At 49.5% G+C, this 115,343-nt stretch carries 112 protein-coding genes, 1 tRNA gene, 1 other RNA gene and 4 pseudogenes (2 of these 118 only partly in view); 89 read left to right on the forward strand and 29 right to left on the reverse strand.

Annotation, left to right across the window (positions count from 1 at the left end; translation table 11 throughout):
• The 14 genes from M0P74_01170 to M0P74_01235 form a co-directional block, all read left to right on the forward strand.
• Positions 1-263 carry the 3' portion of a prepilin-type N-terminal cleavage/methylation domain-containing protein gene (locus M0P74_01170; protein MCK9362204.1) on the forward strand. It extends 166 nt beyond the left edge of the window, so the window shows 263 of its 429 coding nt (coding positions 167-429); its start codon lies off the left edge, out of view; its stop codon occupies positions 261-263.
• Positions 264-328: 65 nt separating this feature from the next.
• Positions 329-1,000, forward strand: coding sequence for a prepilin-type N-terminal cleavage/methylation domain-containing protein (locus M0P74_01175; protein ID MCK9362205.1), 672 nt, complete (start codon positions 329-331; stop codon positions 998-1,000).
• A 10-nt stretch (positions 1,001-1,010) separates the two neighbouring features.
• Positions 1,011-2,276, forward strand: coding sequence for a PilX N-terminal domain-containing pilus assembly protein (locus M0P74_01180; protein ID MCK9362206.1), 1,266 nt, complete (start codon positions 1,011-1,013; stop codon positions 2,274-2,276).
• Positions 2,277-2,470: 194 nt separating this feature from the next.
• Complete coding sequence (locus M0P74_01185; GenBank protein MCK9362207.1) at positions 2,471-2,644, forward strand: hypothetical protein; 174 nt, start codon at positions 2,471-2,473, stop codon at positions 2,642-2,644.
• A gap of 232 nt (positions 2,645-2,876) precedes the next feature.
• Entirely contained in the window at positions 2,877-4,541 is a 1,665-nt protein-coding gene (argS, locus tag M0P74_01190) for an arginine--tRNA ligase (GenBank protein MCK9362208.1), read from the forward strand.
• Between the two features lie 13 nt (positions 4,542-4,554).
• On the forward strand, positions 4,555-5,382 hold the full coding sequence (locus M0P74_01195) for an SPOR domain-containing protein (protein ID MCK9362209.1): 828 nt from the start codon (positions 4,555-4,557) through the stop codon (positions 5,380-5,382).
• 11 nt (positions 5,383-5,393) lie between these two features.
• Positions 5,394-6,725 carry a signal recognition particle protein gene (gene ffh / locus M0P74_01200; protein MCK9362210.1) on the forward strand — a complete coding sequence of 444 codons (1,332 nt, stop codon included), beginning with the start codon at positions 5,394-5,396 and terminating at the stop codon, positions 6,723-6,725.
• A 69-nt stretch (positions 6,726-6,794) separates the two neighbouring features.
• The gene (rpsP, locus tag M0P74_01205) at positions 6,795-7,040 is read left to right on the forward strand and encodes a 30S ribosomal protein S16 (GenBank protein MCK9362211.1); all 246 of its coding nucleotides are present in this window, start codon (positions 6,795-6,797) and stop codon (positions 7,038-7,040) included.
• Between the two features lie 28 nt (positions 7,041-7,068).
• On the forward strand, positions 7,069-7,299 hold the full coding sequence (locus tag M0P74_01210; protein ID MCK9362212.1) for a KH domain-containing protein: 231 nt from the start codon (positions 7,069-7,071) through the stop codon (positions 7,297-7,299).
• Between the two features lie 23 nt (positions 7,300-7,322).
• Positions 7,323-7,832, forward strand: a complete 510-nt coding sequence (gene rimM, locus M0P74_01215) for a ribosome maturation factor RimM (GenBank protein MCK9362213.1) — start codon at positions 7,323-7,325, stop codon at positions 7,830-7,832.
• Entirely contained in the window at positions 7,829-8,548 is a 720-nt protein-coding gene (gene trmD, locus M0P74_01220) for a tRNA (guanosine(37)-N1)-methyltransferase TrmD (GenBank protein ID MCK9362214.1), read from the forward strand. The genes rimM and trmD overlap by 4 nt, the downstream gene beginning before the upstream one ends.
• A gap of 93 nt (positions 8,549-8,641) precedes the next feature.
• Positions 8,642-8,986 (forward strand): 50S ribosomal protein L19, encoded by a 345-nt coding sequence (rplS, locus tag M0P74_01225; protein ID MCK9362215.1) that lies wholly within the window; start codon positions 8,642-8,644, stop codon positions 8,984-8,986.
• 40 nt (positions 8,987-9,026) lie between these two features.
• A complete protein-coding gene (locus M0P74_01230; GenBank protein MCK9362216.1) occupies positions 9,027-9,665 on the forward strand; it encodes a ribonuclease HII in 639 nt (212 codons plus the stop codon).
• 31 nt (positions 9,666-9,696) lie between these two features.
• Complete coding sequence (locus M0P74_01235) at positions 9,697-10,065, forward strand: YraN family protein (protein MCK9362217.1); 369 nt, start codon at positions 9,697-9,699, stop codon at positions 10,063-10,065.
• Here the strand turns inward: M0P74_01235 and M0P74_01240 are convergent.
• Complete coding sequence (locus M0P74_01240) at positions 10,062-11,435, reverse strand: nucleotide sugar dehydrogenase (protein ID MCK9362218.1); 1,374 nt, start codon at positions 11,433-11,435, stop codon at positions 10,062-10,064. The two genes, M0P74_01235 and M0P74_01240, sit on opposite strands and share 4 nt — an antisense overlap.
• Positions 11,436-11,665: 230 nt before the next feature.
• On the reverse strand, positions 11,666-12,631 hold the full coding sequence (locus tag M0P74_01245) for an SDR family oxidoreductase (protein MCK9362219.1): 966 nt from the start codon (positions 12,629-12,631) through the stop codon (positions 11,666-11,668).
• A 169-nt stretch (positions 12,632-12,800) separates the two neighbouring features.
• On the opposite strand from M0P74_01245, the gene rsmI reads away from it, so the two are divergent.
• The 12 genes from rsmI (at position 12,801) to M0P74_01305 (ending at position 22,631) form a co-directional block, all read left to right on the forward strand.
• Positions 12,801-13,745 (forward strand): 16S rRNA (cytidine(1402)-2'-O)-methyltransferase, encoded by a 945-nt coding sequence (rsmI, locus tag M0P74_01250; GenBank protein MCK9362220.1) that lies wholly within the window; start codon positions 12,801-12,803, stop codon positions 13,743-13,745.
• A 137-nt stretch (positions 13,746-13,882) separates the two neighbouring features.
• On the forward strand, positions 13,883-14,218 hold the full coding sequence (locus tag M0P74_01255; protein ID MCK9362221.1) for a hypothetical protein: 336 nt from the start codon (positions 13,883-13,885) through the stop codon (positions 14,216-14,218).
• 11 nt (positions 14,219-14,229) lie between these two features.
• Complete coding sequence (locus M0P74_01260) at positions 14,230-14,775, forward strand: CDP-alcohol phosphatidyltransferase family protein (GenBank protein MCK9362222.1); 546 nt, start codon at positions 14,230-14,232, stop codon at positions 14,773-14,775.
• 67 nt (positions 14,776-14,842) lie between these two features.
• Positions 14,843-14,917: transfer RNA gene (locus M0P74_01265), tRNA-Val, on the forward strand.
• A gap of 140 nt (positions 14,918-15,057) precedes the next feature.
• Positions 15,058-16,977, forward strand: a complete 1,920-nt coding sequence (gene thrS / locus M0P74_01270) for a threonine--tRNA ligase (GenBank protein ID MCK9362223.1) — start codon at positions 15,058-15,060, stop codon at positions 16,975-16,977.
• A gap of 97 nt (positions 16,978-17,074) precedes the next feature.
• On the forward strand, positions 17,075-17,530 hold the full coding sequence (gene infC / locus M0P74_01275; protein MCK9362224.1) for a translation initiation factor IF-3: 456 nt from the start codon (positions 17,075-17,077) through the stop codon (positions 17,528-17,530).
• Between the two features lie 78 nt (positions 17,531-17,608).
• Positions 17,609-17,806 (forward strand): 50S ribosomal protein L35, encoded by a 198-nt coding sequence (gene rpmI, locus M0P74_01280; GenBank protein MCK9362225.1) that lies wholly within the window; start codon positions 17,609-17,611, stop codon positions 17,804-17,806.
• Between the two features lie 77 nt (positions 17,807-17,883).
• Positions 17,884-18,243 (forward strand): 50S ribosomal protein L20, encoded by a 360-nt coding sequence (gene rplT, locus M0P74_01285; protein ID MCK9362226.1) that lies wholly within the window; start codon positions 17,884-17,886, stop codon positions 18,241-18,243.
• Positions 18,240-19,256: a phenylalanine--tRNA ligase subunit alpha gene (gene pheS / locus M0P74_01290; protein MCK9362227.1), complete on the forward strand. Its 1,017-nt coding sequence runs from the start codon at positions 18,240-18,242 to the stop codon at positions 19,254-19,256. Before rplT ends, pheS begins: the two co-directional genes overlap by 4 nt.
• A 153-nt stretch (positions 19,257-19,409) precedes the next feature.
• The gene (gene pheT / locus M0P74_01295; protein MCK9362228.1) at positions 19,410-21,821 is read left to right on the forward strand and encodes a phenylalanine--tRNA ligase subunit beta; all 2,412 of its coding nucleotides are present in this window, start codon (positions 19,410-19,412) and stop codon (positions 21,819-21,821) included.
• Between the two features lie 28 nt (positions 21,822-21,849).
• Positions 21,850-22,125 carry an integration host factor subunit alpha gene (locus M0P74_01300; GenBank protein MCK9362229.1) on the forward strand — a complete coding sequence of 92 codons (276 nt, stop codon included), beginning with the start codon at positions 21,850-21,852 and terminating at the stop codon, positions 22,123-22,125.
• A gap of 170 nt (positions 22,126-22,295) precedes the next feature.
• Positions 22,296-22,631, forward strand: a complete 336-nt coding sequence (locus M0P74_01305; GenBank protein ID MCK9362230.1) for a MerR family transcriptional regulator — start codon at positions 22,296-22,298, stop codon at positions 22,629-22,631.
• 93 nt (positions 22,632-22,724) lie between these two features.
• Here the strand turns inward: M0P74_01305 and M0P74_01310 are convergent, their stop codons facing one another.
• Positions 22,725-22,964 (reverse strand): PxxKW family cysteine-rich protein, encoded by a 240-nt coding sequence (locus M0P74_01310; GenBank protein MCK9362231.1) that lies wholly within the window; start codon positions 22,962-22,964, stop codon positions 22,725-22,727.
• A 418-nt stretch (positions 22,965-23,382) separates the two neighbouring features.
• Between M0P74_01310 and M0P74_01315 the strand changes: the two genes are divergently transcribed.
• Genes M0P74_01315 through M0P74_01330 form a run of 4 tightly spaced genes read left to right on the forward strand, consistent with a single transcriptional unit; the run spans position 23,383 to position 28,848 of the window.
• Complete coding sequence (locus tag M0P74_01315; protein MCK9362232.1) at positions 23,383-24,114, forward strand: PTS system mannose/fructose/sorbose family transporter subunit IID; 732 nt, start codon at positions 23,383-23,385, stop codon at positions 24,112-24,114.
• Between the two features lies 1 nt (position 24,115).
• Positions 24,116-24,385 carry an HPr family phosphocarrier protein gene (locus tag M0P74_01320; GenBank protein ID MCK9362233.1) on the forward strand — a complete coding sequence of 90 codons (270 nt, stop codon included), beginning with the start codon at positions 24,116-24,118 and terminating at the stop codon, positions 24,383-24,385.
• 22 nt (positions 24,386-24,407) lie between these two features.
• The gene (gene ptsP / locus M0P74_01325; GenBank protein ID MCK9362234.1) at positions 24,408-26,186 is read left to right on the forward strand and encodes a phosphoenolpyruvate--protein phosphotransferase; all 1,779 of its coding nucleotides are present in this window, start codon (positions 24,408-24,410) and stop codon (positions 26,184-26,186) included.
• Positions 26,187-26,208: 22 nt separating this feature from the next.
• On the forward strand, positions 26,209-28,848 hold the full coding sequence (locus M0P74_01330; protein MCK9362235.1) for a 1-acyl-sn-glycerol-3-phosphate acyltransferase: 2,640 nt from the start codon (positions 26,209-26,211) through the stop codon (positions 28,846-28,848).
• 75 nt (positions 28,849-28,923) lie between these two features.
• On the opposite strand, the gene eno is transcribed toward M0P74_01330, so the two are convergent.
• Complete coding sequence (eno, locus tag M0P74_01335) at positions 28,924-30,219, reverse strand: phosphopyruvate hydratase (protein MCK9362236.1); 1,296 nt, start codon at positions 30,217-30,219, stop codon at positions 28,924-28,926.
• Between the two features lie 240 nt (positions 30,220-30,459).
• Between eno and M0P74_01340 the strand changes: the two genes are divergently transcribed.
• From M0P74_01340 to M0P74_01590, 51 genes and pseudogenes are all read left to right on the forward strand, one after another.
• Complete coding sequence (locus M0P74_01340; protein ID MCK9362237.1) at positions 30,460-31,218, forward strand: hypothetical protein; 759 nt, start codon at positions 30,460-30,462, stop codon at positions 31,216-31,218.
• 45 nt (positions 31,219-31,263) lie between these two features.
• Positions 31,264-31,737 carry an SsrA-binding protein SmpB gene (smpB, locus tag M0P74_01345; GenBank protein ID MCK9362238.1) on the forward strand — a complete coding sequence of 158 codons (474 nt, stop codon included), beginning with the start codon at positions 31,264-31,266 and terminating at the stop codon, positions 31,735-31,737.
• A 163-nt stretch (positions 31,738-31,900) separates the two neighbouring features.
• Positions 31,901-32,256: a transfer-messenger RNA gene (gene ssrA / locus M0P74_01350) on the forward strand.
• A gap of 280 nt (positions 32,257-32,536) precedes the next feature.
• Entirely contained in the window at positions 32,537-34,993 is a 2,457-nt protein-coding gene (locus M0P74_01355; GenBank protein ID MCK9362239.1) for a tetratricopeptide repeat protein, read from the forward strand.
• A complete protein-coding gene (locus M0P74_01360; GenBank protein ID MCK9362240.1) occupies positions 34,990-36,210 on the forward strand; it encodes an ATP-binding protein in 1,221 nt (406 codons plus the stop codon). The genes M0P74_01355 and M0P74_01360 overlap by 4 nt, the downstream gene beginning before the upstream one ends.
• Positions 36,211-36,300: 90 nt before the next feature.
• Positions 36,301-37,665: a sigma-54 dependent transcriptional regulator gene (locus M0P74_01365; GenBank protein MCK9362241.1), complete on the forward strand. Its 1,365-nt coding sequence runs from the start codon at positions 36,301-36,303 to the stop codon at positions 37,663-37,665.
• A 197-nt stretch (positions 37,666-37,862) separates the two neighbouring features.
• Complete coding sequence (gene flgB / locus M0P74_01370; protein ID MCK9362242.1) at positions 37,863-38,243, forward strand: flagellar basal body rod protein FlgB; 381 nt, start codon at positions 37,863-37,865, stop codon at positions 38,241-38,243.
• A gap of 1 nt (position 38,244) precedes the next feature.
• Positions 38,245-38,667 carry a flagellar basal body rod protein FlgC gene (gene flgC / locus M0P74_01375; protein MCK9362243.1) on the forward strand — a complete coding sequence of 141 codons (423 nt, stop codon included), beginning with the start codon at positions 38,245-38,247 and terminating at the stop codon, positions 38,665-38,667.
• Positions 38,668-38,710: 43 nt separating this feature from the next.
• Positions 38,711-39,016: a flagellar hook-basal body complex protein FliE gene (fliE, locus tag M0P74_01380; GenBank protein MCK9362244.1), complete on the forward strand. Its 306-nt coding sequence runs from the start codon at positions 38,711-38,713 to the stop codon at positions 39,014-39,016.
• Positions 39,017-39,065: 49 nt separating this feature from the next.
• Entirely contained in the window at positions 39,066-40,610 is a 1,545-nt protein-coding gene (gene fliF, locus M0P74_01385; GenBank protein MCK9362245.1) for a flagellar M-ring protein FliF, read from the forward strand.
• 45 nt (positions 40,611-40,655) lie between these two features.
• On the forward strand, positions 40,656-41,651 hold the full coding sequence (gene fliG / locus M0P74_01390; GenBank protein ID MCK9362246.1) for a flagellar motor switch protein FliG: 996 nt from the start codon (positions 40,656-40,658) through the stop codon (positions 41,649-41,651).
• Complete coding sequence (locus tag M0P74_01395) at positions 41,638-42,294, forward strand: flagellar assembly protein FliH (protein ID MCK9362247.1); 657 nt, start codon at positions 41,638-41,640, stop codon at positions 42,292-42,294. The genes fliG and M0P74_01395 overlap by 14 nt, the downstream gene beginning before the upstream one ends.
• 28 nt (positions 42,295-42,322) lie before the next feature.
• A complete protein-coding gene (locus M0P74_01400; GenBank protein MCK9362248.1) occupies positions 42,323-43,666 on the forward strand; it encodes a FliI/YscN family ATPase in 1,344 nt (447 codons plus the stop codon).
• Positions 43,667-43,671: 5 nt separating this feature from the next.
• Positions 43,672-44,112, forward strand: a complete 441-nt coding sequence (fliJ, locus tag M0P74_01405; GenBank protein MCK9362249.1) for a flagellar export protein FliJ — start codon at positions 43,672-43,674, stop codon at positions 44,110-44,112.
• Positions 44,109-44,702, forward strand: a complete 594-nt coding sequence (locus M0P74_01410; protein ID MCK9362250.1) for a hypothetical protein — start codon at positions 44,109-44,111, stop codon at positions 44,700-44,702. Before fliJ ends, M0P74_01410 begins: the two co-directional genes overlap by 4 nt.
• Positions 44,703-45,041: 339 nt before the next feature.
• Positions 45,042-47,198 carry a flagellar hook-length control protein FliK gene (locus tag M0P74_01415; GenBank protein MCK9362251.1) on the forward strand — a complete coding sequence of 719 codons (2,157 nt, stop codon included), beginning with the start codon at positions 45,042-45,044 and terminating at the stop codon, positions 47,196-47,198.
• Between the two features lie 22 nt (positions 47,199-47,220).
• Positions 47,221-47,661 (forward strand): hypothetical protein, encoded by a 441-nt coding sequence (locus tag M0P74_01420; GenBank protein MCK9362252.1) that lies wholly within the window; start codon positions 47,221-47,223, stop codon positions 47,659-47,661.
• 66 nt (positions 47,662-47,727) lie between these two features.
• Positions 47,728-49,278, forward strand: a complete 1,551-nt coding sequence (locus M0P74_01425; protein ID MCK9362253.1) for a flagellar hook-basal body complex protein — start codon at positions 47,728-47,730, stop codon at positions 49,276-49,278.
• 517 nt (positions 49,279-49,795) lie between these two features.
• Positions 49,796-50,473: a motility protein A gene (locus M0P74_01430; protein MCK9362254.1), complete on the forward strand. Its 678-nt coding sequence runs from the start codon at positions 49,796-49,798 to the stop codon at positions 50,471-50,473.
• The gene (locus M0P74_01435; protein ID MCK9362255.1) at positions 50,470-51,204 is read left to right on the forward strand and encodes a flagellar motor protein MotB; all 735 of its coding nucleotides are present in this window, start codon (positions 50,470-50,472) and stop codon (positions 51,202-51,204) included. Before M0P74_01430 ends, M0P74_01435 begins: the two co-directional genes overlap by 4 nt.
• Positions 51,197-51,931, forward strand: coding sequence for a flagellar motor protein MotB (locus M0P74_01440; protein MCK9362256.1), 735 nt, complete (start codon positions 51,197-51,199; stop codon positions 51,929-51,931). Before M0P74_01435 ends, M0P74_01440 begins: the two co-directional genes overlap by 8 nt.
• Positions 51,932-51,940: 9 nt before the next feature.
• The gene (locus M0P74_01445) at positions 51,941-52,432 is read left to right on the forward strand and encodes a flagellar basal body-associated FliL family protein (protein ID MCK9362257.1); all 492 of its coding nucleotides are present in this window, start codon (positions 51,941-51,943) and stop codon (positions 52,430-52,432) included.
• Between the two features lie 26 nt (positions 52,433-52,458).
• The gene (fliM, locus tag M0P74_01450) at positions 52,459-53,439 is read left to right on the forward strand and encodes a flagellar motor switch protein FliM (GenBank protein MCK9362258.1); all 981 of its coding nucleotides are present in this window, start codon (positions 52,459-52,461) and stop codon (positions 53,437-53,439) included.
• 222 nt (positions 53,440-53,661) lie between these two features.
• Positions 53,662-53,925: pseudogene (gene fliN / locus M0P74_01455) on the forward strand (flagellar motor switch protein FliN).
• Positions 53,926-53,969: 44 nt separating this feature from the next.
• Positions 53,970-54,374, forward strand: a complete 405-nt coding sequence (fliO, locus tag M0P74_01460) for a flagellar biosynthetic protein FliO (GenBank protein MCK9362259.1) — start codon at positions 53,970-53,972, stop codon at positions 54,372-54,374.
• Entirely contained in the window at positions 54,371-55,156 is a 786-nt protein-coding gene (gene fliP / locus M0P74_01465; GenBank protein MCK9362260.1) for a flagellar type III secretion system pore protein FliP, read from the forward strand. The genes fliO and fliP overlap by 4 nt, the downstream gene beginning before the upstream one ends.
• Before the next feature lie 41 nt (positions 55,157-55,197).
• Positions 55,198-55,467, forward strand: a complete 270-nt coding sequence (gene fliQ, locus M0P74_01470) for a flagellar biosynthesis protein FliQ (GenBank protein ID MCK9362261.1) — start codon at positions 55,198-55,200, stop codon at positions 55,465-55,467.
• Positions 55,468-55,585: 118 nt separating this feature from the next.
• Positions 55,586-56,293, forward strand: coding sequence for a flagellar biosynthetic protein FliR (fliR, locus tag M0P74_01475; GenBank protein ID MCK9362262.1), 708 nt, complete (start codon positions 55,586-55,588; stop codon positions 56,291-56,293).
• A 111-nt stretch (positions 56,294-56,404) separates the two neighbouring features.
• Positions 56,405-57,469, forward strand: a complete 1,065-nt coding sequence (gene flhB / locus M0P74_01480) for a flagellar biosynthesis protein FlhB (GenBank protein ID MCK9362263.1) — start codon at positions 56,405-56,407, stop codon at positions 57,467-57,469.
• 26 nt (positions 57,470-57,495) lie between these two features.
• The gene (gene flhA, locus M0P74_01485) at positions 57,496-59,550 is read left to right on the forward strand and encodes a flagellar biosynthesis protein FlhA (GenBank protein ID MCK9362264.1); all 2,055 of its coding nucleotides are present in this window, start codon (positions 57,496-57,498) and stop codon (positions 59,548-59,550) included.
• 1 nt (position 59,551) lies between these two features.
• Entirely contained in the window at positions 59,552-60,724 is a 1,173-nt protein-coding gene (gene flhF, locus M0P74_01490) for a flagellar biosynthesis protein FlhF (GenBank protein MCK9362265.1), read from the forward strand.
• A 117-nt stretch (positions 60,725-60,841) separates the two neighbouring features.
• Positions 60,842-61,708 carry a MinD/ParA family protein gene (locus tag M0P74_01495; protein MCK9362266.1) on the forward strand — a complete coding sequence of 289 codons (867 nt, stop codon included), beginning with the start codon at positions 60,842-60,844 and terminating at the stop codon, positions 61,706-61,708.
• 53 nt (positions 61,709-61,761) lie between these two features.
• Positions 61,762-62,472, forward strand: coding sequence for a FliA/WhiG family RNA polymerase sigma factor (locus tag M0P74_01500; protein ID MCK9362267.1), 711 nt, complete (start codon positions 61,762-61,764; stop codon positions 62,470-62,472).
• 10 nt (positions 62,473-62,482) lie between these two features.
• Entirely contained in the window at positions 62,483-63,070 is a 588-nt protein-coding gene (locus M0P74_01505) for a flagellar basal body-associated FliL family protein (GenBank protein MCK9362268.1), read from the forward strand.
• Between the two features lie 58 nt (positions 63,071-63,128).
• Complete coding sequence (locus M0P74_01510) at positions 63,129-63,899, forward strand: hypothetical protein (protein MCK9362269.1); 771 nt, start codon at positions 63,129-63,131, stop codon at positions 63,897-63,899.
• A 143-nt stretch (positions 63,900-64,042) separates the two neighbouring features.
• A complete protein-coding gene (locus M0P74_01515) occupies positions 64,043-64,354 on the forward strand; it encodes a hypothetical protein (protein MCK9362270.1) in 312 nt (103 codons plus the stop codon).
• A 1-nt stretch (position 64,355) separates the two neighbouring features.
• Entirely contained in the window at positions 64,356-64,829 is a 474-nt protein-coding gene (locus M0P74_01520) for a DUF2802 domain-containing protein (protein ID MCK9362271.1), read from the forward strand.
• A gap of 17 nt (positions 64,830-64,846) precedes the next feature.
• The gene (locus M0P74_01525; protein ID MCK9362272.1) at positions 64,847-65,971 is read left to right on the forward strand and encodes a hypothetical protein; all 1,125 of its coding nucleotides are present in this window, start codon (positions 64,847-64,849) and stop codon (positions 65,969-65,971) included.
• Positions 65,972-65,983: 12 nt separating this feature from the next.
• The gene (locus M0P74_01530) at positions 65,984-66,259 is read left to right on the forward strand and encodes an EscU/YscU/HrcU family type III secretion system export apparatus switch protein (protein ID MCK9362273.1); all 276 of its coding nucleotides are present in this window, start codon (positions 65,984-65,986) and stop codon (positions 66,257-66,259) included.
• Positions 66,260-66,643: 384 nt separating this feature from the next.
• On the forward strand, positions 66,644-67,354 hold the full coding sequence (locus M0P74_01535; protein ID MCK9362274.1) for a flagellar hook-basal body protein: 711 nt from the start codon (positions 66,644-66,646) through the stop codon (positions 67,352-67,354).
• Positions 67,355-67,391: 37 nt separating this feature from the next.
• The gene (gene flgG / locus M0P74_01540) at positions 67,392-68,174 is read left to right on the forward strand and encodes a flagellar basal-body rod protein FlgG (GenBank protein ID MCK9362275.1); all 783 of its coding nucleotides are present in this window, start codon (positions 67,392-67,394) and stop codon (positions 68,172-68,174) included.
• A 19-nt stretch (positions 68,175-68,193) separates the two neighbouring features.
• Positions 68,194-68,922 carry a flagellar basal body P-ring formation chaperone FlgA gene (flgA, locus tag M0P74_01545; GenBank protein ID MCK9362276.1) on the forward strand — a complete coding sequence of 243 codons (729 nt, stop codon included), beginning with the start codon at positions 68,194-68,196 and terminating at the stop codon, positions 68,920-68,922.
• 20 nt (positions 68,923-68,942) lie between these two features.
• Complete coding sequence (locus tag M0P74_01550) at positions 68,943-69,647, forward strand: flagellar basal body L-ring protein FlgH (GenBank protein MCK9362277.1); 705 nt, start codon at positions 68,943-68,945, stop codon at positions 69,645-69,647.
• Positions 69,648-69,741: 94 nt separating this feature from the next.
• Positions 69,742-70,908 (forward strand): flagellar basal body P-ring protein FlgI, encoded by a 1,167-nt coding sequence (locus M0P74_01555; protein ID MCK9362278.1) that lies wholly within the window; start codon positions 69,742-69,744, stop codon positions 70,906-70,908.
• 52 nt (positions 70,909-70,960) lie between these two features.
• On the forward strand, positions 70,961-71,302 hold the full coding sequence (locus M0P74_01560; protein MCK9362279.1) for a rod-binding protein: 342 nt from the start codon (positions 70,961-70,963) through the stop codon (positions 71,300-71,302).
• A gap of 56 nt (positions 71,303-71,358) precedes the next feature.
• Positions 71,359-71,700: a flagellar biosynthesis anti-sigma factor FlgM gene (flgM, locus tag M0P74_01565; protein MCK9362280.1), complete on the forward strand. Its 342-nt coding sequence runs from the start codon at positions 71,359-71,361 to the stop codon at positions 71,698-71,700.
• A 184-nt stretch (positions 71,701-71,884) separates the two neighbouring features.
• On the forward strand, positions 71,885-72,421 hold the full coding sequence (locus M0P74_01570; GenBank protein ID MCK9362281.1) for a flagellar protein FlgN: 537 nt from the start codon (positions 71,885-71,887) through the stop codon (positions 72,419-72,421).
• A gap of 4 nt (positions 72,422-72,425) precedes the next feature.
• Complete coding sequence (gene flgK / locus M0P74_01575) at positions 72,426-73,826, forward strand: flagellar hook-associated protein FlgK (protein MCK9362282.1); 1,401 nt, start codon at positions 72,426-72,428, stop codon at positions 73,824-73,826.
• A 15-nt stretch (positions 73,827-73,841) separates the two neighbouring features.
• Entirely contained in the window at positions 73,842-75,041 is a 1,200-nt protein-coding gene (gene flgL / locus M0P74_01580; protein ID MCK9362283.1) for a flagellar hook-associated protein FlgL, read from the forward strand.
• A 12-nt stretch (positions 75,042-75,053) separates the two neighbouring features.
• Positions 75,054-75,215, forward strand: a pseudogene (csrA, locus tag M0P74_01585) (carbon storage regulator CsrA).
• Between the two features lie 98 nt (positions 75,216-75,313).
• Positions 75,314-75,787, forward strand: coding sequence for a flagellar assembly protein FliW (locus M0P74_01590; protein ID MCK9362284.1), 474 nt, complete (start codon positions 75,314-75,316; stop codon positions 75,785-75,787).
• A gap of 71 nt (positions 75,788-75,858) precedes the next feature.
• Here the strand turns inward: M0P74_01590 and M0P74_01595 are convergent, their stop codons facing one another.
• The 23 genes and pseudogenes from M0P74_01595 to M0P74_01705 all read right to left on the reverse strand — a co-directional run bounded on the left by M0P74_01595 (position 75,859) and on the right by M0P74_01705 (position 101,661).
• Positions 75,859-76,209 (reverse strand): flagellar protein FlaG, encoded by a 351-nt coding sequence (locus M0P74_01595; GenBank protein MCK9362285.1) that lies wholly within the window; start codon positions 76,207-76,209, stop codon positions 75,859-75,861.
• Positions 76,210-76,449: 240 nt separating this feature from the next.
• On the reverse strand, positions 76,450-76,884 hold the full coding sequence (locus M0P74_01600; protein ID MCK9362286.1) for a hypothetical protein: 435 nt from the start codon (positions 76,882-76,884) through the stop codon (positions 76,450-76,452).
• Between the two features lie 71 nt (positions 76,885-76,955).
• Positions 76,956-77,417, reverse strand: coding sequence for a flagellar export chaperone FliS (gene fliS / locus M0P74_01605; protein ID MCK9362287.1), 462 nt, complete (start codon positions 77,415-77,417; stop codon positions 76,956-76,958).
• Positions 77,418-77,446: 29 nt separating this feature from the next.
• Positions 77,447-80,125 carry a flagellar filament capping protein FliD gene (gene fliD / locus M0P74_01610; protein ID MCK9362288.1) on the reverse strand — a complete coding sequence of 893 codons (2,679 nt, stop codon included), beginning with the start codon at positions 80,123-80,125 and terminating at the stop codon, positions 77,447-77,449.
• A 70-nt stretch (positions 80,126-80,195) separates the two neighbouring features.
• Positions 80,196-80,984, reverse strand: a complete 789-nt coding sequence (locus M0P74_01615; protein ID MCK9362289.1) for a hypothetical protein — start codon at positions 80,982-80,984, stop codon at positions 80,196-80,198.
• A 212-nt stretch (positions 80,985-81,196) separates the two neighbouring features.
• Positions 81,197-82,846: a glycosyltransferase gene (locus M0P74_01620; GenBank protein MCK9362290.1), complete on the reverse strand. Its 1,650-nt coding sequence runs from the start codon at positions 82,844-82,846 to the stop codon at positions 81,197-81,199.
• Entirely contained in the window at positions 82,843-84,717 is a 1,875-nt protein-coding gene (locus M0P74_01625) for a glycosyltransferase (GenBank protein ID MCK9362291.1), read from the reverse strand. Before M0P74_01625 ends, M0P74_01620 begins: the two co-directional genes overlap by 4 nt.
• A gap of 330 nt (positions 84,718-85,047) precedes the next feature.
• Positions 85,048-85,206 (reverse strand): annotated as a pseudogene (locus M0P74_01630) (antibiotic acetyltransferase).
• Positions 85,207-87,789: 2,583 nt separating this feature from the next.
• The gene (locus tag M0P74_01635; protein ID MCK9362292.1) at positions 87,790-88,365 is read right to left on the reverse strand and encodes a hypothetical protein; all 576 of its coding nucleotides are present in this window, start codon (positions 88,363-88,365) and stop codon (positions 87,790-87,792) included.
• A 220-nt stretch (positions 88,366-88,585) separates the two neighbouring features.
• Positions 88,586-89,665: an N-acetylneuraminate synthase family protein gene (locus M0P74_01640; protein ID MCK9362293.1), complete on the reverse strand. Its 1,080-nt coding sequence runs from the start codon at positions 89,663-89,665 to the stop codon at positions 88,586-88,588.
• Positions 89,662-90,318: an HAD family hydrolase gene (locus M0P74_01645; protein MCK9362294.1), complete on the reverse strand. Its 657-nt coding sequence runs from the start codon at positions 90,316-90,318 to the stop codon at positions 89,662-89,664. Before M0P74_01645 ends, M0P74_01640 begins: the two co-directional genes overlap by 4 nt.
• Positions 90,318-92,126 (reverse strand): thiamine pyrophosphate-binding protein, encoded by a 1,809-nt coding sequence (locus M0P74_01650; GenBank protein MCK9362295.1) that lies wholly within the window; start codon positions 92,124-92,126, stop codon positions 90,318-90,320. The genes M0P74_01645 and M0P74_01650 overlap by 1 nt, the downstream gene beginning before the upstream one ends.
• A 3-nt stretch (positions 92,127-92,129) precedes the next feature.
• On the reverse strand, positions 92,130-93,335 hold the full coding sequence (locus M0P74_01655) for an FkbM family methyltransferase (protein ID MCK9362296.1): 1,206 nt from the start codon (positions 93,333-93,335) through the stop codon (positions 92,130-92,132).
• A 1-nt stretch (position 93,336) separates the two neighbouring features.
• Positions 93,337-94,536, reverse strand: a complete 1,200-nt coding sequence (locus M0P74_01660) for a class I SAM-dependent methyltransferase (GenBank protein ID MCK9362297.1) — start codon at positions 94,534-94,536, stop codon at positions 93,337-93,339.
• Positions 94,533-95,606, reverse strand: coding sequence for an NAD(P)-dependent oxidoreductase (locus M0P74_01665; protein ID MCK9362298.1), 1,074 nt, complete (start codon positions 95,604-95,606; stop codon positions 94,533-94,535). Before M0P74_01665 ends, M0P74_01660 begins: the two co-directional genes overlap by 4 nt.
• Positions 95,600-96,397, reverse strand: coding sequence for a glucose-1-phosphate cytidylyltransferase (gene rfbF / locus M0P74_01670; GenBank protein ID MCK9362299.1), 798 nt, complete (start codon positions 96,395-96,397; stop codon positions 95,600-95,602). The genes M0P74_01665 and rfbF overlap by 7 nt, the downstream gene beginning before the upstream one ends.
• A 50-nt stretch (positions 96,398-96,447) precedes the next feature.
• Positions 96,448-96,894 carry a type II toxin-antitoxin system VapC family toxin gene (locus M0P74_01675; protein MCK9362300.1) on the reverse strand — a complete coding sequence of 149 codons (447 nt, stop codon included), beginning with the start codon at positions 96,892-96,894 and terminating at the stop codon, positions 96,448-96,450.
• Entirely contained in the window at positions 96,885-97,115 is a 231-nt protein-coding gene (locus M0P74_01680; protein ID MCK9362301.1) for a hypothetical protein, read from the reverse strand. The genes M0P74_01675 and M0P74_01680 overlap by 10 nt, the downstream gene beginning before the upstream one ends.
• A gap of 130 nt (positions 97,116-97,245) precedes the next feature.
• Positions 97,246-98,868 carry a lipopolysaccharide biosynthesis protein RfbH gene (gene rfbH, locus M0P74_01685; GenBank protein ID MCK9362302.1) on the reverse strand — a complete coding sequence of 541 codons (1,623 nt, stop codon included), beginning with the start codon at positions 98,866-98,868 and terminating at the stop codon, positions 97,246-97,248.
• Between the two features lie 10 nt (positions 98,869-98,878).
• The gene (locus M0P74_01690; protein MCK9362303.1) at positions 98,879-99,136 is read right to left on the reverse strand and encodes a hypothetical protein; all 258 of its coding nucleotides are present in this window, start codon (positions 99,134-99,136) and stop codon (positions 98,879-98,881) included.
• On the reverse strand, positions 99,111-100,229 hold the full coding sequence (rfbG, locus tag M0P74_01695) for a CDP-glucose 4,6-dehydratase (GenBank protein ID MCK9362304.1): 1,119 nt from the start codon (positions 100,227-100,229) through the stop codon (positions 99,111-99,113). The genes M0P74_01690 and rfbG overlap by 26 nt, the downstream gene beginning before the upstream one ends.
• Positions 100,230-100,232: 3 nt before the next feature.
• The gene (locus M0P74_01700) at positions 100,233-100,553 is read right to left on the reverse strand and encodes a Gfo/Idh/MocA family oxidoreductase (GenBank protein MCK9362305.1); all 321 of its coding nucleotides are present in this window, start codon (positions 100,551-100,553) and stop codon (positions 100,233-100,235) included.
• Positions 100,554-100,914: 361 nt separating this feature from the next.
• On the reverse strand, positions 100,915-101,661 hold the full coding sequence (locus M0P74_01705) for a tetratricopeptide repeat protein (protein ID MCK9362306.1): 747 nt from the start codon (positions 101,659-101,661) through the stop codon (positions 100,915-100,917).
• A 409-nt stretch (positions 101,662-102,070) separates the two neighbouring features.
• Between M0P74_01705 and M0P74_01710 the strand changes: the two genes are divergently transcribed.
• The 8 genes and pseudogenes from M0P74_01710 to M0P74_01745 all read left to right on the forward strand — a co-directional run bounded on the left by M0P74_01710 (position 102,071) and on the right by M0P74_01745 (position 112,206).
• Complete coding sequence (locus M0P74_01710; GenBank protein MCK9362307.1) at positions 102,071-102,292, forward strand: hypothetical protein; 222 nt, start codon at positions 102,071-102,073, stop codon at positions 102,290-102,292.
• Positions 102,293-102,368: 76 nt separating this feature from the next.
• Entirely contained in the window at positions 102,369-103,856 is a 1,488-nt protein-coding gene (locus M0P74_01715) for a response regulator (GenBank protein ID MCK9362308.1), read from the forward strand.
• A gap of 125 nt (positions 103,857-103,981) precedes the next feature.
• Entirely contained in the window at positions 103,982-104,974 is a 993-nt protein-coding gene (locus M0P74_01720; GenBank protein MCK9362309.1) for an HD-GYP domain-containing protein, read from the forward strand.
• Between the two features lie 163 nt (positions 104,975-105,137).
• A complete protein-coding gene (locus M0P74_01725; protein ID MCK9362310.1) occupies positions 105,138-105,794 on the forward strand; it encodes a flagellar brake protein in 657 nt (218 codons plus the stop codon).
• A gap of 58 nt (positions 105,795-105,852) precedes the next feature.
• Positions 105,853-106,641 carry a glucose 1-dehydrogenase gene (locus tag M0P74_01730; GenBank protein MCK9362311.1) on the forward strand — a complete coding sequence of 263 codons (789 nt, stop codon included), beginning with the start codon at positions 105,853-105,855 and terminating at the stop codon, positions 106,639-106,641.
• A gap of 178 nt (positions 106,642-106,819) precedes the next feature.
• Entirely contained in the window at positions 106,820-107,644 is an 825-nt protein-coding gene (locus M0P74_01735; protein MCK9362312.1) for a hypothetical protein, read from the forward strand.
• 98 nt (positions 107,645-107,742) lie between these two features.
• Positions 107,743-108,876: pseudogene (locus tag M0P74_01740) on the forward strand (ABC transporter substrate-binding protein).
• A 3-nt stretch (positions 108,877-108,879) separates the two neighbouring features.
• Positions 108,880-112,206 carry a PAS domain S-box protein gene (locus tag M0P74_01745; protein ID MCK9362313.1) on the forward strand — a complete coding sequence of 1,109 codons (3,327 nt, stop codon included), beginning with the start codon at positions 108,880-108,882 and terminating at the stop codon, positions 112,204-112,206.
• 129 nt (positions 112,207-112,335) lie between these two features.
• On the opposite strand, the gene ppdK is transcribed toward M0P74_01745, so the two are convergent.
• Together ppdK and M0P74_01755 are read right to left on the reverse strand one after the other, a co-directional pair.
• Positions 112,336-115,065: a pyruvate, phosphate dikinase gene (ppdK, locus tag M0P74_01750; protein MCK9362314.1), complete on the reverse strand. Its 2,730-nt coding sequence runs from the start codon at positions 115,063-115,065 to the stop codon at positions 112,336-112,338.
• A gap of 202 nt (positions 115,066-115,267) precedes the next feature.
• On the reverse strand, positions 115,268-115,343 hold the 3' portion of the coding sequence (locus tag M0P74_01755; GenBank protein ID MCK9362315.1) for a LemA family protein. It continues 503 nt past the right edge of the window; 76 of the gene's 579 nt are visible here — the last part of the coding sequence; its start codon lies off the right edge, out of view; it ends in the stop codon at positions 115,268-115,270.

Genomic DNA, 115,343 nt, shown 5'->3' on the forward strand with positions numbered 1-115,343 from the left:
CCACGACGCTGGCCAAAGATAAGATGGAAGATTGGAAGAACATGGGCTATTCCGGCATGGCGGCGGGAACAGAAACCGATTACGCGACGGCCGAAGGGACGGTGCAGGCCGCCGCAACGGGGTCTTACTACAAACGCACCTCTACCCTGACGGCCAACTCGCCGGCCGCCAACATGATGAGCATCGAGGTAAAGGTGGAATGGCCGCAGGCGAGTCCCGCACATAACGTAACATTAAACACGATTGTTGCCGCGGGTTTTTAATTCGATGGGTGTGGGAAGAGAAAGTGTGTTCCCCGCGGGGTTATGATTTCAAGCAGGACGATTTTATGAAAAGCAGAACAAAAATATTTTCCCCGCTCCGCGCCTTAAATTCCGGCGGTAAAGGGTTCACCTTGTTGGAACTCATAATTTCCATGGCTCTGGGACTTACTCTTCTCGGTACCGTGTACGGTGTTTTTACCATTCAACAAAAGCATTTTATCAATCAGGAACAGATCGTGGAGATGCAGCAGAATGCCCGGATGGCCATCGACATCATCAGCCGGGAAATACGCATGGCGGGATACGACCCGAAGATAACCGGCTATTTTACGTTCCAGACTACAGCCAGTGAGGATCGGGAAACGAATCACAGCCGCATCGCCTTTACATACGATGCCAATGGAGACGGCATACAGTACTGGAACGACACTGAACAGGTCGCCTTTCGCGTCGATGATGGCGTTCTTAAGCGTTTCAGCACCGGGTCAGTTCACTGGCAGCCGCTTGTGGAGAACATCGAACTGCTGGAGTTTTCGTATGCCTTGAGTGATGGCACGCTCGTTGCGTCACCATCGGATCCGACGGCGGCCCAGGTGTTGACCATCGTCAAGGTAACAATAACGGTGACCGCCAAGACGACAAAACCGGATCCCGCCTATACAGATCCGACGAACGGCGACCATTATCGCCGTTATCGCCTGACGACCAGTGTCACCCCGAGAAATCTTGGATTTTGAGGATGCTGCTATGGATAAAAATGGAACTAGGCGAATCTTGACCCGGATCGGAAACGAAAAGGGTATAGTATTGGTCGTGGTGTTGCTTCTCATTGCGGTGCTTGCCCTCTTGGGTTCTACCGCCGTGATGACCACGACGACGGATATAAAGATCAGCTCCAACTACATGCAGGGGGAACAGGCTTTCTACAATGCGGACGCAGGCGCGGATTTGGCGCTGAGAACTATAGGTTCAGGGACCGCCGGCATTCCTCCCTGGCCTGTTGCGGGTGGTACGCCAACTGTCGTAACGTTGACGGTTCCTTCGGGCTTTAACTTTGACTCTTCCGTGACTGTATCGGCGGTTACGGGTATGATAAACACGTTTAAATTTTCAGTACATGGCGTTTCTGGAGCAAGCGATCGGGAAATAGATGTTTATTTTAAGCGCAAATCAGCAATCGGATTCGGCGCTTTTGCCGATGGGTCCGTAGATTTAAAGGCTGCCAGCGGAATATACAGTTATGACTCGAGGGTAACGCCGAATCCTAATCCGGCTGATTATCCCGCGAATTCGACGGGGAACGGAGATGTCGGATCTAATACGGAAGTCCGTACATACAATGGAACCTATGTGGGTGGAGATGTAGGTCTGGGGGCTTCTACAACAGGCACTGATGCCTCCTTAGTTTCCATAGGGACGCCTATTATAACCGGAACTCAGGGGGAGCTTGTAGGCCGGGTTGATCCGGATCCGCTGGGGGCGCTCACGGCAGGCGGAGATCTTTACACTGATTTCTCCACTTACAGTACAGCCAACGACAACGCAGTTTATGGCGCTGGTTTTACCGGAACGACAATTAATGCCAGTGGTACGGTGACACTGACGGGTAAGGCCGGTGGTTCGAATTTTTATTTTACCAGCATAATTCTGAAAAACGGCGCTACTCTAAACATTAACGCTACTGCCGGACCTGTTAATATCTATCTCGCAGGAAATCTCGAAGCAAAAAATGGATCAAATATCAATGTGACGGGGCTGCCGACGTCGTTCAGCATCTTCGGCAGCAGCGTGAGCAGCAGCATCATTTTTAAACATGGCAGCGAGTTCAGAGGGACAGTCTATGCCCCAAATGCTGCTATTGAGATGAAAAACAGCGCCGATACCTATGGGATGATCTGGGGAAAAACGATTGATATGAAGAACTCGGGGCAATTCTTCTTTGATGAGGCGATCAAGGACAAATTTCTCGGGAATGGTGTGAAGCCCGTTGCCTGGAGAGATGTCATGCAATGATTTATGCATTCATAATCCATGTCTTTCTGCCAATTCCATTAGACCATGATTTGCCTTCGGCTGTTAAAGGGGAATATGCCTATCAGGGATTGCTGTTTCCCTTTTTTCACGTCAATTATTCTTGACTTCGCAAGCTTGTCAATATAAACAAACACGAATTATTGCTACCGGGAAGACATTGGAAGGGAGGCTCTATGTCATCGGAAAAGAAGTGCTGCTCAATATGTGCTTGGCGGAAGGACTGCCAGAAGAGATTCAGCATTGTCACTGACGCCTCCGGAAACGTCCGCTGTCCTGATTTCACCAGGGATGTTTCCATCAAGGACCAGGATGTGGACGCCCAGGAAAAGGCCTGGCAAGAAGGGTAATTTGTGCAAGTTTACGGATTGCCAAGTTTATTCAACCGGTTGGCGTTGCGGCCGGTTTTTTTATCTGAAAATGCGTACTTGACCTGAGAGGGAGTAGGGGGGCGCTTTGCGGCAACCGCTTCGGAAGCGGCGGAGTGTGTTTCCCCAATTTCCATCGTACTTTGTGGTGGTTTTCCGTCAAGAGAGTTTTAGATTGTAACCATTTTACTATCGTTTTGGGGAGCTGTTTTTGATGAAGGATAAAATTATTGGCCTGCTGGCGGAGGCGGTTCATAAGGCCGCGGCGGCGGGGCTTATGCCTGATGTGGAAGCAAGCAGCGTTGAGCTGGAATATGCCAAAGATACTAAGCACGGGGATTATGCGTCCAACATAGCGATGATAATGGCATCGCAGGCGAGAAAAAATCCCCGAGAGATCGCCCGGATAATCGCGGATGGAATTGTCGATGACGAGGGCATTCTGAAGAAGGTGGAAATTGCCGGCCCGGGATTTCTCAATTTCACCATCCGGGAGGGTGTCTGGGCATCCCTGCTTGCCGATGTGGAGCGCTTGGGCGATGCCTACGGGAAATCAACAGTCGGGGCTGGAAAAAAGATAATGGTGGAATTTGTCAGCGCCAACCCGACCGGCCCCCTGCATATCGGCCATGCCCGGGGCGCCGTCGTCGGCGACGTCATGGCCAATATTCTGGCCGCCGCCGGATATGCTGTCTTTCGGGAGTATTATGTCAATGATGCGGGAAACCAGATGAACAACCTCGGCAAATCGGTTTCTCGGCGTTATCAGGAACTCCGGGGGAGACAGGTGGAATTTGTAGAAGGTCTCTACCAGGGTGATTACATCAAGGATATTGCCGCGGAAATAATGAAGAAAGACAAAGACGTCCACCTTGACAGAGATGAGGCGGATGTTATTCCCGAGTTCACCGCTTATGCGGCCGGGGCGATCCTGGAGGGGATTAAGGAGGACCTGAGATTATTCGGCGTCTCCTTCGACAGCTACTTCAGTGAAAGGGAGCTCTACAAAAACGAGGGCGTAGAAAAACTTCTCCAATCTCTTGAAGATAAAGGGATTATCTACAGGGAAGAGGGGACTGTCTGGTTCAAAACAACACTCTTCGGGGATGAAAAGGATCGGGTGGTGATCCGTCAAAACGGCCTTCCGACCTACTTCGCTGCCGACATTGCCTATCACCAGAATAAATTCCTCAGAGGTTTTGAAAGAATAATCGATATCTGGGGCGCGGATCATCACGGCTACATCCCCCGCATGTCCGCCGCCGTCCAGGCACTGGGATATGACAAGGAGTCGCTGCAAGTAATCCTCGTGCAACTTGTCAATCTGCTCCGGGACGGAAAGCCGGTGGCGATGTCAACGCGTTCCGGGGAGTTTGTCACCCTCCGCGAGGTTGTTGACGAAGTCGGCAGGGATGCGGCTCGTTACAACTTTCTGATGCGACGTTCCGACAGCCACCTCGATTTCGATCTGGAAGTGGCAAAAAAGCAGTCCATTGAAAACCCTGTCTATTATGTCCAGTACGCCCATGCGCGGATATGCAGCATCCTGAAAATGGCGGAGGAAAAGGGATTCAAGGTGCCGCGCCTGGCTGAGGTCGATGCGGCGCTTCTCCAGCTTCCTGCGGAGATAGAACTGATCAAGGCGATCATCCGTTTCCCGGGGTTGATCGAAGGGGCGGCCCAGGCACTGGAGCCGCACCGGCTGACGTTCTATTTGAACGATCTGGCAGCGTCCTTTCACAGTTACTATAATAAAAACAAGGTATTGTCGGATGACCTTGCCCTTTCGGGCGCAAGGTTGTTTCTAGTGCATTCGCTTCTTGCTGTTTTAAAGAATGCCTTTAAAATACTGGGGGTTTCCGCCCCGGAAAAGATGTGACGGGGCTTCGCCAATGGTTGCGAAAAACAGGCGCACATTAGAATTGAAGCTGGGCAAACTGGGACTGATTCTGTTTGTCAGTGGCATGTCAGTGCTGTTGTTCTCCACATTTCTTTTGGGGATGCTTGTCGGGAAGCATCTGGACGCATATCCGGAGCGGTATTCCGGCGGCCTCGTGGATTTAGTGAGGGGTCGCTTTTCCGGTCTGGCCATGGCCCCGCAAAAGCAAGAGACGCCGTTACCCGATGGACAGAGGGTAGAGGGCGGGCCTGCAACAGGGGAAGAGGATTTTGATCTGACCTTTTATAGGACATTGGGCGACAAAAAGGGCAGCAAGGGGATTGTTGAAAACGATAGCCTCAGCGATGAAAAGACCACCGCTTCAGCCGCCAAAAACCATTCATTATCCGGAGAAGCGGCTGCCGGAGATGTTGCGAGGAAAGTCGCTCCGGTAAATCCCGGCCCAGTGAGTCCTCTTGCTGGCAGGGAAGCTGATAAGACCGTTTTGCCTGGGCAAAAAAAGTTTTCAGAGGCGCCTGCTGCACCACCTTTGCCCGGTGCCGCCGACGCCGAAAAAACGCAGAAGAAGGATAGCTTTCATGTTCAGGTGGCGGCTTACAGGGATGTAACCCAGGCGAAAAAAATGGAGAAAAGATTGAAATTGCTTGGTTTTGCCACAATGATTGTGCCAAAGGATATCCCGGATAAAGGGAAATGGTTTCGGGTTATTGCCGTTGGCTTTGAAGACAGGCAAAAAGCGGAGAGCGCCGTGGCGCGAATTACCCAGAAAATAATGGGCGTGCAATGCATTATCCGTCGCAACAAGGGCGGCGAGGCATAGAGGAATGAAAAATGTTTGAGAATCTGTCCGATAAACTTGACGTCATTTTTCGTAAACTGAAGGGCAAGGGACGTCTGGATGAAGAAAATATCCAGGCGGCACTGAAGGAAATAAGGATCGCGCTTTTAGAGGCCGACGTAAATTTCCGGGTTGTCCGTGATTTTATTGAGGAAGTAAAAAAGCGGGCAGTAGGGCAGGAGGTGCTCGAGAGCATTACCCCTGGTCAGCAGGTGGTAAAGATCGTCCATGAGCGGCTCATCGAGCTGATGGGCACAACCAGCAGCCAGCTTCGGTTCGGAGGCCGCATTCCCGCGCCGATAATGCTGGTTGGTCTCCAGGGATGCGGGAAAACAACAACGGCGGTCAAGCTGGCCAGGCTTGTTGCCGCCGGTGGCAAGCGGGTCTATCTGGTTTCCGCCGATGTTTACAGGCCTGCCGCCATGGAGCAGTTGAAGGTGCTCGGCGAGCAAATCGGCGCGGGCATTTTCGATGCGGCCGGGCTCGCCGATCCGGTAGAGATTTGCAGGCTGGCCGTCGAGGAGGCAAGGAGCAGCGGCTATGAGGTAATCATCGTTGATACAGCCGGGCGGCTGGCGATAGATGTCCCGATGATGGAGGAGTTAAAGAAGATCAAATCTTTAATCAATCCCACCGAGATCCTTTTTGTAGCGGATGCGATGACCGGTCAGGATGCCGTCAATGTTGCGGGACGTTTTGATGAACTGCTCGGGATTGACGGCGTTATAATGACAAAGATGGATGGAGATGCCCGCGGCGGCGCCGCCCTGTCTCTCAAGGCTGTAATCGGCAAGCCGATCAAGTTTGTCGGCGCGGGGGAGAAGATAGACGCCCTGGAGGTGTTTCATCCCGAAAGAATGGCTTCCCGGATTCTGGGAATGGGCGATGTTTTGACCCTGGTGGAGAAGGCCCAGGAGGCGGTTGACGTAAAACAGCAGCGGGAGCTGGAAAAAAAGCTCCGGAAAAACGAGTTTACCCTCGATGATCTGCGGACGCAGATGAAGCAGATAAGCAAGATGGGGCCTCTGCAGGATGTTATCGGGATGCTGCCGGGAATGAATAAGGTAAAGGCGCTGAAGGATCTCAAGCCGGACGAACGCGAGCTCGTCCGGACAGGGGCGATCATCGATTCAATGACGCCGCGGGAGCGGAGAAATTACCTGATTATCGACGGCAGCCGGCGTAAACGGATTGCCCGCGGAAGCGGTACAACGGTTCAGGATGTCAACACGCTGCTGAAAAATTATGTGGAAATGAGAAAATTAATGAAGCGGTTTACCAAGGGAGGAATAAAATCACTACGTAGGGGAAATTTCCCCTTTTAATATAAAAAAAAATATGATATTTGTCCCCGCTCGTTTAAGAATAATTTTAGGAGGTGGCAGTTAAGGTATATGGCGGTAAAAATCAGATTGACAAGAAAAGGCAGCAAGGGGAAGCCGATCTACAGGGTGGTGGCTGCGGACTCGCAATGCCCGAGGGACGGAGCATTTCTTGAAATATTGGGCAATTATGACCCGAACAAAAATCCTGCCGAGGTGGTTTTAAAAGAGGAGCGCATCAAACAGTGGATTGCGGTTGGCGCCAGACCAACGCTTACGGTGTCTCAGCTGCTCCGCAAAAAGGGGATCGGTGTTTAGTTTTTTGTGACGAGGGAGGCTAAAGGCGATGAAAGAGTTGATTGCTTATATTGCTCGCGCTCTTGTGGATAACCCTGAGATGGTTAATGTTACAGAGGTGGTCGGGGAGCAGACTTCCGTTCTGGAATTGAGAGTCGCCAAAGAAGATCTTGGTAAAGTCATCGGCAAGCAGGGGAAGACTGCCAAGGCGATGAGGACCATCTTAAGCGCCGCCTCAACGAAGATACACAAACGTTCGGTTCTTGAAATTGTTGAATAGTGACAATTAATTGAATAGTAGCCATGAAGCTCATTGAAATAGGCAAGGTTGTCCGTTCCCATGGTTTGGGGGGACGGATAAAGGTCTTGTCATATCTGCAATCGCCGGATGTGCTGGAATCTGTTTCCGATTTGTTTTTGGGAGAGAGCCCGGCCGCTGTCGTCGCTTATCCCTTGGGCGGTATTCAGAACGGGGAGGGTTTCTTCATCATGAAACTCGCCGGGATAGATAACCGTAATGAGGCCGAAAAGCTCCGGGGGCTCCTTGTCTGGATGTCTGCCGAAAAGATGAAGCCGCTGCAAGAGGATGAGTATTACTGGCAGGATATTATAGGCATGCAGGCATTTACAGAGGAAAACGAGCCGTTGGGACGTATTGAAACGGTGTTTCCGACGGGTAGCAATGATGTTTATGTGTGCAGGGATGATCAGCGGGAGATACTGATTCCCGCCCTGGTCGAGGTTATAATAAAGATCGATGTCGAGCGCAGGGTCATGGTTGTCAGATTGCCGGAAGGGTTCTTTGAGCAATGATCCGTTTTGATATTCTGACAATCTTTCCGGAGATGTTTGAATCCCCCCTCCAGAGCAGCATCCTGAAGAAGGCAATTGACCGGGGCATTATTGAGGTTAATCTATACGACATCCGGGCTTATGCCGAAGACAGACATCGCATGACGGATGACTCCCCTTACGGCGGCGGGGGGGGAATGGTGATGAAGGTTGAGCCTATAGACCGCGCCCTCAGCGCTGTTCCGTTATTGAATGGGGATGCGCCGGTTATTCTGCTGACGCCTCAGGGAGAGCCGCTCTGTCAAAAGATGGCAAAAGAGCTCGCCCTCCAGCCGCAGCTTGTCATGGTCTGCGGTCATTATGAGGGGGTTGACGAGAGGGTAAGAAGGCACCTCGTTAATCGGGAAATTTCCATTGGGGATTACGTGCTTACTGGCGGTGAGCTTTCGGCGCTGGTTCTGCTGGACGCCGTTTCGCGATTTGTGCCGGGCGTTCTGGGAAACAGTGAATCCGCCGTGACTGATTCGTTTGCGGAGGGTTTGCTTGAATACCCTCATTACACGAGGCCGCCGGAGTATCGCGGCTGGGGAGTCCCCAATGTTCTTCTCTCTGGAAACCACCGTGAGATTGAGGAGTGGCGGCGCCGGCAGTCATTAATCAGAACAAGAAACAAAAGGCCGGATCTGATGGGAAAGGCCGAGTTGACGGACAAAGAGAGGCTGCACTTAGCGGAATAGAGATTATTTAAATAATGATGTCAAGCCATGATATACGAGGCAAACGCTGTAACCAAAAATACCACAGAGGAAGATTGAAGGAGCGAAAAGAAGATGAATCCTATTGAATTTATAGAAAAAGAGCAGATGAGGGGAGATATCCCTGATTTCAGTACCGGTGATACGGTAAAGGTTTTTATCCGCATCGTCGAGGGGCAGAAGCAGCGTATTCAGGCTTTTGAAGGTGCGGTTATCCGCCGCCGCCGAGGGGACATTCGCGCGAGTTTCACTGTCAGGAAGGTTTCTTATGGCATCGGCGTGGAAAAGACCTTCCCGATGCACTCTCCCTCCATAGATCATGTTGAGGTGATCTCCCGGGGCAAGGTTCGACGTTCCCGACTTTATTATCTGAGAAGCCTGAGGGGCAAGCGCGCCAAGATCAAGGAAGCCGAAAAATAGGGAGTTTTTTGCAAGAGGCTTCTGTTGGGGGGCTTGTTAAATGGCCAGGAACCCGGAGATGGGCAGCTTTGAGCGCCGCGCCGGCGGGCGAGGGTATTGCGCTATTGCCGGCATCGACGAAGCGGGCCGCGGGCCTCTGGCGGGTCCGGTTGTCGCCGCCGCGGTAGTGCTGCCGCAGGGGTATGAACATCCAGAGATAAACGACTCCAAGAAGCTTTCCGCCAAAAGGCGCGAAAGACTTTATGATGTAATACAAAGAGACGCGGTTGCCATTGGCGTCGGCGTTTCGGACGTGCAGGTCATAGATTCCATCAACATACTGCGGGCGACGCTGCTGGCGATGAAAGAGGCCGTTTGCGGCCTTTGCCCCCGCCCTGATTATCTGCTGATAGACGGTTTGAACGGCATTGTTCTGGATATCCCGCAGGAAGCCATCGTGCGCGGTGATTCTCTCAGTATTTCAATAGCAGCGGCCTCGATTATTGCCAAGGTCTCTCGGGACCGGCTGATGGAGATGTACCACCGTCAGTTCCCCGCCTATAATTTTCTTAAAAACAAGGGATACGGAACAAAAGAGCACCGGGAGGCAATCGTTAAATACGGGCGATGCAAGATTCATCGGCGCTCTTTTCATGTCGCAGGGGTTGACGATCTTGTTGCAAGCGGCAGCCTGCTGTGATGGTTGCTCCTTTTTCAGACGGGGATTTGCCATGACTTTTGCTCGGCTGGGTGTGGGGAAAAGGGGCGAAGAACTGGCGGCCGTTTACCTTGCGAAGGTCGGATACCGGATCATTGAGAGAAATTACCGGTGTATTTTCGGCGAGATCGATATTGTCGCCGAAGAAGGCGGCAGCATCGTTTTTATTGAGGTAAAGAGCAGACGTTCCATTGCCTACGGCGATCCTCAACTGGCGGTTGGCGCCAGGAAGCAGAAAAAAATTTCGATGGTCGCGCTCAATTATATCGAAGAAAAACACCAGCACAGCCGCAACGCCAGGTTTGACGTCGTCGCGGTAAAAATCCTCCCCGCCGGGACGAACATAGAGCTTATCAAAAATGCCTTCGAACTGGCCTTCTAAAAATGGGTCAGGGGCGGCTTGCCGATCGGATAGACATTGAATCCGATTTCGAAACAGGAACGGTGCTCAAGGATGTTTCTGCCATCGAAGATAAAGGCCGGCTTTTCCATGCTGTCGTAAATTCTCTGAAAATCAAGGTCTTTGTATATCCCCCATTCCGTCATGACGGCAATTGCGTGGCATCCTGCCGCGGCGCTGTACGGGTCTTCTAAGTAGCTGACCTTGCCTTCATCGCCGGAAAGGTCCTTGCGGGCGTTTTTCAGCGCCTGGGGGTCGGTGACGATGACTATGGCCCGCTCCTCGATAAGTCTGCGGGCGATGTAAATGGCCGGGCTTTCCCGGGTGTCGCCCGTATCGGCCTTGAAGGCGAAGCCGAAGAGGGCGATTTTCTTGCCGGCGAGGGTGTTGAACATCGCCCCGAGCATGCCCTGAATGAAGCGCTCCTGCTGATAATCGTTTATCCGGATGACCATTTCCCAGTAATCTGCTACCTCATTTAGCCCATAATTTCTGCAGAGATAGACAAGATTCAGGATGTCTTTCCTGAAACAGGAACCGCCAAAGCCGATGCTCGCATTCAGGAATTTTGAGCCTATCCGGCTATCCATGCCGACGGCGCGGGAGACCTCGACGACATTTGCCTCCGCCTTTTCACAAAGGGCGGAAATGGTGTTGATCGAAGATATTCTCTGGGCGAGAAAGGCGTTGGCGACAAGCTTGGAGAGTTCACTGCTCCAGATATTGGAGGTTAATATCCGTTCACGGGGAACCCAGTGGGCGAAAATGTCGGCAAGAATTCCCCTTGCCTTGAGTCCCTCCTTGGTTTCCCGCGACCCGATCAGGACGCGGTCCGGGTTCTCCAGGTCATGCACGGCGCTCCCTTCGGCGAGAAACTCCGGATTGGAAAGGACATCAAAATGGATTTCCTGCTTCCCGCTGTTGAGGATTCTTTCCATCGCCAGGGCGGTTTTTACAGGCAGCGTGCTTTTTTCGATCACGATCTTCGCCGATTGCGAGAACTCCAGAATCTGCCGGGCGGTTTTTTCCCAGTACTGAAGATCGGCGGCAAGCCCCGCGCCGAGGCCAAAGGACTTGGTCGGGGTGTTGACGCTGACGAAGATGATCTCATTTTCCCGGATGCCTTGTTCGATGTCGGTGCTGAAAAAGAGGTTTCTCCCCCGGGAACTCCGGACAAGTTCATCCAGCCCCGGTTCGTAGATCGGCAGATTGTCCGAATTCCAGGCGGCAATCCGTTCAGAATCAATGTCCACAACCGTAACCCGGCAGTGGGGACACTTGCCGGCGATCATCGCCATCGTGGGGCCGCCGACATAACCGGCGCCGATACAGAGAATATTTACTTGATTCATTGCATCCTCATTATTCTATAAGAAAACGGTTGTATATGTATCAGTTTGTATGAAAATCCCCCCTTGCCCCCCTTTGCCAAAGGGGGGCAAGGGGGGATTTTCATGCTTCGTTGTGCCCCACGGGCATGGGGGTTTGTATGAAAGTAGAATTTATACTAACAATATCTGTGTCTTACAGCGCAGAACTTTTGGAACCTGCGGACGCGACGGAGCGCGTCCCACCATTTTCATCATTCGTTGCGCCCGCTTCGGGCATGGGGGTTTTTTATCAAACCGGAAAAATAGTCGATCGTTTTTTTCAAACCCTCGTCAAGCTGGATCTGCGGTTCCCACCCCAATTTTTCTCTGGCCAGCGTTATATCCGGCCGCCGCTGGGTCGGATCGTCCTGGGGAAGGGGACGAAAAACGATTTTCGAGGAGGAATTTGTTATATCTATAATTTTTTGGGCGAGCTGCAGAATGGTAAATTCCTGAGGATTTCCGATGTTGACCGGTCCCGTAAATCCTTCCGGGGAATTCATCATCCGGATCAGCCCGTCGATCAGGTCATCGACGTAACAGAAGGAACGGGTCTGGGAGCCTTCGCCGAAAACCGTTATCTCCTCTCCCCGCAGCGCCTGAACGATAAAGTTACTGACGACGCGTCCGTCGTTCACCGCCATGCGAGGGCCGTATGTATTGAATATTCTAACTATTTTTATATCAAGATGATTCTGGCGATGATAATCCATCATCAGGCATTCGGCGGCCCGCTTTCCCTCATCGTAGCAGCTTCTGATTCCGATCGGATTGACTCGGCCCCAGTATCCCTCCTCTTGGGGATGCATCTCCGGGTCTCCGTACACCTCCGAGGTGGAGGCCTGCAGGATTCTCGCCTTCACCCGCTTGGCAAGCCCCAGGGTGTTGATGGCCCCCATCACGCTGGTTTTGATCGTTTTGATCGGATTATACTGGTAATGGACGGGGGAGGCCGGGCAGGCGAGGTTATATATCTGATCGACTTCGAGGTAGATGGGATTGATGATGTCGTGGCGGATCAGTTCGAAATTTTTATTGTTTAAAAAGGGGATGATATTATCCTTACTGCCGGTGAAAAAATTGTCGAGGCAAAGAACCTCCTGACCTTCGGCGAGCAGACGTTCGCAGAGATGAGATCCTATAAAGCCCGCGCCGCCGGTAATAAGTATTCTGTTCATCGTTTTTGCACCTCTGGTTAGTCTTTTAATGCAAATTTTCTAAAAAACAGGTTGATGGTTCGTGCCGATATCATATAAAAGCAGCAAGCACAAGTGCCGGGGTTCGTGAAAATTCGCAGACAGTGCCTCTGGCGCCCCCGATGGCGGCCTCCCAGGAAAAAGGTAATTCATGAAACAAAATATTAATAAACAAAGCAAGCAGTTTGCGGATAAAAAGGCGGTAGCGGAAAAACCTGTGATTTACGCGGAAATGTTTGCTCCGGCGCGAAATACCGACCGCGATCATTCCGGGACTCTTTATCTGGTGGCAACCCCCATCGGCAACCTCGAGGATATTACCTTCCGAGCGGTAAGGGTCCTGCGGGAGGTGTCCCTGATCGCGGCGGAGGATACGAGGCACACCCGGATACTTCTGGAAAGGTACAACATTTCGACCCCGCTGACGAGTCTGTACGATCAGATTGAAAGAGAAAAAAGCGGTTTGATAATAGCAAGGCTGCTGGGGGGAGAAGACGTGGCCTATGTATCGGATGCGGGCACGCCGGGCATCTCCGATCCCGGATACATTCTGGTAAGAGAGGCCGTCTTACGGGGCATTAAAGTGTCGCCGATTCCGGGGGCTTCGGCTCTGGTTGCCTCGCTTTGCGTTTCCGGTTTGCCAATGGAAAGCTTTGTATTCATGGGTTTCTTGCCGTCAAAGGCGTCACGGCGCCGACAGTTGCTGACAAAGCTGCGCGAAGAGGAAAAAACTGTAATATTTTACGAATCGCCCAACAGGCTGAGGGAGTCCCTGAACGATATAAGGGAAATCTGGGGAGACCGAAATATGGTGGTTTCCCGGGAACTGACGAAAATCCATGAAGAGTTTGTGCGTGGTTCGGCGACAGAGGCGCTTGCCGCGTTCCAGGGAAGGGCAGTCAAAGGCGAGATCACGTTAGTTGTCGCCGGTTTTTTAAGAGAAAAGAGTGAAGTTTCGGATGAGGAAATAAAAATGCGGGGCGAAGAGTTGATTGAGAGTGGAGAAAAATCGTTGTCGAGAAGGGATGCGGCAAGCCGAATCGCTCAGGAGACAGGCGAATCCCGCCGGCGCATCTACAAGTTATTGTCAGTTTAGCATGCCGGTTCCGGATACTATTTTCTTGAACTGGCAAGTCGGGTGTGATAACTGCTACAACGATTTGGCCTTAATAGGGTTTTTGGATTTTTTCGTGACAGGCGATAATATTGCCGCTTTGCAGAGAGGATGGCGTGATGGAAGGTTTAACCGGTGTTGATGAAGGGGCAGTTATTAGCCAGGGGCGCTTGCTTAAACCAGATGATAAAATTTATGATCTTGTCGATGCAATTGCGGCGGCGGAATCTCTTTCCGGGGGCGCCGACAGAAGAAAGGCCAATCCGGAAATAATTTACGATCTTGTGGATGTAGTCGAAAAAAGGCCGAAAATGGCGTTTGTAGATGCGGGGCTCCACGACGAGATTATGAAGCGGGCCGTTGACATCGCCGAAAGAATTGCCAGGGAGGTGATCCCTGATATTGCCGAGCGCGTTATCCGTGCGGAGATAGAGAAACTGAAAAAAGAATCCTGACTGGTTGGACCATGAATATCCCTAATTTTATTACTCTGCTGCGAATAATTCTCGTGCCGGTTGTTGTCATCCTGTTGATCCAGGGATCATTTCTGAAGGCCTTGGCGGTATTCGTCATCGCGAGCATTTCCGATGCGGTTGATGGCTTTCTGGCGCGAGTCATGCACCAGCAGACCATTGTCGGCGCATATCTGGATCCGATCGCTGACAAGGCGCTTCTGGCCAGTACATTCGTAACCCTTTCCATTTTGCATGTCATTCCCGCCTGGCTTGCGGTCATCGTAATAAGTCGCGATTTTATGATTCTGCTGGGGATTTCCGTATTATTCATCATGTCTGTTTCGGTGGAAATTCGTCCTGCCCTGGTAAGCAAGATAACGACTGTCTTGCAGGTGAGCACTATTTTTCTGGCGCTTTTTATTCGCTGCCTGCCGGAAGGGATCGATCAGGGGTGGCTCATTATCTTGTATTGGGGGACGGCAATTTTTACAATAGTTTCAGGATTGCATTATATGTTTCGGGGAATCAATCTTATTAACAATGATTCAAAAAAGTGACATTTGCCTTGACAACAGGCTCTTTTCTTGTTAGACGACGAACCCTTCCGAGAGGAACGCATGCTACAGGCACGTAGCTCAGGGGGAGAGCGCCATCCTGACGCGGTGGATGTCCAGGGTTCAAATCCCTGCGTGCCTACCATATAAAACAGCCATGCCTTCGCAGGGAGAATGTTTTTTGTTATAGCGAAGCAGCAGCAGGGTAGTTTTAAGTAAGTGGGGCTGTTTTTTCGGGGCATCATTGCCAAGGCGCTGGTGCCCTTTCTTAATAGGAAAAGATAGATGGCGGCAGACATAATGGTTACGCTGCCGGATGGAAGAATTGTCTCGCATCCGGCGGGAACAGCAGTCAGGGACGTCCTGTCATTGGTGGCCGGCAAGGGTGACTCCTCTTTTGTGGCGGCAAAGGTAAACGGCGTTTCGGTCGATTTGACTTATCAGCTCCATACGGATGCCAGAGTCGAGCCGCTGGAGGCCTCGTCCCCGGAGGGGCTTGTGATTCTGCGTCACAGCATGGCGCATGTCATGGCACAGGCCGTTCAGGAGTCTTTTCCTGATGCCCAGGTTACGATTGGCCCGGCTATAGAAGATGGATTCTATTATGATTTTGACTATGCGCCTGGGTTCGCTCCTGAGGATCTGGCACAAATCGAATCCAGAATGAGGAAGATAGCCGCCGCCAATTTACCCTTTGAACGTCGCGATGTGAGTCGTCCGGAGGCGGTCGATATTTTTCGGGGAAAAGGCGAGAAGTATAAGGTGGAGATTATAGAAGATCTCCCGGAAGAGATAAAAACCGTAAGCATTTATTCCCAGGGTGGATATACGGATTTGTGCAGGGGGCCGCATATCCCTTCGACCGGGATGATCAAGGCCTTCAAGCTGCTCAACATTGCCGGCGCCTACTGGCGGGGCGACGAACATAACAAGATGCTGCAGCGCATCTACGGGACGGGATTTGCTTCTCAGCAGAATCTCGAAGAGCACTTGCAGTTGATAGAAGAGGCAAAAAAAAGGGATCACCGCCGCTTGGGCCGTGAGCTTGACCTGTTTCAGATAAACGACGAGGCTGGCCCCGGACTGGTAATTTTTCACCCGAAGGGGGCGATGCTCCGCACGATCATCGAGGATTGGGAGAAAAAGGAGCACCTGAAACGCGGCTATGGCCTTGTCATGGGACCCCAGATTCTCAAGGCCGATCTCTGGAAGCGTTCCGGTCATTTTGACCATTACCGGGAAAATATGTACTTCACCGAGGTGGACGAGCAGACCTACGGCATCAAGCCGATGAACTGTCTCTCCCACATGCTGATCTACAAAGCGAAGATCCGTTCCTACCGTGATTTGCCTTTGCGCTATTTTGAGCTGGGGACGGTGCATCGGCACGAAAAGGCCGGGGTATTGCATGGGCTTATGCGGGTTCGCCAGTTTACCCAGGATGATGCCCATATCCTCTGCGCGCCGGAGCAACTCAATGATGAGATCAAGTCTATTGCCGAGTTCGTGCATTACGCGATGGGAATTTTCGGCTTTGAATATGAGGTGGAGCTAAGCACGCGCCCGGATAATTCGATTGGCTCGGACGGGGACTGGGAGCTTGCCACGGGGGCATTGGAAAACGCCCTCAAGGACAGCGGAATTCCCTATGAGGTGAACGAGGGAGATGGCGCCTTCTATGGCCCCAAGATCGATTTCAAGATCAAGGACGCCCTGAAGAGAAAGTGGCAGTGTGCGACAATTCAGTGTGATTTTACGCTGCCGGAGCGTTTTGATTTAAGTTATATAGGAGAGGACGGGGAAAAGCACCGTCCCGTCATGCTGCACAGGGTTATTCTGGGTGCAATCGAAAGGTTCATGGGGGTTTTAATCGAACACTACGCCGGCGCCTTTCCGCTTTGGCTGTCCCCTGTCCAGGCAGTGATCGCGACTGTAACGGATAAACATATTCCCTGGGGTGAAGAGGTAAAAAGAATTCTTGTTGATGCAGGCATTCGGGTGGAAGGTGATTTTCGCAATGAGAAGCTGGGCTACAAGATCCGGGAAGCCCAGATGCAGAAAACGCCTTTCATGCTGGTGATTGGTGACCGGGAGATGGCAGCCGGCAAGGTTGCCCCGCGGCAAAGGGACGGGAAGAGCCTCGAGGCAATGACGCCTGAGGCGTTTATTGCCCATGTTGAGGAGCAATGTTCGCAGTTTAAATAGAAAGCGGAGCTTAATTTTCCGAATAAGCTTCCGGAGGTGAACCATAGCAAAAGATTTAAGCATAAACAGGGAGATCAAGGCCGCTTCGGTCAGGGTTATTGATGATGAGGGAAAGCAGCTCGGAGTGCTCTTGCTGAACGAGGCGCTGGCAGAGGCTTCAAAATCGGGACTGGATCTGGTGGAAGTTTCTCCCACGGCCGATCCGCCGGTATGCCGGATTATGGATTATGGGAAGTTCCGGTATCAGCAGAGCAAAAAGGTGCAGGTCGCCAAAAAAAGCCAGACGGTGATCCAGGTAAAAGAGATTCGCCTGCGGCCTAAAACCGAAGAGCATGACCGCGATGTAAAAATAAAGCATATAAAGCGATTTCTGGAAGAGCACGACAAGGTGAAGGTAACGGTGATGTTCCGGGGGCGCGAGATAGCCTATACCGACATTGGCCGGGGATTGATGGAGTCAATAAAGGAAGCGCTTGTCGATGACTGCGTTATCGATCAGCAGCCAAAATTAGAGGGGAGAAACATGGTGATGATTCTTTCTCCCAAGAAATAAAGTGATCATCTAAATAAAAACAAAAGCGATGGGCCGTAAAATTTGGCCCGTTGCCCAATAAAAAAGCGGGGTGAGGGAATGCCAAAAATCAAGACACATCGTGGCGCGGCAAAGAGGTTTTCTGTGACGGGAACCGGTAAAATTAGAAGAAACAAGGCCTTTGCCAGCCATATCATGACGACAAAGACAACCAAGAGGAAGAGAAATTTACGGCAATCAGCGATTCTTGACCATGCAAATGCAAAGGCAATCAAGAAGCTGATTCTCTACAAGTAGGATGTAAATTTAATGGTCAAAGGCGCAGGGGTTTGATTTGCCGTCTGCCTCTGACTGGGGAGATAAGGAGAGATGCGATGTCCAGGGTAAAGAGAAGTTTAACGGCCAAGAAAAAGAGAAGAAGCATTCTGAAAGCGGCGAAGGGTTTTTTACTTTCCCGTGGTAAGTTGTTGAGGACGGCCACGGAGGCGGTAAACAAAGCCATGGCTTATGCCTACCGCGACCGCAGGGTTAGAAAGAGGGAATTTAGAAGCCTTTGGATTGCAAGGATCAATGCGGCCGCCAGGATGAACAAGATATCGTACAGCCGCCTTATTGATGGTATGCACAAGGCGAGTATCGAGATTGACCGCAAGATGCTTTCCGATCTGGCGATTCATGACCCGCGCGGGTTTGAGCAGATAGTCGTCATTGCCAAAGGTGAGCTTCAGGCATGACGGGAGAGCTGGGAACTCTCCGCGAACAGGCGGAAGCAGAGCTGCTGAAGGCGGAAACTGAATCCGAATTTCAGGAGATTCGAACCCGTTATCTTGGGCGGAAGGGCTTGCTTACCGGGTTGCTGCGCAATATCGCCAATGTGCTGCCGCAAGACAGAGCCTTGTTCGGCAAGGAGTGTAACGAAGTCAAGGATTTGATTTCTGCGAGGATCGACCAGAGGCTTGCAGATATAATTGTTGCCGGCAAAGAAAAGGCCCTGCGCTCCGAACGGATTGATGTGACCCTGCCGGGCCGGGGAATGCGGTATGGCAGTCTCCATCCGGTCACGCAGGTTCGGGAAGAGATATGCGGGATTTTTGCCGGACTGGGTTTTTCCATTGTGGAAGGACCAGAGGTCGAGCTCGATTATTACAATTTTGAGGCGCTTAACATCCCCAAGGACCATCCGGCCCGTGATATGCAGGACACTTTTTATGTTGACGATAACATCGTTTTGCGAACCCATACCTCGCCGGTTCAGGTTCGCACAATGGAAAAATGCAGCCCGCCGGTCCGAATTATTTCTCCGGGCCGGGTGTATCGGCGCGATTCCGATGTTTCCCATACCCCGATGTTCCACCAGATAGAAGGGTTGCTTGTCGATGAAGGCATTACCTTTGGCGATCTGAAGGGCGTCTTGACGGTTTTTCTGAAGCAGGTGTTTGGCGAGGAAACAGCCCTGAGGTTTCGCCCCAGTTTCTTTCCCTTTACCGAGCCCAGCGCCGAGGTTGACATCCGGTGTGTCATCTGCGGGGGAAGCGGTTGCCGGGTCTGCAAACAGAGCGGCTGGCTGGAGATTCTGGGATCAGGCATGGTTGACCCGGCAGTGTTTAAAAATGTCGGATACGATTCTGAGAAATTCACCGGCTTTGCCTTTGGCCTCGGGCTCGAACGGATTGCGATGCTGAAATTCGGCATCTCTGATATCCGTCTTTTTTTCGAAAATGACTGGAGATTTCTAACCCAGTTTTGAGCTTTATGTTTCAGGCGTTAAGCTTAAGGTACGACAACGGGGACACTGGACTTTTTTATTTTCATCATTGATTCTGTCGGCGCCGGGTATTGACGTTCAATGGTTTCCGCTGGATAAGTAAGATACGGGATTCGGCAGTCAGGGGTTTTTTATATGTTAGTCAGTCTCAAATGGCTTCGCGATTATCTGGATGTGGATCTTTCCCCGCAAGAGCTGGCGGATAAGCTTACCATGTCCGGTCTGGAAGTGGACTCTCTTAATATCAAAGAGCCCGCTTTCAGCGGGGTGAAGGTGGCAAGAATCGTGCGCATGTCGCCCCATCCGAATGCCGATAAATTGTCTCTGTGCGAGGTCTCTACCGGGCCTGTAAACTACCCGGTTGTCTGCGGGGCGAAGAACATAAAGGTTGGCGATACAGTTCCGCTGGCAACTGTCGGGGCGATTCTGCCCGGGGGACAGGTGATCAGCAGTACCAAAATCCGCGGCGAGGTTTCCGAGGGGATGCTCTGTTCCGAAGAAGAATTGCAAATCGGTTCGGATGCGTCGGGAATCATGCTGCTTCCGTCAGAACTTGCCTGTGGCGGCGATTTGGCGGAGGCCCTGGACCTTAGTGACGCAGTGCTTGATATCGGCGTTACCCCCAATAGATCAGACTGCCTTTCAATTATCGGAGTCGCCCGCGAAGTAGCCGCAATCACAGGGAAAAATGTTCATTATCCGGATTGCAGTGTTGTTGAAAATAATGACGATATTGCGAACATAACCTCCGTAACGATTGAGGATGGCGATCTTTGTCCCCGTTATACGGCGCGTGTCATCAAGGATGTCTGCATAGGCCCCTCGCCGTTCTGGCTGAAAAAAAGATTAGAGGCGGTGGGACTGCGTTCCATCAATAATATTGTAGATATAACCAATTTTGTGATGATGGAAACCGGACAGCCCCTCCACGCCTTTGATTTTGCGCTTCTTGCTGGCGGGAAAATAGTCGTAAGACGTTCCAGAGCTGGGGAAAATTTTGTTTCCCTCGACGGCAAGGAGCGACTTCTGCCGGCGGAGGCCCTGCTTATCTGTGACGCAGAAAAACCGGTTGCCATCGCCGGGGTGATGGGTGGAATCAATTCAGAGGTTAAGGATGACACAAAGACCATCCTGCTGGAAAGCGCCTATTTCAACCCCTCCTCCATCCGGCGCACTGCCCGCTCAATGGCAATGGGCACCGATGCTGCCTTTCGCTTTGAACGCGGAATCGATCCGGAGGGCTCTGTCCGGGCTCTTGACAGGGCTGCGGGGCTGATGGCCGAATTGGCGGGGGGAAATATCTGTTGGGGGATCATCGATCAGCATCCTGTAAATGTCGCTGTTGCCCGGGATATCGTTCTTGGTTTGAAAAAAGTGAATAAGATCATAGGTACGGCTGTATCTATCGATGAAGTTAAAGCAATCCTTGAGGGTTTGGAGATGACTGTCAGGGAAGCTGAAGAAGATTTTTTCCTTGTTACCCCTCCATCCTGTCGCGTGGATATTGCGCGGGAAATAGATTTGATAGAGGAAATCGCCCGCCTTTTTGGCTATGACCGAATTCCCGCTACCTTACCGCTTGTTTCGGTAATTGCTGAGGAGCCGGGTAACAAGAAAAGAAGGGCGGAGGCGGCAATCCGCCAGATTATGAACGGGGCCGGCTATACGGAGGTGATAAACTACAGTTTCATCCATCCCTCCTCAGTGGACGATCTCTTGCTGGCCCCGACCGATGAGCGGAGGCGCCAGGTGCGCATTAAAAATCCGCTTACCGAAGAGCAGTCCGCCATGCGTACCACGATGCTTTACAGCCTGCTTAAAAATGTATCGAAAAACAGTGATTTGGGCCGCTCCGACCTGAATATTTTTGAAATCGGCAGGACATACATAGGCTCTCAGGAAGGGAAACAGCCCCAGGAGTTTAACAAGGCGGCTTTTTTAGTGACCGGACAAAGATACGAGCAGCGATGGCATTTCCCGGATTTGAAGGCGGATTTTTATGATTTAAAGGGGTGCGTGGAGAACATATTGGAGGTATTGAAAGTTGCGAGCCCTTCTTATCGCGCCGCTTGCGGAGAGCCGTTTCTTCATCCCGGCAAATCCTGCGAGGTCTTCAGCGAGGAGGCGAGAATCGGATATTTGGGGGAGATTCATCCGGATGTGCTTTCCCGTTTCGGTGTTGCCGGTCCGATCGTGGCTTGTGAGTTTGATCTGGACATGATGATTGCGCAAGCTGCCGCAAAAATGGTCTTTGCCGACATACCCAGGTTCCCGGCAAGTTCGCGCGATGTAGCCTTTCTTACGCGCCGCGAAATAGAGTCCGGCGAGCTGCTTGCTGCCGCGCAAAAAACAAACGAAGAATTGCTTGAAAAAGTTGAGATATTTGATGTATATGAGGGCAAAAATGTTGCAGAGGGAACCAAGAGTCTGGGATTGAGGTTTTTGTATAGAAGCGCGGATAGAACATTGACGGATGACGAAGTAAATGCTGTTCATTCAAGGGTTGTGGAAAGAGTAATTAATGCGTCAGGGGCGTTGATAAGATAGTTAAGGAGCAATCATTCAGGAGGGGAAAATGACAAAGATCGATATTATTCAAAACGTGTATGAAAAACTGGGGTTTTCCAAAAAGGATTCAGCAAAGATAGTCGAGTCTGTTTTTGAAATAATCAAAGACAAGCTGGCGGAGGGGGATAAAATAAAAATTTCCGGATTTGGAAATTTTGCAGTTAAGGACAAAAAATCCCGCCGGGGCAGAAATCCCCAGACTGGCGAGGAGATTGCCATTTCGGCGCGGAAGGTGTTGACATTCAAGTCCAGCCAGGTTCTGCGCAAGGCCCTTAACGACTAACACCGGATGCGGTGTTGGGGCGCCTTGAATAATTAATTTATCTTCATGCCCGGATCGGGCTCGACGAATGATGGAAAAACTCCACCCCCTCGCGTTTGATGGAAGAGAAATGGTTTGGGGTGTTTTTCATAAAATGTTGATAATCTGGCTCGTCGCATTGGAAGTGGCTGATGGACACCGTTCCCGACAAGACCTTTTTTCGTATCGGCGAGGTAAGCAAAATTCTGGGTGTGCCTCCTTACGTGGTACGCTATTGGGAATCGGAGTTTAAAGAGGTAAAGCCGTCTCGCACCCGCTCCGATCAGCGTCTTTACAAGCGTCAGGATGTCCTGAATTTGCTGGTTATAAAAAGGCTTCTGTATGAGGAGAAATTCACCATTGATGGGGCTAGAAAACATCTGCGGGGCAGCAAGCGCGCTGATGGGGCCTCCGGCGGTTTGTCGCATGGCGAGCTAATCGAAGAAATCAAGGATGGTCTGCTTTGGATCAGAAATAAAGTAGATTGAGCGGAAGAAAAACCACTGTCAGTGTTTGTAATGCCAAAAGAGCCGTTGAGAACGAAATGTTTTCAACGGCTCTTTTGGTCTGAAACCCAGGATTTATTTTTTGTTTGCCCTTTTTGATGCCTTCAAAGGGTTTATTTTCTGTTGAGCTTCCTTGGTGTCTGCCTTGAGGTGGGTTGCCGTTGGGCATTTGCCGGTTCGCCATTTGGAGGCAGGATCGGGATAAACCCCGCAGTAAGTCACTGCCTCATATTGAACCGCCTTTGTGCAGCCTTCGCATTTGTCAATTACCGGATTGCATTGTCCACCCGGGTAGCCACACCCCTTCTTTGCCATGAAAGCACACTCAATCCCTTTTTTAACTGTGTCACAAATCATTCTTTTATACCTCGTCCTTTCTCTATTTATTCCATTTGAAGAAAAATTACCTTAAAAAACCGACCTGCTTCCCAAAACATTCTGGAAAACCCAGGCCGGTTGATTGCCTTCCTAAACATGCGGCTGGCTATCAGAACAAATGCTTTATGTCAAGAAAAATTATGGCAGAAAACTTCCTTGCTTATACTGCCATATTAAAATATCCCTGCATTCTGGCGAATAGATTGACTTGCAAAACCGTTTGTGTTAGGCAAATCCATGTCTCGGTCGGGGGAGCAGATGGCTTCGCGATTATAGGCGCCTAACAGGCTGCTTTTAGTGGTGGAACCATCCGCTCTTGTCCGAAAACCTGAATCAGTGCGTGGTGGTTCTTCTGATGAAAAAAGCAGCGATGCTCGGTATTTTTTTTCGTTCACTGACCATTCAGATTTCCTTTAATTTTCATACTATGCAAGGCATGGGTTTCGCCTTTTCCATGCTGCCCTTGATGTGCTCAAGAAAAAAAAGTGAACTTAAGGAGAAGGAAGTTTTTCTTTTGAGACATTTGCAGATGTTCAGTACGAACCCGTATCTCGTTCCCGCAGTTGTCGGTTCCGTTGTTAGGATTGAGGAAGATGGCGAAAGGGGGCGTGAAGCAGAGGATCTCAAAAAGGCGCTGATGGGTCCGTATGCCGCAATCGGCGATTCATTTTTCTGGGGAGCGCTGCGTCTGTTTTCTTCAGCATGGGCGGTGTTGTTGGCAGTATTCGGAAGTTTTTATGCCCCGCTTATTTTTCTTATGCTCTTTTCGCCCGCACAGTTAATGGTTCGGGTGGGCGGGTTTTTCCATGGTTTTTGTTCGGGATGGGGTGGCTTCAATTATATTCGCGCTCTTGACCTTCCCCGGGAGTCGGAGATGCTGCGTTATGGGGCGCTATTTATATTGAGCATTGTGGGCGCTGTTTTATCCGTCTCTGTTGAATATTCGGGTCAGTTGCTGCCGCAACATGTCGGTTATATTATTGGTTCCGTAATTTTTTTAATCTCTTTAGTGGGGGGGCGGCGAGCAATCTCTTCAGAGAAGCTCCTCTACGGGATTGCCATATTTTGCATGGTGCTTTCTATCTGATATGAATATAGCTAAAACATTTGAAATAAAGAACAAGTTGGGGATTCATGCCCGGGCAGCCGCAAAGATCGTGGAAACAGCCAATCGCTTTAACGCGGACGTAGTTCTGGAAAAGGACGGCTACGAGGTAAACGGGCGCAGCATTCTTGACATTCTTACCCTTTACTGTCCCAAGGGGAGCCGCTTGACAGTTCGTCTTATGGGAGTGGACGCGGCAGAGGCGATGGAAATGCTCTCCATTCTTATCGATGGGAAGTTCGGTGAGATTTGATGGTAGGAAACTGAGGGATTGCATGGACGACGATAAAACCAAAACTTTTGTTATGAAGGGAATAGGCGTCTCACCTGGGGTTATTATAGGAAAGGCGCATCTCTTCAACAGGATGGACATACAGGCGCCGTTCTGCAAACTCAGCGATGCGGATTTGATCCCAGCTGAGATTGATCGTTTTCTGGAGGCTCTGCACGAATCGGAAACACAGCTTCTTGAACTGAAAAAAAAGCTCGTTGATTCCGGTGGCGGCATGGAACCGCTTTATATCATTGATGTCCACATCATGATCATGCGCGATCAGAAGTTTATAGACCTGACGATGCAAAACATCCGGGAGATGTCCGTCAGCGCCGAATGGGCGGTGCGGATGACGCTGGAAAAGTATCAGGAGATGTTTGACCGGATGGAGGATGATTACCTCCGGGGCCGCATAACCGACATTCAGCATGTGGGCCAGAAAATTATCAATAACCTTGCCTGCAAACATCATGCTCCGCTCGAGCTGCCGGAAGGGGTCGTTATAATCGCCTCTGATTTGTCTCCTGCCGATACAGCTCAGCTCAAGATCGATAAGGTGCTGGGATTTGCCACGGATGTGGGGGGGAAGACTTCCCATACGGCCATTGTTGCTCGTTCGATGGAGATACCGGCAGTTGTCGCCCTGAAAAGCATTACCAGTGCAGTCAGTACAAACGATGACATTATCATCGATGGTTCATCCGGAGTGGTCATTGTCAATCCCGATCCTGAGATCAGGAGGCGGTATGAATGGAAGAAAAAACTCTACGAAAAGGCGCAGGATGATCTGCTGGATTACGCAGGTCTGCCTGCTGTAACAAAGGATAATCACAGGGTGGAGATCGGAGGAAATATTGAATTTATTGAAGAAATTCCCTCGGCTATTCATCACGGAGCGGAAGGTATCGGCCTTTACCGCACGGAATTTATCTATATAAACCGACAGGAACTGCCGGACGAGGAGGAACATCTGGCCAATTACCGTTCTGTCGTAGGGGTGGAAGGACTTTCCTGGGCGACGATCCGCACCTTTGATCTGGGGGGCGACAAATTTTTTCCGGATAAAAAAAGTTTTCATGAAATGAATCCGCAGCTCGGGATGAGGGCAATCAGGTTTTGCCTGAAGGAGAAAGAGCTTTTTAAGGTTCAGTTACGTGCAATCCTGCGGGCCAGCGTTTATGGGAAACTGCGGATCATGTTTCCGATGATTTCCGGGATAGAGGAGATCAGGGAGGCGAAAAGCATCCTGGCCGAGGTGAAAAACGACCTGTTGTCGGAAGGGATCCAATTAGGGGAGAAAATTGAAACAGGAATCATGATCGAGATCCCCTCGGCGGTCATTATTGCCGACCAGCTGGCCAGGGAGGTTGATTTTTTCAGTATCGGCACCAATGACCTTATCCAGTACACGCTGGCTATTGACCGCATTAACGAGCAGGTAAGTTATCTTTATGAACCTCTGCATCCGGCGGTGTTGCGACTGATCAAGAGCGTTGTCGATGCCGGTCACAATGCCGGGATAAGGGTGGCGATGTGCGGCGAGATGGCGGGAGAGCCGGCCTATACGATGATTCTTGTCGGAATGGGACTCGACGAGCTAAGCATGAACCCGCTGGCAATTCCCCGGGTGAAGAAGATCATCAGGGGGATTACCTTAAAGGCGGCCGAGTTCCTTCTCGAAAAGGTGTTGTCCCTTTCGTCGTTAGAGGAAATAAAGACCTTTGTCGGAGAAGAGATGCGCAAGCGTTTTCCTGAAGATTTTTCCGAAATCAGCCAGTGAAGTGACCGGAAGAAGGGGAATAATGTCCGTTCTGTCAAGAATAAAAGGGGGTACTGCTGAGATCGGCGTTCGCCATGCGGGGAGCATTTATCGGGAGCAAAACTTTCCTTTTTCATTGCTTGTTCACAAGGTGCTTTCACGAGTAGCGGTCTCTGACGAGATAGTTGAAAAGCTGCAATCAATCGCTCAAAAGGGTGTTGTTGTCTATGTTCTAAAAAACAAAAGTCAGCTCAACAGCCTGATTATAAGAGAGCTTGCGCTTCGCAAAGGAATTCCCGAACCTGTTTACAGCCATGATGTCAACATGATAATCTGGCAGCCTTTTTACGAGGCACTGAGGGTAATAAGCTCCCATCTCACCCACTGGGTAATGAGAAAAAAAACGATTAATTTAGAAAGGATGAATCATCTCGATAAGCTTGTCCGCGCCGGGAAAACCGTTATTATCCACCTTGGGGAATCGGAGATATTCGAAAATCACTTTGTTGAAGAGACGCTCAAACGGTTGCTCGAGATTCAGGAGAGTTCAGCCGTGCCGATATATCTGTGCCCGGAACTGATCACATACGGAAGAAGGCGGGAGAAAGAGAACGAAAATATTTTCAATATTCTCTTCGGCCAGAGCGACTCGACAGGATCGCTGCGCCGGTTTATAACATTTTTGAGGTACGCAAGCAGGGTCTCTGTTATTTCAACCGAACCGGTCAATCTCGCAGAATATATAAGCGCGGACGCGGATATAAGTCGCGAGTCTCTGGCGCGCCAGCTTCGGGAGGAGCTGATCGGCAGGATCGATGAAGAAAAGGAGGCGATAGTCGGGCCGCTCCTGAAGTCCCGGGACGAGATAACGGAAATGATCATGCAGGATAAAGAGATGATCTCGTTCATGGTAGAAATGGCGGCGAAAGGAAAGAAGGGCGGAGGCAATTTACCGGCAATCAAAAAGACGGCCAGAAGATACCTCCGTGAAATTTCCTCCGATTACAGCGAAACAGCGGTAGAAATCTGGGCAAATATTCTCACCTGGCTCTGGAACAACATTTATGACGGGGTTGTAGTGGATGGCGATGGCCTCGCAAAGATTAGGCAGGTTTCCAAAAAGATGCCTTTTGTTATCATTCCCTGCCACCGCAGCCATTTCGATTATCTTCTGCTTTCCTACATATTTTACAAAAACAACATCCAGATGCCGTTTGTAGCCGCGGGTAACAATCTTGCTTTTTTCCCCATGGGTTACATTTTCCGAAAATCGGGCGCCTTCTTTCTGCGGAGAAGTTTCAAGGGCAATGGTCTCTACGCCGAGGCATTAAACCGCTATGTCCAAGCCCTTCTCAAAGAGGGGCTTCCCCTCGAATTTTTCATCGAGGGCGGGCGCAGCCGGACCGGAAAAATGGTGATGCCCAAGTATGGGCTTCTTTCCATGATCATCGATGCCTATCAGGAGAAGGCATGTGAAGATCTGGCGGTGGTTCCTGTTTATATTGGTTACGACCGGGTGATCGAGGAGAAGGCCTATCTTGAGGAGCTCGGAGGCGCTCCCAAGGAGAAGGAGAAGGCTACCGCTATGATCAGGAGCGGCGGCCTCCTGCGAAAAAGATATGGCCGTGTCTATATGAATGTCGGTGAACCTATTCTGCTGAAGTCCTACTTGGCCGCTCAAGAGAAACCTATGCAGGAGATGACGGTTGGGGAACGCCAGAGACTCTACCGGCAAATCGGCTATAAGGTTGTCCGTGAGATCAACGAGGTTTCTGTGGTGACTCCCCTTTCGCTGACCGCAGCCGCCCTTTTGTGTTACGACCGGCGGGGCATCTCTCTTGGGGAACTAACGGAAGTAATTGGGCTTTTTTACAAATGCCTCTCTTATTGCCGGGCGCCGTTCGCAATGACCTTTGCCGACCGGGAGAAGGCTATTTCGGAAGCATTGAATCTCTTTGCTCAGTCCGGGCTCATATCCCGCATGGGGGCAGAGGATGAAGAGGAAGAAGACGTTGAGGAGGTTGTTTATTCGCTGGAGGATGACAAGCGCTTAAATCTTGAGTACTACAAAAACAATATCCTGCATTACTTTATTCCTTTCAGCTTTGTCGCGACATCCATTCTGGCGACAGCGGAAGATATGATTCCCGTGAATAGAATTCATAATGATTTTATTTTCTTCAAGCGTCTTTTCCGACATGAATTTATCTTTGATGACCAGAAAGACAGTCTTGAAGAACTTAAGGAGTTACTTTGCTATTTTTACGATCAGGGTATGATCGATATGTTTGACCGGGATGAAAAGTCCTGGATAGAGGTCAAGGGGCTGGGGAGAACGAAACTTTTGCCCTTCTCCGGCCTTGTGCAGAATTATACCGAATCTTACTGGGTAGCAATCAGGGGATGTTACCATCTGAAGAAAGGACCGAAAGCGGAAAAAGAGTGGCTCAAGAATCTCCGCGGCTTGGGGGAGAGGATGTACCGCAAAGGAGAGATAAGAAGGGCGGAGGCTCTTTCGCAGTCGAACTACCAGAGCGCAATACGATACCTGCAGGATGTTAGCATCATTACCATTCAGGAAGTGCCGGAAAAGGGAGAAAAGAGATTGACCAGGCGCTATGCGCTGGCGGAAAACAAGGTGCAAATGGAGTCGCTGCGCCGCCGCCTGTTTAAATTTCTCTGAAAAAACACAACCAGGCGGTGCTTTCCTTAGCTTATAAGGATTAGCACCGACAGGTTGTTTGTTGCGCCAAAGCTGTTATTTTTTACCCCGGATCGAATACAGAACCGCTTTACCCCGGTAAATCGCCGCATCGCCCAGCTCTTCTTCGATTCTCAGCAACTGGTTGTACTTCGCCAGTCTTTCCGTTCTTGACGTGGAACCGCTTTTGATCTGCCCGCAGTTGGCAGCGACGGCGATATCGGCCATCGAGGTGTCTTCCGTCTCCCCCGACCGGTGCGAGACGACCGTTGTAAAGCCCGACTCGTGGGCAAGCTTGATTGTCGCAAGCGTTTCCGTCAGTGTGCCGATCTGGTTAAGTTTGATGAGAATGGAGTTTGCCGCCCCGAGTTCGATGCCTTTCTTAAGACGTTTGGGGTTGGTAACAAAAATATCATCGCCGACAATCTGAATTTTTCCGCCGAGGGCCTCCGTCATCATTTGCCAACCATCCCAATCGTCTTCGGCAAGGCCGTCCTCGATGGAGACAATCGGGTACTTTTTCAAGAGGGCGGCGTAATACTTTACCATCTCCTCGGATGTTTTTTCCGGCTTCTTCTCCGCTCTCATGATGTATTTGCCTTTACTGTAGAGCGAGCTGGCGGCGGTGTCGATTGCGATCGCGCAATCCCTGCCCGGCTCGTACCCGGCCTTTTCGATGGCCGCAACAATGAGCGCGAAGGCCTCCTCATTGGATTTGAGATTGGGGGCAAATCCGCCCTCATCCCCGACTGAGGTGTTGTAACCCTTTGTTTTGAGGACTGCCTTCAGATTATGAAATACCTCGGCAACCATGCGGATGCCTTCGCGGAAACTCGTCGCTCCTACCGGCATGGCCATGAATTCCTGGATGTCAACGTTATTGTCGGCATGCTGGCCGCCGTTGATGATGTTGGCCATAGGCACCGGAATTTCATGGGCGATGACGCCGCCGACGTAGCGGTAAAGCGGCAGCTCCAGAACCTCCGCTCCTGCCTTCGCGCAGGCCAGAGAGACGCTGAGAATGGCATTGGCGCCCAGTTTCCCCTTGTTTTCCGTCCCGTCGAGCGAGATCATCTGCATGTCGATTTCCCGTTGATTCAGGCAGTCCATCCCGATAATTTCCGGCGCTATCTTGTCCATGACGTTGTTTACGGCCTTCAAGACGCCCTTACCCAGATAGCGTTTTTTGTCACCGTCCCGCAACTCCACGGCTTCATGTTCACCGGTCGAAGCTCCGGACGGCACTGACGCCCGGGCTGTAATTCCGGAGGCAATGGTTACCTCGGTTTCGATTGTCGGATTCCCTCGTGAATCGAGAATTTCTCTGGCGTTGATGCTGATGATTTCTGTCATTGTTGCCTCCTTTTTTGTTATAGGTTGGAAAAATATTGCATTGTCTCCGAAACTGCAATCATGGGTGGCGGGGGGGTGATAATTATTTGTCCCTGCCATTCTTGTAGCGAAGATATACAGACGTATGCTTTTCTATACCAACAGGCGATGCTTTTCAAGCCGATTTTTCCCGCCAGCAACGAAAGTTTCTTGCTATGGCGGGCAACGTCAAGTAGAATCGTGTAAACTGGAGTGGGTGCGTTGGAAAACGGGATAAAAAGGACGAAATTGTTTCTTCATTTGAAGAAATGGCTGGAAAGAGCAGTACTGGATTACGGGATGATCTCCGCCGGAGACAAGGTGCTAGTTGGCGTTTCCGGCGGGGTGGACAGTATGGCTCTGCTGAGTCTGCTGAATACCCCGATGCTCTATCTTCCCCCTTTTTCCGTCATGGCTGTCCATATCGATCTGGGTTTCGACCCGCAGGATATTGGCGCCGGGGTTCTTGCCCGCTGGCTTCAGGAGGGGGGCTATGATTTTGTCATTGACAGGACGGATATCGGGCTGCTTTCTCATAGCGACTACAACCGTAAGAACCCCTGTTTCCTGTGTTCCCGGCTTCGCCGCAAGCGGATCTTCGAGATAGCCGAACAACATGGCTGCAACAAGATCGCCTTTGCCCATCATCGGGATGACATCATCGAAACCCTCCTGATCAATATTTTTTATGGGAGGGAGATAAGCACGATGGTTCCCGATCAGCCGATTTTCGGGGGAAAACTGCATATCATCCGGCCGCTCGCATATATGAAGGAAGCGCTGGTGAAGAAGTTTGCCGCGGAACAGGGATTCCCTGTTACTGAAGAGCTCTGTCCTACCAGCTCTGTTTCCCGCCGCCGCTACATAAAGGATATGCTCAAAAAACTTGCCGAGGAGAATCCTGAGATAAAGGAGAATATCTGGAAGTCAATGGGCCATGTCAAAACCGATTATCTTCCGGCAAAGCTGGGCGGAAAATGATATAAAAATTAGACCTTTGTTGAATTGACAGGGGAGAGGGGAAAAATGAAGGAAAAAAAGGAGATGGGGGAAAAATCCATCTGTCAGAACAAGATGGCAAGGTTGAACTACTTTATCGATGAAACCTATGAGGCGGGGGTTGTCCTGCAGGGGACCGAGGTCAAGGCCCTCCGCGATGGCCGGGCCAACATCAAGGACAGCTATGCCAATATCAGAGAGGGGGAGCTTTTTCTCTACGATTTGCACATAAGCCCCTATTCGCACGGAAACCGGGAGAATCACAACCCGCTGCGGGTTCGGAAGCTGTTGCTGCACAAGAGCGAGATTAAACGGCTTTACGGAAAGTTTCAGGAGAGGGGGCTCTCGCTGATCCCGTTGCGGATGTACTTCCGCAATGGAAAAATCAAGGTGGAGATCGGCGTCGGCCGGGGAAAGAAGCTCTATGACAAACGTGAGGATATGAAGCTCAAGGAGGACCGCCGGGCGATTGAGCGGGGGCTGCGGGAGAGGAACCGATAGGGCGTATTCTATAAGTCAGCCGCAGGGGTTTATATATTATACGAAGACGGTTTCATGAAGAGATATTGCATGTTTGACATCACATGTATTATATCAGCTTGACATAAAAGGAAAAGATGCATAGGCTAAAGCCAAGAAGTTTTCAGTGTTTATTAAAGATATTGGGGGCGTCCCGGTTTCGACGGGGATATTTGAAGTTGCATAAGCGTACCGAGGTTCCTGCAGGCCTCGTAAAACAGGCAGGAAAACATAATCGCAGATAATTACGATTACGCTTTAGCCGCTTAGTCGGCTAACGTTCCCCCGCTCCCGCCTGTCGGATCGGTTTGGGGGCGTCATGAAGGCAGGATAACCGCTCTTGCAAGCCTGGGGCAAGGGGGGCGAAAAATAAACAGGATAGCGATCGCGGGATCCTGCTTCCGGGAGCCCGCAAAAGCGAAATCCAAATCAGAAGATACGTACGTAGAAAGTGCAATGGAAGGTTTCCGGACGCGGGTTCGACTCCCGCCGCCTCCACCAGGTTAGAAAGAAAACCCGCCTCTCGGGAGCAAAAATCCCGGGCGGCGGGTTTTCTCTTTTTACCTCTGGACCAATTTCATTTATTTTCACTTCCCCGAGCTTGCCATTCCCTTGAGGGAAGCTTATATACTTGCATACTTTTATGGTACTGCTAATTTTTTACAATGGCGGTTGAGAGGAAACGGAGCAACCGCTACTTAGTATTTTTTTCTGAATGCTTGGTTCAATAATTGCATGCATATTCAGGCGGTGGCGATTATGTTTTCATCCTGGTAGCGTTATGAAACGAATTATAATTTTTGCTTTGCTGTTAATTGGCTGCTTATTATCCCCGTCCGAGGGTGTGACGGGCGCAAATGAAGGTATTTATTACAGCATTCATAATGGTTCCTACCGCACGGAAAAAAGCGCTCGTCAGTATGCCGATTCACTCAAGAAGCAGGGCATTCCGGTCTTTATAGACAAGGTAGAAATATCTGAAAAAGGTACATGGTACCGGGTTTATGCCGGCAAGTACGGGGATCTGAAAAAAGCGAAGAGCGCAATCGCTGCATTGAAAAAGAAAAATATCGGGGGATTGGGGCCTATCAGGAAGTTTTATGTAGTTGATTCCGCAGGACTTGCTCCTCAGGATGCAAAGGCAAATAAAGGGAAGGCGCTGCCTATTGCCGGGAATACCTCCTTAAACGCAAAGGTTGAGGAACTAAAAGCTTCAGAAATAAAAGTTGAAGTGGAGAAGGATAGAATTCCCGAGAAGGGCAGTCCTCCGGCAGATGCGAACAGCCCAAAAATAGAATCGGCGGCAGCCAATTCCATTATCGATCAGGCTGGTAGAGCTTTTCAAGAGAGACGCTTTTCAGAAACCATAGAACTTCTGAATAGTTTTGCAAGTCCGGGACATCCTGATAAGCGCTCAGCGGAAGCGGCGCTACGCATGATCGCCGACTCATGGTATGGAATCGGGGAAAAAGGCGATTCTCAAGCTTTGCTCAAGAGCGTTGATCATTACAAAATGGTTTTTGATCGTTACCCTGATCCGGCCTCAGGAAACGACATTGCTTACTACAAAATGGCAAAAAGTTATCAGAAATTAAATTTTTTTTATGAGGCGGCAGCGGCCTGGGAGGGTATAGTTTTGCACTATCCCGACTCTCCCTTTGCTGAAGAGGCTTTTTTCCAAAGCGGGTACGCACTTGTTTCTACGGGGAAAAAAGAAAAAATATTCGAAAAATTATCCAGATATATAAAAAAATATCCCAACGGCATTTTTGCCAAGCAGGCATATTTCACGATCGGCGATACCCTTTCCAGACTGCGCGATTTTGATCAAGCTGTTAAATGGTTTGACTCGGCGAGAAAAAAGTGGCCGGATTTATCCGATCTGCCCGAGCATGTGATGGATAGCATGGGCAATAGTTATTTTGCCCTGGCAAGATATGATGATGCCTTTCAGACATCCTCGGTTCTGGCAAATCTTTATCCAAACGATGATTTTGGGAAAAACGCCTTTTTTACCATGGCACAGGCAGCCGATAAGAACGGATATGTCCATCTGGCGGTCAAACTTTATGGTCTATTTATAAAAAAATATCCGCAAACCAAGGAAGCTGGGGCAAGTGAGCTGGCGCTGGCGAAGCTGGGCCTGGAAAATCCAGGGCTTAAGTTGTCGGCGAATATCTGGAATGTTGATAGTTATTTGCACCCTCTGCAAACTTACGACAGGATTCTGGCGAAAGGGGGGGCAGGGGATTTGGAACGGGTAATGTTCTGGAGAGGAAAGGCACTTGAGAAAAATGGAGATGTCCGGGGCGCTTTAGATAATTATTTAGAAATGTTAAACAAGTATCCGCGGGGAAAATTCATTGATGAGGTTTTGCAGAACATGAAAACTTCTGTCGCAGCGCTTGTCGATAGCAGTTATGCGAAGAACGATTATCCGGCAGTAGCTGATCTGTATTTCAAACTGCGGGGAAAAGTTACCCTCTCCGAGGATTACGCAACCGGGTTTAAAATTGGCAGGAGCTTGCAGCATATTGGGATTTACAGAGAGGCAAGGGGCATATATAATGAATTAATTGATGTCAGAAAAGATGGTCATGACGACGAACTTTTGATAGCCCTTGCCGAGGTGGATATTGCGTTGAAGGATAGCGTTGCCGCTGAATATAAACTACGTCAACTTTCCGGCAGGAGGCTAATGGGCAATAATAAAATGCTGCCAAACGTGACAAGAAGGCTGGCCGATCTTTATTTGGCGTTAGGAAATTTTGAGAAGGCGGCAGCCATTTACTATGAGGTTATCAAACAGGGCGGGCAACGGGACGCTGGTCTTTATTTGAATTATGGCCGCTGCCTGGCAGCCAAAAAAATGACGGGCGAGGCGCAGAAAATATTTCTTACAGCCCTTGAGTATTGTGAAAGCAACCGTGACGGTTGTGATAATTCTATTTTATCAGAAATATACGCCGGTGTTGGGGATGTTTACGGGCGACAGAATAATTTCGATAAAGGGGTTGCCATGTATCGCAAAGCTCTGGAATATGTTTCTGACCAGGAAAGCAAAAGATGGTTGATGTTGCGAATCGGGAAGGCATATAGCGCTATGGATGATTTGGGGGCGGCGGAGAAATCTTTTTCCCAGATTAAAGGGGTTCCTGATGGCGACTTCTGGCCGGGGATAGCTGATTATTTTATTTCGCAAAGCTCGAGGGGGCTGGATAGCAGAGGCAAACAATGAATGAAATAATGTCACTAAAAAAATTATTGGAAAATTTTAACGCCTCGACCGATTCTCTCAAACGTTCTTACGCCGATCTTGAAGCAAAATTTACGAATATCAATACTGAACTGGAAAAAAAGAACATAGACCTTGAACGTTCCGTCTCCGAAAAGGAGGAAATTAAAAATTATCTCCAAAACATTCTCGAAAGTTTGACCGATGGGGTCATTGTTACCGACATTGAAGGCAAAGTCCAGCGTCTTAACAGGTCTGCCGGAATATTTGCAGAGATCGAGGAAGGCGATGCAAAAGGAAAACATATCTGGGTCGTTTTAGACATTCCTGAAACTGAACAAAAAAAAGGCAGTTCATTTTCTGAATATTTATCGATGCTAGACAAGAATAAAATCAAGCTGAAAGGCAGATCAATAGAAATATTCAGTTCTCTGCTTGCAACGAGAAATAACGAGGCGTCGGGGAATGTGCTGGTGCTTCATGATGTCACTCGGGTGGAAAGACTTGAGGAGATGGCGAAAAGGAGCGAGAAGTTTGCGCTTATGGCGGCAATGGCTGCCTACATTGCCGAAGAAATCCGGAATCCTTTAGGAAGCATTGAACTTTTTACCGGCTTGCTGATGAAGGATGTAACGGGGAAAAAAGATAGGCAGCGGCTGGAACAGATTGAGACAGCGGTACGGAGAATGGATTACAAGATCGCTAATCTACTTATGTTTACTCAAACAAGAGTTCCTGATATGGTACGGGTCGATATTAATGAAATGCTGAAAGAGGCATTGTCTTTTGCGGAATACATTGCTTCCCAGGGCAATATTGCGATTGATTGCCGCTTTACCGAAAGCGAGCCAAACGTTATTGGTGATGTGGAAATGCTCAAGCAGCTGTTTCTTAACATCATCCTCAACTCTATCCAGGCCATGCCGGAGGGAGGCAAGTTGCAGATAGAGACGAAAGTCTTCCAGGAGAGTAGTGCCGCCGGAGCGGCTGCTTATTACCTGGAGATAGTCTTTAAGGATAACGGGGCAGGCATTCCGGAAGCGAATATGCCAAAAATATTTGATCCCTTTTTCAGCACAAAAGAAGGAAGGTCTGGACTTGGCTTGACAATTGTTCATAATATTGTTCAGTTGCATAAGGGAACTGTTCACATAGAAGGCGCTGAAAGGGGGGGGACATTGGTAACCGTTCTGCTTCCGTACGATGTCAGGCCGCATTGAACACTGCCAATATTTTGGCGCAGCGAAAATTAAGAAGTTAAAAGTTGGCTTTTTGGGCATCATCAATAAATAAATCTACGACAGGTGGAGATGCAGCGGATCCTTGTAGTTGATGACGATTTTGCAATGAGAACAGCGCTTGCCGAGTCTCTGGAGAGTTGCGGCTTCGAAGTTGAGATGGCTGAAGACGGCGCTGTTGCCGTCAAAAAATTCCACAAGGTTGGTTTTGCGCTTGTAGTAACCGATCTGAGGATGCCGAAGATGACAGGGATTGATGTCCTACGGGCAGTTAAGAAGGTAAAGCCTCATACCCCGGTTATTATTATTTCGGCATATGGCACTGTACAAGACGCGGTTGAGGCGATGAAATATGGAGCGTCGGAGTTTCTGCTGAAGCCTTTTTCCCTCGAAGAACTGGAAACCAAGGTAAAGAATGTTTTGCGGGCCGATAAAGAAGACGAAATTGCCGGCGAGCAGCCGCTGGAAAAAAGCCAAAATTGGGCAATAATAACGCAAAATGAAAGAATTAACGCTATTCTGGGAATGTTGAAAAGTGTTGCCAAGAGTAAATCCACTGTCCTTATTTACGGGGAAAGCGGTACAGGGAAGGAGTTGTTTGCACGGTACATCTATACCAACAGCGACCGGGGGAAAGAACCTTTTGTTGCGGTAAACTGCGCCGCAATACCGCACAACCTGTTGGAAAGCGAAATGTTTGGCTATGAAAAAGGCGCCTTTACCGGCGCCCTGCAGCGAACCCCGGGGAAATTCGAGTTGGCAAACGGCGGGACACTGCTTTTGGATGAGATCAGCGAAATGGACATGGGGCTTCAGGCGAAGCTGCTGCGCGTTCTGCAGGAATCGGAGGTTGACAGAGTCGGGGGAAGAGCGCCGGTGCCTATTGACGTCCGGATTATTGCCACAACAAACGCAGACTTGTTGGAACGTGTCCGGGAAAAGAACTTTCGTCACGATTTGTACTATCGCTTGAATGTAATCCCGGTAAAGATTCCTCCCTTGCGGGAAAGAGGAAACGACATTAGACTTCTGATTGATCACTTTCTTAATAAAAACAGTAAACTAAATAGGAAGTCGCAACCGGAACTAACGAAAGAGGCGCTTGCGGCTATGCTTTCTTACCCATGGCCGGGCAATGTCAGGGAACTTGAGAACACGATTGAGAGGGCTTTTTTGGTTAGTGCGGATGGCGTTATAAGGGCGGAAAATCTTTATTTGGACAATAACGGCGGGACCGAGATGGCGCCCTTGGCGGAAAATAGAGGTGGAAGCGCTGCTTCATCAGGCACTATCAGCGATATGGAGAAGAAGCTTATCTTTGACACACTCAAGGCCGTTGCCGGCAACAAGTCCGAGGCAGCAAAGATATTGGGGGTAAGCATAAGGACGATTCGCAACAAACTGCACGAATATGGCGAAGCCGGCAGTGATGACTGAAAGCGTAAGCTTAATGTTCACAAAGCGTAAACTTACTGTTCATAAAAAAGGCGATAATGTTCCGGAGACGGGAATTTTTTTCCTCGGTATAAAGTATTGGGGCGATTCTTTAGCCAAAATAAGATAACTTATGCGTGGTAAAACAAGCGGGAAAAATGGCATATTGCTTGCATAAATGATGAAGGGGAGGATAGCCGATGAACGGACTTTTTGGTAAGACGATCGATCTTTTATCGAACATGCTCGATTTCCGGGCGGAACGTCATAAAGTGATCTCTTCTAATATAGCCAATTTGGATACCCCGGGTTACAAGCCGTCGTCACTTGATTTTAAGGGAAATCTTGACGAGATAATGAATAAAAACGAATCACTGGAAATTACGACAACGAATCCTCGGCACATAAAATCAGGGGGCGGAAAGGGCGGCGATTTTCAGGTCTCCCAGTCGGGAGAGAAGGTCGAAATTGATAAGGAGATGGCGGAACTGGCGGAAAACAATATTATGTATAATTTGGACGTGGAAATGCTGGCGAGAAAGTTTCGCGGATTGAACACAGTCTTAAAGGAGACAAAGTAAGATGGATTTTTCAGCGTCTTTTAAAATTTGCAGTGACGGACTCCAGGCGCAGCGGACCAGAATGGATGTAATAACGAGCAATATTGCCAATGCTGAGACAACGCGCACAGCGGAAGGCGGCCCTTATAAGAGGAAAACCGCGGTTCTTTCGTCGGAACCGCTGGCGAACAGTTTCGGGGAGACCCTGAATAATGCGGTAATGTCGGTTAAGGTGGAAAAGATTGTGGAAGATAACGGGGTGAAGATGGTTTATGACCCGAAGCATCCCGACGCCAATCCGGAAGGATATGTGGCGAAGCCAAATATCAATTTGATGTTGGAGATGGCGGAAATGATCACGGCCAGCCGAAACTATGAGGCATGTGTTACCGCGCTTGACGCGACCAAGAATATGACTTTAAAAACGCTAGATATAGGGAAATAGTAAGGTAATGTAAATACAAAATCGAGGCAAGGGGGTGTTATTTATGGAGGACATGATTATCAGGGGTGGCGATTTACTGCCGCCGGGGTTTGATAAGGTTAAATCCCCGGGGGATAAACAAACCGGAGGAAAAGATTTTTCCCAGGTTCTTAATGAGGCTGTTCAGGGTATTAATCAACTACAGCAAAATGCTGATGAAGCGATTGCCAAGGTTCAGTTAGACAACACGGCAAGCGTCCATGAGGCCCTGATCGCTCTGGAAAAAGCCGATATCTCCTTTCGCGCCATGATGCAGGTGAGGAATAAAATACTGGAAGCGTATCAGGAGGTTATGAGAACTCAGGTTTAAAGGTGGGGAGCGGCTAAAGAGGTATATCCGTATTTAATTGGACAAAAAGATGGACCAATTCGTAGAATTCTTGTCGAAATTAAAGGCTGTGCTTGCTTCCTTTTCGCCGGCGAAGAAAATGTCGCTCGTGGCGGTAACCATAATTGCCCTGGCCGGCATAGGTTTTATTGTTTACTATAGCGGGCAGGTTGAGTATCGGGTGCTTTTCTCCAATCTTTCCAGTGAAGATGCCGGCAGCATAGTAAGTAAACTCCAAGAGAAGAAGGTTCCCTACAGCCTATCGCCGGGTGGAGATGTGGTATCCGTTCCGGCGGAACGGGTCGCGGAATTGAGGCTGGAAATGGCGACCGCCGGGTTGCCCCAGGGCGGAGGCGTCGGATTTGAGATCTTCGATCAAAAGTCTTTTGGCAGTTCAGAATTTGAGCAGCAGATAAATTACCGTCGGGCCCTTCAGGGGGAATTAACCCGTACAATAAACAGTTTGGAGGAGATACAGCAAAGCAGGGTTCATCTGGCCCTTCCCAAAGATTCACTCTTTATTGAGCAGCAGAAGAAGTCAACTGCTTCTGTCACCGTTAAGTTAAAACCGGGGAAGTCGCTTCGTCCCTTGCAGGTAGAGGGCATAGCTCATCTGGTTGCAAGCAGCGTGGAGGGGATGAATGCCGAAGATGTTATAATCGTTGACAGCAAAGGGAATGTCCTTTCCAGCATGCCTTCCGATTCAAAGATAGCGAAAATGACGTCGGCCCAGATTGACTATCAGCGGGCAGCCGAAAAAGAAATGGCCTCGCGCATTCAGTCGCTTCTGGAGAATGTTGTCGGAAAGGGCAAGGCTGTTGTCCGGGTATCTGCCGAGATGGATTTCAGTATTATTGAGCAAACGGAAGAAAAATACGATCCCGAGTCGCCGGTGGTGCGAAGTGTCAAAAGAATGACTGACAAAACCACGGCGCCGGCAAACGCAGCCGCGGATTCCAATAACCAGGAACATGACAAAGCGGACGAGACAATAAACTATGAGATAAACAAGGTGGTCAGCAAGACGGTTCTGCCCGTGGGCGCCGTTAAAAAAATATCCGTGGCTGTTCTGATTGACGGTGTTTACGCTAAAAATGATAAGGGCGCTGAGGTTTATCAGCCGCGAGTACAAAAGGATATAGACGCCCTCGCCGGTCTGGTGCAAAAGTCTGTCGGGATAAACACGGCGCGCGGCGATCAGATTGTTGTCACCGAAATGCCTTTCAGCAAGGTTGATTTGGCAGGCGATCTGCCGGCGCCATCAACCTGGCGGGAAAAATTTTCCTTTTTCTTTCCTTTGATTAAGTATCTGCTGGCATTTATTGCAGTTTTCGTCCTGATTATGTTTTTTGTCAGGCCACTGCTCAAAGAGGTTATGACAAGAGATATCTCTCGTTCCCTGGGAGAGCTGAGAGGGATGTCCGCAGTCGGCGCTCCGGTTGAGGATACCGTTAATATTTCTTCCTTTTCGGAGGGCGGTGCACAGAAAGAATTATCGAATCGTGAGCTTGCAAAGAGACTGGCAGAGGAAGACGCCAAAAAATTTGCAGAAGTACTGAAAACATGGCTTAAATAATCCAGGATTAAGAGGCCTTATTATAAAAAAAGGTATGATGGTTTTATGAATGATGAAGAAAAAGCGGCGATAATGCTACTTGCCCTGGATGAGGATTTAGCCTCCAGGGTAATGAAGAATCTGCGCCCCGCTGATATAAAAAGGTTGGGGAGACAGATGAGTAAAATGACCAATGTCTCTGCGGACACGGTTAATTCGGTGGCAAGTGAGTTTTGCGGAATAGCGAGGGAACAGTGGCATGGTTTGACCGTCAGCTCGGAAACATCGAGGAATATTGTAATGAAGGCGCTTGGGGAACAGGATTCGCAACAGATATTGAGCGATATCGCCAATGATAGAGATTCGGAAAACCCGATTCTTGAAAAATTAAGGGATGTTGATCCAAAGATGCTGGCGGACTTCACTAAAACTGAACATCCCCAGACGATAGCTCTTATTATGGCCCATCTACGTCCCGAGCAGGCGGCGGAAATGCTGGATTGCTATTCGCAGCCGCTCCAGTGCGAGATAACAAAAAGGATGGCGACTCTTAAGGGGGTCCCTTATGAATTCATTGCGGAAGTTGCAAATACACTGGAAAAAGAGATAACCACAGGCGCAAAAAGCGACCGAAAACTTGGCGGGGCCCGTTTCATAGGAGAGATATTGAACAAGATGGGGCGCGTCAGTGAAAGTGCGATTATTTCCGCCCTGGATGAGATTGAACCTGAAATTGCCTCCGAAGTTCGTAATTTCATGTTCAGTTTTGAGGATGTTCTCAAACTCGATGATAAAAGTATCCAGGAGCTGTTGCGCGAGATCAGCTCCGAGGATCTTTCTCGTGCTCTTAAGCTGACTGATGAAAATATGAGGGATAAGATTTATCGTAATATGTCCAAACGGGCAGCGGAAATGCTGAAGGAAGAGATTCAGATGATGCCCCCGATCAGGCTTTCCGAGGTAGAGGCCAGTCAGCGGAAAATAGTAGAAGTAACAAAGAGACTTGAAGATGAGGGGAAGATTGTTATTCAACGAGGGGGGGCGGAGGATGCCTTCGTCTGATACAGTCATTAAAGCAAAAAACGTAAAACTGCTGAAGGGAAGACCAAATTCCGCAGCACTAACTTCAGAAAACAGGGAGGATAGGCAGAGCGGAAGCAGATCATCACAATCAGGGCTCAAATCCCTTGGCCCGGAACAGGAAAAATGGGTAAAGATAATCGATACAGTGAAAAAAGAGGCTTATGAAAAGGGTTTTGCGGAAGGCGAGAAGTTAAGAAAAAAGGAGCTGCTTGATGCGGTTGTCGCAATGTCGGCGGCAGTGAAGGAAATTGGAACACTTAAAAAAAAGTTTTATGAGGAAAATGAAAAAGATGTGCTGCAACTGGCTCTTGCTGTTGCTCGGAAGGTAATTCATACAGAGGTGAGTGCAAGCAGTGATGTCGTTCTGTCAGTCCTGAAAGATGCGGTAAAAGAAATTGCTAATGAAAAGGGCTTGAAAGTGCGGTTAAATCCGGATGACCTGCGCGTGATTATGGAGCTTAAAAATGACCTCTTTCAGGAAAACGCGGCCTTCAAAAACGCAGTTTTTGAGGGCGATGCGGGAATAAAAAGGGGTGGCGTTGCGCTGGAGACGGAGCACCTGGAGGTAGATGCACGTTTGGAAAAACAGCTTGATAAGATAAAGGAATCATTCAAAATATAACTGTATATTTTTCTTAAATAGAGATGCCATGCGCTCAGATCAAATCGATTTTGCCAAGTACCACCATCTTCTCGAGCAGGTCAATGCAATTGCGACAAGCGGGAAGGTAAGCGAAATTACCGGGCTTATGGTGGAAGGTTATGGAACATCCGTTTCCATTGGCGATACGTGCCGAATCTATTCCAATGGTCGGGAAGGTTTTGTAACCGCTGAAGTTGTTGGTTTCAGGCAGGGGAAAGTCCTGATGATGCCTCTTGAAAGCATGCAGGGGCTGGGGCCGGGCTGCAAGATAATGTTTCTGGGCAGAAAGGCGACGACCATGGTCGGCAGTCAACTCCTCGGCAGGGTGGTTGACGGCTTGGGTGCGCCGATTGACGGCAAGGGCGTCGTTCACTTTGAGGATGAATATCCGATCTATGCGGAGCCCATCAATCCTCTGCTCCGGGGCAGAATATCGGCGCCGATGGATCTGGGAATACGCGCCATCAATGGTGTCTTTACCTGTGGCAAGGGACAGCGAATGGGAATTTTTGCCGGTTCCGGCGTAGGCAAAAGCGTCATTATGGGAATGATTGCCCAGGATAGTAAGGCCGACGTCAACGTAATTGGCTTGATTGGGGAAAGGGGTCGGGAGGTACGTGAATTTCTGGAAAAGAATCTCGGCGTGGAGGGCCTCGCAAAATCGGTAGTCGTGGTCTCCGCTTCCGACATGCATCCTTTGATTCGGATGCGGGCCGCCTATGTGGCTACTGCCATCGCCGAATATTTCCGGGACAAGGGGGCGAATGTCCTTCTGATCATGGATTCCCTGACACGCTTTGCGATGGCGCAAAGGGAGGTGGGCCTTGCGGTTGGCGAGCCTCCTACGACCAAAGGCTATACCCCTTCAATTTTCAGCATTCTTCCGAAGCTCCTGGAACGTTGTGGGAGCATCGAGAAAAAGGGCAGCATTACAGGTCTTTATACTGTTCTTGTTGAGGGCGATGATTTCAATGAGCCGATCTCCGACGCGGCGAGGTCCATTCTTGATGGACATATTGCTCTATCAAGGGATTTGGCGAACAAGAATCACTATCCTGCAATCGATCCGCTGCAAAGCATCAGCAGGGCAATGGTTGACATTGTTGATAATGAGCATCGGGAAAGGGCGGGCAGGATTTTGAATATCCTGGCAACATATAAAAAAGCTGAGGATCTGATAAATATCGGCGCCTATGTCAAGGGAAGCAATCCGGAGATAGATTATGCAATCAGCATGGTCGGCAGGGTTAACGCCTTTCTGAAACAGGATATTCATGAAACCGTCGATTTTGAAATTTCGAAAAGGGAATTGTTTGCCCTTTTTGAACCACCTTCTCTTGATATAAGGTAACTGCCATGTTTGCTTTCAATCTCCAGCCGGTGCTTAATTACCGTAAAACCGTTGAAGAAAAAAAACTAACCGAATTTGCCGACATGCAACGGAAACTGGTTGAGGAAAAAAAACTGCTGGAAAGCATATGCAAGGAGAAGCAGCAAATCGTAGAGCAACTGAAAAACATTCAGCAGAGTACGTTTTATGCGTCCGATGTTTCTTTTTCCCTGGCCTATGTCGGAATTCTCAGCGAAAAAGAGCTTATCCAGCAGAAGGTAGTTGCCCGGGTTGCTGTCGAGGTGGAGCGGCTGAGAAGGGAACTGCTGGAAACGGTAAAAGACAGAAAGATGATTGATATTATTAAAGAACACAAGTTGGCGGAATTTAAGATGGGTATTGCCACCCTGGAGCGCAAAGCCATCGAAGAGACGGCCATTCAGTCCTTCGCAAGAAAGAATAAATGAAGAAAATTACGGCATTGGCACAGATTCTGGTGTTTCTTTTTTTTGCCCTGAAGATCGCGGCCTTAGCGGGGGTAATGCAAAAACCTTTATCAGCGCAGGCCCAGACGCCTCCGGTAAAAAGCCAGGACTATTCCGTCCCCGTAAAAACTCCCCAAGGTTCCCTGACAGAAGAAAAAAAGGATTCTAATGACGGGCCGCGCACTCTTATTGCCGCCCTTGAGGAGAAACAAAAAACACTGGACAAGAGGGAGGCTTTTCTGAAAACCGAAGAGCAGAGGCTTTTGGCGCTTAAAAAGGAGATTATTGAAAAGATAGAGTTGTTAAAGGTAGATCAGGAAAAACTCGATGCGGAGCTTGATCGGGCAAATGTGGCCGATTCCAAGAGATTCAAAGATTTGGCCAAGGTTTTCGATTCGACGCCTGCCGCCAAAGCCGGAGCAATGCTGGAGGTCATGGATTTAAAAACCGCCGCAGGGATCACAATGAATATGAAAAAGGATAAGGCCGGCGCTATCTGGGGATATCTAAGCCCCCAGAAGGCGGTAGAAATAACGCGTGAAATAACCAGCGCCGGCAAGCAGAGGCCATGATAAGAACCCTCATAGACAAGATTTTACAATAGAGCCAATTGCAAAACTATTTGTCATTCCCGAATGTCTCTATCGGGAATATGGTTTTTCAAGCAGTTAGAACCAGATTCCCGCTCAGAATCGTTGCGGGAATGACAAGAATGGGGAGTTTTGCAATTACCTCAATAGAAGAAAGTTTTTTCATCCAAGGTAAATTCAGTCGGAATTTTTTTCCCTTTTCCACGATTTCTTGATAATCAATTTTTGTAACTGATTAATATAAATAATCAAATATCAATTTTTTGCTGTGGCATATATATTGCTTTTCTATGCTCCGAAAATAGGATTGGGGCTTAGGCAATGGTAAAAAATGTTTTCACTAAAAACGAGCTTCTCGATTTTAATAACTCTCTCAAAAAGGGTAAAGGCGCTCCCGTGGTTGATGGAGAGATCCTCCTGTCGAGCTCCGAAAATCCTGGCAATGGCAAAGGAAGCGCTTTTTCTTCGCTCCTGCAAAATGGTTTGGATAGTCTGGTTGGCTGCAACAATAACGAAAGTTATGAGGACAATCATCTCAAGTCAGAGCCCCTGTCTGTTTCCGGAACGATTGACAGTGAGTTCCCTAAAGAAAAAATCACCGATGAAATTCTGATGCGATTTCAAGAAGACAAAGTGTCTGCCGATGCGCAATTAGCGCGAACTAAACAAGGTATTGCAATTGATGCGGGATTATCGGGGACGTCTGTGTTTTCTAATGAAGCGTCTTTAGTTGGTGACGAACATATTGAATATGAATATCAGTATGTTACAGTGAATGTGCCAGCGGCATTGCCTGCTGTGGATCAACCTGCAGCGTCGGTCCGTGCTGCTTTCGCCCGTCAGGATGGCGACGTCGCGGTAAAATTATCAGCGGGTACGGCAGTTTCCGGCAACCAGGATGGTGACATTGAGCTGCAAACGCCCTCAAGCAGTCTTGAGCTGCCGGCGGGGAAGCTTGACCGTAAGCTCGTACAGACGCCGGTTCGTGATTATCTCGTACAGATGCCGGTTCGTGATTATGCGGATGCCAAAACAGCGTCTTCCCAGGATAGAGAGATTTTTGCGGCCTACCGGTCGGGAGAAACTCTCACCGCAGCTTCTCCCGAGAGCAGTCGAACTGCGGGAGCGGTTTTACCGCAAGGACAACCGCTGACAGAGGCAGTGCCGGAAAAACATTCAGAAACTTCTTATGCCCAAGCAACGGTAGATTCCCTGGAAATAAGTAGCAGCGAGTTACGGGAAGCATCGGTTGTCTCTGCCTCAAACCCTCAGAAGGGCAGAGGGAGTGTCCTGAGTGAAATATCCGTTGAGCGGCTTGCCGGAAATGTTGGTTTGTCAGAGGCGCAAAATGACAGGGGAAGCTTTCCGGTTGAGAAATCGGTAGATAAGGTTGTCTTGAATACTGGCGCCGGCAATAATTTCCCGGAGGTGGGGAATGTCCCCGCGGCATTGCCTGCAGCAGATCAACCTGCAGCGTCGGTCCATGCTGCTTTCGCCCGTCAGGATGGCGACGTCGCGGTAAAATTATCAGCGGGTACGGCAGTTTCCGGCAACCAGGATGGTGACATTGATCTGCAAACGCCCTCAAGCAGTCTTGAGCTGCCGGCGGGGAAGCTTGACAGTGAGCTTGCACAGACGCCGGTTCGTGATTATGCGGATGCCAAAACAGCGTCTTCCCAGGATAGAGGGATTTTTGCGGCCTACCGGTCGGGAGAAGCTTTAGTCACATTGACTACGGAGAGCAGCCGAAATGCTGGAGCGGTTTTGGCGAAAGACCAGGGGCTGAATGAGGCTGTCCCGAAAAAAAATTTAGAAACGCCCATTTCCCAGACAAAAGTCGATTTACTGGGCATAATCAACCCCAGGGCAGGGGAAGCGTCGCTTTCATCTTCGCAAAAACTGCAAAAGGTCCGAGAAATTTTTCCGACTGAGGAATCCGCAGTCAAGGCTGCCGCCAGTGATATTGTCGAAACTAATTCTTATAATGTCGGTCGCCAGTTCTTCAGCGCGGATATTTCAGCTCCTGCGGAAGGTCGTAATCTTACAGATCAGGTTATGAGTCAATTGCCGGAAGGCGCCTTAAAGGGTTCCAGCCGGGTAAGGATAAATCTGTATCCGGAATCCCTTGGCAGCGTTGATATGGATATTGTTGTCCGCGAAAACAGGGTGCATGTTTTCATAATCGCGGAAAGAGCGGATGTGGTGCAGGCGCTGCAAGGACAGCAGGAACAATTGAAAAACGCTTTGCAGTCCCAGGGGCTGCAGGTAAACAGCCTTGATTTTCAATTACGGGAAAATCCCAACCCAATGAATGACGGTTCCCGGGGGGGCGATCTCTGGCGCCATCAAAATCAGGAGAGAGGGCAAAAAGAAGGGAAAAATTATGAAGCTCCCGTCCTGTCCGGCAGTTTGGGAGCGCTAACCGGAAATATCATGCATAATAGTCAGATGGACCGCACTATAAGCATTTTTGTCTGATAAGTTAAAGGGAGGTGTTGGTATGGTAGATACAACGGGTATAGTAAACAGTGCGAGTGCGACAAGTTCTTCTTCGCAAACTGGTTCAACCGCATCAGCCAGTTCATTGGGCAAGGACGAGTTTTTCAAAATGCTGATAGCGCAATTGAAGAATCAGGATCCTCTAAACCCGCAGGACGGCGCCGAATTCTCCGCCCAGCTTGCCCAGTTTTCGAGTCTCGAGCAGCTGACCAATCTCAATAAGACACTGGAAGCGCAAGGCGCAAGTTACAGCGCTCTTATGAATTTGCAATCGGTAAGCCTGGTTGGCAAGGAGGTAGAGGCAAAAATCGTTGATAAGGACACTGCCGAGAGCAAGACCGTCACCGGCATGGTTTCCGCCGTTCAATTCAGGGATAACTCCATCTTTCTTACAGTAAATGATCAGGAAGTGGCTTTTGGCGATGTGGTATCGGTGAAATAAAGAACCAGCGTTTTCAATGAAGGTAACTTTATAAATCAGAAAAAATAAAACCAGGAGGAATTGAATATGGCAACATCATTATGGATAGGGACAACAGGACTTTCGGGAAGTGAAAAACAGTTGGACGTAATCGCCAATAATCTGGCCAACGCCAATACGCCCGGGTTCAAGGCGTCGGATACATTTTTCAACAGCATGCTGAGCCAGAACCTGGCTGGCGGTTCGCAGCAGCGGGTCGGGCAGGGGGTTGGCGTGTCGGCGATAACGAAGATATTTGATCAGGGGTCTTTTGAATCGTCCGGAAACGCCACCGACGTGGCCATAGACGGAAACGGTTTTTTTATCGTCAAAGACAGTGACAACAGAACGTTGTACACGCGGGCGGGCGGTTTTGAAGTGAATAAGACCGGGTTCCTTGCCGACAAAAACGACTACACGGTGCAGGGACACATGTTTGATGAAACCGGTTTGATAGAAGATACCTCTCTGACTGATATGGATTTGCGCAACATTCAGTCCGTTCCGAAGTCATCTACCACCTTCAGCCTGGGTCTGACGCTTGATTCACAAACCAAGACAGGAGAGACATTCGATGTTTCCCAGGTTCTGTACGATTCGCGCGGCGCTGAACATTCTCTCAGCACAACCTTCATGAAAACCGAGAACGCCAGCTACTGGGGCGTTAAGACCACAATGGATGGCGCAGAGGCAGAAGCACAGCAGTATTCCGGCATCAAGTTTGACTCGCAGGGGTTAGTGGAGATGGTTTACACCGCCGATGTTACGCCTGCTCCTGCTGTAACAACGGCTGGTGATGGGGATGCAGTGCTGAAAGTAAACAATTCCGGTCAGTTATATAAGGATACGACCGCGCCGATTGTCTTGACCAGAGGCGCTGATACAAATACCTGGACATTTACCAATGGTGGGTATGAAAATATGTCGTTAAACTATGGAATTTCTGGCGCTGATGATCTGATCGGCATAGATATGGACGGTATCGGCGGCGACGACATTACTTTTACTCTAACGGGCGCCTGGGCCTTAGATGATGCCATCTCGTTTAACATTGTCCAGAACGAAGAGGCCGCCGTGGATAAAACCGTTCGTTTCTATGCGGCGGGGGGAGCGCTTGCCGATGGCGCAACCATTGGACTCGAGGGCGATCTAACCTGGAATCTGGTGGGAGAAGGCGCCGAGAATATAAGAAGTTTCGCAGCCACTTCCAAGGTTGCTTCGCTTACCATTGACGGTTATGCCCCAGGCACAGTGACCAGTCTGGACGTTAAACCCAACGGACTTGTGGAAGGGATGTTTTCCAATGGGCAGAGGCAGAATGTGGCAAGACTGATGCTTGCTGATTTCGCCAACCTGCAAGGGTTGAACATGACGGGAAGCTACTTTGTCGAAACCAATGAATCCGGCCCGGTCGTAATCAATAAACCCGCAACCGGAGGGCTGGGGCAGATACAATCCCATTCGATTGAGATGTCCAATACGGACACAGGTCGGGAATTTATCAAGATGATCATGGCGCAGCGGGCCTACCAGTCCAGCGCCAAGGTTATAACGACGGCCGATCAGATGACGCAGGTGCTGATGAACGTAAAACAGTAGCAATGAGAAGGTAAGCTTTATCGATAATCGGCAAGGGTGAGTCCATGAACAGGGGCTCCCTTGCCGATTATAATTTTTATGTCAAATATTTGACTTAACGCCCTTTGGCGGCAGGCCTATTCTGCTGCTGCTCCTTTTTTCTCCCCATAAACATCCTATGGAAAGTATGCGCAATTTAAGCCAGCGTGCCGACAAAGGCGATCCGCAGAAGTTTATCTTCGTGTAAGTGCCTGACACGTATATACTGAAACCTGATTCTTGTATAAATTCTTCTTTTGAGCAATAATCAATAGTCTAAATTGCGGCAGCATTTATTATTGCCGTTTTTGAAGGTTTATACAAACAGATTTCGGCGATGGTATGCTAATTGCTTTGATTACTGCCATCGGTTGCGGTGGCAGACCGTTTATCAACATATTGGATGGAATTAATGGATATAGCTACAATAATTGGTATTTTTAGCGCTTTTGGTCTTGTCATTGTTGCAATGTCTTCAGGGGGAGGCTTATCATGGTTTTTGGATCTTCCTTCTGCACTGATCGTTTTTGGCGGCGTTTTCGGCGCTGTCTTTATTTACTACCCGCTTGCGGATGTTTTTGGCGTTTTTAAGGTAGTTAAACATGTTTTCTTGAAAAAACGGGATGGCACAAACGATGTTATTGAAATATTGGTTAAAATGTCAAAAGTTGCCCGAAAAGAGGGTTTGCTGGCCCTGGAAAAAATGGCTGAAAAAATAGACGATCCATTTTTTGTCAAAGCGGCGCACCTTTTGGTTGACGGCATCGAACCGGCAAATGTTGCGAACATTCTGGATACCGAACTTGATTATATCGAAGCAAGGCACCGGTTGGGTGCGGAAATTTTTACAACCATGGGAAATGTGGCCCCGGCGATGGGGATGACCGGGACCTTGATAGGTTTGGTGCAGATGTTGATGCGGATGAGCGATCCCAGTACAATAGGTCCTGCCATGTCGGTTGCCCTTGTTACAACATTTTACGGGGTAATTCTCGCTAACCTCGTTTTTCTCCCGATTGCCGGCAAGCTAAGACGTCTGAGCAATCAGGAGCTGCTGGAAAAACAGTTGATCATTAACGGCATATTGTCGGTGCAGTCGGGCGATAATCCGCGGATAATCGAACAAAAACTGCACTCGTTTATTTCTCCCCAGGAGAGAAGGTCGTTGTTCAAATGATGAAAAAACGGGAATTGAAATATTCCAGTAAAGATGATGCAAGCGAAGACTGGCAGATAACATACAGCTCTCTGTCTTTGATTCTCGTGGTAGTTTTTGTCATGCTCATCTCCTATTCCGTGATGGATAAAAGGAAAATGGGACATTTGCGAGGCGCTGTCAAAAGGGAAGCGAACAATCAGGAAGTTATCAAAGTTGATAGTAAAAACGACAGACTGGCGGGTTCTGAGGGCGATATAGATGGTGCATGGATAAGCGATGCAGTAAATTCGCTGAAAAATTCAGGCGCGGGTTCCGATTTTCGGGACGATGTTACTGTACAGCGGTTTCAGCGAGGGATAAGATTAAGATTTAATAGTGATATGGTTTTTCCCTCCGGCGCTGCAACTGTAAGCGATAAGATTTATCCTTATCTGGAGGAAATCTCCAAAATTGCCGTTGAGCGCGATCTTTTTTTAAGGGTTGAGGGGCATACCGACGATATTCCGATAAACACGGAAGAATTCCCTTCAAACTGGGAATTGTCCACTAAACGCGCTGTAAATATTGTCAGATATCTCATAGAAAAGAAGGGTTTTCCTGCCGAGAGGCTTTCGGCCGAAGGCTTTGGCCAGTATCACCCCCTGGCTGCGAATGCTGATCCTATAGAAAGAAGCAGGAACAGAAGGATAGAAATTTATATTGAGCCAGGAGTCAAAATCTCTTCAGTGCGAGGTAAAAGCCATGAATAGAAGAGTGGATGACCCAGGTGCGGCGTCTAACGGAAAATGGCTGATAACCTTTAACGATATGATTACGCTGCTGTTGACCTTTTTTGTGCTGATTCTTTCAATGTCCACCCTTGAAAAAACGAAGACTGCTGGCATTGCCGATTCGGCAAGAAAGGTTGTTGGCGCCGAGGCGAGTGACGTGAAGGCCCGCAGAGAGGAGCCCAAATCTATAACGTCATCCTTGCAGGATAAGGATATCGAGAGCGTTAAACGGAAAAAAGAAAATGGAGAGTCGCCTGATGATCCCGTTGCCGGCAGGCGAAACGTTGTTGCCGGGAGGCTTGAGAACATTGATGGGGTAAAAACAACCCCCACTCAAAACGGGCTTTTCCTTTCTTTGAATGAAAAATTCCTTTTTCCCTCCGGATCGGCGGATATTTCAGAAAAAGGGGCTAAGATATTAGAAACAATCGCTGAAATTTTAAGCAAGGCCAATGTTTCCGTACGCGTCGAAGGTCATACGGATGCAACGCCGATATACAGCAGTAAATACCCGTCCAACTGGGAGCTGTCCATGGCGCGCGCCGCAAGGGTCGTCCGCTGGCTGGCGGAATCAGGCGAAATAGCTCCGGAAAGTCTGTCCGCCGCCGGATATGCCGATACCCGCCCTGCGGCGCCCAACGATAGCGAACTCAATCGGCAGGCTAATCGGCGGGTGGATATTGTTTTAACTTTCCTGAAACTTTGAGAGGTGAATATGGCAAAGGAAGAAGCAGAGGATAAACAGGAAGAGGTTCCGGTAAAAAAGAAATCGTCTGTAAAGCTGATAATCATAATTCTGATCGCCTTGCTTGTGGTTGGCGGCGGGGTTGCCGGCGGGCTTTATTTTTTGGGTCATAAGGGAGAAACGGATAAAAAAGATACTAAGAAACCAGCAGCGCCGCTCGTCGGTCCTCTTTGGTCCCTTGATCCCTTTATCGTAAATCTTGCCGAAAATCAGGGGGAAAGATTCCTGAAGATAGTAATTCAACTGGAACTGTCCGACCCGGCAATTATTGCCGATATGGAAATTTTGAAGCCAAAGATAAGGGATAATCTCCTGGACTTGTTGACAGCGAAAACCTATGCCGAACTGATGGAACCGGCAGGTAAACAGCGCCTTCGCGATGAGATTGTTCTCCGCTTAAACAGTTTTTTAACAAAAGGCAAGGTGCTGAAGGTTTATTTTACGGAATTTATCGTTCAGTAATTTTTCAGGACAGTAGAGGCGCAGACATGGCGAATATATTGAGTCAGGAAGAGGTTGACGCCCTGCTCAGGGGCATCTCCGGCGGAGAGGTAGAAACAGAGGTTGTCGATAAAACTGTTTCAGAGGGGGTTGTCTCTTATGACTTGACAAGTCAGGACCGAATCATCCGCGGGCGGATGCCGACCCTGGAGATGATGAACGAGAAATTTTCCCGAATATTCAGAGGCACGATGTCTTCAACCTTAAGAAAGGTTGTAAACGTCAGCGCCATGTCCACGGATATGTTGAAATTTGGGGAATTCATGAAGACGCTTCCCGTTCCGACCAGCATGCATCTTTTTAAAATGGATCCCCTGCGGGGAAGCGCCCTGTTTGTCTTTGAGTCAAAAATTATTTTTACGCTGGTTGATTTAATCTTCGGCGGTTCAGGAACTGCCCCTTACAAGATTGAAGGGCGGGAGTTTACCCCGATTGAGAACAACCTGATAAAGAAAATCGTCCTCAGCGCGTTGGCTGATCTGGAGGTAGCCTGGAAGTCGCTTCTTGATATCAAGATTACCTACCTGCGCTCGGAGATTAATCCGCAATTTGCCCAGATCGTTCCCCCCACGGACGTGGTGATCGTGATTAATTATGAGGTGGAGCTGGAATACACCACAGGCGTTATGTCTGTGTGCATTCCCTATTCTTCCCTTGAACCCATCAGGGAAAAATTGCAGGCGGGCTATCAGAGCGAAAATATGGAAGTGGATAAGGTATGGGCGGGAAGGTTTAAGGATTACATGATGATGGCCGGGTTGGACATTGCTGTGGAGTTGGGAAAAACCAATATCAACGGCAGGGATTTGTTAAACCTTCAAAAAGGGGATGTCATACGTCTGAATCAATTCGCGGCCGATCCGCTGACCGCATTTATCGAAGGTGTCGCAAAGTACAGGGTCGAACCTGGCTGTCACAAGGGCAATATGGCCGGTCGGATTACAGAACTAATTGCAAAAGAGGCATAGATTATGGATCAGAATGAACTTGATCGCTTGATGAACGAGATGTCGGCGTCGCCGGAGGGCGGAGATAATGCAGCCAAGAGCGGCAATGATGATAACCTTTCCTGGGACGATGTTCAGCAGGAAATGGCGGAATCAAAGAAGGAGGCGCCCAAGACAGAAGTCGATGAGGTCCGTTTTGAGGAGCTTGCCGACAATCGTCCGCACAAAGGGCCGAATGATAAAGGCGTCCTGGATATGGATTTCATCCTCGATATTCCCCTCACCTTGACGGTGGAACTGGGAAGAAACCGCTTGTTGATAAGTGAACTTCTTCAGCTTGGGCAGGGGTCGGTAATAGAGCTTACAAAACTCGCCGGGGAACCGATGGATATATATGTCAACCAACGCTTGATAGCCAGGGGTGAAGTGGTTGTCGTCAATGAGAAATTCGGCGTGCGCCTGACGGATATTGTTTCTCCCGCCGAGCGGGTGAACCGGCTGAAATGAGTGTTTGCCGGCGTCGGACACTTTTACGCAAAGGATGATTTTTGATGGAATCCGTTTCAATTATGTCATCATTCCTGAACATGATTTTTGCCCTTGCAGTGATCCTTGGCCTGCTGCTGGGGGCGGTCTATCTGCTGAAAAAATTCTTGCCCAATGCGGCGCCGGCCTTTGTTGATAATTCAATTATTAATATTGTTTCAGCGCGCTATCTCGGTCCTAAAAGCAGTGTCATGATCTTGGAAATTCTGGGAAAGGTGATTGTAATTGGGGTTTCCGCCGACAAATTGTCATATCTGACTGAAATATCAGGGGAAGAGGCTCTGGAAAAACTGAAAAAATTCAAAGAACAGAATAGATCTCTGCCGTCATTTACCGATTACATGAAGAAAAACAGGTTTTTTAACAGGCTGGAGGTTTTCTTCAAGGAAAGGCGCGGCATGAGGAAATGACTAAAGTAAAGACGAAAAATAATGCCGTCTGGACTATGATTCTTCTGAGCGCGATAATATTTCTCATTATTATTTCTGACAGCAGCGGTTATGCCCAATCATTGACGCTGCCGAATATCAATCTGAGCATTGGTGGCACGGCCGACGAACCGGGCAAGGTCGCGGCGGTTATTCAGTTTCTCTTCATGCTTACCGTCCTGTCGATGGCGCCGGCTATCCTGCTTATGCTGACGTCCTTTACGCGGGTTCTGGTGGTTTTGTCGTTGCTTCGCCATGCCCTGGGCACCCAGCAAATGCCGCCCAACCAGATAATCATTGGGCTGTCGCTGTTCCTGACCATGTTCATAATGGCGCCGGTCTGGCAGCGGGTCAATACCGATGCCCTTCAGCCTTATTACGAAGAGCAGATTTCCTGGGAAGAGGTGCTTTCCCGGGGGGCTGTTCCCATCAAGGATTTTATGCTCCGTCAGACAAGGGAAAAGGACATTGCCCTTTTTGTTAATATTTCCAAGGAGAAAAGACCGGAAAAACCATCCGCTGTATCACTGTCGGTACTCATTCCCTCCTTCATCATCAGTGAGCTGAAGACGGCATTCCAGATTGGGTTTATGGTTTATCTGCCTTTTTTGATTATCGATATGGTGGTTGCAAGCATTCTTTTGTCAATGGGGATGATGATGCTGCCGCCGGTCATGGTCAGCATGCCATTCAAACTGCTCCTTTTTGTGCTTGTAGATGGCTGGAATCTGATCGTCGGATCGCTTGTGCAGAGTTTTAAATAGTAAATGCATGTATTTGGAATTAATTGGTAAGGTGAACAATTATGACCCCTGATGCGGTTGTTGGTCTTATGGCGGAGGCCATAAAGGTTACCATGCTGGTTGCGGCGCCGGTACTGATTGTCGGGCTTGTGATTGGTGTCTTGATAAGCATCATTCAGGCGGTGACGCAGATACAGGAGATCACCCTTGTATTTGTGCCTAAAATTATCGCGGTCATGGTTGTGCTCGTGGCTGCATTGCCCTGGATGATCAACATGATGGTTTCCTACACCCACAATTTGATCGCCAGCATTCCCATGGCAATAAAATAGCGCCGCTTCATATAAACGATTGACTACGGATATTGGATCGATGCGACTCCCTCTTTTTTCATTGGAATTGACAGAAGGATTTATCTTTGTCCTGATCAGGGTAAGCTCTATTCTAATGATGGTTCCTGTGTTTGGAGATTCAAGAATCCCGGCTTCAGTGAAATGGGGACTATCCTTATTGATCTCCCTTATGCTGTTCCCGGTCGTCCGAGCGGGCTTTTCGGAAGCAGGAAATTTTACCAACCTTTTGTTTATCTCGGGCATTGCCGGTGAAATGTTAATCGGCGTAACTATCGGGTTTGCCGCGAGACTCGTTTTTGCAGGCATCCAGATTGCCGGCGAGATACTGGGTTTTCAGATGGGCTTTTCGTTTGCGAGCGTAGTCGATCCGCTGACGAACATTCAGGTCACCGTCATTTCCGAGTTTCAATATTTATTGGGAATGCTGCTCTTTATGAGCGTCAACGCCCACCACATCTTCATATCCGCCATTGCTGACAGCTATTTGCTGTTCCCTCCGCTGGGCGTTCATTTTACCGGCGCTTTCTTTCAGGGGCTGCTGATTCTTTTCCGGGAGATATTTGTTATCGCAATCAAGATCAGCGCCCCGGTGATGGCGGTTCTGCTTTTTTCCAATATTGCAATGGGGATGGTTGCCCGGACGGTTCCGCAGATGAATGTATTTGCAATAAATTTTCCTCTCCAGATCGGCATTGGTCTTATGTTTATCGGGCTTGCCGCCCCTGTTTTTGTAAGAATGGCAGCGCAGATATTTTTGAGCCTGTCCGGCGATATAAGCGCCCTTATGAGATTAATGCGCATCTGAAGGATGAGGGCAATCAGCAGGCAGCGATCAGCCTAAAGCCGCCTGTCGGAATATTGACGGTTACCGGAAATTTTGACGGAAACTACCGTCGCTTTAAAAAAGGTATGGACGATGGCCGAAGAAAAAGATGAAGGGCAGGAGAAAACCGAGCAGGCTACACCCAAGCGCAAGGAAGAAGCTCGGGAAAAGGGGCGGGTTGCCAGGAGCAGGGAGGTTCCTTCCGCCGCCATCCTTTTTGCCAGTTTGATCTATTTCTATTTCAATTCCAGCGGCCTTTTTAAAAAAATTATGTCCTTAGTCGCCTCGATCTTCAGTTCCGCGGGGCAGACGGCGATCAACGTAAATAACATTTCTTTTCTTCTTATAGCATTGATGTCAAAGGTTTTTTTTATCATGATGCCGCTTTTTGCCGTGATCTTCCTGATCTCAATTTTGGCGAATGTCGTGCAAGTGGGGTTTCTCTTTTCGTCCTCCGTCCTGCAGCCGGAGTTTTCCAAAATCGATCCTCTTAAGGGACTAAAAAGGCTCTTTTCCCTTAATTCCGTAGTGGAGTTGATAAAAAATATCCTCAAGATGCTGGTGATCGGGATAGTTTCCTATGTTGTGGTGAAAAATGAGGTAAAGGGCTTTCTGCTGCTTGCCGATCAGACCGTCTGGGAGATCCTGATTTACATCGGGCGAATTACCTTTAAAATTTTGCTTTCAACCGGTTGGGTGCTGATCGCCATTGCAATCTTTGATTATGCCTATCAGCGCTGGGAATATGAAAAAGGGTTGAAGATGACAAAGCAGGAAATAAAGGATGAATTCAAGAATACGGAAGGCAACCCTGCCATTAAGGGGAGAATAAAGCGCCTGCAGCGGGAAATGGCCCGCAAGCGAATGATGGCTGCCGTGCCGAAGGCGGATGTCGTCATCACTAACCCAACCCATTTGGCGGTCGCTTTGAAGTACGACCAGAAAAAAGAGATTGCGCCACGGGTGATTGCCAAAGGCGCCGGTTTTATAGCCGCGAAAATAAGGGAGATAGCGGGGGAAAACGCCGTTCCGTTAGTGGAAAACAAGCCTCTGGCACAGGTATTGTATAAGATGGTTGATGTTAATGATTTGATCCCGGAGAATCTCTATCGTTCCGTGGCCGAGGTTTTGGCGTATGTTTACAACCTCAAAAAATGATAACTTAAAGATTATAAATATTTACTATGGCAGATGATTTAAAAAAACATAAGAGTGATGCAAGCAGCGCGGTGGTTTCGATAAGCGTGGTCGCGATTCTGATCGTCATGATTTTGCCGATGCCGGCAGTAGCGCTTGACATCCTGCTTTCGATCAGCCTGACCGCCGCCATCATCATCCTGATGATGTCCATGTACGTTAGGAAGCCGCTGCAATTTTCCATTTTCCCCTCGGTGCTTTTGATCGTCACCCTGCTTCGCCTTTCGTTGAATCTGGCTTCGACGCGGCTCATCCTGCTGCACGGCAACGAGGGGGTGGAGGCGGCGGGTCAGGTGATAAAGTCGTTCGGGACATTTATCGTCGGCGGCAACTATGTTGTCGGGTTTGTTGTCTTTATTGTCCTGGTCATCATCAACTTTGTCGTCATAACCAAGGGTGCAACCAGGATTGCCGAAGTGGCGGCCAGGTTTACACTCGATGCGATGCCCGGCAAGCAGATGAGCATCGATGCAGATTTGAACACCGGCCTTATTTCCGATACGGAGGCGCGCAAAAGAAGAAGGGAAATAGAGCGCGAGTCGAGTTTCTATGGGGCGATGGATGGCGCGAGCAAATTTGTGCGCGGCGACGCCATTGCCGGAATTATTATTACCGCCGTTAATATTATCGGCGGGCTGATCATCGGCATTCTGCAGCAGGGGATGCCGATTGCCGAAGCGGCGCGTAATTACACCCTGCTTACCGTCGGCGACGGGCTTGTTTCCCAGGTGCCGGCGTTGATCGTTTCCACGGCAGCCGGCATGCTTGTCACCAGAACCGCCGAGGAGAGCGAATTGGGGGTAGAGCTGAAGAATCAAATCTTCAGTCAGCCGAAGGCCGTTGGCGCTGCCGCACTCCTGCTTTTCATCTTTGCGCTCATCCCCGGCATGCCGAAGTTTTCCTTTATGTTGATAGCCGGCCTAACCGGCTTACTGGCCTTTTTCATGCTGCGGTCGGCGCGAACTGCCGCCCCGGAGGAGGCGCCTCCGGTGGCGCCGGTGGAGGAGGCGGCTGAGGGCGTGGTTCCCTTTGATCTTTTGGGGTTGGAGGTAGGGTACGGGTTGATTTATCTTGTCGATGCCTCGCAAAACGGCGAATTGCTGGCCAAGATCAAGGCCTTAAGAAAGCAAATTGCCCAGGAGCTGGGGTTTGTGGTGCCTTCCATCCATATCAAGGACAATCTTCAACTTAAACCTAACGAGTATTCAGTACTTATGAAGGGTGTGGAGATTGCCGGGTCGGAATTGATGCCGGGGTACAGCCTTGCCATCACCACGGATGTAAAAGGGGAAAAAATAAGAGGAATTGAAACAAAAGAGCCGGCCTTCTCGCTACCGGCCGTCTGGGTTACGGACGCGGAAAAAGAAAGATTGCAGATGAAGGGGGTCGTGGTAGTAGATCCGGCTACCGTCTTGGTGACGCATCTCACCGAAATTCTTAAATCGCATGCGGATGAGCTATTGGGCAGGCAGGAGGTGCAGCAGCTCCTCGACAACCTGAAGGAGACATATCCGAAGCTGATCGAAGAGGTGGTGCCGAAGATTGTTCCCTTGGGAACCCTGCAAAAGGTAATGCAGAAGCTTCTCCGGGAACGGGTTTCCATCCGTGATCTTCAGAGCATCCTTGAGACATTGGCCGATTACATGTCGCTGACCAAAAATGTCGATGTTCTGACCGGTTATGTACGGCAGTCGCTGGCCCGGGCCATTACCAGACAGTATCAGGATCCCAGTGGCAACATTACCGTCATGATGATTTCCCCCGCGGTGGAGGATAAAATTACCGGCGCGGTTCAGCATACGGAGTTTGAGTCTTTTGTTTCCCCCGATCCGAACATGGTGAAGGGGCTGGTCGGCAATCTGCAAAAACTGATCGTCTCCTTCACCGAAAAAGGACTCCAGCCGATTATTCTTTGCTCGCCCAATACGAGGATTTATCTCCGCAAAATACTGGAGAAATTTTTCCCGAATCTGGTCGTGCTGTCCCATAATGAAATTGTGCGGGACGTAAACATCCGCTCCCTCGGCATGGTGGAGTTGTAATATGCAGGTAAAGAGATACGAAGCGTCCAATATCAAGGATATTCTTGTGAAAATTAAGCGGGAGCTGGGGCCGGACGCGATTGTTTTATCCACGCAGCAACTGCCGGGAGAAAAGGGCCGTATCGAGGTGCTGGCCGCAATCGATAGCGGCTTTGAAAAAAAGGATCTTGCCAGGATAGTTTCTCCGAGGGCGGGAAGCGGCCGCGCTTTTGCAGCAGAAAACGACAGCTTATTATCACTGAAAAACGAAATAAGGGAAATAAAGTCGCTGCTGGGCCAGACGGGAAGAGGGAAAATTGAAGCGGCGCTGGCCGAGATAAAAGAGGGAATGGATGCCGTTATTGACCTTTCGGGTTCCCGAATTTACGAAAAAAGCGATGTTATGGCCCGGATTTATTCAGAACTTGTCGGCCGCGGATTGTCGAAAAAGAGTGCGCTCAAACTGTTGGCCGAGATCAGCGGCGCGGTTTCCCCTCCGGAAGGAATGGATTTTAAGCGGGGCTGGCTGAAGGCTGAAGAGGCGCTGAAGAGGGCGTTTGTCAAAACCAGGCAGGAGGAAAAGCGGGTCAAGGTATTTCTGGGACCTACCGGCGTCGGGAAGACCACAACGCTGGCGAAGCTTGCCGCCCGGTACGCGCTTGAACAAAAAAAATCGGTTGGCCTGATTACCGCCGATACCTACCGGATCGGCGCTCTCGAACAATTGAAAACCTATGCGCAAATCATCGACTTGCCGCTGGCGGTTGCCGACTCAAGGGAAGCTCTGCACCGTGCCTTGAGGAGATTCGCAGACAAGGATTGCATCCTCGTCGATACCCCCGGCCGAGGGGGTGATGCAGGCAGTTATTTATTGAGACTCAAGGAGATGTTTTCCGGAGAAGCGGCGCCGGAGGCAAACATGCTTTTGAGTCTAACCGCGAGCCGGGAGAATATGATGGATGTTTTTGCCAGATTTGACGTCTTTGGCTGTGACCAGATAATATTTACGAAACTCGATGAATGCACCCATTTTGGCGCTATCTACGATATCAGCGAAAGAACCGGGAAGCCCATATCATACCTTACAACCGGTCAAAACGTACCGCATGATATAGAAAAGGCAAATCCCGACAGGCTTATGGAGCTGGTTTTCCAATCTTCATATTATGGCGGAGCAGACGTTTTACCTGTCTGATATGCTAATGTCGTCTGAAACCCTTCTGACGGCCAGCCGTCGCAAAAAAGGTGGAAAGACCGAAGCTTGATGTTTAAAAATGGAGGGACGCGCTTCATCGCGTCCGGGGAGCTGTAGATGGATCAGGCGGTGATGCTGAGAAAAATGAAAGGCGAAGCGGTTCTGGGAAACGGCAGGTCAGAATCGCCGGAGGGCGGGAGTCCCTCAAAAATAAGGGCAATTGCAGTTACCAGCGGCAAAGGCGGAGTCGGTAAGACCAATATAGCCGTCAATCTTGCCTTTTTTCTGACGCGGCTGCGCAAGAGGACGCTGATTCTTGACGCCGATACGGGGTTGGCAAATATCGATGTAATTCTGGGGTTGACGCCCGAATACAATCTTTATCATGTTCTGAAAGGGGAAAAAACCTTTTCCGAAGCGGTGCTTAAGGGCCCCGGCGGGATCATGATTCTGCCCGCCTCATCGGGGATAACGGAAATGGCGGAGCTTTCCGCCGGCCAGAAATTAACGCTGCTGGATGGATTAAGCGATCTTCGCCGCAGGCTTGATTTCATGTTTATTGACACGGCGGCGGGGATTGCCGGGAATGTCATGTATTTTAACGCCGCGGCGCGGGAAATTATCGTGGTCGTTTCGCCGGAGCCGACCTCCCTTACCGACGCTTATGCCCTGATTAAGGTGCTTTATCAGCGACATGCCAAAAAAAGGTTCCGTCTGATCGTAAATATGGTAAAGAGTCAAGCAGAGGCAAAAGAGGTTTACGGAAGATTAAGCAAGGCGACCGACCATTTTCTTAACCTGACGGTAAATTATCTGGGGCATATTGTCAGCGACGAAAAGGTTACGGAGGCTGTCCGCAGGCAGAAGGCGGTTGCAGAGCTGTTTCCTGACTCTCCGGCAGGCAGATGCATCCGCGAGATTGCGGAGAAACTGGCCGGTGAACACCCTGATTACGAGGACGACGGCAACATATCGTTTTTTTGAAACGGTTTTTCGCCGGCCGTCTATAGATGAGCGCCGAAATCCGGGGATTGGCAATGGATAAGAAAAGCCGGGACGAACTTATTGTAAAATATTGTCCATTCGTCAAGAATATCGTCTTGAGAATGGCGGCTAAATTTCCCATTGACCGAGCGGATATAGATGATCTTGTCAATGTTGGCATTATCGGCTTGATGGGCGCCGTCGAAAAATATGACGCCAAACGCAATGTCCAGTTTGAGACCTTCGCCTACCTGCGGATAAAAGGGGCGGTGCTGGACGAACTGCGCCAGCGGGATTGGGCGCCCAGATCGGCGCGCAGCAAGGACAGCCATATCGAAAAGGCCCTGTCCGAGCTTCAGAAAGAACTGGGGCGGCAGCCGGAGGAAGAAGAAATAGCCGGTTATATGGGCGTTTCAATAGAGGAATATCACGAGCTCCTCGGCGACGCCCGCGGCGTTTCCCTCTTAAGCGCAGAGGATCTTCCCCCCGATTATCTCGAAAAGCACAGCTCCGCGGAGGCGCTGGAGTCTCTCCAAAACGACAATCCCCTGCGAAACCTGCTCGGCGGCGAGCTGATGGCCGGCTTGAAAAAATCCATAGACGCGCTGCCGGAAAAAGAGCGGCTGGTGCTGTCCCTTTATTACTACGAGGAATTGACGATGAAAGAGGTCGGCCGGGTCATGGAATTGACGGAATCCCGGGTTTGCCAGCTTCATGCCCAGGCTGTGCTGCGGCTGAGGAGTTTGGTAAAGGATTATCGCTAAAGAGAAGAAAATGACAAAAAAAGTCAGTCTGGACACGCTTGATATTGAAGAACCAACAATCTCTACCAATGAAAGAGGCTTGAAGGAAGAAGAGCAGCCGCAGAAGCCTCCTGCTCGGTGGTATCGCTCCCGGTTGTTTATAATATCAGGCGCGGTTTTTTTCGTGCTTGTCTGCACAGGCCTGGCCCTGTTCTTTTTTATGGGCGCGCCCAGGGAGGCGTCTCGTCCCGCGCCTCAAGCGGTTTCCCACGGTGCTGCGGGCGCTCCCGGCAAAGTTGGCGTTATCGGCCGGCCAGGGATCATTGTCGAGGAGGTAAAGGATTTTCTGATTCCGCTCAAAGAAGGCAATAGAGACATCCGAATTTTGTCTATGGATTTGGTGTTGGAAATGGATTCTGCTCGCCAGGGACTGTTCCAGGAGAAGGTTGTTCTCATCAGAGGGGCGATATATAAAGCTGTTAACGGGACAGCGGCGGAGATTACCAGAAGTAAAGAGGGGATTGAAAAAGTGCGGGCAATAATCATCGATTCTTTGGAAACGCTTCTGGGAAAAGGTTTTGTAAAGAACGTCTGGGTAACCAAATTTGTTGTATTGTAACCCCGATTTTGATATGTTCGCCGCAGTATTTTTCTAATCAGGGCAGGGGTGAACGGCAATGGATAACAACGGTCTTTACGAAAAACTCAACGAGCTTTTTCTTGGCGACATTATGGCGAGGATAATCCCCGGGGCTATTCATAACCTTGCCAACCCGCTCGGCGGCATAATGGGCAGAGTCCAGTTGATGAAGGCGCGCGTCGCGAAGAGTTTCAAGAGCATCGAGTCGCTTCATCCAGAATTATACAGGGAACTTAGACTCGACAGGATAAAAAATGACGTCGTCATCCTTTCCGGAGAATCGGAAATGATGCTTTCGATATTCAGAAACTTCGAGGGGAAGATTTTAGCCCTTTCCGCGCGCGGGCAGGAAAAACTCGACATATCCAAACTGATCGAAGCGGAGATGAAATTTGCCGATTTCTATCTTGATTTTAAGCACGACGTCAATAAAAGCATGACGTTTAAAGATAATGTGCCTGAGATTTACGGGGAGAGGGCCGGTTATTCCCTTTGCCTATCGGCTTTGATCAATTCCGCCCGGCAGAGAATGGCGAATATGCCGGAAAAGGAGTTGACGGTTGCTGTCGATTACGATGATGTTGAGATCCGTATAGTTTTTCAGGACAGCGGCGAAGAGATTGCCGGCACCTATTACAAGCGCTCTGGTGGGGAAGGAGTTATGCCCGATATAAAAGCGTTTCCTGTTGCAGAACATGGTTTGTTTTATGCCTTTATGCTTCTTAAAAGCTACGGTTTCCAGATAGAAGTGGTTGCCCGTAGCGGGCGGAACATCATTTCGCTGCGCCTGCCTTACAAGATAATTTAATCGAATACGGCCATTTAAAAGGCCCTTTCCCCGCATAATATGTACAAGTGCCGTAAGGTATTAAAGATTTTAGTTTTGTATGTCGATAACGCCTGTGAAGGGTAAAAACTCATTTTTTGTCCATAATTGCAGGAGGAGCTGCGGTGATTAAGGCGATAGATGCGCAGCAGGTTATTATTCAGACAGAAAAGGCCAACCGGGTTCAGCAGGTGGATCGGCAGCACCCGGAGATGCAGCAGCGGTATCTGGATATCCAGGCACGGGAAGAAAAAAAACTGCTGCAGAAGGCGATAAAGAGTTCTGAAGAAACTGAGCGTGCCGTTATCAGGGACGAGGAGCAAAAAGAGAACCGTCGGGAACAACAGGGCCGACAGGGGCAGGCGTCAGACAGCTTTGGCGAAAATGAGGAAGAGGATATGCCGCAAGAGGGAGGGCATATCAACATCAGAGTGTGAAATGAGCATTCCCACGATATTTGCGTTGCAGATCATTGCCGATTTAATTTTTTGTCTAATTATAGTTTTTTTACTGGCGCGCTTGCGGAAGTCTTTTGACCGGGAAAAGAGCCCGGCTATCGACCAGGAATTGTTTCTGAAGCTGCAAAATTTGATAAACCAGTCTCAAGGCGACTCGGAGAGATTTCTCGGCAGCCTCGATGAAAATTGTCGGCGTTTTGAAAAATTGGCACTCAGTCTCGAAGCCCGGGAAAAACAGCTCGCGGCGCTCCTCAAAGAGATCGACCTGAAAATAGGGCAAAGCGAGCCCCCCAAGCGGAATAATCCGGAGGCAGCAGGCGACAGAGATTATACGTCCATCGCCGGGCTTTTGAAGCGCGGTTTGTCTGTCGAGGAGATTGCGGAGCGCACGGGCGTCCCCTCTGGGGAGATATCCCTTATCGTCGATCTGGAAACCCTGAAAAAAAGTGAATAATGATGCCTTCCATACAGATGCCGACAATTTCTCTTTACTCTGCGGAGGGGACATCCGGGGCCGGTAAGACGACAAGTTCGGCGTTGCCGCTTTCTTTGGGGGAGACCGTGGAGGCGGTTGTTGATGCCAAAACAGGAACATCCCGTTTTCTTTTGACAATAAAGAACGGCAGTTTATCCGCGAACTCCGAACTTCCCCTTGCCAAAGGCGAAAGGCTTACAGTCCGGGTTGAGCAGCTCCAGCCGCAGGTTGTCCTCAGCATCGTCCAGCGCGGGGATCAGTCCTCTTCAATAATAAGCGGCTATGCCGCTTACAGCAGCGCCAACCCGGAGGCGCTGCGGGATATATTTGCGTTGGGGCGGGAGCTTTTCAGCGAAGGCTCTCTTCTGAACGCGCTTTCGGACAGCGCAAAAAAAATTATTGGGAAAATCGCCAATATTCTTGATTCATTGATGTTGTCTCCCGCGCCTGGAAAGGATCAATTTTCGTTAAAAAACTATCTGACCAACCTCGGCATGTTTCTGGAATTTGATTTGCGGCAGGTACTTGCAGGCAAAAAGGATTTAAAAAATCTGAAGCAGGACTCTCTGAAGGGATTGCTGCAGCAACTTTCGACGGAATTGAAGGCGCAGCAGGGGAAGGAAAACAGCCCGGATAATCTTAAAACTCTGGCGAGGCTGCTTGAGTTTTCGGAAAAGGCCATTAAGACGATTGAAGGAAACCAGATAATCAATATGCAGTCTGCGGCAAAGGAGGGAGAACTTTTTTTCCAGATACCCGTTTTTTTGCAAAATGACGTCCGAACGGCCGATTTGTTCATCAATACGGAAAAAGAAAAAAATGACGCGAGCGGAGGCAAGCGGTATCAGGTCGTCATGTTTTTAAGTCTGGACGCCCTGGGCGAGATGATGGTCGATGCCTCTTTAAATGGCAACAAGCTTGGCTGCGTGCTAAAATTTGCAGAGCCTGCGGTCCAGGAATTTGTCTCCGGCTTTACCCAGGAATTGGAGAAAAATATCAGAGAGATTGGCTTTGCCGATGTTTTTCTGAATTGTGTTCAGAGCGATTCCATTGCCAAGGCCAAGGGCGAATGCTACCAGGAGCTTTTTTTAGACCGGGGCGCGGTTAATGTTTTTGCTTGAGGAATAATCTTTATGCCGTATCAAAAAAAAATGATTGAAGCTGCGGCTTTGCAATATGACAGCAAAAAGGATGTCGCCCCGCGCGTGACGGCTAAAGGCAAGGGGATTATTGCAGAAAAGATCATTGAGCTGGCAAAAAAAAACAATATCCCGATAAAAAGCGATCCGGCCCTCGTGCAACTGTTAAGCAAGGTCGATATTGAGGAACAGATCCCCCTGGAATTGTACAAGGCCGTAGCCGAAATTCTGGCCTTTGTCTATTCGATGAACGAAAAAAGGCGGGTCTGATGGCGATGCTTTTGAAATGTGTCGCATCTCCGTAACGATTTAGCACTTAAAAAAGATTGTCATCCCCGAGTGTCTCTATCCCCGATTTTTACGAGTTCGTTAATGCTGCCCCGGGGGAAATTTTTTCCCTTTCTTCATTCTGTTCGGCCTTTTTCTTTTCCTGTAATCCGACAAAAAGCATCTGAAAATCTTATCCCGGATTATTTCGCTGACTGCGCTTATTTTTAAAATTGCGCGCAACTCGCAGCTTTTGCCGCTGAGTAGTGGGGAGTTTGTCTTCGTTCGTGGTTGTGAAGGATGATCTACAGGCCCCTCTTTGTCCAAGGGTGATTGCTTACGGCATGCTGTTTGCATTGAGGAAGCGAAAACAGTGGGGAGGCGATCATGGGTTTTGGGGTTATTGACGTGGCAAAGGTTGGTTCGGAAAAGATTTATCAGCTTGACTCAATCGCTAATAATCTTGCCAATTCATCTACTTCCGGCTTTAAAATGGAGAATTTCTATCCGGGCGCGCCCACCGCTGCAGATGCCAAAGAGGGGCCTGTTCCCGTCGCTTCCCGCGCCATCGTGGATTACAGCCAGGGGATGCTCAAGGAAACAGGCAATGTGCTTGATCTGGCAATAGAAGGGGGAGGTTTTTTTAAGATTCAGACCAAGGCCGGGACGGAATATACCCGCAAGGGGAGTTTTACCCTCGACAGCCAGAGCCGTATGACGACTTTGGCGGGCGGATTGGTTATGGGAGACAAGGGGCCGATTACGGTATCGGTAAAGGATTTCTCCATTGACCCCGGGGGAAATGTAATGGTGAACGGCGCGCCGGCGGACAGACTGAGCATCGTCAGTTTTGACAACCCCAAGGCGCTGGCGAGAACCAAGGAAGGCATGTTCCGGGATGAGGGAACGGCGGGTGCAAAAAGGGTTGCGAACCCTGATATCAAGTCGCACATGCTGGAGATGTCGAATGTAAATGTTTTCAAGGAGATGGTAGGGATGATCGATGTCCAGCGCGCCTTTGAATCATATCAGAAGATTATCCAGACAATTACAGATATGGACAAACTGGCCGTCAGTAGAATTGGAAGATTGGCTTAAGCTCGGCATAAATATATAAATAATTCAGGAGGTTATTATGATCAGGTCTTTATGGACGGCGGCTACCGGAATGGGGGCGCAACAGCTTGAACAGGATATTATTGCCAACAATCTGGCCAATGTCAATACGGTGGGATTCAAGAAATCCCGAGCGGATTTTCAAGACCTTATGTATCAAGTGCTGACCAAGTCCGGTTCGCAGACATCAGCGGGGAACCAGCTTCCGGCGGGTATCGAGGTTGGCTTGGGGGTGAAGCCGACGGCAACGCAAAAGATTTTTACGCAGGGCGATTACAAGCAGACGGGGAACCAGTTTGATTTTGCGATCGAGGGAAACGGCTTTTTTCAGATCGATAACAACGGCCGCACCGCCTACACACGAGCTGGCAGTTTCAAAATTAATCGGGACGGGATCGTCACCAATACCGAGGGGTTGAAGGTAACGCCGGAGATATCCGCACCTCAGGGGACGGTTGCCTTTACCGTTGACAGCGGCGGCACCTGGACCGCCAGTGACAATACGGGCGCGGCGCTGGCTACGGGCCGGATCGAGCTTGCCGATTTTCTGAACCCGGCCGGTTTGACAAGCCTCGGCCGAAATCTTTACGATAAAACCGAGGGCTCCGGCGAACCGTTTGCCGGAAATCCCGGGGAAAATGGATTCGGCACGGTTACTCAACGTTTTCTGGAAATGGCCAATGTCAGCGTCATTGACGAAATGGTCAGCATGATCGTCGGGCAGCGAGCCTACGAAATAAATTCCAAATCTGTTCAGACCGCCGACAGCATGTTGGGAATTATCAATAATTTGAAGAGATAGCCGGGAAACTGGTATAAAAATGGGCAAATTGTTTTTACAATTGAAACGATATCAAGTGGGCGCGTTTATTCTGATAGTGTTATCGCTGCTCTCCGCGATGCAGGTGCAGGCGGCAACGGTTGCGGCTGAAGTTATAAAGGCGGCGGTAACGGGCTATGTGGAAAAAAACAGCCGCTGGCCGGCTGGTTGTGTTCGCGTCTCTTTTCGGTCGCATGTGGCGGATGAGGAATTGCCTGTTTCTGCCGTGTCATTGCGGGTGACCAGCCGCCCTGGCGAGGATTTTCTTGATTATTCGGCATTAACCGTTGGTTTTTACTCAGCGGGGAAATTGCTGCGGGAAAGGTCGGTAAGCGTATCCATGGAGGTGCTTACAGATGTCGTGGTGAGCGCCCGGTCACTGCCGAGGAACCAGATTATCCAATCCGGCGACATGTATGTTCAGAAGCGGTGGCTGAAAAGAGTGCCGGCGAACCTGGCGACTTTATCGGAAGCGGCAGGCAAGGTTTTGACTATGACCCTTGGCGCCAACAGGGAAATTACAAGAAATCTGCTCAGCGAGCCGACCCTGGTAAAAAGGGGAAAGGTCGTGAGGATTTTGCTTGATAACGACGTTCTGATGATTGCCGCAATCGGGTTGTCGGAGGAGGAAGGACGTAAGAATCAGATCATCCGGGTAAAGAACCTCTCCTCCAACAGGGTAATTTACGCCAAGGTAACGGGCGGCGACACCGTCCGGGTGGATTTTTAGGAGAAAGAAGGTTGAACGTGATGGAAAAGGTAATTATGCGAATGTCCGGTATCGTTTTGGTGTTTGCTTCTTTGTTGTTGGCTGGGTGTGCCTCGAATAACGACAATGTTCGTCATGCACCCCCGATTCCCCCCACCCCGCAGGCGGAGGCCCGGCTTGCCGAGCCCGGTTCGATCTGGCCGGGGGAGGGGTCGAGAAACAACCTCTTTGCTGACAACAAGGCGAGATATGTCAACGACATCGTGACCATTGTCGTTAGCGAAGTAACGCAGGGGACAAGCAAGGCCAGCACCAATACCAGTCGTGACTCCAGCACAACCGCGGGGATCACCGGGCTGCTCGGGCTTGACAAATCGCTCCAGGCGATGAATGCCAAATTGAATCCGTCGATTCAGGTCGGAGGCTCGGCATCCAACTCGTTGAAGGGGGTGGGAGATACCTCACGGGGAAGCACTTTTACAACAAAGATTACGGCCCGGGTGGTGAAGGTGATGGACAACGGCAATCTGGCCATTGAAGGGTGGCGGCAATTGAAGATGAACGGCGAGAGCCAGTACGTGGTGATCAGAGGCATCGTCCGTCCCGATGATATTACCTCCGACAATCTTATCTCCTCCCAGTACATTGCCGACGCCCGGATAGATTATGTCGGCGACGGCGTTATCAATGACAAGATGAAGCCCGGCTGGCTGACCAAGGTAGTCGATTATGTCTGGCCGTTTTAAGCAGGGAAAGATTGGAAGAGCCCCGCGACGGGGAAAGGGCAGTGATGGTTTTTATCGTTATACTGGGCCCGTTTTGGGCACGGAGGTTGGAAAAATGAAAAAGGGAAGAGTGTTCTTCATCATAGCCTTAGCGGGTTTTGCACTGTTTTCCGGTACGGTTTCCCATGCGGCCCGGATCAAGGATATTGCGGGTATAAGCGGCGTCCGGGACAATCAGTTGATCGGGTACGGTCTGGTTGTCGGTCTCGCGGGCACGGGAGACGACGTCAAAAACGGCTTCACCGCCGAGACGATAAAAAACATGCTGGGCAAGCAAGGCATCGCGATGCGGGACAAGACGATCAAGGCGGACAACGTCGCGTCGGTTATGGTGACGGCGATTTTGCCTCCCTTTGCGAAGGTGGGTGGCGGGCTTGATGTTCTCGTTTCGTCGCTGGGCAATGCGAAGAGCCTGTACGGGGGCACGCTTTTGATGACGCCGCTTAGAGGCGCCGACGGGGCTGTTTATGCGATCGCCCAGGGATCCGTTGTTTTGGGCGGATTTGCCGCCGGCGGCGGGGGAGGCTCGAGCGTCAAAAATCATCCGGGCGCAGGAAGAATTGCCGGCGGCGCATCCGTTGAGCGGCAGCTTCGGTACGATTTTGAAAAAAGCGGTATCCTGACGCTAAACCTCTTCAACCCGGATTTCACCACCGCCTCCCGCCTGGCGGCGGCAGTCAACGGCGCGATCAAAAATGTGACGGCCAAAGAGCTTGACTCCACCTCGGTATCATTGGCTCTGCCCCAAAGTGGGACAGTGAACGTGGCCGAACTGGTTTCGCAAATTGAAAACCTCGATGTGCCGGTGGATTCGCGGGCGGTTGTCGTCATGAACGAAAAAACCGGAACCGTGGTTATGGGCGACAATGTCCGGATCTCAACCGTGGCCGTTGCCCACGGAAACCTGAGCATCCAGATCAAGGACGAGGTAAAGGTTTTCCAGCCGCAGCCGTTCGCCCCTTCCGCTCGCGGAGAGGGCCCTGTCAGCGGCAAGGGAGGGGATGTTATTGTCGCCCCCGGCGGACAAACCGTTGCTACAACGGAGCGGACGACTACGGTTGACGAGGAGAAAAAGCAGTTGATGGTTGTCCAGGCGGGTGTTACCATTCAAGATGTCGTCCGGGCGCTCAACGCCGTCGGGGTTACCCCGCGCGATCTGATCACGATCATGCAGACCATTAAGGCGGCCGGCGCCCTGCAGGCGGATCTGAAAATTATTTGACAAGTCTGATAATTGGGATTAAGTGTCAGACGACAGACCACGAGGGGTTATTATGGGAGACGGCATTGTTGATATAAAACAGGTTTTATTCCCGGGCAGCACAAAGACAGCCGCTGCCTCCCAAAAAATGCAGGAGCGGGCGGCGAAGGAGGCGGAGCTGAAAAAGGTCTGCGCCGATTTTGAATCGATCTTTATTTACAATATGCTGCAAAAAATGCGGAGCGCCGTCCCGAAAAGCGGTCTTTTGCAGGAGATGCAGGGTAAAGAAACCTACAACTCGATGATCGATCAGAAGGTTGCCGAGGATTTGTCCAAGAACGGCGGGTTCGGCCTGCAACAGATGCTCTTCGATCAGATAACCGCCACCGACAAAAACTTTCAGGAGAAAAATTAAAGTTTGTCGGGGAAGCTGCCGATAATATGTTCAAAGGTTGTGAAAGGAGCTGAAGCATGGGAGTTGGCGATATAAAAAATGTGACTTCGCAGGCGGCAAGTTATTATGAGAAGAACAGCGGCGCAAGCGGTGTGGACGCCGGCGCCAGGCAGACGGGTGCGGGTCAGGCTCTCGACAGGTCTGCAGGAACCGCCTCTTCCCCGAATGTAACGGTTGATATTTCCGCTAAATCACAGGATTTTGTCAAGATTAAAAATGCCGTGGCACAGCTTCCCGAGGTGCGGGAGGAAGTGGTGCAGGCATTGAAGACGCAGATAGAAACCGGCTCTTATAAGATCGACAGCGCCAAAATCGCGGGGAAGATGGTACAGGAGTCTCTGCTGGACATCTTTGCCTGATTTGCCTCTGCTGCTTTAAGGAAAAAATTTCCCTTCATAAAGACAAAAATTACCCCTTCTATAGTTGATAAGCTCTTAAATATCCTCCCGGCCTCTGGCGGGGCCGGCCATAACTGGGGTTTACGCGGAAGCTGGATTATGGCATGAGGCTTGCTTTTGAAAATACCCAAGGGGGAACGATATTTTGGATATTGGGCAGGGTTTAAAAAAAGCGGCTAATTTTGAGCTCCTTCTTAATTCCTTGCTGTCGGTAATTGAACAAGAGATTGATGTTTACCGGGAGTTGGGGAAAATCATTGCTGAAGAAGCAGACGTTCTGATGAAGCCTGGGCTCGATTCCATAGCGGCCAGCAATGCCAAAAAGGATGACTGCGTATTTAAAGCCCGGCTGCTGGAGGAAGAGCGGTCGAAACTCGTGCGAGACATTGCCTGGGCTCTGGGGAAAAAAGGAAAGGAAATTAATTTTACAGTTATTTCCGCCTATTGCGATGCAGGTCGCGCCGCCCAGTTGGAGTCTCAGCGCCAGATTCTTTTTCCCCTCATCAAGGCGATAAATGAAGCGAATGCAAAAAATATGGGTTTGCTCGATTTTTCTCTTTCCTATGTGCGCGGTTCTCTTGATTTTGTCAATAATCTCCTGTCGGCCGGCGCCAATTACGAACGTACGGGGCAGCTCAAAACGGACAGCCTGCAAGGCCGGGTAGTCAACAGTAAAGGGTGACGAAATGTCTCTAAACAGCGTTCTGAATACGTCCAAGGATAGTTTGCTGACCTACCAGTTGGCAATAGGTTTGACTGGTTCAAACATAGCGAATGTAAACACGCCCGGATATTCCCGTCAGAGCCCTATTTTGCAGACCGTCGGTTCCGCTGACGTCGCAGCAACGCGCGCGCAGTTCAGCGTCAATGTGTCCGGCATTGCCCGAACTTATGATAAATATCTCGAAAATCAGATAGTTGATCAGGCTAAAACCGTGGGATACGGCGAGGCGAAAAGCGATGTACTCGATAGGATAGAAGGGATTTTTCAGGAGAGCAGCGGGGGGCCAAGCGACTTGTTGAATAAGTTCTGGAACGCCTGGGAAGAGGCTTCGGCAAATCCCGGGCAGCAGGCGGCAAGAAATGCCCTGCTTTCTGTGGCCGGGAATCTCACCGCGACGATTCGCAGGATTGACAGCGAGCTTACGCAGGTTGTGACGGATGCGGGAAGCAGGATCGACGACGTGGTTTCACAGATAAATATAACTCTTTCCAAAATTGCGGATTTAAACAGTAAAATAACAAGTTATGCAGAAGACAGGGGCGATGCCAATACCCTTAAAGACAGTCGGACGGAGCTGTTAATGAATCTGAGCGACATGCTTGATATAAGCTACACAGAGGATGACAAGGGGAACGTAAATGTTTTTCTGCCCGGCGGCCAGTCTTTGATTCTCGGCTCTAAAAGCTGGCAGCTTGCGGTGGAGACTCAAGGAGGGACAGTAAGCGATATAGTATATGCAGACAACTCCGATAAAAGTTTGAAAAACGCGATCGTTTCCGGAGAAAAAGGCCGGCTTGCGGCGCTGGTCGAGGTCGGCGATACCCTTGTGCCCGGTTATCGGGACAAGCTTGACTCCTTTGTGGCGAAACTTGTTTCCGAGGTGAATGCGCTCCACAGGCAGGGTTATGATGCCAGCGGCAATGTCGGCGGTGATTTTTTTGACCCGCCAGCCGCCCCGGCAACGGAAGTTGACGCCGGCAGTTTCCGGGTAAGCGCCGCGATTGTTTCTGACTTCAACAAAATTGCCGCCGCGTCAACTGTCAACGGCGATGGAGAAAACGCCCTTCTCATCGGACAGATCCGGGAAAAATCGGTAATGAGCGGGGGCACTTCTACCCTTAACGACTATTATGGCTCCCTGGTCGGAGAGATCGGGCAGGATGTGGCTGATGCGAAAAATAACGTGGACTACCGCACCTCCGTGATGACGCAGTTGACCAACAGACGAGAATCCGTATCGGGGGTCTCGCTGGACGAGGAGATGATGAATCTTATCAAGTACCAGATGTCCTACAATACGTCGGGGAAACTGGTAAGCACGGTCAATGAAATGTTGGCTACTTTGATGCAATTGGTTAATTAGTTTAAGAGGATTGCCATGGTAATGCGCATTACGGAAAACATGAAATTCAACACGACCTCTGCCTCCTTGTCGAATGTCCAGGGCCAGTATAACAGCGTCCTGGAGAAGATGGCGAGCCAAAAGCGGATAAACAAGATTTCCGACGATCCGCTGGGAATGACCATGCTGCTGGACTATCGGCAGTCCAAGGCTTCCCTTGACCAGTACCAGCGCAATATAGACGCGAGCAGCGGCTGGCTTAACGTGACGGAATCGAAGCTTGCCGGCGCCAATGAACTGCTGACAAAGGCGTCGGAGATCGCCATCGGCCAGGGGACGGCCACGGCAACGGCGCAAACAAGAAGGATCGCGGCGGAAAATGTACGCCAGCTCAAAGAGGAAATGCTTTCGCTGGCCAACTCGCAGTACGGGAACAGGTATATTTTTTCCGGCTCCCGCATGGATGTGGCCCCCTTTTCCGCTACTTCCGGGGCGGCAAGGGTTGATGATCCGGCAGCGGCTTCGGCAAACAGCTTTGACGGAACCGTGACAAAAGGCGGCGCCTATACGGGGACAACGAACAAAACTTATGCGGTGAAGATCATAACCGGAGGAACGCTGGCCGATGCAACCTATAAAGTTTCTGCCGACGGCGGTAAGACATGGGGCGCGGCGCAGACCGATCCTGATACGGGAACCGTCACTCTGGGGGATGGCGTAACCTTGACCTTTACCGACAGCGGCGCTGAACATCTGACGGCAGATGATCTGTTTTCCGTTCATGCCTATCCCGAGGGGTATTATAACGGCAATGATGATAATTTATCCGTTGATATCGGCAAGGGCGCAACAATCTCCTACAATGTGACGGGAGCGGACGCGTTTGCGGGTAGCAGCGGCGGGACGGATATCCTTAAAACACTGGATGACTTGAAGAAGGCTCTGGAAAACAATGACCAGGAGGGCATCCTGGCCCAGATGGATAAACTGGAAGATGCCCGGCAGCAGGTCAGTCTCTCCATATCAAAAGTCGGCGCCACGATGAACAGGTTGGAGCTTGCCGATAGCAATCTGCAGGATTTCAGCCTGAAACTGGCGGATCTGACGTCAAAAACGGAAGATGCGGACATCACGGAATTGGCGACTACGCTCGCGATGAAAGAACTGGCCCTGCAGGCCTCCTATGCCACGGCGGCGAAGTTGGGTCAGAATACGATCCTGGATTTCATAAAATAAGAGGGTGGGATAATGCTGATCCTGACACGGAAGTTGGGAGAACAGATTGCAATCGGCGACGACATCAGGATAACCCTGCTGGATATTAAAGGGAAGCACGTGCGGATAGGGATTGAAGCCCCCGTCGGGGTCTCCGTTCACCGCGGCGAGGTCTATCAGCTGATCCAGGAGGAAAACCTCTTGGCGGGGGCGTTTGAGTTAAATAGGGACAGAGCCCCTATTTCTCAAGGTAAAATAGGGGCTCTGTCCCTATTTAAAAACGAAAGGAAGCCATGAAAATCAACACGACGCGTTTTGGCGATATTGATGTCAACGAAGCGGAATTCATTGTCATGAAAGGCGCTATCCTCGGCTTTGAGCAGCTCAAGCGGTTTGTATTGCTGCAAAACAATGAAAAAACGCACCTCTGGTGGCTCCAGTCGGTTGACGATCCTGCCGTGGCGTTTGTTGTTGTCAACCCGCTGCCCGTAAAGCCTGATTATGCGCCGACCTTTACTGAGGGCGATCTGGAATTGCTGGATATTAAGGAAGATAAGGATATTGCTATTCTGGCTATAGTAACCGTCCGCTCAAATCCACTCAAGATAACTGCTAACCTACGGGCGCCGATCCTGATCAATGCCGAAAAAAGAACCGCCAGCCAAGTGGTACTTGGGAATTCTGATTATCCGATTCAGTATGATCTGGCGGATGTTAATGAACATGAGGGCAGCCTCAATCCGGCAAGCTTACCCGCAGCGCCGTAGCAATATAGTTTGCTCCGTGTAACTGGTATATGTCGACTAACGGCCAGTATTTGGCTCCGGTTTTGATACTTTTAGATCTGGCGATCGAAGATAAATCCCGCTATTTCGCTCATTTTGGCATACAGTCTCTGTATTTCTTTCGAGGGAATTTCACGGATTACCTCGCCGGTTTCTTTGTCTGCAACCACCACAGCCATATGTTCGCCTTTCTCTCCATAAGTTGAAAAACTCAGACTGACGTTCATGCTGTCGATCTGACCCTGCATCTCGGCAACCATTTCCCGGATTTGCGATTTGCTGGGCGCAACTTCCTCTTCGGCTTTATTTCTGCTGGAAGTATCAACTCCAGACGGCACTGGCGGCGCTGCAACAACGGAGGCATTGGCGATTCCTCCCCCTGTCTCAACTGCGTTGACGTTCATTTTTTTTACCTCCCCTCATTTTTTTAGCTCTCGAGGTAATTGCAAAACTCCCCATTCTTGTCATTCCCGCAACGATTCTGAGCGGGAAAACGAAGTTTAATGTTCATAATCTGGTTCTAACTGCTTGAAAAACCATATTATGAACATTAAGCTTCGCTTTCGGGAATGACAAATGGTTTTGCAATTGCCTCTCTATATGTATTATCAGCATTTTTAATAGTAACTGCAATATTTAGCGAATTAAGTCCTTATATTCAGAAATCTTGGGGGTTTTACCCCACGCTGGGCATATCCGCGCAGTCCTTCCGCTTCCCGGTTAACGGCCGCAAGTTCGTTTCTTAATTCCTGCTGCCTGACTACTGTAAGGGCTTCGCATTCCTGATTTACAACAATAACCTGTTTGAGTCTTTCGTTTATCGCTCCCGTTATTTTCCCCATTCTCGTGATGACGGCAGAGCTTTTGTCCGCAGGGGATGACGAATAACCGGCAATGCGCCGATCAAGCTCATCAATCGTCGCGATTATTCCGCTGCGACGCTTGAGAAGTTCAGCCGCCGCTTTTGCGTCATCCTTTTCAAGCTCCTCTTTCAGTTTCAGGGTAGAGGCCAGGAAATCGTCGCAAGCCTTTAATTTTTTCTCCAAGGCGGCAATTTTTACATCATTGTGACCGCTCACTGCATCCACCCTTTGCCGGTTTCAGGCCATTCTTATGTTGGTTTATCCAGGCTGCCAATCTTACCCGACAACTATGCCCAGGCCATCGCTAAGGCGGGCTTGCTGTTGGAAAGGCTGTAGGACTTTGCCCTCGCCGGCAGTGGCTCTTCGGCAGCGCTGACCTCTTTGGACGTAGAAATTGCCCTCCAGGCAGTTGCCAACTCTTCGAGTATTCTGATTGATCTGTCAAAGACAGCGATATCCCTCTTCAAGTCGGCTTCCGTCAAGGACTGTATCAGATACATATACAACCCCCGGAGGTTTGCGGCGACAATGCCCCCCTTCTCCGTATCCAATGAGGCATTAAGTTCATGTATAATGTCAAACGTCTTTTCGAGCGCTTTTCCCTTGGAATAAAAATCTTTTTCAAGATAAGCGTCTCTGGCCAGCTTCAGGTTGCTGATTGCTCCATCGTAACACATCAGAACCAGTTTCGCCGGGCTGGCGGTAAAAAAATTTGACTGCTGATACGTACTCATTGCACTTTGATACATGAACGTTCACCCCTTCTTTCTTGTTGTGATCATCTACTGCCCCAACCATTTGAAGCGGCATCGAGCTGCCCGGCGAGCCAGTTGCTCTGGTTCTGAATCTTTTGCATGGCGAGCTCCATCTGCACAAAACGGTTGATCATCTGCTCCCTTTTTAGTTCCAGCCGCGCTTCCATTTCATCAATCTGTGTTTCATACCCGCTAATGCTGTCCTGGAGGGACTCCTGTTTAAAAGCGAGATAGCCGTCAATGGTATCGGTTATATTAAACAGAGCGCGGTCGTAAAGCTCGGCCACGCCAAAGGTCAGTTTTACCGTTCCGGCATCGACACCGCCGTCTGTCCCCGTGTATTTTACCACCAGGCCATCGATGTTCGCATCCCCGGAGCTCCCCGTCAGAACCCGGCCGGAACCGGTTGCCGCTTCCCCGTTGATCGTCCCGGCTACATCGACGCCGTTATTGACTGTTTGGTCGCCACCGGTCCACAGGAGGTTGCTCAATTGGTGGATGGTGAAACTGTATCCTGCCCCGTAACTGTCTTGATTAAGAACAAGGTGGCCCCCGGAATCGGCGGATGCCGAGATGGCCATCGCCTGTGCCTCCAATTCGCTGTTTACGGCGCTCACAATTTGGGTCATGTCCATGCCGCTCGTCAGATTCACAACGGCCGTATTGGCCCCCGCGGTAATTGTCAGCGTTTCATCGCCGCTCAGGCTGGTATTGGTTGACGGCGCCGATGTGCCTTGTGTGGCCGCCGTCGTGATATGGACCGTGTATTCACCCTGCTCCGTTTTGAGGGTATGGTTGATGTATTCAAGCGAACCAACGCTGGTTGTCCCGTTTGCGGCAAAAAGATTCTGCACGTCATTGAAGTTCGTGGTCAGGTAGCCGCGCAGCTTCTCGCTATCGACGGAAAGTGTTCCTTCTATATCCACACTGACGCCGACCAGACCCAAAGTCGAATACGCGGAGGAAACGCCCGAGACACTCTGGATCAGGATCGATGTCAGATCCGCTTTTACGGAGGCGAGCGTCCCTTCGCCGAAGAGAACCCCGCCCGCCTTCTGATTTGCCGCATCATAGGAAGTCTGGGTGTGAATATACGACGAAATGGCATTGTAACTCGAAACGAAGGTGTTGACCTTCTCCATGATCGCGTCGATGTCTCGGCCGATGTTGAGGTTCACTGTGGTGTTGGCATCAGCTTTTAGCAGATCGAGCGTGACGCCGGCCAAAACATCGTCAATCGTATTGGTCGCGCTTGTTATGCTTACGCCGTCGATCTCAATGGATGCATCCGCCCCGGCTACGATCTGGCGAGCCCGGATCGATGCGGCGCTGCCGAGATTGCTGTCCATGTCATAAAGCAGCGTGCCGTCGCTTGTTCCGCCGCTGTTTCTTACATCAATCTCCAGGGCCAGGGAACTTGCCCCTGTGGAGTTATCCACAACCAGCAACTCTCCGGCGTCTGTAATAGATGCGGTTACATTGCCGAAAAGGGACTCTATCTTCGCCAGGAGATCGCCGACGGTCGATGTATCGGAAAGTAGCAGCGTATCGTCGGATACGGCGCCCCCACCCGCTTTTGTTCCTCCGAGGTGAATATAGTCCGTGCTGGAGTAGCCTGTATAGCCGTCGATGTCCTTTATAAGAGTAGCGGCGGTGATGACGGCTCCCGCGGAGGTATTGGCGACATCGCCGGTGACGCCGAAGACATCCGAGACGCCTCCCTTGATGAAACCCAGCGTCTCGAGGATATTGTTCTTGTCTGTGTAGGTATTGGCCGAGCCGGACACCATCAAGCGATAATAGGTCTGGCCATCCTCCGTTTCCGTCGTAATGGAAGCCGTAAGTCCGGCAGCGGACAGTTTGGTTTGCAGCGAGTTGAGCGTGTCCGTGCTGAGGTCGATGGCGCCAACCGCCTGGCCGTTGATCATGATTTCGCCGACGGCCGACGTCTGTGCTGTTGTCAGGCCGAGCAGAGACTGGATGGACTCATTTGTGCTGGTAAAGCGGTCCGTCTGGTCCGCGCCGGCCAGGTGATTCTTTGCCGTCCGGCTGGTGTCTGTGAATCCTAACTTGTTGAGGATGTCCGTTGCCCCTCCGTTGAGCAGGCCGATGCCGGCGGCGCCCGTATGGTCGCTGGTGAGTACCAGCCGGTAATCGCTCGTTCCGTAACCGATAATACCGGCTGCCACGCCCGTCGGACTTGCCCCGGAATTGGCGTTGTTGATCTTGTCCTTCAGGTTGGTCAGCGTGTCCGCAGCAGAAACAGTTATAACCTGGCCGTTAATCAGAATGTCGCCGGTGTAGCCGGCGCCGAGCGCGCTGGACGCGCTGGCGAAGGAGCCGGAAGAGAGCTTCTGAGCGGAGGCGGTGTTGTTAATTTTAAGGGAATACGACCCCAGTGAAGCGGATTCCGACGTCGTCACACTCAACAGGTCGGAAGCCGTTACAGTGGAGCTGTCGGTTGTCATCGTTGATTTGTAGAGGCCGAAATCTTCCAGGCTTTTCAGATTGCCGGCAGCAGTCTTCAGCGACAGGAGCTTGGTATTGAGCGACTGCCACTCGGTCAGCTTGTTTGCGGTGTCCGTCTTTTTTGCCGAGACGAGATCAACGCGCTGATGATCGATCGCGATGAGCTGCGTTATCATCGTCTGCCAATCGATGCCGCTGGAAAGGCCGCTTATCATACTGGTGCTTGTGGCCATGGTAATTCTCCCCTAAACTCCCCGCACCCGAAGGTGCGGGGAGTCAGGCAAAAAAGGGTTTTAAAGGTGTTTACTGGAATAACGAGAGAACCTGCTGCGGGGCCATGTTCGCCTGCGCCAACATGGAGGTGCCGGCCTGGACGAGGATCTGGTTCTTGGTGAAGTTCGTCATTTCCTCCGCCATATCGACGTCTCGGATGACCGAATCCTTCGCCGTCATGTTCTCCAGCGTCACAGCAAGGTTGCTGGCCGCATAAGCAAGGCGGTTCTGGTCGGAACCGACACCAGCGCGGGCTACTGCAAGTGAGCTGATGGCTGAATCAATTACTCCCATAGCTGACACGGCGTTTGTACCAGAGTCGACTGAGGTGCTAGTCAGGCCGAGCGAGGCCGCATTGAAACCATTGACGGAGACAGAGATTTGTGAATCAGCGGTGGTACTTGTGTAGCCAATCTGATAGAGCCCAGTAGCACTCTCATTGGCCCCTGCAATCCGGTCAATTTCAAGTTTAAGATTATCAAACTCGGTATCAATCTTTGCAGTATCGGCGCCGGCAGAGGCTGCCTGGGTGGCCAGTTCCTTCATACGGGTGAGGATGTCGCCGACCGTGCTCATGGCGCCTTCCGCACTCTGCAGGCTGGCGTTTGCCTGCGCAATATTTCTCTGTGCAACCTTAGTGGAGGCGATATCTGCCCGCAACCCCATGGACTGGGCCAGACCCGACGCATCGTCCTTGGCGGAGTTGATCCGGTAACCCGAAGACAGCCTTTCCAGCGATTTACTCATATTGGCGTCGGAAATACCCAGGTTCCTCTGTGTGTTCATTGCCGCGATGTTGTTCTGAATTCTTAATGACATGATTTTATCCTCCTTGATTTTTTAATTCCGGCATCCTTGCCGGACATGGTTTAACAAGTTTTACTTTTTTAACCGGGTTTCATCCAGTTCTGTCCCCGATCACCGCTGCCGCTCCTTTTTCACCTCCTCCCCTTTTTTCTGCTTTTGCCTCGTTTGATACTATTATCGGTAAGGGGAGTCCGGAACTTTAATGCAAAAGCAATGTTTTTTCTTTACGCGGGGTTATTACCTGCAGGTTTGTCGCCCGGAAGCAGCCGGTTAAACCTGGCGTGATCGAACACTTCAGGAGCGATCTGAATCGCCAGTTGGAGGGCCGGTTCAGCCAGCGGCCATTGGCCGCGGCCGCAAAAAACCTCAGCAATGTCGTAAACAATCCGCCCCAGATCCTCGATTGAATTAAGACGGCGCTCCGTATTCATCTGCAGGAGCGACAGGAGATTCTCTAAATGACCAATCATTTCGTCTGTTTCATCCTTCATCCAACTGAGCCTTGCCAGGTGCAGTCTCTTTGCAATTTTTTCATCCCCGGAGAGATATTCATCATCGGCTTTTTGCAGGCAGTCATAGGCGGCATCAGGGTTGTTCCGTTGCAGGAAAATTTGTCCGATTTTTGAATACAGCTTGTTTTGGACTTGCAGAATATCAGGGACGATGTTCTCACGCATCCCTGTCTCATAGGCCATAGTCAGCCATCGCAGGAACTTTTCATACTCTTGCTCTTCAAGATAGAAACGGCAAATGATTTCTGCCCATGCCATGCGCCTGCCGGAATCCTCGAAGGCTTTGATAAAAAACTCTTCCGCCTTCTCCCATTCTTTTGCAACAAAATGCAGTTTGCCCAGGTAGTTGAAGATTTCATGCCTTTTAACAATGCTTTTACAATAAAATCCCCCCATTAGGGAGGGATTCTTTGTATATGCTTCATGGATGTCAAGATAACGTTCCGAGATGGTCCGGCATTGCTCGAAAGACTTCCGGTCCCAATATATCGCCGCAAGGATGTGACAGACGTCCATGTTCATGGGAAAGTAATCAAGGGCTTTTATGCAGATACGTTCGGCATCATCAAATTTCCCCAGGGCACAGTACCCCCGAGCAACCATTGAGAATGTCGTTACACAAAAATCATATCTCAATTTCTTACGACTTATGACTTCCAGAGCCATTTCTCCATACTCCACAGCTTTGTCAGGTTCTCGATGCATGGAATAGGAGGAAGCCAGTTGATGAAGAAGGTAAGCTTCAGTGTAAACTTCGGCAGGCGGCGTTTCCAGCATTTCTTTCAACAGGGTTATCGTCCGGATATGTTTCGCATTCATCTTCTCCGGGGACAGGTCATAACCGTAATGTCTGAGTCTTATGGCGCTGAAGGCGCCCTTTCCCTTGATCTGCAACTGCTCGTGAACCTTCTGGGTAAAGTTCATTCCCCGGTTGTTGCGAAAAAGCCTGACTAAGTTGAAGATGCCCTTGACGCTTCCATCCTTCATAATATCGTGAAACTGACAATGGTAATAATCGACCTTATTATCTCTTACCGCATGTCTTACTTTATGATTATCTTCGGCAAACAGCTCTTCGTCGGCGTCGAGGATAAATATCCAGTCGCCGGTGGCGTAGGAAAGCGACTGGTTGCGGTGCTTACTGTAGTCGTTTTCCCAGGGGTGATGGTAGATTCCGGCGCCGTAATTTTTGGCAATCTCGGCGGTTCTGTCCGTAGAACCGGTATCGACGATGATTATTTCGTCCACGCAGTCTTTGACGCTTTCAAGGCACTGAGCAAGAAAGGCTTCTTCATTTTTTACGATCATGCAGAGGGATATCGTGGGTTTCTTTTTCGTCTTTCTTACCACTTTTTTATTCACTTTATTGCTCCTTGGGCGGGCGTGGGGTTGGGGGTAGTCTTATCCGGTGCGGAGGCCTCTGCTTTAGCTAAGCGCGCCAGGTCGGCTATCGTTTGGTCGATGCCATCGGTGGCGGGCGACAGCTTTTTTACCTGTTCATAGGCTCGCAGTGCCACATTGAACTTTCCAAGTTTGATCGCGCAATCGCCCAGTGTGCCAAGCGCTCCCACATCATGCGGGTCGAGCCGCAGGGCGCGGTTCACATAGTCGGCGGCGTTGTCGTACTCTTCCTGCTGCATGTATAAACTGGCAATATTGTTAAGCAAATCAAGATTACGGGAGTTAATTGCCAGGCCGCTTTTAAAAGCAATCTCTGCCTGCCGGGGCAGGCCAGCCATAAAGTAGCTGTAGCCCAGGGCATTACACAGCGATACAACCTCATCACTTGTATGATTATGATTCAATTCCTCAGTCAACAGTTGAATCGCCCGTTCCCAATTACCGTCGGTTTGCGCATCCTCTACCATTTTTTCAAACATGGCAATGGCGGCTGCTGTAGCTTCTGCTTCCTCGCGGGTGGGTGTATTGATGATCGATGGGCTGATCCCGGCTCCGGGGGAAAGAGGAATATAATATCGGGATAAATCTCGTGTGTCCAGATTAATGGAATAGTTAGCTCCATAGTGTAAGTCTTGCGGCAGCTTCCACTTTGTCTTGAATATTTCCCAATTGCGCAACAGGCTTTGCTGATAATTAATTCCCGCGCCTTTGAATGTTTGACTGCCCGTATGGTGGATGAAGGCATCCAGCGCGATGCGGGCTTTGTAGCCTGCCGCCGCTGCCCGCAGACAAAAATCGTCATCTTCAAAATTGCCGCTGCCGAATTTTTCGTCCAAACCGCCAATTCGGTCAATGACTGCCCGCTTAGCGAGTAAACAAAAACCGACAACCCTCTGATATTCCAAGCTCTTCCCAACATGTTCAGCCGACCACTTTTTGGCGAAGGAAGGCATATCCTTGAGAGTCCGGTAAGAAGCTTCCCTTACTTGCTGTGGTCCCGAAACATTGTTGGAAACCGGGCCGACGATACCCACTTCCGGATACCGCTCAAATACCGCTAACATACGTCCCAACCATCCCTTGGCCACGACGGTATCATTGTTAAGCATCAGCACGTAATTTCCCTTGGCCACGGCCAGCCCTTGATTATTTCCGGCCGCAAAACCCAGATTCTCTTTATTGGCGATCACTTGCACGTTGCTATGATCATCCGCATATTTTTGCAAGTAGTCCAGTGTGTTGTCGGTTGAGCCGTTGTCCACGAGAATCAACTCGTAGGGTTGGGGCGTATGATTTTCGATACTTTGTAGGCAGAGTTTGGTGTCTTTGAGCTGATTGAAGGCGAGGATGATGATAGAGGTTAGTGTTTGTTTCCGCAACCGGGGCTTTCTGCAAAACGCGAGGGCATATTCACCTGTAAACGTAGGTGCGTAATATGGCGATTTAGTTTTCTCGTAAAATTGATCACCATCTTGAAACAGCAGTTTAACATCCTCAAAAAAACCAAGCAGGTAAGAAGAAAATGTGCCACTTTGGTAATAAGCAACATGATACGGATTGCCTACCGGCCCACCCAGAGGCGTAGAAACGACGAACATGCCGTCGTCGGTCAGCAACCGAGTGACCTCCTGTAAAAACTTCTCCCCTTCCGCAACATGTTCCAAGGTTTCAAAACTATTCACCATCTCAAATGACTGATCCGGATAGGGAATATTCCTGATATCCAAAACTTCAAACGACAGATTATCGCGCCGGTAGTGATCCCGGCAGTACGCTATCGTTTCTGATGAAATATCACCGCCTACCACCTGTCGGGCTGTTTCGGCCAGCATATCCGACCCATATCCCGCCCCACAAGCGACATCCAGGACACGCTTACCGGCAACCATGGGAGCTACATGACGATATCTCGCCCAATGCTCCCGCATGATCTGCGGATCCATATTCGGTGCCAAAGGCATAGCCCTCTCACCGGTAAAGAAGTTGCCCCGATCAACTCCGGCTGAAAAATCAACGCCTGCAGACATTGCAGTTTTCACGGATGTATAGAGTTCGCTTACATCCTCTGAACATAAATTTGGTATATATTCATTGATTTTGTCCACATGCCAATCCCACCACTTTAGTTCCAGAAGCATTGCAATGGACTCATCAGAAAACCGCTTTCGAATAGTGCGCGCCGGGTTACCGCCCAGAATGTCATAGGGCGGCACATCTTTGGTCACCACTGTGCGTGCGGCAATAACCGCGCCGTCTCCCACAGTAACTCCTGATAGAATTACAGCATCGTCTCCAATCCACACATCATTACCAATGACAACATCACCCTTGGTGGTGGGCAATGTCGGCAAACCCCGATTGTTGGTGTTGGACCAATCCTTGTTCATCGGCGGCGAAGGGAAGGGGTAGGTTGTTACCCAGTTGTGCCGGTGGTTGCCACCCAGATATATTTTTACGTTGTCGGCAATCGAGCAATACCGCCCAATCTTCAGTTTAACGTCCTCACCCCACCAGCGAATAACCGGCTTTCCGTAGGTAAATTCACCAATTTCAAACCCGTATTTGGTAATTAAATCTGCCATAATATGTCTGGTGTATATAGAACCCGCTGCCATTTGTGGCCTCCTGTCTGCATCTTTCTTAATGGGTATTGCTTTTCTCCTGGTAATTACCGCCAATTGCTCAATGGTAACTTCAAGGGCCAAGGTTTGCGGTGCGATAACACTAACCTCTTGAAATATGTCAAATGCCTGGTTAAATTCATTTTGCTCAATTGCCGAGTTTCCCTTAAGAATTAGCAAATCAACATTATTAGGACTCTGGCTCAAACCCTGATTTATTAACAGATTTGCCCTATCGTACTGTTCCTGGTGTAGATACTGCTTTGCCAACGCCGATAAAATATCTATATTATCTGGATCGATATTGTAGGCTGTTTCCAACATTTCCTGGGCTGTGGTTTCATCTTCTAATTGTCGGAAGCAGTCTGCTAAGTCCCGCCATAAAAAGGCGATGCTTTTATCTGACCCAGACCGCTCAATTGCTATTTTGAACAGTTTGATGGCTTGCGTCCAGGCACCTTCAAGTTTGGCCGATTTGGCTAATTCGATTAAGTGTTGGAGTGTCATTTCTTTGGAGCCTTTTTGCAGCAGCCCCTCTAACAAGGCCATCACATCGGGATGAGTTAAAGAGCTGTACCACGGTAATTGCTGCCACACACTTTCGGCTCTTGGTAGTTCATCCATGTCGAGCAGAACCAAACCGCACAAAGACAGAACGTCCGCACGATCTTGTCCTTGCTGCAGAACATCATTAATCACTGGCAAGACATCGGAAGCGCACTGCTCCCGGGATAGCTTGATTAAATTTAACTTTCTTTGAAAGTCGGCATCATCTGAAGCCAATGCTTGTTGTTTGTATAACCAGGCATCCTTTATAAAACTTGACACCTGGCAGACAATCTTGTTTTGGGAATAGCAATTCCAGAAGTGCTTGCTCACGGATTTTCCCATTTTCTGCCGTTGAGCAGGAGTTAATTGATACGCCTCACGCAATGCCAGTTTAGTCAATGAAATATCAAGCAGTGGCCAACTGACCCCCTGATATTGTGGCAAATAGTTTAACATATCACCTTCTACCAATACGGTACCGGTTTTTCCCGATGGAATCAGAATAGCATTTTCCGAGGTTAGGGAAAAATTGCTTTCTGGCGGGTTCCACTCTGTGGAAGCGATAATCAGCTTATGGCGAAAGGCAGCCTCCGCAACCGGACACGCGCCAGAAACATCAGTTGAAACGTAAACATCGCAACCGTCAATAAGACGTAAAATATCCAGCCTTGTCCCCAACGCGTCATCAATAACAATTTTAGCTCCTGATTGTGTTTGTTCTCTTAATGTTTTGATCGTGTTAAATAAATCACTTTGTGGCTGACCATTTACCGGGTGCCAGTTAGGGTAATTTACCTTGAGGTATAGTTCGGTGCCGCCTGTTCCTTTAAACTCTTCCAAATAAGCTTGAATCAGTGCCTCCCAACGGCGATTCGGTGAAAAAGTGCCTATAGATAAAAACCGGAAAACCTGGCTCGATGTATCAAATCCTCTTTTGCATATCGGAACTATAGGTAACATTTGCCATGTATTCGGAGGTGAAACTAAGCGGACTTTATCAGGATTAATGCCAGATGCTAACCATGCGGACTTTTCTGCCTCGCTCATAAACCAGACCTGGTTCATACGACTGCAAATATCAATCCATTGGGGAGGCACATTCTTTCCGACAAATCCGGTCATCATTATCCGGACATGCGGTTCCGGCAATTGGACTGTAAGCCATGCATCAGCCGGATTATGAAAGAAAATAGCCGACACCGGAGGAATGACAGGGGTCTTTTCAAGCGTTTCAAAAAAACCAATATCACAGTCGTCTATTCCGGGTTGAACATCACCAACATTCACCACCCTGACTTTGAATCCTGCATTGTGCAGCGCCATTACACATGCCCGTGATCCGCCAGCGAGACCAGTTCTATTATAAAATGCCGAAACCCATACGATAGTTCCATGTTCCTGCAAGATCATAAGGTCACTTCCTTTGTAAGATAATAATGACTGGAGATAAGTTACATTCTTTTTGTTGCCTAAAATCCGTATGATGTTCAAATACCGTCAATCCATCTTCCTGCCGCTTTGAAAAACAATACCTGTATCAAGAAGCCCTGTGACGTTCTTATAGCCCCAGATTATAAATCAACTTCTTCAATTACTCATTGATATCGTCATAACCTATTTCAGACTGCGTTATCCGAATAAAATCCTCCAGTTGTTTTTTCCATCCAGCAAAAAATTCCTCGCTTGATACAGGAAACGGGAAAGGTATTACAGACCCATCTGCATTTATCAATCTCACATCACAACCACACATCTTAGCTTCAGTGGCCAAAGAAGTCGTGTCGTCATAACTATAAAAATTTTACACCTCTGCAATAAATCTATCAATTTCTGCTTTGACTTAGGCCAATCGAGAGTAATTTCTATACCGTCCAACGGTATTCTTTTTTTCCAAGCACCTTTATAAACCCAAATACAATCATGTTCTCTATGTAATCCCAAGTCCTTAAGATTATCATCCCAAAAAGGAATGCGAAGAGGCTGCCCTTGAATGTTTGTATACTTTTCTTTAGGCAAATAGAAGAACACCATATCAGTATTTAAATATTTACCATCTCCGCCACAAATACCTGGAACATTTAACAACCATCTAACCACATTCTTCGCCCTTAAAGGGTTACCATTAACAATCTCAGGATAGATGATTACGTCATCATCGGTCACCTCATTTATCGCTGCAGTCTCTGATCCAAAACAATAGTAAATACAATCATAACCCTTCCTAATCAAAGATTTCTGTAAATTATACAGAGCCATTAAACCACCACTACGATGATGCCATATAGGGGCATAAATGATATACCGTTTCATGAAAGTACTTCTCCGAAAAAAGTTTTTCTGACGTACATAAGTATCACAATTTCTTTAAAAGCTTTACGCAAACTGATCCGACGGGGGGCATGGAATATTCTTAAACCTGAATCTTTCTGGTTTTTGAAAAAGGTTACACATAGTCCATAACCAAATGGACAGATCACAGCATAAAGACAGGAACGATTATATGTTGCATAACTTCGCCCAAATGCTGGCTTTATAGCCCCCGATTATAAATCAACTTCTTTAATTCATCATTATACGCATAAGGGCTATCAATATCATCGATCATGATGGGCTGATCTTTAACAAGTGGGCGAATGAGCATTTCGCCATTCATAAGCTCTCTGCAAGAAATCTGGCCTTTCTGAATGGGTATCGCCAGGTAGATATCCTTATCACTTAGGGTGTGACCTTCCGGTAAGTCACTCGCAGCATAAACACCCCTGACCAGTGCATCAAGATAGGTCTTTTCCTTTTCGGGGATAACACGTCTTTGGTAACCACTGCTGCCGCACATCTCTTTTGCCTTCTTAACAGCTTTGAACCACTGATCAATTTGTTCCGGAAGCGAACAGTAGGGTGATACAGAATGTTCTCCTTCATCGATATCGATATGTCGCTCAAAGGTCCGGGCCCCTTTCGCATAGCCTATCATGATGGAAGCTGTCCAATCGTGATATTCATGGGTGGATAAACCAATCGTGTGGTTGTGATAACGGTTCTTCAGAAAATCTATTTGATTGAGTTCCAATTCATAATCTTCTGACGGATAAATTGACACACAGTGGTTAACTGCCAAAGGTATGTTCCTATTCTCGAAAAAGGTTACTAAATCATCCATGTCCTTAAGAGAAGTTCCCCCGGTGGAGACAACCACCGGCTTTCTCGTTTTGGCAATCTTTTCAATGAGCACCCAATCATTCGAATCGGAACTGGCCATTTTAATAATTTGGACACCTAAATTAACGCATAAGTCAACAGATCGTTCATCGAACGGGGTGGCCATAGGAATACATCCACTCGTCCGGACAGCCTTTACAAGTGTCACAAAATCATTCTCGGACAACTGGGTGTCTATCGTTTTTTTTATGTATCTAATATCAGCACGATCACGAAAATCCTTGTGGATAAAAGTGTTAACATCACGTATTTGCAATTTTATCGCTGCCTTGACATTGTTGAAACGAACGACACGGCCAAAATCCGTCACAATTTTTAAACCGCGCTCAACTTTGCCCAAATGGTTATTCGCAAGTTCGAGAACAAATAATTCATCAAATATGTCCCTGTTCATAGATTCTCCTTTCGAACAATTTTAAGTAAGTCAGATATCGTGCTCATTTTAAAGTCGATAAATGTAGAATCTTCTTCAAAATGTCCATATCCATAAGATACAGCCGCAAACCTGATGCCACAAGTTTTTGATGCTGCTTTATCCTCCTGTGAATCGCCAACATATAGTGTTTTTTCAAGATCAAGGGTGTGCCTAGCAATGAGATGAGCCATCGCATCGGATTTGGATGGAAAAGCAGGTGTTGCCGAATCAGGCGACACTACATCTACAAAATACTCCCTGATGTTCAATAAATCTAAAATGTTCTCCGTTGGAAGCTTCGGTTTGCTTGTCACCAAGTAATTGCAAATATTGAGATTTTCAAGTTTGATTAAGGTATCCTTTATGCCATCGAACAGCACAGTTTTTTGCCACCCGCCATTATCGTATGCCTTGCGGAATTCTTTAACCAGTGTTTGCAACTCGTTCCCTTCTATATCTGGAAATATCCGACGAAAGATGTCGCTAATTGGAGGCCCAATGAACGGGCGTAGTTCAAATAAAGCTCTCTGGGGGCATATAGAATCGACAGCACACCGACTCGCATATTCAATCCCGGGTAGCGAGTCGACCAAGGTTCCATCCAGATCAAAGATTATATTTTCTATCCGCATCAATCCTCGATTGGCGTTATCCACAGATTTTCAAGCAGTTCTTGCCGATCCAAAAATGGATACATGTCCTCCAACGGTGCCGATACCATCCGGCCACCGGGAAGTTGTTTGGAACTGGTTTTTGGCTCAAACGTTTGCTCAGGATCGAGCATGACATCGCACAAAACAGGTCCTTCCTGGGCGAGTATTTCATCAATAGTGTTCGCAAAATCAGCAGATTCGACTCTGTATGCAGGCAGACCATACGCTCCGGCAATCTTGACAACATCAGGGAAAGAAGTGCCGCTCTCGGGACTTTCACCAATGAAATTGCCAAAGAAATTCCTTTGGGTAATCCTGATAGAGAGATAACCACTGTTATTCAGGACAAAAATTTTGATCGGTAGTTGATGATGCGCAATGGTTTGCAATTCCTGAATGTTCAGTTGCATGCTGCCGTCGCCTGCCAGGCAGATAATCCGTTTCCCCGCACGCGCTACCGCGGCGCCAATCGCTGCGGGCAGATCATATCCCATCGATGCCGATCCGGAATTGCTGAAGAGACGTTGTCCCTTTTTCAGAAAAGCTGTTTGATAAGGAACGATACACGCCGTTGCATTTGCACAGACCACAACATCATCATCGGCCAATCTGTTAAATAACATTTCCATAAAGTGGTAAGGATTGATTCTGCCATTATAAGTCCGATGTCGCTCTAAAACTACAGGATATTTCGAAACCCGCTCCCGGCACCAAGCCTGCCAAACCTGATGCTTATTTTCATCATAATTGGACTGATCGATCTGCCTATCCAATTCTTCAAGAAACAAACGAGCATCACAATGAACCGGCATATCAATTTTGACCATCGGACGCTTGAATTCAGCCACGTCCGCATCGACCTGAATCTTAAATGCTTCACGTGCAAAAGACTGCCAATTGTAGCTGACCTGCCGCACGTTCAAGCGAGCACCGAGGATCAATAAAAGATCCGAGTTTTGCACGGTAAAGTTGCCGGCCCGTGTTCCGATCGTTCCGGGCCGTCCGCAAAAAAGAGGATCATCGGACGCAATAATATCGTGCGTCCATGCTGTGGTGACAGGTATTCTCAACCTGTGAATCACTCTATCAAAAATATCAAGGGCGTGAGCAAGACGGATCCCGGTGCCTGCCATGATGACCGGTCGTTTCGCAGTTATAATTTTTTCAAGAATATTATGACATACTTGAGGTAATTGCTCCAGATCCCAAGCAGGGATATTCTCCTGCGGGTTATATCCCTGTAATTCGTTTTCATCTATCACGCTGGCCTGGACATCCATGGGAATATCCAGCCAGCAGGGACCGGGTGGTCCTTGTTGCGCCAGATGGATCGCTTTCTCCAGATGGTATCGTATGGACAAAGGATCATCCACCAGAATGGCATATTTTGTAATGCCACGCGCCATGCTGATAATGTCCCCTTCCTGATCCCCCAATTGTCTGAGACCGGGAATGTTATATGTTGCCATACATGTTTCTCGTTTGATTTGTCCGGAGATCACCAGCATCGGGATGGCATCCGTCCAAGCCCCGAAAACGCCGTTGAGGGCGTTAATTCCGCCAGGCCCCGAAGTCACATTAATGACCCCAAGCTTCCCGGTGATGCGTGCATAACCTTCGGCAGCCATCGCACTGGCCTGCTCGTGATGATTGCAGATGTAATTGAGGCGTTTTTCTTTGCGGATGGAATCGTTCAGGTGCATGGCGCCACCGCCGGTAAGCATGAAAATATGGCGTACGCCATAATCGGCTAAATATTTAAAAATGTAGTCTGATAGTTTGATCATTTTTTATACTTTCATGGCATACATAATCAAATCAAATCCATTAAATCCATGAGAACGTAAGAAATATTTATAGCTACCGTTATTCGGCAACTCCATACATGACCGTTTCAAATCCGTTGAATGCGTGCATTCGGAGATAGCATTTGTACCCCCCCCAATGATCTCATTTACCAATAGCGGTATTTGCCATAGATCAGCAGGGCGATGGTACAAGGAAATAGCCAATCCAGGCCTATATTTGGAAATAATTTCGCGGGCACCCAGCAGGGCTTCATATTCGGCGCCTTCAATGTCCATTTTGATCAAGGTCGGTGCGAAATCAGGAATGACGTCATCCAGGGATAAACACTGAATAACAACATCCCCCGTCGTGTTCAGCAAACTGGCCTCACCTTTGCCGGAAGAAAATCGCATCTGCTTCGTCGAAGAGTGAACACCACAAGGCCAAAGGGTTACATTTTTCAAACAGGTTAAATTGTTCTTAACGAATTGAGAAAGTTTGTCAAAGTTCCCCTGATCAGGCTCGAAGGCCGCAACAGCCTCGATTGGAATATCATTCTTGATTAGATAAGAAAGCGTGTCGCCATCAAAGGCGCCGCAATCAACAAAACGGAGTGGCGTTTTCCATGCAGGCAGATCAGGGGGGAAGTACTGATGTTCCATGTCTGGTTTGGGGAGGGCATTGTAGTCTCCCGTAAGGCGGAATTGTATTATGGCCTTGTAGATATTTTTACTTATATCGTCTTCCCAAAGGTTAAATGCCTCTTCTATGAACGGCTCAAATGACCTGTAGTAAGCACGAGAGGTAAGCCAGAAGCGCTCACCAAGTTCCCTGCCAAAATGATCATAGGGTTCAATAAGGGTGACAACACGACCATAACCTATAGATCTAAGCATTGCGATGATCGGTGGAATTTCAACATCGCGATTGTGTATCGCGACAATGACATTAGTTTTTTTGCGCTCATCCGCTGAAAATTGGCGGTCATTGGGTTGATAAATGGGAACACCGTCCCAATAAGTATCTTGCTTCGCCTTTTTATCCAAGAAACCGCTGATATGAATACCGTTGTTCCTTAAAACGCGAAACACATCTTTACCAGTGTTCCCGGCACCGTAAATGATCGTTTTAGTGCGCTCTTTCCAGAATAGTTCCTGTTTTGTTAAGTCATTAAATTCTTGAAAAATTGAATGAACCGATTCTCTCATTTTATTTATCCAGAAATATGATCGAATTAGACAAACCAAGAATGTTGATTTGTTTAGCAATTTCCTTTTGATGGAGAAGGGTGGTCACTAAAATTGGGTGCGGCAGATTCCCGATTTTTTCCGGTGATATGATCGGAATATCCTTAAGCATTTTACCCTGGTTAATCGGATTGTTATCAACAAAAGCAACAATATCTGCTTTCGCCAAAGAAGTTTCTGCCAATAGTTTCATGACTAATTGACCTGTACCCCAGACAATCAGCCGATTTGATTTAGCCAGTACCTGCTGTATTTTATTATCAATCTTGGCCAATATTGTTTTTGATTTGGCAATATAATCCCTTATATTGGAAACGAGTTCAACATCTTTGGCAAGGCTGAACTGGTTTGGGCGCTGGTCATTGATTGCAGATACGCTGTAAATTGACGGGTAAGGCATGCCCGGAGAAGACTCGATTTCCTTTTCTCCTTTGATTATGACTGTAAATCCGCACAGGTTCATTAAATTTTCAAGACACCGTTGAGAGAAATGATTGATATGCTCGGTATTGAAGTCCTGAAAGGGCGCAAAAACATAATCGTTGTATTGAGAAGCATTCGGCACTTCAATGTAGACATATGTTTTATGCTTATCAGTTGCAGATAGATAGATAGCGCTTAACGCACCCTTTAAATTAATTACATGTTCGAGAACATGAGAAAGCAGGATGCAATCATAAAGACCAAAATTTAATGGATCTGACAAAGATCCAACTTGGGCGTCAATTCCCAAACGACGGACATTTTCAACACATGCCGAGGATGGATCAACGCCAAATAGTTTTGTATAACCAAGTCCTCTAAAGGCTTTTAGAAGTCCGCCATTGGCACATCCGATGTCAAGAATGCCGGCTTTCCTATCTGGCAAGAAAGAGTAAATGAAACTTGCCGTTTCATCGAAACGCTTTTGCTCCCAAGATGTTTTTCCACCGCCCGTAGCAGTTTTATTATCTTCATATTTTGAATACTTCGCATAAAAGAGATCATACTCATCTTGCGTGACCGATGTATCCGCATATACAAAACCGCATTCATGGCAGCAAACCACATCGTAACCTTGGGATAAAGGATGACCCTCGGGCAAGACAAATTTCTGCGTATGCAGAAGTTCTGCTTCAACATTTTCACAGACGGGACAAGCTCGCACGGCTCTTTTGTTCATCCTCGTATTGCGCCTTTTTGCCTTTCGTAAAGGACAGTCCGTCTTATGCCCTCGTTCAGATCAACGATTTGCTGCACGCCTAATTCCCGAGTAATCTTATGATTTGAAGGAACATATCGTTCTGGCAATTGGTTTGATCGGGTATTCCCTTTTATTGAAATTGATAATGCCGGTTTGAAATGTGCGGCAATTTCTTTTGCCAGAGCCACAATCGTAATATCTTTGTCTGAGCCCACATTATAGGGATGGTTGGATTTTCCCCGTAAAAAGATGGTCCACAACCAGATCGCCAAATCGGCAGCATACAAGTAAGACCGGTAAGGGGTCCCATCACCTTTGATTTCAATAGGACTGCCTTGTAGGCCATCGCTGATGAAGTTTCCGATAGCATAATGAATATCGAGAGGCAAATAGGGTCCAACAAAGGCAAAACAGCGGGCGATCTTGGTCTGGATGCCGTACATTTTCGCGTACATCGTGCAAAGCATCTCAGCCGCCCGTTTTCCTTCTCCGTAGGCTGAGTTGGGGTCCGTGGGATCGGGGGCGCCGGTGTATTCCTCCGGGATGTGGGTCATCTCAGGCGGTTGTTTTCCATAAACCGCCCCGGAGCTGGTAAGTAGAAACTTCTTTGTCCCTGCGTGACGGGAAAATTCCAGCGTATGGAGGGTTCCTTCTATGATGGTGTCCCACATCAGAAGGGGATTTTCTTCGTTCAGTTTGGCGCTGGCCTCCGTGGCGGCATGGATAACATAGGGGAATTGCCCTTCGGGGAATTCAAAATCCCGTACGTCACCAATGTGAAATTTTATAGCCGGATTGGTGGCCAGGTGAGGCGCTTTCTCCAAAAACGATTCATAATTGCGGGTAAGAACCAGAACTTCGGCATTTAGATGCAGCTTATCATTTATCAAAGCAAAGCTTTCCAGAAGCCAACAACCGAAAAAGCCCGTCCCGCCCGTGATGAAAATTCTCTGATCGCGAAGCTCTTCCCATAGGTCGCGGGTGTGGGCGAGGATATGATCGAGGTCTGTGGCGAGCGGGTTCATTGAGTTTGACTTTTCGTTTACCACGTCTTCCAAGGCGCCTTCCCCGTTTGCCAAACATCTTCTAAATATTTTAGATCCCGGGCGGTGTCCATGCACTGCCAGAAGCCTTCATGCTTGTAAGCGAAAAGTTTGCCTTCTTCGGCAAGTTTTTCCATCGGGGCGTGTTCCCACATCACATCTTCATTTTCCTTGATATAGCTTAGTGCTTCTAAGTTAACGACAAAGAAGCCTCCGTTTATCCACCCTTCATGGAGGGTGGATTTTTCCTTGAAATGGCGAATCTGATTACCTTCAAATTCGAGAGCGCCAAAGCGGGCTGGAGGACGGACGGCGGTCAGAGTAACCAGGCCGTTGTTGCTGTGGTGAGATTTTAGCAGTGTATCCAAATTCACATCACTGACGCCGTCGCCGTATGTCAGCATGAAAGTCTCTTGATTGATCATGGATGCCAGGCGCTTGAGGCGGCCACCTGTCAGGGTGGTTTGACCCGTATCGATGAGATGGACTTTCCAGGGATCACAGTGATTGTAGTTGATGCTCCGTACCTCACCGTCATTGAGCGAAACGGTAAAATCCTGGTTCAAACTGTTAAAATCAAGGAAATATCGTTTGATATGTTCTCCCTTATAGCCCAGGGCAAGAATGAATTCGTTGAACCCATATTGGGAATAGTGCTTCATGATATGCCAAAGGATGGGCCTGCCGCCGACTTCCACCAGTGGTTTCGGGCGCACCTCCGTGTACTCCACCAAGCGGGTTCCCAATCCGCCGCAGAGAATTACAACAGGGATGTTCTTATTGCTTTCTTTTTTCATGACTTTTTCCCAAAACGGATCTTTCTAAAAAGATTTTATCGTTTGATTATTTACTTTCCTGAAAAATCTTCAAGTATCAAAACATTAATGTCTTTCACTTTCTTCAAACCGGAGTCATTGGTTAAAAACATAGCAGCGCCATATAGGATTCCGACAGCTATCTGAATTGCATCAGGAGTCCTGATTGCATATTTTGCCCGGAGCTTTGCCGACAATTCGGAAACTTCATGAACAATCTCATACGTTGTTAATCCTTCAGCGTGCAGCAATATCTCCCGGTATTCTTCGGCCAGAGATTCATTTTCCTTCTTGAATGGAAGGACCAATACCTCTAACAGTGTGATTGTTGAAGTCAGGGCTTCAATGTTCCCGGCATCAATTTCAGCAAAAATCGGTCTTACTACGTTCAGATATTTAGGATCCTTTTCAATGAAATAGATAAAGGGAGCGGTGTCGATACAAATTATTTTTCCTCGCAATTGATCGACTAACTCCATGACTCTCTCTCCTTCTGAACATAATCATGCGCATCAATCCCTTTCCATAGGTTAGCACCCAGTCCCTCAAGCTGCATAATGCTACTTTTTTTCTTTTGGCCGATGGATTTTTTTAGTCTGGCTGATATGATCTCCAACAGGGTCAACTGTTCTTCTATGTTTAAAAAATTTATTCCTTTTACGCAGTCGCTATAGGTAATCGATGTTTTTCTTGCTTCCATTTTGTCGTATCCTTTCAGTTTCATTCTTGGGCTTCAAGTTCAATCATTTCCGATGCAATTCCTGTGCAAGTTTTCTGCCAAAACTTGAAACGAGAGTTAATATCCGGAAAGTTCTTTAACATTCTGGACCTTATCTACAAAAACCTCTCAGTGTTTCCAGCATATATCCCATCATTCCCTCCGTCATCCCCGGATACACCCCGACCCAGAAGGCATCGCGCATGATGCGGTCGGTCGTGGGCAAATCGCCAATCACCTGGTAATTTTTGCCGGCCTTGCGCATCTCGTCAAAACAAGGGTGCTTGATAAGATTACCGGCGAAAAGCATCCGGGTCTGGATTCCTTTTTGTTCGAGGTGGTTCACCATCATCTCACGGGTAAAGCCTGCATCTTCACGCACGGTGAGCAGAAAACCAAACCACGATGGATCAGAATTTGCGGTAGCTTCGGGCAGAATGAAACGCTCCTCCAGGCCGCTTATGCCGTCACGCAGAATTTTCCAGTTTCGCTTACGCGCCTCGATGAAGGAAGGCAGCTTCTCAAGCTGGGCGCAACCAATGGCGGCCTGCATATCGGTTGCCTTCAAGTTGTAGCCAAAATGGGAATAGACATATTTATGATCGTAACCCAAGGGAAGTTCACCGAACTGCCGGTCAAAGCGATTGTGGCAGGTATTGTCCCGGCCGGGTGGGCACCAGCAATCGCGGCCCCAGTCGCGGAAGGATTCTACAAGCCGTTTAAGTTTTGAATCATTGGTATAGACAGCCCCGCCTTCGCCCATGGTGATGTGGTGGGCGGGATAAAAGCTTGATGTGCCGATGTGCCCTGATGTTCCGGTATAACTCCAAGAACCGTTTTGAAAATAGCGTGAGCCGAGGGCATCACAATTGTCTTCAATCAGCCAGAGGTCGTTCTTGTCGCAGAAGGCTTTAACCGCCGCGAGATCAAACGGGTTGCCCAACGTATGTGCCAACATAACCGCTTTTGTTTGGTTTGAAAGCGCGGCCTCCAATTGCGTGACATCAATATTGCAGGTCGGAAGCGATATATCGACAAAGGCCGGCACGGCGCCATATTGGATGATGGGGGAAACGGTGGTGGGAAAAGCGGCCGCTACAGTGATCACTTCATCTCCCGGCTTGATCCGGCGTTCACCCAGCTCGGGCGAAGTAAGCGCCATGAAGGCCAGCAGATTGGCGGAGGAACCGGAATTGACTAATGAACAATGCTGCACACCGAGGAACGCGGCAAACTCTTTCTCAAACTTCTCTGCATAGCGACCGGTAGTCAGCCAGAAATCGAGTGAGGAATCTACCAATGAGGTAATCTCGCGCTCATCGAAAACCCGACCGGCGTAAGGAATACGGTCCCCGGGGGTGAAGGAGCTTTTGGATGTCCGGGAATGAACACCATCGTAGTGGGAAACAACGGTGTTACGTACACTGGCTCGAAGCAGTTCATCGATTTTTGCATTGGACAGGCGACCGATACCGGCACGCTTGATGTTTTTTTCGGTTATCACCAGCACCTTATCGGCCCGTATAACGCTCCTTTTGAGGATGGCGCCGCACTCAAGATCAGTTGGATCAATGACTACGGCAGAGGTGTCGAAACAGTAATTATCAACCTCACTGGTCATGTAGGCTACTGTAATATCTCCCAATTCTGATGATTGTGAAATGATAACGGCTGGGCGCACTTTTGAGCCGGCCTGATTGGTATAGGGAAAGTCAAGCAGGACAATTTCTCCCACCCGGGCATTCCTATTTGAGTTCAAAATAGGCCTCCCAGTCAACATTGGCATCATCATTTGTGTCAAAAAAGGCAGCCAGACCTATTTGCTTGAACTCTTCATCGCTTGACCTTCGGCGGGCATGATACTCCGCAGCGGGGATTGTCGTCTCATTAGTTTCTTCTGACGGTATCACAATAATATTGAGTTCTGCTGAAAGGATATCCGCAGGTATCGGCTCGATTAATTCAATTCGTCCCGCCTTATACTGCGCTTTTATCGCCAGCATGACTGTCCTCCTTTTGTGGCTTTTCTTCGTACTTGCGGATCTGCTCCAGACAGAACTGATGCATGTCTTTTGTTTGAGGTTCCGAGTAAAATTCTTTATACCAATCCGCTGTCATTTGCAAACATTCGTCAATGGTGAGAACGCTGTGCCAGTGGAGATAAGCGTGGGCCTTGTCGCAATTCAGCTTGAGAAGGTTCGCCTCATGAAGGGACTGCGGATCTGATAGGTCATTCCAGGAACCTTTGCCCCAGTATTTTATCAATCGCTCAGCCATTTCGGCGACGGTCAGATGACTGCTGTCCTCCGGGCCGAAGTTCCAGGCGTCGGAATATTTTTGAGGGTTTTGCCACAGGGCGGCGCCGAGCAGCAGATAACCACCGAGGGGCTCCAGTACGTGCTGCCAGGGGCGAATGGCATTGGGGTTGCGGATGCCGATGGGTTGCTTACTGCTCAGGGCGCGGATGCAATCGGGAACCAAGCGATCTGCACCCCAATCGCCGCCGCCGATGACGTTGCCCGCCCGGGCGGAGGCGGCGCCGATCGGCCTGCTCTGTGCGGCGTTCGGAGAAAAGAACGACTTCAGATAAGCGCTGAAAACAAGTTCCGCACACCCTTTGGAGGCGCTGTACGGGTCATGACCGCCCATCGGGTCATTTTCCCGGTAGCCCCAAACCCATTCCCTGTTTTCATAGCATTTGTCGCTGGTGATGTTGACCAGGACTTTGACGCTGGAGGTTTTACGGACGGCCTCGAAAACGTTGACCGTGCCGCCGACGTTCGTGTCGAAGGTCAATTTCGGCTCTTCGTAGGAGCGGCGAACAAGGGGCTGGGCGGCGAGGTGGAAAACAAATTCCGGCTGATATTTTTCAAAAGTCTCCATCAACCGGTCGAGATCGCGGATATCTCCGTGGATATGGGTGATCTTTTCCCGGAGCTTCGTTGCCTCAAAAAGGCTTGGCTCGCTTGGCGGATCAAGGGAATAGCCGATGACATCCGCCCCCAGTTCCTTCAGCCAAATCGCCAGCCACGACCCCTTGAATCCGGTGTGGCCGGTGATCAAAACCCGCTTACTTTTGTATATGTTATCGAACAATGATCAATTCTCCGAAGGTTTGTACACGGAATATCTTTTCCAAAACGGGTCGAAACGGATATGGCTGTCGTGCAGGTAGTTGGGGCTGCAAATAGAGACATAATCAATCTTTTTATTTTTTTCGCGGCGGTATTTGTCCACGAAGCGGTCAATAAGCTCAAATTCGGAAAAAAATGCCGCTTTTGGGGAAAAACTGTCAATTATGCCGATGCTGTCGTTTTTGTCGAGGGCGGCAACGAGGGTGTTTCCGGTATCCTTGATGGCTTTCAGATGTCGGGGGACGATGTCGCCGGCAACGTCGATAAGCGCAAAACTATTTGTCATATCAGGCCTTTTATCAATATTTAGAAGTCATCTTTTAATGTTTCAGCTAATGCCTCTTTTTTTACCACAGCACCTGATCGAAATTAAGCAATTATAATGCCGTTGAAATTATCAGTCCCTTATGTTCACGGTTTTTCATTCTTGACTGAGAGGCTGTCCCGCTACGTATCTATAATTTGTTTTATGAAGAGCTAATTGCAAAACGCTTTGTCATGCCCGAATGCTTCTGTCTGGCATCCATGATTTCAAACACTTACAAACTGGATTATGAACATTAAGCTTCGCTTTCCCGCCCCAAAGAGTCGCGGGAATGACAGAGCTGGGAGTTTTGCAATTACCTCTGAAGATAAAACTTAAACGCTCAGGAATCTATCTTCCCCGTTTCGCGAATATATTTCAGCAGTTTGATCCCTTCAGCAAAATCATGATTGATCTTGAGGCCTTCGTTGATTGTTTCGGCCGCCGTTTTCCATTCTTCCTGGGCAATGTAAACCCGGGCCATGTTGTAATAAATTCCCTCATCCCGAGGCGAGGCGACGAGGGCCTTTTTGAACTCCTGCAGAGATTCATCATAACTGCCCGCCCGGCGGTGTTCTATGCCGGCCGTGTTGAAAGCTTCGGCAAGGAGTTCTGCAAGATCATCCTTGTTTTTCAGCAACTCCAGCGCTGCCGTCGGATTTCCGTTTTCAATGAGTGTTTTAATTATGTTTAATTGAGCTTCTGTGTCGTTAGCCGGGGGAGCGGGATTCGCAGTGCTTTCCTTCTTTTCTTTCGGTTCCTCCAATAGGTCCGTCATTTCATCGCTTTTTATTTCAATGAGTTGCTTCATCAATTCGAGAGTGGGGGCGATTTCGTTGTCTCGAAACGTGACAGGCCCATAGATATCGCGGAATTGTTTGCTCTCCGCGAGGGTCTTCTGGAAATCGTTGATCTCCTTTTGCAGCGCCTTTTCGTCGGCGGGGATCATGTTGGTGGAGCTAATTTTCTCCAGAACCTCTTTGAATTTCAAGAGGCAGGAAAAAACATTCCCCTTTTGCAGAACGTTTCGGCATTCGGTCAGCCTGTGGGCTATCTTGCCGGCGTCATCCCTGTTTATTGCCTCTGTCATTTTGTGCATTCCTCCATAAATCGATGATGGTTTTCATGCGAACAAAGTGAAAATTTACTCGGATGAAATAAAGATTTTCGGCTGAGCTAATTGCAAAACGCTTTGTCATGCCCGAAAGCGCAGCTTAATGTCCATAATGCTTCTGTCGGGCATCCATGATTTAAAACACTTACAAACTGGATTATGAACATTAAGCTTCGCTTTCCCGCCCCAAAGAGTCGCGGGAATGACAGAGCTGGGAGTTTTGCAATTACCTCGGCTGCCTAATTTTACATATAGCACATTCTCCGAAAAACGTGCAAGATTGGGGAGATGAAAAAAATGTTATCGTCCTGAAAAAAATATTAAAGTTTTTGCATTTTACTGCCGATCAATGATATGCCGGAATACATTGTAGAGGGAGGTTTATATGGTAGTATCCATGTATAGCGTTGATAGCATGATCAACGCTTACAACAAGCAGCAGCGGGTTAAAGCCAGACACGCTGCCCCTGACGATTGGGGCGGATCGGGAAAGGGAAAAACCAACGATGAAGTTACTCTGTCCAAACAGGGCATTGAGGCTGCGGACATCTACAATAAACTGACGAACAAACTTATCGATAACATGCTGAAAGAAGAAAAAAAATAACTGACGGCATGGTTGTTGATTCCGTTTCCTCATTCGTTTATCTGGTTTTTTAGAGAAATCGGGAGGCTGGCTGGTTTTGCTTGATGCCGCAAAAATGGAAAAGGTAAATAGTAAAGTTGTCCTGGTTGTGGACGATTACGCGCCCACCCGGATTCTAATTTTGGAGGCGCTTGAGCAGCAGGGTGAGTACGAGGGCCTGGAAGCCGCAAACGGGGTTGAGGCGATTGCGCTTTTAGAAAAGAATCCCTGTGATATGGTGATTACCGACGTCATGATGCCCGGTATGGGCGGCATGGAGTTGCTGCAGTCTCTGCGGGAGAGGAATTTTGATATTCCGGTAATCATGATGACCTCCCGCCCCGCTGTTGATCTTACCGTTTCCGCGATGAAAAGCGGCGTCGTTGATTTTCTGCAGAAACCCTTTGATATCGATAAAATGATCTTCAAGGTTGACCTGTATCTCCGGGAGGGCTCTGGTCCCACACCTGTTTCCCGGCAGGATTCCCTGGCCATGAAAGAGGAGCGGGAGCAACTCTCCCTGAAAAGCTATGTCTATGAGGCGGTTGAACGAGCCGCTGGCGACAATGATGAGATTTTTCAGACCATTGTCGAATTGGCGATGCGGATTGTAGATGGTGAGAGCTGCGCGCTTTTCCTCTACGATAAAGAATATCGTAAATTTTATCCGAAGGCGCAGAAGGGAGAGGATTACGGTTTTTATGGGGCCAACACCATCTCAACCATAACCGATATCTATCAGGAGGCGGTCGATAAAAAAGACGCGCTGATGGTGCATTCCGACAGCGACCCTTTTATTTCCCCGTCCATTATTTGCGCGCCCTTGCTGATCCACGGAAGCGTTCTCGGGGTGCTGAGCATCCGGAAAAAGAGCCTTGGCGGGGTTTTTACGAAGAACGACCTCCAGCAGATTTTGGGCCTGGCGAAAAGGGCCTCCCTGAACCTCGAAAACAAAATCCTCTATGAAAGCATGTTTGATAATTTGACGAGCACCTTTATGGCGCTTGTGGCGGCGATTCAGGCGCGGGATCACTACACGGAGGAACATTCCCGCCGCGTTACCGAGACCGCCGTCAACATAGCTCAACAAATGGGGTTATCTCCGACCGAGGTGGAGCGGCTGCGGGTTGCCTCGCTGCTTCATGATCTCGGGAAAATATCCATTCCCGACAACGTGCTGCTCAAACCGGGCGGACTTACTGATAAAGAATTTGAAATTATCAAACAGCATCCCGTTAACGGCGATGCGATATTGAGTCATATTGCCCTGCTTGACGATGAGCGCTTGATAGTTCGACACCACCATGAAAGGTGGGATGGCCGGGGCTATCCCGACGGCCTTGCCGGGAATGATATCCCGCTTTTGGCGCGGATCATGGCGGTGGCCGATTCCTTTGACGCGATGACAAGCGATCGTCCGTATCGAAAAGGTATGAATATTAAAGCGGCGGTAGGCGAGCTGATAGCAAATAAAAACAAGCAGTTTGACGAGAAAATCGTGGATGTTTTTCTGGAAATTTTGGCGGACGATAATAGCTTTTCCTGAATCTTCATTTATCTCTGTGAAAAATAGAAAATGCCCCATACTATCTATGCTGGCAAAAACATCAATGCGCGTATTTCCAGTTATTATAAAAATGGCGACAACCTGTTTTCCCTGGGGTGGCTGCCATGCGGTCCTTAGTCAGGCTTAAAGCCGGCGAGCTTAAGGTCGGCATGTATGTAGTAATGCCCGCCTCCTGGGATGAGCACCCCTTCCTGAAGAATGAGTTTATTCTCGATTCGGCAAAACAGATCGATAAGATAATAAAGTACGGCATGGAATTTGTCCTGGTTGACGCCGGCAAGAGCTTGATCCCGGTTTCGCCATCCGCCGGCGAACGGCCCACTGCTGCTGAAATGCCGGAGGCGCCATCCGCCGATAATTCGCCTGTTGTTCCAGACGAGCTTTACGAGGCGATTCATAACGCCTCGGTGCTCCCCGTCGAGAAAGCCCGCTTGGTGAGGAAAAACAGTCTGCTGATGATGGAGGGTCTCCTGCAGCAGCCGACGGCGGATAATATCCGGGAAAGCAAAAAGGCAATAACCGAAATTGTGCAGCTTATACTGAAGGACGACGATGCCGCGAGCGCCCTTATCAAGATAACAGATCATGATTATTACACATATACCCACTCGGTCAATGTAGGATTTTGGGCGGTGTCGCTGGCGAAGGTGTTGTTCCGGGATTCATTTCTGCATGATCTTCATGAATTGGGGTGCGGGTTTTTCCTGCACGATATCGGCAAGGTCCGGATCAAGCAGAGCATTATAACGAAGCCGGGGCGTTTGTCGGAGGAGGAGATGAACGAAATGCGCAGGCATCCGGTGTTTGGCTTCCGGATTCTCGACGAGGCCCACCAGCTTACCGAAGAGTCCAAGATAATTGTTCTTCAGCATCACGAACGGTATGGCGGCAATGGCTATCCCAAGGGGCTGCGGGGTGATCAGATACACATCTATGCGAAAATATGCTCGCTTGCCGATGTTTACGACGCTCTGACGTCAGACCGTCCCTACCGGAAGGGGAGTAAGCCTTTTGAGGCACTGAGGATTATGAAAGATGAAATGATCGGTCATTTTCAGCAGGATCTTTTTGAAAAATTTGTGCGACTGCTGCTGTAATTGAATGAAAGTTTTAGCAATTGGCGGATAATATTTTTTGACAACGCCAATAGTTTATTGTAGATTCCCCCACATTTATTGTCATTGTGATTTTAATGTCATTAACGCCGGACATTGAGGCATTGAGGATTGTTCCCTGCAAATAAAGTAGTTATGTGACAAAATGTCGGAAAATATTAAAGAAAAAATTATCGATCTTCCCGGGATTTCGTTTGGAATGATTATTCAGATTCAGGCAGAAGGGTTGGGAATGTCCCACAGCCGCCTGATCGGCGTAGATTCCGGGGCGTTTCTTATAGTAAAAACTCCTCCCATAATCGATATAGCCACTAAACTATATGATAAGAATAAGATAGTTATCCGCTATTTTTCCGCTGGATGGGTTTATGCGTTTCGCTGCACTCTGCTTTCTCTGATCAAAGAACCATCGCGTTTGTCCATTCTTTCTTATCCTGAGAACATTGAAAAAATCAATATCAGGAAACATGACCGGGTTGACTGCAATATCCCGGTTGAGATGATAATAGAAAAGAAAACATATAATGGCATTGTGACGAACATAAGCGCCGGCGGCCTATCTTTGGAGATTGCCAAAACAGGGGATGAGGAGGCGCCGCAATTGAATATCCAGGATGTTATTTCCCTGACGGTGCAGCGCGAGGCGGAGCAGGCTACATCTTTAAAAACGATAGTCCGCAATATTAAAATAGAGCGGACCGTGATGAAAATTGGCATGGAGTTCTACGCTCAGGGTGCTTCACAGGGTGAAGGGCAGGGCGAAAAAAAGTGGCTGGAGGATTTAGTTTCTGAAAATCTGTGATTTTTTAAGCTGATTATAAATAAGCAGTATTCCTAATTTTTTTTCTTTGGGGGAGTTGATGCGACTTAACGAATTATTCAGTTTGCGCGGCAAGACTGCGCTGGTTACAGGCGGAGGCCGGGGAATAGGGAAATTCATCGCCACAGGTTTTGCCGAAGCCGGCGCTGATCTGCTGCTCGTCTCTCGGAAGATGAAAAATCTGGAGGCGACGGCCTCGGCTTTGGCTGCTGAATTTGGAGTCAGGGCAATTCCCCTTGCCTGCGATGTTTCAAGTCCCGAAAATATTGAGGCGATGCTGCAAAAGGCGCGGGAGTATTTCCCGCGGATCGATATTCTTGTTAATAACGCGGGCGCTTCCTGGGGGGCGCCGACGCTGGAATTCCCCCTTGCTCAATGGGATCGCCTGTTCGATGTGAACGTGCGCGGGGTCTGGATGATAACCCAGAAGGTGGCGCAGCTTATGAAAGAGCAAGGCGGCGGCAATATCATCAACATCTCGTCTGTGATGGGTTTCCGGGGATCTGAAGAGCTGGTGCATCCGGCGGTTCCCTACAACTCCACCAAGGCGGCGATCAACCTGCTGACGATGAACCTTGCCGTCAAGCTTGCGCCTTATCACATCCGCGTCAACGCGATTGCCCCCGGTTTTTTCCGGACCGACATGATGGCCTATATTGAAAAGCCGGAATTCAAGGCCGCCCATGACCTGACGCTGTCCGCCATTCCGCTCGGCCGCATCGGCGATATTGACGACATGAAGGGGCTCGCCGTTTTTCTTGCCTCCAACGCCTCCGCCTACATGACCGGGCAGATACTGATCAACGACGGCGGCATGCTTGCGAAATAGCAAAAATAAAAATATCAATCACATCTTATGTTTTGTGCAATAATTGGGGATGGGTATAAGGATAATCCCCCATGACGGCATGCCGCCACAAAGCAGGATGAAAATTGGCGGGATGCGCTCCGTCGCGTCCGTGGCGGCTTTATAGGCATGAAGCTTCGCTTTCAGTTAAGGAGAAACAGTGAATAAAGAACCGACAGACGCCGCGACCGTTGTTCTGCTTTCCAACCGATCTTCGGGCGGCTGCGAGATATTCCTTATGAAACGGGTGAAGAGCAGCACCTACCGGGAGGAAATTTATGTTTTCCCCGGCGGCCTGCTGGAGGAGGCCGATCTTGATCCGGAATTGGAGGGCTGCGCGGAGGAATTCAGTGGTGTAAAAGCGAAGCGTCTTCTCCAGGAACCTGATATTTCTGAATCTTTGGCCCTTGGCCTGTTTATGGCGGCGATAAGGGAAACCTTTGAAGAAGCCGGGGTTCTGCTGGCGCGTGATTCCTCCGGGGGAGTCGTTGACCTGTTGGAACCGGATGCGGCCTCCCGTTTTGCCGGCTATCGCCGGGAAGTCTATCAGCGGCGGCTGTCCTTGAGCGAGTTGGCCAGAAGGGAGAAGCTGGTTTTTGCGCCTGATCTGCTTGTGCCCTATTCGCATTGGATCACCCCGGAGATTGTACCCCGGCGTTTCAATGCCCGCATCTTTCTAACATTCCTTCCTGCCGGTCAGAAGCCGGAGCATGACAATCTCGAATTGACGGATTCCTGCTGGCTAACCCCCGTGCGGGCGATTGCCGCATACAGCGCCCGCCGGATGTTCATGATGCCCCCCACCATAAGGACAATTGAGGAACTGAATGAATCCCCCGATGCCGAAGAATTATTCACGACATCCCGCAGTCGAAAAATAGAGGTCATCCTCCCCGAGGCGTTCCGGACGGCAGAGGGTTTAAAGGTGCGTCTGCCGGATGGTCGGGAATATTTCCCCGCGCCAAAGTCGCTGGAGGCAAACTGAGCCCCGGATGTGCAAGCGCGAAGACGTAGCGTGGCTTGAATTAAATATATTGTCCTCGGAATTGTTATGTGCCAGTAATCATTAGGAGGGGGCTACCCATGAAAAGGGGCCGGGATTTCTTCTTTGCTGCTTTTTCCGTCGCGCTGCTGGTTTTTTTGACGATCCTGTTTTCCTCGTGTCAAAGGGAAAAGCCGCAAATTAAAATCGGTTTCGCCGGCGGTCTGACCGGTCGCTATTCTGATCTTGGAACTGCGGGTAGAAACGGGGCGAATCTTGCCGTCGAGGAGATCAACCAAACGGGCGGCATCAGAGGTCGTCAGGTTTTGCTGATTTCAAAAGATGACAAGCAGGATGAGTAGACGGCCGTCCGGGTGGATCGGGAACTGATCGCGGAGGGGGCAGTGGCGATCATTGGTCACATGACAAGCTCCATGTCGGTAGCCGCCCTGCCGCTGATGAACGAAAAGGGGATTGTGCTGCTCAGCCCGACGTCCACCACGAATGTTTTGAACGGCAAAGACGATTTTTTTATCAGGCTTGAGCCTGCCAATAAAAAGCAGACGGAGGATCTGGTTGTCTACGCATCTAAAAAGATGAGACTTAAAAGGATTGCGGCTGTTTACGATCTTTCCAACCAGAGTTACACTGAAGATTATTTCCGTCTTTTTTCTTCGCTTTTCAGGGAGCTTGGGGGAGAAATTGTTGCGGTTGAGACTTACAAAAGCACCGCTGGTTTCTCTTTTGCAAAGATTGCATCCCGACTGCTGAAGAACAAACCGGAGGGAATTTTATTAATAGCAAATGCCCTTGACGCCGCCGACTTTTGTCAGCAGATCAGAAAAGCCGGTTCGCGGGCCGTCATTCTTTCTTCCGGATGGGCGATGACGGAGAGTTTTTTAAGCAATGGCGGAAAGGCTGTGGAAGGTGTTGTTTTTGACAATTTGATAAACGTTAACAGCCGCAATCAAAGATATATTTGGTTCAAAAACAGTTATAAGCTCCGTTTTGGAGAATATCCGGGTTTCGGCGCCGTTCATGGTTACGAGGCGGCCCGCCTGCTTTTGGACGCGCTCAAGGTAAACGAAGATCCGAAACGATTGAAGGAAACAATTCTCGGGCTTAAAGGGGTTTATGGATTATTCGGTGATTTCAGGCTTGATCGTTTTGGCGACGCCGAAAGGGATTTTTTTATAATGTCTGTAAAGGGCGGACATTTTCAACAGTTGGAGTAAGCTATGCGCAGCCGTTTTACAATCAGAAAAGCCTTGACGTTAAACTTCATCCTTGTGGCCATTCTGCCCCTGGCGCTGGTCGGCGCCATCGCTCTCCAGATATTTTCCAGAACCATGGAACAGGATATATCCAATAGAAACATACAGATTGCCCTTGCACTGTCGGGAGAAATAGACAGATTCATCGCCGAACCGCTCCGGGTTCTGGCGCTTGTCAACGACCGCACCGGATACACGCGGCAGGGCGTCAATCCTGATGATTTTCTGCGCCTGCTGCAGGGTCGGTTCGATGTTTTTGAACGGATTGAATTAGTCGATCGGCAGGGTAGAATAGGATATACGGGGCCTTTGCAAAAGGAGCGGATAAACACGGATATATCCGGACAGCCCTTTTTCAGGGAAGCGCTGGCAACGGGGCAGGTCGTCTTTTCGGATACCTTCCCCTCTTTGTTTACCGGTTTGCCGACAATCGCCGTGGCCCTGCCCGGGAAAGAGACGGTTGCCATCGGCTATATCAACCTTGCCGCACTTAAAGGCATTATCAATAAGGTCAGCATAGGAAAGAAAGGTTATGCCGTCGTATTCGACCGGCTCGGCAACATCATCGCCCATCCCGAACAGCGGCTTGTTGACGAGCGGGTAAACATTAAGCAGGTCGAACCGGTCAGGCGGGCCTTAAACGGTGAAACCGGAACCTTTCCCTACAGTTTCCAAAATCAGCAAAAAATTGGCAGCACGGCGATCGCCTACGCCACCGGTTGGGGGGTGTTGATAGCCCAGTCTGAGGAAGATGCTTTTGGCAAGATTGCGGAAATAAGAACTATTTACCTGACGAGTATGGCCGTTACTATCATTCTGGCATTGCTTTTAGCCGCTCTGGTTTTGAAAAAGCCCCTGCGTTCCGTGTCCGGTCTGGTTGCTGCCGCGGGAAAGATTGCCGAAGGAGACTACCGACTCGAAGATGTGCCGCCCAGTTATCCGGAAATAGATTTGCTGGTGGACGGATTCAAAGGGATGGTCGAGGAAATTGCCAATCGTGAGAATGCCTTATTGAAAACAGAAGAAAGATACCGGAATCTTGTCGAGGGGAGCTTTGACGGGATATTCGTCCAGAAGGGCCTGAAGATAATCTTCGTCAATCATCGCTTTTGCGAGATGCTGGGCTACGAAGAAAATGAGCTGCTCGGGGAGGAGCATTGGCGCATCTATGCTCCCGAATATCGCGAAATTACAAAGGAGAGAGCCATAGCGCGCCTGAAAGGCGAGGTTGTGACGCCGCGCTATGAGGTAAAACTGCTGCGTAAAGACGGATCTTCGTTTGCGGGGGAGATCTCGGCCCGGGTTATAAAGATCGAAAATAAGCCGGGCATTCAGGTCTGGGTAAGGGACCTCTCGGAGCAGAAGCGCGTGGAGGCTCAGCAAGCGCTTTCCGAACAGCGTTTTGGCGATCTATACAATGCCGTCTCCGATTTTGTCATGACGCAGGACCTCCAGGGTCGTTTTCTTTCCGTGAACAGGGCTATGTGTGATGCTCTCGGTTTTTCCCGCCAGGAATTCATCAATTCGCAGGTTTCCGATTTCATGAAACCGGAAATGGTTCCGCTTTTTGAAGCCGAATACCTGTGCAACCTCAAGGAACATGGCCATTATGAGGGGACAGCCGCCTATTTTACCAAAGATAAGCGCAAGATATACCTCGAGTACAAAAGCGATCTTATCCGTCCCCCGCAGGGTAAGCCTTTTATCAGTGGCATCGCCCGGGATGTCACCGAACGTATTCTTGCCGGCAGGGCGATCCGGAAAAGCGAGGAAAATATGCGGGCGGTGCTGGATGCCTCCCCCAATCCGATCGTGGCTTACGATCCGGTCGGTCGTGTTCGTTTTATCAACAGGGCTTTTACCAACATTTTCGGTTGGACGCTGGACGATTTGCAGGGAAAACCGATTCCTTTTGTACCGGATGATCAGAGGGACAAAACAGAGGGGCCCATCAGGGAACTGTTCAGCAGGAAAGAGCCGGCGCCTATAACGATGGAGACAACGCGTCTGACCAAGGATGGAACAATTCTGGATATTTATGTAAGCGCCGCGTTGATCCTCGACTCGAAGGGAGAGCCGGCGGGGATGGTTGTTTCGCTTTCGGATATAACGCAGAAGAAGAAGATGGAGGCGAATCTTCAGCAGGCGCAGAAGATGGAGGCCATAGGTCTCCTTGCCGGCGGCATTGCCCATGATTTCAACAACATGCTGATGGGAATCCAGGGGAATGTTTCGCTTGCCCTCCTCAATGTGGGCTTGGATGACAGGCTGCGCCGGAACATCGAAAACATCGAAGCGCTGGTGGGCAGGGGGGCAAGCCTGACGCGACAGCTTCTCGGGTTTGCCCGGGGCGGGAAGTACGAGGTCAAGCAACATGATTTCAGTGAGATACTGAAGGAAGAGGGGGAGCTTTTTGGCGACACCAGAAAAGACATAGTGATAGAGATAAAGTCTGCGCCGGATCTATGGAAGGTAGAGGCTGATCGCTCCCAGATGGAGCAGGTGTTGATGAATCTCTTCGTCAATGCCGGTCAGGCGATGCCGACCGGGGGCCATCTTTATCTGAATGCCGGAAATGTCATTATTGATGATAATTTTGTAAGGCCCTTCGATATCAGAACCGGCAGGTATGTTATGTTTTCAGTGATGGACACGGGTCAGGGAATGGACGAAGCCACGAAAAAAAGGATATTTGAGCCGTTTTTTACAACCCGGGAAAGGGGAGAAGGCACCGGGCTTGGCCTTGCCTCCGTTTACGGGATAATTAAAAATCATGGCGGCTTTATTAACGTTTACAGTGAAACAGGCAAGGGCACGTCCTTTAATATTTACCTGCCGGCAAGCAATTCCGGGACGGCAAAAATTGAACCGGCGTCCGGAAGAGAAGCGGGACTTATCAGAGGAGAGGGAACTATCCTCTTGGTCGATGACGAGCAGATGATTCTGGATGTAGGAAAAGTGATGCTGGAAGCCATGGGGTATAAGGTTTTCACCGCCGCCGGCGGCAGTGAAGCTATCGCAAAATTCACCGCCGTCAAAAACGGGGTCGGGGAGGTGGAAAAGATCGATCTGGTCATTCAGGATATGATTATGCCGGAAATGGGGGGTGGCGCTGTTTTTGACCGCTTGAAGGAGATCGAGCCGAATGTACAGGTACTCCTTTCCAGCGGCTACAGCATCAACGGCCAGGCCAAGGAGATACTCGCCCGCGGCTGTCGGGGTTTCCTGCAGAAGCCGTTTTCGATGGAGGCGCTGAGCCGCAAGGTGTCTGAGGTTATGAAGGCTCCGTGAAATTACGGTAAGTGAAGGCTTTGGATATCTATCAGGTTATTGTGGGAGCGGGTTTCAAACCCGCCCCTACAATTTTCATATAAACCCGCAAGGTTGCCACGGCGCTGTGTGCCTCGCAATGGCAGGAGATTATGTTGCCGCTTTCCCGGCCTTTATCGCCGCCTGGGCGGCGGCGAGGCGGGCGATCGGCACCCGGAACGGGGAGCAGCTCACATAGGTGAGGCCCAGTTCGTAACAGAACTCGACGGATGCCGGGTCTCCTCCGTGCTCGCCGCAGATGCCTATCTTGAGATTCGGGCGAGTCGCACGTCCTCTTTCGACGGATATCTTGATCAACTGGCCGACGCCGTCGCGGTCGATCGTCTGGAACGGATCGGCGGGGAGGAGTTTTTTGTCAAGGTAATCATGCATGAAGCCACCGATGTCATCGCGGCTGAAGCCGAAGGTCATCTGGGTCAGGTCGTTGGTGCCGAACGAGAAGAATTCGCAGTTCTTCGCCATCCGGTCGGAAAGCAGCGCGGCGCGAGGGATCTCGATCATCGTGCCGTATTTGTACTCCAGTTCCTTCATCCCGAATTTTTCTATGACCTCCTTGTAGATGCGGTCGGTTACCTTCTTGGTCTCTTCGGTCTCGGAGACGTCGCAGGTGACAGGCACCATGATCTCCGGCAGGCATTTTCTGCCTTCCGCGATAAGTTCGGCCGCCGACTCGAAGATCGCGCGCACCTGCATCTCGGTGACTTCCGGATAGGTGATGCCGAGGCGAACCCCGCGGTGCCCCATCATCGGGTTTGATTCGTGGAGTTCCTCGCCCCGTTTTTTTACCTCCTCCGGGGTTATCGAAAGCGAGCGGGCAAGCTCTGCCTGCTTTTCGGCGCCCTGCGGCACGAATTCGTGCAGCGGCGGGTCGAGGAGCCTGATTGTTACCGGGAGCCCCTCCATAGCCGTAAGCGTCCCTTTTATGGAGGCCTTGACGAATGGATAAAGCTCGTTCAGGGCGGCTTTTCTTTCTTCCTTAGTATTGCTCAAAATCATCTTGCGCAGGAAGAAGAGGGGCTCAGCGGAGCCTTCGCCATAGAACATGTGCTCGGTGCGCAAAAGCCCGATCCCCTCGGCGCCGAAGGCGCGGGCGACCGTGGCGTCCCGCGGGGTGTCGGCGTTGGTGCGGACGCCCATTGTGCGAAACTTGTCCGCGAGGGTCATGAACTGCTGGAAACGCGGGTTTTCGGTCGCATCCATCATTGGGAGAGCGCCTATGTAAACATGGCCCCGCGTGCCGTTCAGCGTGACGATGTCGCCTTCTTTCAAGACGATAGAGGAACCGCTGATTTTTGCGGTCTTGGTTTTGGCATCCACCTGCAGGCTGCCGGCGCCGACGATGCAGCATTTTCCCCAGCCGCGGGCAACGAGGGCCGCGTGCGAGGTCATGCCGCCCCGGGCGGTGAGGATGCCGACTGCCGCGCGCATTCCTTCGACGTCCTCCGGGTTTGTCTCTTCGCGGATAAGGATGCACTTCCTGCCGGCCCGGGCGGAGGTAACTGCGTCTTCGGCGGTGAAGACAAGAGCCCCGGATGCCGCTCCCGGCCCGGCCGGAAGCCCCTTGGCAATAGCTGCGTGTCCCGCTTCGGTACTAGTGTCGATTATCGGATAGAGCAGCTCAACCAACTGCACCGGGGCAACGCGCGTAACGGCTGTTTTTTCGTCAATGAGTCCCGCCTCAAGCATATCGAGGGCCATGTTCAGGGCGGCAACGCCGGTGCGTTTGCCGACGCGGCACTGGAGCATCCAGAGTTTTCCCTCCTGGATGGTGAATTCGATATCGAGCATATCTCTGTAATTATTTTCCAGCTTATTGCGGATGTCGTCGAGCTCCCCGTAGGTTTCCGGCATGGCGTGCTGGAGGCTGACAAGGTGCTTGTTCTGTTCGTTTTTGGTGTCGTCGTTGATCGGACTCGGGGTGCGGATCCCGGCGACGACGTCTTCGCCCTGGGCGTTGACGAGCCACTCGCCGTAGAACTTGTTGTCCCCGGTGGCGGGGTCGCGGGTGAAGGCCACCCCCGTTGCGGAAGAGTCACCCATGTTGCCGAAGACCATTGCCTGGACGTTGACGGCGGTTCCCCAGTCGTCCGGGATGCCCTCTATCCGCCTGTAAGAAATGGCCTTTTTCCCATTCCAGCTCTTGAAGACCGCCGCGATTGCCCCCCACAACTGCTCCAGCGGGTCATCGGGAAAGGGTTTGCCAAGGTGTTTTTCGATCAGTTTCTTGAAGTCTTCCGCGAGTTTCTGAAGTTCCTCGGCAGTAAGCTCCGTATCGGACAAGTAGCCTCGGCGGTGTTTTGCCTCGTCGAGTTTTTCATCGAGCAGCTTGCGGATGCCCTTTCCCGCTGCCGGTTCCAGCCCTTCCGCCTTTTCCATGACGACGTCGGCGTACATCATGATGAGCCTGCGGTAAGAATCCCAGACGAATCGAGGGTTTCCGGTCTTGGCAATCATCCCGGGGATGGTCGCGGTGCAGAGTCCCACATTCAAAACGGTGTCCATCATGCCGGGCATTGAGGAGCGCGCCCCGGAGCGGCAGGAGACGAGCAGCGGATTGACCGGGTCTCCGTATTTCATCGCCATGATCGCCTCTGTTTGCCTGAGGGCGGCGGGAACCTGTTCGTTCAGCTCTCCGGGAAGTTTGCAGTCATTTTCGTAATAGGCGGTGCAGCACTCTGTGCTGATTGTGAAGCCCGCCGGCACGGAAATCCCCAGCGCGCACATCTCAGCGAGATTGGCGCCCTTGCCGCCCAAAAGGTTCTTGTCGCTTGCCTTGCCCTCGGCGCCGCCGCCGCCGAACGTGAATACGTACTTCGTCATGCAGAATCTCCTTTTCTCTATATTGAGGTAATTGCAAAACTCCCCATTCTTGTCATTCCCGCAACGATTCTGAGCGGGAATCTGGTTCTAATTGCTTGAAAAACCATATTATGAACATTAAGCTTCGCTTTCCCGATAGAGACATTATGAACATTAAGCTTCGCTTTCGGGAATGACAAATGGTTTTGCAATTATCTCTATTTTATTGAAATTTTACCTGCGGCGCGGCCTGGGCGGTTGCCGGCGCCTCAAAGAAGGCCGCCTTTGCGAAGCCGAAC

The sequence above is a fragment of the Syntrophales bacterium genome (assembly GCA_023229765.1).
Taxonomy (GTDB): domain Bacteria; phylum Desulfobacterota; class Syntrophia; order Syntrophales; family UBA5619; genus DYTH01.

What these genes read in the sequence shown, in the direction of transcription:
- thrS (MCK9362223.1), top strand. Translation starts at nt 15,058, where the DNA reads ATGGCGGCAGACATAATGGTTACGCTGCCGGATGGAAGAATTGTCTCG.
- flhB (MCK9362263.1), top strand. Translation starts at nt 56,405, where the DNA reads ATGGCCGAAGAAAAAGATGAAGGGCAGGAGAAAACCGAGCAGGCTACA.
- rpsP (MCK9362211.1), top strand. Translation starts at nt 6,795, where the DNA reads ATGGCGGTAAAAATCAGATTGACAAGAAAAGGCAGCAAGGGGAAGCCG.
- M0P74_01635 (MCK9362292.1), bottom strand. Translation starts at nt 88,365, where the DNA reads ATGAAACGGTATATCATTTATGCCCCTATATGGCATCATCGTAGTGGT.
- M0P74_01510 (MCK9362269.1), top strand. Translation starts at nt 63,129, where the DNA reads ATGGATAACAACGGTCTTTACGAAAAACTCAACGAGCTTTTTCTTGGC.
- M0P74_01720 (MCK9362309.1), top strand. Translation starts at nt 103,982, where the DNA reads ATGCGGTCCTTAGTCAGGCTTAAAGCCGGCGAGCTTAAGGTCGGCATG.
- M0P74_01440 (MCK9362256.1), top strand. Translation starts at nt 51,197, where the DNA reads ATGAATAGAAGAGTGGATGACCCAGGTGCGGCGTCTAACGGAAAATGG.
- M0P74_01560 (MCK9362279.1), top strand. Translation starts at nt 70,961, where the DNA reads ATGGGAGACGGCATTGTTGATATAAAACAGGTTTTATTCCCGGGCAGC.
- M0P74_01360 (MCK9362240.1), top strand. Translation starts at nt 34,990, where the DNA reads ATGAATGAAATAATGTCACTAAAAAAATTATTGGAAAATTTTAACGCC.
- M0P74_01730 (MCK9362311.1), top strand. Translation starts at nt 105,853, where the DNA reads ATGCGACTTAACGAATTATTCAGTTTGCGCGGCAAGACTGCGCTGGTT.
- M0P74_01180 (MCK9362206.1), top strand. Translation starts at nt 1,011, where the DNA reads ATGGATAAAAATGGAACTAGGCGAATCTTGACCCGGATCGGAAACGAA.
- M0P74_01640 (MCK9362293.1), bottom strand. Translation starts at nt 89,665, where the DNA reads ATGAACAGGGACATATTTGATGAATTATTTGTTCTCGAACTTGCGAAT.
- M0P74_01175 (MCK9362205.1), top strand. Translation starts at nt 329, where the DNA reads ATGAAAAGCAGAACAAAAATATTTTCCCCGCTCCGCGCCTTAAATTCC.
- M0P74_01660 (MCK9362297.1), bottom strand. Translation starts at nt 94,536, where the DNA reads ATGAACAAAAGAGCCGTGCGAGCTTGTCCCGTCTGTGAAAATGTTGAA.
- M0P74_01520 (MCK9362271.1), top strand. Translation starts at nt 64,356, where the DNA reads ATGAGCATTCCCACGATATTTGCGTTGCAGATCATTGCCGATTTAATT.
- M0P74_01400 (MCK9362248.1), top strand. Translation starts at nt 42,323, where the DNA reads ATGCGCTCAGATCAAATCGATTTTGCCAAGTACCACCATCTTCTCGAG.
- flhF (MCK9362265.1), top strand. Translation starts at nt 59,552, where the DNA reads ATGCAGGTAAAGAGATACGAAGCGTCCAATATCAAGGATATTCTTGTG.
- M0P74_01255 (MCK9362221.1), top strand. Translation starts at nt 13,883, where the DNA reads ATGGAAGGTTTAACCGGTGTTGATGAAGGGGCAGTTATTAGCCAGGGG.
- M0P74_01320 (MCK9362233.1), top strand. Translation starts at nt 24,116, where the DNA reads ATGAATATAGCTAAAACATTTGAAATAAAGAACAAGTTGGGGATTCAT.
- fliJ (MCK9362249.1), top strand. Translation starts at nt 43,672, where the DNA reads ATGTTTGCTTTCAATCTCCAGCCGGTGCTTAATTACCGTAAAACCGTT.
- fliD (MCK9362288.1), bottom strand. Translation starts at nt 80,125, where the DNA reads ATGGCCACAAGCACCAGTATGATAAGCGGCCTTTCCAGCGGCATCGAT.
- M0P74_01645 (MCK9362294.1), bottom strand. Translation starts at nt 90,318, where the DNA reads ATGCGGATAGAAAATATAATCTTTGATCTGGATGGAACCTTGGTCGAC.
- pheS (MCK9362227.1), top strand. Translation starts at nt 18,240, where the DNA reads ATGACGGGAGAGCTGGGAACTCTCCGCGAACAGGCGGAAGCAGAGCTG.
- M0P74_01310 (MCK9362231.1), bottom strand. Translation starts at nt 22,964, where the DNA reads ATGGCAAAGAAGGGGTGTGGCTACCCGGGTGGACAATGCAATCCGGTA.
- M0P74_01395 (MCK9362247.1), top strand. Translation starts at nt 41,638, where the DNA reads ATGCCTTCGTCTGATACAGTCATTAAAGCAAAAAACGTAAAACTGCTG.
- M0P74_01655 (MCK9362296.1), bottom strand. Translation starts at nt 93,335, where the DNA reads ATGAGAGAATCGGTTCATTCAATTTTTCAAGAATTTAATGACTTAACA.
- M0P74_01745 (MCK9362313.1), top strand. Translation starts at nt 108,880, where the DNA reads ATGCGCAGCCGTTTTACAATCAGAAAAGCCTTGACGTTAAACTTCATC.
- fliR (MCK9362262.1), top strand. Translation starts at nt 55,586, where the DNA reads ATGGTTCCTGTGTTTGGAGATTCAAGAATCCCGGCTTCAGTGAAATGG.
- fliQ (MCK9362261.1), top strand. Translation starts at nt 55,198, where the DNA reads ATGACCCCTGATGCGGTTGTTGGTCTTATGGCGGAGGCCATAAAGGTT.
- rsmI (MCK9362220.1), top strand. Translation starts at nt 12,801, where the DNA reads ATGAAACAAAATATTAATAAACAAAGCAAGCAGTTTGCGGATAAAAAG.
- flgK (MCK9362282.1), top strand. Translation starts at nt 72,426, where the DNA reads ATGTCTCTAAACAGCGTTCTGAATACGTCCAAGGATAGTTTGCTGACC.
- M0P74_01260 (MCK9362222.1), top strand. Translation starts at nt 14,230, where the DNA reads ATGAATATCCCTAATTTTATTACTCTGCTGCGAATAATTCTCGTGCCG.
- smpB (MCK9362238.1), top strand. Translation starts at nt 31,264, where the DNA reads ATGAAGGAAAAAAAGGAGATGGGGGAAAAATCCATCTGTCAGAACAAG.
- fliO (MCK9362259.1), top strand. Translation starts at nt 53,970, where the DNA reads ATGGAATCCGTTTCAATTATGTCATCATTCCTGAACATGATTTTTGCC.
- M0P74_01710 (MCK9362307.1), top strand. Translation starts at nt 102,071, where the DNA reads ATGGTAGTATCCATGTATAGCGTTGATAGCATGATCAACGCTTACAAC.
- M0P74_01525 (MCK9362272.1), top strand. Translation starts at nt 64,847, where the DNA reads ATGCCGACAATTTCTCTTTACTCTGCGGAGGGGACATCCGGGGCCGGT.
- M0P74_01590 (MCK9362284.1), top strand. Translation starts at nt 75,314, where the DNA reads ATGAAAATCAACACGACGCGTTTTGGCGATATTGATGTCAACGAAGCG.
- flgG (MCK9362275.1), top strand. Translation starts at nt 67,392, where the DNA reads ATGATCAGGTCTTTATGGACGGCGGCTACCGGAATGGGGGCGCAACAG.
- flhA (MCK9362264.1), top strand. Translation starts at nt 57,496, where the DNA reads ATGGCAGATGATTTAAAAAAACATAAGAGTGATGCAAGCAGCGCGGTG.
- M0P74_01435 (MCK9362255.1), top strand. Translation starts at nt 50,470, where the DNA reads ATGATGAAAAAACGGGAATTGAAATATTCCAGTAAAGATGATGCAAGC.
- M0P74_01650 (MCK9362295.1), bottom strand. Translation starts at nt 92,126, where the DNA reads ATGATCAAACTATCAGACTACATTTTTAAATATTTAGCCGATTATGGC.
- eno (MCK9362236.1), bottom strand. Translation starts at nt 30,219, where the DNA reads ATGACAGAAATCATCAGCATCAACGCCAGAGAAATTCTCGATTCACGA.
- flgM (MCK9362280.1), top strand. Translation starts at nt 71,359, where the DNA reads ATGGGAGTTGGCGATATAAAAAATGTGACTTCGCAGGCGGCAAGTTAT.
- M0P74_01705 (MCK9362306.1), bottom strand. Translation starts at nt 101,661, where the DNA reads ATGACAGAGGCAATAAACAGGGATGACGCCGGCAAGATAGCCCACAGG.
- M0P74_01185 (MCK9362207.1), top strand. Translation starts at nt 2,471, where the DNA reads ATGTCATCGGAAAAGAAGTGCTGCTCAATATGTGCTTGGCGGAAGGAC.
- M0P74_01210 (MCK9362212.1), top strand. Translation starts at nt 7,069, where the DNA reads ATGAAAGAGTTGATTGCTTATATTGCTCGCGCTCTTGTGGATAACCCT.
- flgA (MCK9362276.1), top strand. Translation starts at nt 68,194, where the DNA reads ATGGGCAAATTGTTTTTACAATTGAAACGATATCAAGTGGGCGCGTTT.
- flgB (MCK9362242.1), top strand. Translation starts at nt 37,863, where the DNA reads ATGAACGGACTTTTTGGTAAGACGATCGATCTTTTATCGAACATGCTC.
- M0P74_01410 (MCK9362250.1), top strand. Translation starts at nt 44,109, where the DNA reads ATGAAGAAAATTACGGCATTGGCACAGATTCTGGTGTTTCTTTTTTTT.
- M0P74_01530 (MCK9362273.1), top strand. Translation starts at nt 65,984, where the DNA reads ATGCCGTATCAAAAAAAAATGATTGAAGCTGCGGCTTTGCAATATGAC.
- M0P74_01425 (MCK9362253.1), top strand. Translation starts at nt 47,728, where the DNA reads ATGGCAACATCATTATGGATAGGGACAACAGGACTTTCGGGAAGTGAA.
- M0P74_01230 (MCK9362216.1), top strand. Translation starts at nt 9,027, where the DNA reads ATGGCCAGGAACCCGGAGATGGGCAGCTTTGAGCGCCGCGCCGGCGGG.
- M0P74_01315 (MCK9362232.1), top strand. Translation starts at nt 23,383, where the DNA reads ATGAAAAAAGCAGCGATGCTCGGTATTTTTTTTCGTTCACTGACCATT.
- M0P74_01305 (MCK9362230.1), top strand. Translation starts at nt 22,296, where the DNA reads ATGGACACCGTTCCCGACAAGACCTTTTTTCGTATCGGCGAGGTAAGC.
- fliG (MCK9362246.1), top strand. Translation starts at nt 40,656, where the DNA reads ATGAATGATGAAGAAAAAGCGGCGATAATGCTACTTGCCCTGGATGAG.
- M0P74_01420 (MCK9362252.1), top strand. Translation starts at nt 47,221, where the DNA reads ATGGTAGATACAACGGGTATAGTAAACAGTGCGAGTGCGACAAGTTCT.
- M0P74_01300 (MCK9362229.1), top strand. Translation starts at nt 21,850, where the DNA reads ATGACAAAGATCGATATTATTCAAAACGTGTATGAAAAACTGGGGTTT.
- M0P74_01500 (MCK9362267.1), top strand. Translation starts at nt 61,762, where the DNA reads ATGGATAAGAAAAGCCGGGACGAACTTATTGTAAAATATTGTCCATTC.
- ffh (MCK9362210.1), top strand. Translation starts at nt 5,394, where the DNA reads ATGTTTGAGAATCTGTCCGATAAACTTGACGTCATTTTTCGTAAACTG.
- rplT (MCK9362226.1), top strand. Translation starts at nt 17,884, where the DNA reads ATGTCCAGGGTAAAGAGAAGTTTAACGGCCAAGAAAAAGAGAAGAAGC.
- rplS (MCK9362215.1), top strand. Translation starts at nt 8,642, where the DNA reads ATGAATCCTATTGAATTTATAGAAAAAGAGCAGATGAGGGGAGATATC.
- rimM (MCK9362213.1), top strand. Translation starts at nt 7,323, where the DNA reads ATGAAGCTCATTGAAATAGGCAAGGTTGTCCGTTCCCATGGTTTGGGG.
- M0P74_01625 (MCK9362291.1), bottom strand. Translation starts at nt 84,717, where the DNA reads ATGCTGGCCGAAACAGCCCGACAGGTGGTAGGCGGTGATATTTCATCA.
- rfbF (MCK9362299.1), bottom strand. Translation starts at nt 96,397, where the DNA reads ATGAAAAAAGAAAGCAATAAGAACATCCCTGTTGTAATTCTCTGCGGC.
- M0P74_01680 (MCK9362301.1), bottom strand. Translation starts at nt 97,115, where the DNA reads ATGGAAGCAAGAAAAACATCGATTACCTATAGCGACTGCGTAAAAGGA.
- pheT (MCK9362228.1), top strand. Translation starts at nt 19,410, where the DNA reads ATGTTAGTCAGTCTCAAATGGCTTCGCGATTATCTGGATGTGGATCTT.
- trmD (MCK9362214.1), top strand. Translation starts at nt 7,829, where the DNA reads ATGATCCGTTTTGATATTCTGACAATCTTTCCGGAGATGTTTGAATCC.
- fliS (MCK9362287.1), bottom strand. Translation starts at nt 77,417, where the DNA reads ATGTATCAAAGTGCAATGAGTACGTATCAGCAGTCAAATTTTTTTACC.
- M0P74_01595 (MCK9362285.1), bottom strand. Translation starts at nt 76,209, where the DNA reads ATGAACGTCAACGCAGTTGAGACAGGGGGAGGAATCGCCAATGCCTCC.
- M0P74_01355 (MCK9362239.1), top strand. Translation starts at nt 32,537, where the DNA reads ATGAAACGAATTATAATTTTTGCTTTGCTGTTAATTGGCTGCTTATTA.
- M0P74_01690 (MCK9362303.1), bottom strand. Translation starts at nt 99,136, where the DNA reads ATGCTGGCGATAAAAGCGCAGTATAAGGCGGGACGAATTGAATTAATC.
- M0P74_01240 (MCK9362218.1), bottom strand. Translation starts at nt 11,435, where the DNA reads ATGAATCAAGTAAATATTCTCTGTATCGGCGCCGGTTATGTCGGCGGC.
- M0P74_01445 (MCK9362257.1), top strand. Translation starts at nt 51,941, where the DNA reads ATGGCAAAGGAAGAAGCAGAGGATAAACAGGAAGAGGTTCCGGTAAAA.
- M0P74_01550 (MCK9362277.1), top strand. Translation starts at nt 68,943, where the DNA reads ATGGAAAAGGTAATTATGCGAATGTCCGGTATCGTTTTGGTGTTTGCT.
- ppdK (MCK9362314.1), bottom strand. Translation starts at nt 115,065, where the DNA reads ATGACGAAGTACGTATTCACGTTCGGCGGCGGCGGCGCCGAGGGCAAG.
- M0P74_01725 (MCK9362310.1), top strand. Translation starts at nt 105,138, where the DNA reads ATGTCGGAAAATATTAAAGAAAAAATTATCGATCTTCCCGGGATTTCG.
- M0P74_01330 (MCK9362235.1), top strand. Translation starts at nt 26,209, where the DNA reads ATGTCCGTTCTGTCAAGAATAAAAGGGGGTACTGCTGAGATCGGCGTT.
- fliE (MCK9362244.1), top strand. Translation starts at nt 38,711, where the DNA reads ATGGAGGACATGATTATCAGGGGTGGCGATTTACTGCCGCCGGGGTTT.
- argS (MCK9362208.1), top strand. Translation starts at nt 2,877, where the DNA reads ATGAAGGATAAAATTATTGGCCTGCTGGCGGAGGCGGTTCATAAGGCC.
- M0P74_01195 (MCK9362209.1), top strand. Translation starts at nt 4,555, where the DNA reads ATGGTTGCGAAAAACAGGCGCACATTAGAATTGAAGCTGGGCAAACTG.
- rpmI (MCK9362225.1), top strand. Translation starts at nt 17,609, where the DNA reads ATGCCAAAAATCAAGACACATCGTGGCGCGGCAAAGAGGTTTTCTGTG.
- M0P74_01505 (MCK9362268.1), top strand. Translation starts at nt 62,483, where the DNA reads ATGACAAAAAAAGTCAGTCTGGACACGCTTGATATTGAAGAACCAACA.
- fliF (MCK9362245.1), top strand. Translation starts at nt 39,066, where the DNA reads ATGGACCAATTCGTAGAATTCTTGTCGAAATTAAAGGCTGTGCTTGCT.
- flgC (MCK9362243.1), top strand. Translation starts at nt 38,245, where the DNA reads ATGGATTTTTCAGCGTCTTTTAAAATTTGCAGTGACGGACTCCAGGCG.
- M0P74_01675 (MCK9362300.1), bottom strand. Translation starts at nt 96,894, where the DNA reads ATGGAGTTAGTCGATCAATTGCGAGGAAAAATAATTTGTATCGACACC.
- M0P74_01615 (MCK9362289.1), bottom strand. Translation starts at nt 80,984, where the DNA reads ATGTCATTAAGAATTCAGAACAACATCGCGGCAATGAACACACAGAGG.
- M0P74_01245 (MCK9362219.1), bottom strand. Translation starts at nt 12,631, where the DNA reads ATGAACAGAATACTTATTACCGGCGGCGCGGGCTTTATAGGATCTCAT.
- M0P74_01700 (MCK9362305.1), bottom strand. Translation starts at nt 100,553, where the DNA reads ATGACAAATAGTTTTGCGCTTATCGACGTTGCCGGCGACATCGTCCCC.
- M0P74_01235 (MCK9362217.1), top strand. Translation starts at nt 9,697, where the DNA reads ATGACTTTTGCTCGGCTGGGTGTGGGGAAAAGGGGCGAAGAACTGGCG.
- fliM (MCK9362258.1), top strand. Translation starts at nt 52,459, where the DNA reads ATGGCGAATATATTGAGTCAGGAAGAGGTTGACGCCCTGCTCAGGGGC.
- M0P74_01535 (MCK9362274.1), top strand. Translation starts at nt 66,644, where the DNA reads ATGGGTTTTGGGGTTATTGACGTGGCAAAGGTTGGTTCGGAAAAGATT.
- ptsP (MCK9362234.1), top strand. Translation starts at nt 24,408, where the DNA reads ATGGACGACGATAAAACCAAAACTTTTGTTATGAAGGGAATAGGCGTC.
- flgL (MCK9362283.1), top strand. Translation starts at nt 73,842, where the DNA reads ATGGTAATGCGCATTACGGAAAACATGAAATTCAACACGACCTCTGCC.
- M0P74_01555 (MCK9362278.1), top strand. Translation starts at nt 69,742, where the DNA reads ATGAAAAAGGGAAGAGTGTTCTTCATCATAGCCTTAGCGGGTTTTGCA.
- fliP (MCK9362260.1), top strand. Translation starts at nt 54,371, where the DNA reads ATGACTAAAGTAAAGACGAAAAATAATGCCGTCTGGACTATGATTCTT.
- M0P74_01415 (MCK9362251.1), top strand. Translation starts at nt 45,042, where the DNA reads ATGGTAAAAAATGTTTTCACTAAAAACGAGCTTCTCGATTTTAATAAC.
- M0P74_01495 (MCK9362266.1), top strand. Translation starts at nt 60,842, where the DNA reads ATGGATCAGGCGGTGATGCTGAGAAAAATGAAAGGCGAAGCGGTTCTG.
- M0P74_01365 (MCK9362241.1), top strand. Translation starts at nt 36,301, where the DNA reads ATGCAGCGGATCCTTGTAGTTGATGACGATTTTGCAATGAGAACAGCG.